The 105,957-nt window shown below is 40.0% G+C and carries 95 protein-coding genes (1 of these 95 running past the window's edge); 75 read left to right on the top strand and 20 right to left on the bottom strand.

Translation table 11 applies throughout. The features are described from left to right. Window positions 1-132 precede the first annotated feature (132 nt). The 9 genes from T543_RS05740 to uxaC all read left to right on the top strand — a co-directional run bounded on the left by T543_RS05740 (window position 133) and on the right by uxaC (window position 8,732). The gene (locus T543_RS05740; protein WP_035766459.1) at window positions 133-924 is read left to right on the top strand and encodes a hypothetical protein; all 792 of its coding nucleotides are present in this window, start codon (window positions 133-135) and stop codon (window positions 922-924) included. An 80-nt stretch (window positions 925-1,004) separates the two neighbouring features. Beyond that, the gene (locus T543_RS05735; protein WP_035766457.1) at window positions 1,005-1,649 is read left to right on the top strand and encodes a hypothetical protein; all 645 of its coding nucleotides are present in this window, start codon (window positions 1,005-1,007) and stop codon (window positions 1,647-1,649) included. 199 nt (window positions 1,650-1,848) lie between these two features. Next, entirely contained in the window at window positions 1,849-3,030 is a 1,182-nt protein-coding gene (locus T543_RS05730; protein ID WP_035766456.1) for a MerR family transcriptional regulator, read from the top strand. A gap of 299 nt (window positions 3,031-3,329) precedes the next feature. Then, the gene (locus T543_RS05720) at window positions 3,330-3,767 is read left to right on the top strand and encodes a DUF4869 domain-containing protein (RefSeq protein WP_035766454.1); all 438 of its coding nucleotides are present in this window, start codon (window positions 3,330-3,332) and stop codon (window positions 3,765-3,767) included. Between the two features lie 21 nt (window positions 3,768-3,788). Further along, entirely contained in the window at window positions 3,789-4,250 is a 462-nt protein-coding gene (locus tag T543_RS05715; RefSeq protein WP_035766453.1) for a P-loop NTPase family protein, read from the top strand. Window positions 4,251-5,099: 849 nt separating this feature from the next. Further along, window positions 5,100-5,318 (top strand): hypothetical protein, encoded by a 219-nt coding sequence (locus T543_RS05710; protein WP_035766451.1) that lies wholly within the window; start codon window positions 5,100-5,102, stop codon window positions 5,316-5,318. A gap of 107 nt (window positions 5,319-5,425) precedes the next feature. After that, window positions 5,426-6,166, top strand: coding sequence for a class I SAM-dependent methyltransferase (locus T543_RS05705; RefSeq protein ID WP_035766450.1), 741 nt, complete (start codon window positions 5,426-5,428; stop codon window positions 6,164-6,166). A gap of 60 nt (window positions 6,167-6,226) precedes the next feature. Further along, complete coding sequence (locus T543_RS05700) at window positions 6,227-6,913, top strand: zinc dependent phospholipase C family protein (protein WP_197023934.1); 687 nt, start codon at window positions 6,227-6,229, stop codon at window positions 6,911-6,913. A gap of 385 nt (window positions 6,914-7,298) precedes the next feature. Next, window positions 7,299-8,732 (top strand): glucuronate isomerase, encoded by a 1,434-nt coding sequence (gene uxaC / locus T543_RS05695; RefSeq protein WP_035766448.1) that lies wholly within the window; start codon window positions 7,299-7,301, stop codon window positions 8,730-8,732. A gap of 5 nt (window positions 8,733-8,737) precedes the next feature. Here uxaC and T543_RS05690 read toward each other — a convergent pair whose 3' ends face one another. Beyond that, window positions 8,738-9,637, bottom strand: a complete 900-nt coding sequence (locus T543_RS05690; RefSeq protein ID WP_035766446.1) for a helix-turn-helix domain-containing protein — start codon at window positions 9,635-9,637, stop codon at window positions 8,738-8,740. A gap of 122 nt (window positions 9,638-9,759) precedes the next feature. Between T543_RS05690 and uxuA the strand changes: the two genes are divergently transcribed. Then, window positions 9,760-10,836, top strand: coding sequence for a mannonate dehydratase (uxuA, locus tag T543_RS05685; protein ID WP_035766444.1), 1,077 nt, complete (start codon window positions 9,760-9,762; stop codon window positions 10,834-10,836). Window positions 10,837-10,865: 29 nt separating this feature from the next. Then, complete coding sequence (locus T543_RS05680; RefSeq protein WP_035766442.1) at window positions 10,866-12,488, top strand: mannitol dehydrogenase family protein; 1,623 nt, start codon at window positions 10,866-10,868, stop codon at window positions 12,486-12,488. A 75-nt stretch (window positions 12,489-12,563) separates the two neighbouring features. Here T543_RS05680 and T543_RS05675 read toward each other — a convergent pair whose 3' ends face one another. Continuing rightward, window positions 12,564-13,259 carry an SGNH/GDSL hydrolase family protein gene (locus T543_RS05675; RefSeq protein ID WP_035766439.1) on the bottom strand — a complete coding sequence of 232 codons (696 nt, stop codon included), beginning with the start codon at window positions 13,257-13,259 and terminating at the stop codon, window positions 12,564-12,566. Between the two features lie 321 nt (window positions 13,260-13,580). Between T543_RS05675 and cysK the strand changes: the two genes are divergently transcribed. The 12 genes from cysK (at window position 13,581) to T543_RS05615 (ending at window position 29,249) form a co-directional block, all read left to right on the top strand. Continuing rightward, window positions 13,581-14,516, top strand: coding sequence for a cysteine synthase A (cysK, locus tag T543_RS05670; RefSeq protein WP_035766651.1), 936 nt, complete (start codon window positions 13,581-13,583; stop codon window positions 14,514-14,516). Between the two features lie 107 nt (window positions 14,517-14,623). Next, window positions 14,624-15,073: an Hsp20/alpha crystallin family protein gene (locus T543_RS05665; RefSeq protein ID WP_035766437.1), complete on the top strand. Its 450-nt coding sequence runs from the start codon at window positions 14,624-14,626 to the stop codon at window positions 15,071-15,073. Window positions 15,074-15,284: 211 nt separating this feature from the next. After that, window positions 15,285-15,842 (top strand): ECF-type riboflavin transporter substrate-binding protein, encoded by a 558-nt coding sequence (locus T543_RS05660; RefSeq protein ID WP_035766434.1) that lies wholly within the window; start codon window positions 15,285-15,287, stop codon window positions 15,840-15,842. 4 nt (window positions 15,843-15,846) lie between these two features. Continuing rightward, complete coding sequence (locus T543_RS05655; RefSeq protein WP_035766432.1) at window positions 15,847-17,574, top strand: ABC transporter ATP-binding protein; 1,728 nt, start codon at window positions 15,847-15,849, stop codon at window positions 17,572-17,574. Further along, a complete protein-coding gene (locus T543_RS05650) occupies window positions 17,562-18,392 on the top strand; it encodes an energy-coupling factor transporter transmembrane component T family protein (protein WP_035766430.1) in 831 nt (276 codons plus the stop codon). The genes T543_RS05655 and T543_RS05650 overlap by 13 nt, the downstream gene beginning before the upstream one ends. A 123-nt stretch (window positions 18,393-18,515) precedes the next feature. Next, window positions 18,516-21,023: a bifunctional diguanylate cyclase/phosphodiesterase gene (locus T543_RS15115; protein ID WP_081829956.1), complete on the top strand. Its 2,508-nt coding sequence runs from the start codon at window positions 18,516-18,518 to the stop codon at window positions 21,021-21,023. Window positions 21,024-21,045: 22 nt separating this feature from the next. Then, on the top strand, window positions 21,046-22,251 hold the full coding sequence (locus T543_RS05640; RefSeq protein WP_035766428.1) for an ion transporter: 1,206 nt from the start codon (window positions 21,046-21,048) through the stop codon (window positions 22,249-22,251). A gap of 18 nt (window positions 22,252-22,269) precedes the next feature. Next, the gene (locus T543_RS05635) at window positions 22,270-22,968 is read left to right on the top strand and encodes a metallophosphoesterase (RefSeq protein ID WP_035766426.1); all 699 of its coding nucleotides are present in this window, start codon (window positions 22,270-22,272) and stop codon (window positions 22,966-22,968) included. A 54-nt stretch (window positions 22,969-23,022) separates the two neighbouring features. After that, window positions 23,023-23,973: a GTP-binding protein gene (locus tag T543_RS05630; RefSeq protein WP_035766424.1), complete on the top strand. Its 951-nt coding sequence runs from the start codon at window positions 23,023-23,025 to the stop codon at window positions 23,971-23,973. A gap of 18 nt (window positions 23,974-23,991) precedes the next feature. Next, a complete protein-coding gene (locus tag T543_RS05625) occupies window positions 23,992-24,774 on the top strand; it encodes a ZIP family metal transporter (protein ID WP_035766423.1) in 783 nt (260 codons plus the stop codon). Window positions 24,775-24,860: 86 nt separating this feature from the next. After that, window positions 24,861-26,138, top strand: a complete 1,278-nt coding sequence (locus T543_RS05620) for an O-acetylhomoserine aminocarboxypropyltransferase/cysteine synthase family protein (protein WP_035766421.1) — start codon at window positions 24,861-24,863, stop codon at window positions 26,136-26,138. 168 nt (window positions 26,139-26,306) lie between these two features. Further along, a complete protein-coding gene (locus T543_RS05615) occupies window positions 26,307-29,249 on the top strand; it encodes a glycosyl hydrolase 115 family protein (protein WP_035766418.1) in 2,943 nt (980 codons plus the stop codon). Here the strand turns inward: T543_RS05615 and T543_RS05610 are convergent. After that, entirely contained in the window at window positions 29,226-30,452 is a 1,227-nt protein-coding gene (locus T543_RS05610; RefSeq protein ID WP_035766417.1) for a ribonuclease H-like domain-containing protein, read from the bottom strand. The two genes, T543_RS05615 and T543_RS05610, sit on opposite strands and share 24 nt — an antisense overlap. Before the next feature lie 196 nt (window positions 30,453-30,648). Between T543_RS05610 and rsxC the strand changes: the two genes are divergently transcribed. The 10 genes from rsxC to T543_RS05560 all read left to right on the top strand — a co-directional run bounded on the left by rsxC (window position 30,649) and on the right by T543_RS05560 (window position 40,005). Further along, the gene (rsxC, locus tag T543_RS05605; protein ID WP_035766415.1) at window positions 30,649-31,965 is read left to right on the top strand and encodes an electron transport complex subunit RsxC; all 1,317 of its coding nucleotides are present in this window, start codon (window positions 30,649-30,651) and stop codon (window positions 31,963-31,965) included. 20 nt (window positions 31,966-31,985) lie between these two features. Beyond that, on the top strand, window positions 31,986-32,936 hold the full coding sequence (locus T543_RS05600) for an RnfABCDGE type electron transport complex subunit D (protein ID WP_035766414.1): 951 nt from the start codon (window positions 31,986-31,988) through the stop codon (window positions 32,934-32,936). After that, entirely contained in the window at window positions 32,933-33,532 is a 600-nt protein-coding gene (locus T543_RS05595; protein WP_035766412.1) for an RnfABCDGE type electron transport complex subunit G, read from the top strand. The genes T543_RS05600 and T543_RS05595 overlap by 4 nt, the downstream gene beginning before the upstream one ends. Before the next feature lie 13 nt (window positions 33,533-33,545). Beyond that, entirely contained in the window at window positions 33,546-34,421 is an 876-nt protein-coding gene (rsxE, locus tag T543_RS05590; RefSeq protein WP_081829954.1) for an electron transport complex subunit RsxE, read from the top strand. Next, window positions 34,418-35,005: an electron transport complex protein RnfA gene (locus tag T543_RS05585; protein WP_035766410.1), complete on the top strand. Its 588-nt coding sequence runs from the start codon at window positions 34,418-34,420 to the stop codon at window positions 35,003-35,005. Before rsxE ends, T543_RS05585 begins: the two co-directional genes overlap by 4 nt. Window positions 35,006-35,026: 21 nt before the next feature. Further along, a complete protein-coding gene (locus tag T543_RS05580) occupies window positions 35,027-35,824 on the top strand; it encodes an RnfABCDGE type electron transport complex subunit B (protein WP_035766407.1) in 798 nt (265 codons plus the stop codon). A gap of 157 nt (window positions 35,825-35,981) precedes the next feature. Beyond that, window positions 35,982-36,752, top strand: a complete 771-nt coding sequence (locus T543_RS05575; protein WP_035766405.1) for an acetyltransferase domain-containing protein — start codon at window positions 35,982-35,984, stop codon at window positions 36,750-36,752. A gap of 48 nt (window positions 36,753-36,800) precedes the next feature. Continuing rightward, entirely contained in the window at window positions 36,801-37,193 is a 393-nt protein-coding gene (locus tag T543_RS05570) for a DUF2752 domain-containing protein (RefSeq protein WP_035766404.1), read from the top strand. A 32-nt stretch (window positions 37,194-37,225) separates the two neighbouring features. Further along, window positions 37,226-38,641, top strand: coding sequence for a pyruvate kinase (gene pyk / locus T543_RS05565; RefSeq protein WP_035766400.1), 1,416 nt, complete (start codon window positions 37,226-37,228; stop codon window positions 38,639-38,641). 164 nt (window positions 38,642-38,805) lie between these two features. Beyond that, window positions 38,806-40,005 (top strand): acyltransferase family protein, encoded by a 1,200-nt coding sequence (locus T543_RS05560; protein ID WP_035766397.1) that lies wholly within the window; start codon window positions 38,806-38,808, stop codon window positions 40,003-40,005. 222 nt (window positions 40,006-40,227) lie between these two features. Here the strand turns inward: T543_RS05560 and T543_RS05555 are convergent, their stop codons facing one another. Next, a complete protein-coding gene (locus T543_RS05555) occupies window positions 40,228-41,649 on the bottom strand; it encodes an amidophosphoribosyltransferase (protein ID WP_035766395.1) in 1,422 nt (473 codons plus the stop codon). A 281-nt stretch (window positions 41,650-41,930) separates the two neighbouring features. On the opposite strand from T543_RS05555, the gene T543_RS05550 reads away from it, so the two are divergent. From T543_RS05550 to T543_RS05495, 12 genes are all read left to right on the top strand, one after another. Further along, window positions 41,931-42,209, top strand: a complete 279-nt coding sequence (locus T543_RS05550; RefSeq protein ID WP_035766392.1) for an HU family DNA-binding protein — start codon at window positions 41,931-41,933, stop codon at window positions 42,207-42,209. 219 nt (window positions 42,210-42,428) lie between these two features. Then, a complete protein-coding gene (locus T543_RS05545; protein ID WP_242839474.1) occupies window positions 42,429-43,760 on the top strand; it encodes an ATP-binding cassette domain-containing protein in 1,332 nt (443 codons plus the stop codon). Then, window positions 43,757-44,692 (top strand): ABC transporter permease, encoded by a 936-nt coding sequence (locus T543_RS05540; protein WP_035766390.1) that lies wholly within the window; start codon window positions 43,757-43,759, stop codon window positions 44,690-44,692. Before T543_RS05545 ends, T543_RS05540 begins: the two co-directional genes overlap by 4 nt. Window positions 44,693-44,721: 29 nt before the next feature. Beyond that, complete coding sequence (locus T543_RS05535) at window positions 44,722-45,351, top strand: hypothetical protein (protein ID WP_035766389.1); 630 nt, start codon at window positions 44,722-44,724, stop codon at window positions 45,349-45,351. A gap of 85 nt (window positions 45,352-45,436) precedes the next feature. Beyond that, complete coding sequence (locus tag T543_RS05530; protein ID WP_035766388.1) at window positions 45,437-45,736, top strand: STAS domain-containing protein; 300 nt, start codon at window positions 45,437-45,439, stop codon at window positions 45,734-45,736. Between the two features lie 164 nt (window positions 45,737-45,900). Beyond that, the gene (locus tag T543_RS15110) at window positions 45,901-47,082 is read left to right on the top strand and encodes an anti-sigma factor antagonist (protein WP_051638561.1); all 1,182 of its coding nucleotides are present in this window, start codon (window positions 45,901-45,903) and stop codon (window positions 47,080-47,082) included. A 30-nt stretch (window positions 47,083-47,112) separates the two neighbouring features. Then, window positions 47,113-47,982, top strand: a complete 870-nt coding sequence (locus T543_RS05520; protein WP_051638560.1) for a PHP domain-containing protein — start codon at window positions 47,113-47,115, stop codon at window positions 47,980-47,982. 25 nt (window positions 47,983-48,007) lie between these two features. Beyond that, entirely contained in the window at window positions 48,008-49,564 is a 1,557-nt protein-coding gene (locus T543_RS15105) for a PP2C family protein-serine/threonine phosphatase (protein ID WP_051638559.1), read from the top strand. A gap of 106 nt (window positions 49,565-49,670) precedes the next feature. After that, window positions 49,671-51,269, top strand: coding sequence for a helicase HerA-like domain-containing protein (locus T543_RS05510; RefSeq protein ID WP_035766386.1), 1,599 nt, complete (start codon window positions 49,671-49,673; stop codon window positions 51,267-51,269). 1 nt (window position 51,270) lies between these two features. Continuing rightward, window positions 51,271-51,798, top strand: coding sequence for a hypothetical protein (locus T543_RS05505; protein ID WP_035766384.1), 528 nt, complete (start codon window positions 51,271-51,273; stop codon window positions 51,796-51,798). Window positions 51,799-51,977: 179 nt separating this feature from the next. Next, a complete protein-coding gene (locus T543_RS05500; protein ID WP_035766381.1) occupies window positions 51,978-53,498 on the top strand; it encodes a methyl-accepting chemotaxis protein in 1,521 nt (506 codons plus the stop codon). An 18-nt stretch (window positions 53,499-53,516) separates the two neighbouring features. After that, the gene (locus T543_RS05495; RefSeq protein WP_035766379.1) at window positions 53,517-53,768 is read left to right on the top strand and encodes a hypothetical protein; all 252 of its coding nucleotides are present in this window, start codon (window positions 53,517-53,519) and stop codon (window positions 53,766-53,768) included. Between the two features lie 91 nt (window positions 53,769-53,859). On the opposite strand, the gene T543_RS15100 is transcribed toward T543_RS05495, so the two are convergent. Next, complete coding sequence (locus T543_RS15100; protein WP_051638558.1) at window positions 53,860-54,888, bottom strand: CPBP family intramembrane glutamic endopeptidase; 1,029 nt, start codon at window positions 54,886-54,888, stop codon at window positions 53,860-53,862. Window positions 54,889-54,982: 94 nt separating this feature from the next. On the opposite strand from T543_RS15100, the gene T543_RS05485 reads away from it, so the two are divergent. Next, window positions 54,983-55,711, top strand: a complete 729-nt coding sequence (locus T543_RS05485) for an SEL1-like repeat protein (RefSeq protein ID WP_035766376.1) — start codon at window positions 54,983-54,985, stop codon at window positions 55,709-55,711. A gap of 823 nt (window positions 55,712-56,534) precedes the next feature. Here the strand turns inward: T543_RS05485 and T543_RS05480 are convergent. Beyond that, window positions 56,535-57,800 carry a hypothetical protein gene (locus tag T543_RS05480; protein ID WP_035766375.1) on the bottom strand — a complete coding sequence of 422 codons (1,266 nt, stop codon included), beginning with the start codon at window positions 57,798-57,800 and terminating at the stop codon, window positions 56,535-56,537. Between the two features lie 226 nt (window positions 57,801-58,026). Between T543_RS05480 and T543_RS05475 the strand changes: the two genes are divergently transcribed. The 5 genes from T543_RS05475 (at window position 58,027) to T543_RS15595 (ending at window position 62,691) form a co-directional block, all read left to right on the top strand. Beyond that, the gene (locus T543_RS05475; protein WP_035766374.1) at window positions 58,027-59,418 is read left to right on the top strand and encodes a PhoH family protein; all 1,392 of its coding nucleotides are present in this window, start codon (window positions 58,027-58,029) and stop codon (window positions 59,416-59,418) included. 262 nt (window positions 59,419-59,680) lie between these two features. After that, on the top strand, window positions 59,681-59,947 hold the full coding sequence (locus T543_RS05470; protein WP_051638557.1) for a Fur family transcriptional regulator: 267 nt from the start codon (window positions 59,681-59,683) through the stop codon (window positions 59,945-59,947). Window positions 59,948-60,110: 163 nt separating this feature from the next. Then, the gene (locus T543_RS05465; protein ID WP_330369970.1) at window positions 60,111-60,365 is read left to right on the top strand and encodes a FeoA family protein; all 255 of its coding nucleotides are present in this window, start codon (window positions 60,111-60,113) and stop codon (window positions 60,363-60,365) included. A 76-nt stretch (window positions 60,366-60,441) separates the two neighbouring features. Then, window positions 60,442-62,433 carry a ferrous iron transporter B gene (gene feoB / locus T543_RS05460; protein ID WP_035766373.1) on the top strand — a complete coding sequence of 664 codons (1,992 nt, stop codon included), beginning with the start codon at window positions 60,442-60,444 and terminating at the stop codon, window positions 62,431-62,433. A gap of 90 nt (window positions 62,434-62,523) precedes the next feature. Next, window positions 62,524-62,691: a FeoB-associated Cys-rich membrane protein gene (locus T543_RS15595; RefSeq protein ID WP_081829953.1), complete on the top strand. Its 168-nt coding sequence runs from the start codon at window positions 62,524-62,526 to the stop codon at window positions 62,689-62,691. Here T543_RS15595 and T543_RS05455 read toward each other — a convergent pair whose 3' ends face one another. The 3 genes from T543_RS05455 to T543_RS05445 are packed head-to-tail and all read right to left on the bottom strand — an operon-like array spanning window position 62,692 to window position 65,603. After that, entirely contained in the window at window positions 62,692-63,414 is a 723-nt protein-coding gene (locus T543_RS05455) for a lysophospholipid acyltransferase family protein (RefSeq protein WP_035766371.1), read from the bottom strand. It abuts the gene before it with no gap. 18 nt (window positions 63,415-63,432) lie between these two features. Then, the gene (locus T543_RS05450) at window positions 63,433-64,236 is read right to left on the bottom strand and encodes a class B sortase (protein ID WP_051638556.1); all 804 of its coding nucleotides are present in this window, start codon (window positions 64,234-64,236) and stop codon (window positions 63,433-63,435) included. Between the two features lie 38 nt (window positions 64,237-64,274). Then, the gene (locus tag T543_RS05445; protein ID WP_035766370.1) at window positions 64,275-65,603 is read right to left on the bottom strand and encodes a DNA polymerase Y family protein; all 1,329 of its coding nucleotides are present in this window, start codon (window positions 65,601-65,603) and stop codon (window positions 64,275-64,277) included. Window positions 65,604-65,716: 113 nt separating this feature from the next. Between T543_RS05445 and T543_RS05440 the strand changes: the two genes are divergently transcribed. Continuing rightward, complete coding sequence (locus T543_RS05440) at window positions 65,717-66,661, top strand: type I phosphomannose isomerase catalytic subunit (RefSeq protein WP_035766369.1); 945 nt, start codon at window positions 65,717-65,719, stop codon at window positions 66,659-66,661. Between the two features lie 3 nt (window positions 66,662-66,664). On the opposite strand, the gene T543_RS05435 is transcribed toward T543_RS05440, so the two are convergent. Beyond that, window positions 66,665-69,358: an ABC transporter permease gene (locus tag T543_RS05435; RefSeq protein ID WP_035766368.1), complete on the bottom strand. Its 2,694-nt coding sequence runs from the start codon at window positions 69,356-69,358 to the stop codon at window positions 66,665-66,667. Window positions 69,359-69,362: 4 nt separating this feature from the next. Next, window positions 69,363-70,076, bottom strand: coding sequence for an ABC transporter ATP-binding protein (locus T543_RS05430; RefSeq protein WP_035766367.1), 714 nt, complete (start codon window positions 70,074-70,076; stop codon window positions 69,363-69,365). A gap of 162 nt (window positions 70,077-70,238) precedes the next feature. Here T543_RS05430 and T543_RS05425 point away from each other — a divergent pair, with 162 nt between their 5' ends. The 3 genes from T543_RS05425 (at window position 70,239) to T543_RS05415 (ending at window position 74,861) form a co-directional block, all read left to right on the top strand. Next, the gene (locus T543_RS05425; protein ID WP_035766365.1) at window positions 70,239-72,203 is read left to right on the top strand and encodes a leucine-rich repeat protein; all 1,965 of its coding nucleotides are present in this window, start codon (window positions 70,239-70,241) and stop codon (window positions 72,201-72,203) included. 61 nt (window positions 72,204-72,264) lie between these two features. Further along, a complete protein-coding gene (locus tag T543_RS05420) occupies window positions 72,265-74,184 on the top strand; it encodes a leucine-rich repeat protein (RefSeq protein ID WP_035766363.1) in 1,920 nt (639 codons plus the stop codon). A 119-nt stretch (window positions 74,185-74,303) separates the two neighbouring features. Beyond that, window positions 74,304-74,861, top strand: coding sequence for a CAP domain-containing protein (locus T543_RS05415; protein ID WP_242839473.1), 558 nt, complete (start codon window positions 74,304-74,306; stop codon window positions 74,859-74,861). Window positions 74,862-74,946: 85 nt separating this feature from the next. Here T543_RS05415 and T543_RS05410 read toward each other — a convergent pair whose 3' ends face one another. Next, complete coding sequence (locus tag T543_RS05410; protein ID WP_035766361.1) at window positions 74,947-75,744, bottom strand: hypothetical protein; 798 nt, start codon at window positions 75,742-75,744, stop codon at window positions 74,947-74,949. A gap of 209 nt (window positions 75,745-75,953) precedes the next feature. Between T543_RS05410 and T543_RS05405 the strand changes: the two genes are divergently transcribed. From T543_RS05405 to T543_RS05395, 3 genes are read left to right on the top strand one after another with little or no spacing between them, the layout of a single operon-like run. Further along, window positions 75,954-77,135: an ABC transporter substrate-binding protein gene (locus T543_RS05405; RefSeq protein ID WP_035766359.1), complete on the top strand. Its 1,182-nt coding sequence runs from the start codon at window positions 75,954-75,956 to the stop codon at window positions 77,133-77,135. Between the two features lie 24 nt (window positions 77,136-77,159). Beyond that, window positions 77,160-78,044 (top strand): ABC transporter permease, encoded by an 885-nt coding sequence (locus T543_RS05400; protein ID WP_035766357.1) that lies wholly within the window; start codon window positions 77,160-77,162, stop codon window positions 78,042-78,044. Between the two features lies 1 nt (window position 78,045). Beyond that, window positions 78,046-78,819, top strand: a complete 774-nt coding sequence (locus T543_RS05395; RefSeq protein ID WP_035766355.1) for an ABC transporter ATP-binding protein — start codon at window positions 78,046-78,048, stop codon at window positions 78,817-78,819. Here T543_RS05395 and T543_RS05390 read toward each other — a convergent pair. The 3 genes from T543_RS05390 to T543_RS05380 all read right to left on the bottom strand — a co-directional run bounded on the left by T543_RS05390 (window position 78,816) and on the right by T543_RS05380 (window position 81,409). Beyond that, window positions 78,816-79,253, bottom strand: coding sequence for an aspartate carbamoyltransferase regulatory subunit (locus T543_RS05390; protein WP_035766352.1), 438 nt, complete (start codon window positions 79,251-79,253; stop codon window positions 78,816-78,818). The two genes, T543_RS05395 and T543_RS05390, sit on opposite strands and share 4 nt — an antisense overlap. A gap of 42 nt (window positions 79,254-79,295) precedes the next feature. Then, window positions 79,296-80,255 carry an aspartate carbamoyltransferase gene (gene pyrB / locus T543_RS05385; RefSeq protein ID WP_035766350.1) on the bottom strand — a complete coding sequence of 320 codons (960 nt, stop codon included), beginning with the start codon at window positions 80,253-80,255 and terminating at the stop codon, window positions 79,296-79,298. Between the two features lie 131 nt (window positions 80,256-80,386). Beyond that, window positions 80,387-81,409 (bottom strand): DUF5050 domain-containing protein, encoded by a 1,023-nt coding sequence (locus T543_RS05380; RefSeq protein ID WP_081829951.1) that lies wholly within the window; start codon window positions 81,407-81,409, stop codon window positions 80,387-80,389. 161 nt (window positions 81,410-81,570) lie between these two features. On the opposite strand from T543_RS05380, the gene T543_RS05375 reads away from it, so the two are divergent. The 9 genes from T543_RS05375 (at window position 81,571) to T543_RS05335 (ending at window position 90,814) form a co-directional block, all read left to right on the top strand. After that, on the top strand, window positions 81,571-83,196 hold the full coding sequence (locus T543_RS05375) for a DUF815 domain-containing protein (RefSeq protein WP_197023933.1): 1,626 nt from the start codon (window positions 81,571-81,573) through the stop codon (window positions 83,194-83,196). A gap of 24 nt (window positions 83,197-83,220) precedes the next feature. Then, a complete protein-coding gene (locus T543_RS05370; protein WP_035766348.1) occupies window positions 83,221-84,765 on the top strand; it encodes a Ppx/GppA phosphatase family protein in 1,545 nt (514 codons plus the stop codon). A 36-nt stretch (window positions 84,766-84,801) separates the two neighbouring features. After that, window positions 84,802-86,970, top strand: coding sequence for an RNA degradosome polyphosphate kinase (locus T543_RS05365; protein ID WP_255347217.1), 2,169 nt, complete (start codon window positions 84,802-84,804; stop codon window positions 86,968-86,970). 12 nt (window positions 86,971-86,982) lie between these two features. Beyond that, a complete protein-coding gene (locus tag T543_RS05360) occupies window positions 86,983-87,576 on the top strand; it encodes a Maf family protein (RefSeq protein WP_035766344.1) in 594 nt (197 codons plus the stop codon). A gap of 81 nt (window positions 87,577-87,657) precedes the next feature. Beyond that, a complete protein-coding gene (locus tag T543_RS05355) occupies window positions 87,658-87,912 on the top strand; it encodes a hypothetical protein (RefSeq protein WP_035766342.1) in 255 nt (84 codons plus the stop codon). A gap of 228 nt (window positions 87,913-88,140) precedes the next feature. Continuing rightward, window positions 88,141-88,518, top strand: coding sequence for a GntR family transcriptional regulator (locus T543_RS05350; RefSeq protein ID WP_035766340.1), 378 nt, complete (start codon window positions 88,141-88,143; stop codon window positions 88,516-88,518). 3 nt (window positions 88,519-88,521) lie between these two features. Then, a complete protein-coding gene (locus T543_RS05345) occupies window positions 88,522-89,454 on the top strand; it encodes an ATP-binding cassette domain-containing protein (RefSeq protein WP_035766338.1) in 933 nt (310 codons plus the stop codon). Continuing rightward, window positions 89,451-90,107 carry a hypothetical protein gene (locus T543_RS05340; protein ID WP_035766336.1) on the top strand — a complete coding sequence of 219 codons (657 nt, stop codon included), beginning with the start codon at window positions 89,451-89,453 and terminating at the stop codon, window positions 90,105-90,107. The genes T543_RS05345 and T543_RS05340 overlap by 4 nt, the downstream gene beginning before the upstream one ends. A 29-nt stretch (window positions 90,108-90,136) precedes the next feature. Further along, on the top strand, window positions 90,137-90,814 hold the full coding sequence (locus T543_RS05335) for a hypothetical protein (RefSeq protein ID WP_035766333.1): 678 nt from the start codon (window positions 90,137-90,139) through the stop codon (window positions 90,812-90,814). Between the two features lie 129 nt (window positions 90,815-90,943). Here T543_RS05335 and T543_RS05330 read toward each other — a convergent pair whose 3' ends face one another. Further along, the gene (locus tag T543_RS05330; RefSeq protein WP_035766330.1) at window positions 90,944-91,582 is read right to left on the bottom strand and encodes a phosphoribosyltransferase family protein; all 639 of its coding nucleotides are present in this window, start codon (window positions 91,580-91,582) and stop codon (window positions 90,944-90,946) included. A 267-nt stretch (window positions 91,583-91,849) separates the two neighbouring features. On the opposite strand from T543_RS05330, the gene T543_RS05325 reads away from it, so the two are divergent. The 3 genes from T543_RS05325 (at window position 91,850) to T543_RS05315 (ending at window position 94,016) form a co-directional block, all read left to right on the top strand. Beyond that, entirely contained in the window at window positions 91,850-92,710 is an 861-nt protein-coding gene (locus tag T543_RS05325; RefSeq protein ID WP_035766327.1) for a PHP domain-containing protein, read from the top strand. Between the two features lie 81 nt (window positions 92,711-92,791). Beyond that, window positions 92,792-93,595 (top strand): Cof-type HAD-IIB family hydrolase, encoded by an 804-nt coding sequence (locus tag T543_RS05320; protein WP_035766326.1) that lies wholly within the window; start codon window positions 92,792-92,794, stop codon window positions 93,593-93,595. 241 nt (window positions 93,596-93,836) lie between these two features. Beyond that, window positions 93,837-94,016 (top strand): hypothetical protein, encoded by a 180-nt coding sequence (locus tag T543_RS05315; RefSeq protein WP_035766324.1) that lies wholly within the window; start codon window positions 93,837-93,839, stop codon window positions 94,014-94,016. A 30-nt stretch (window positions 94,017-94,046) separates the two neighbouring features. On the opposite strand, the gene T543_RS05310 is transcribed toward T543_RS05315, so the two are convergent. Beyond that, complete coding sequence (locus tag T543_RS05310; protein ID WP_035766322.1) at window positions 94,047-94,409, bottom strand: hypothetical protein; 363 nt, start codon at window positions 94,407-94,409, stop codon at window positions 94,047-94,049. A gap of 545 nt (window positions 94,410-94,954) precedes the next feature. Here T543_RS05310 and T543_RS05305 point away from each other — a divergent pair. Further along, complete coding sequence (locus T543_RS05305) at window positions 94,955-96,526, top strand: ATP-binding protein (protein WP_026525425.1); 1,572 nt, start codon at window positions 94,955-94,957, stop codon at window positions 96,524-96,526. 645 nt (window positions 96,527-97,171) lie between these two features. Here the strand turns inward: T543_RS05305 and T543_RS05300 are convergent. Further along, a complete protein-coding gene (locus T543_RS05300; protein WP_035766319.1) occupies window positions 97,172-97,414 on the bottom strand; it encodes a hypothetical protein in 243 nt (80 codons plus the stop codon). Window positions 97,415-97,634: 220 nt separating this feature from the next. Here T543_RS05300 and T543_RS15095 point away from each other — a divergent pair, with 220 nt between their 5' ends. After that, window positions 97,635-98,468: a prepilin peptidase gene (locus T543_RS15095; protein WP_051638555.1), complete on the top strand. Its 834-nt coding sequence runs from the start codon at window positions 97,635-97,637 to the stop codon at window positions 98,466-98,468. 121 nt (window positions 98,469-98,589) lie between these two features. On the opposite strand, the gene T543_RS05290 is transcribed toward T543_RS15095, so the two are convergent. Continuing rightward, window positions 98,590-99,459: a phosphoribosylaminoimidazolesuccinocarboxamide synthase gene (locus T543_RS05290; RefSeq protein ID WP_035766318.1), complete on the bottom strand. Its 870-nt coding sequence runs from the start codon at window positions 99,457-99,459 to the stop codon at window positions 98,590-98,592. A 100-nt stretch (window positions 99,460-99,559) separates the two neighbouring features. Then, complete coding sequence (locus T543_RS05285) at window positions 99,560-101,200, bottom strand: ABC-F family ATP-binding cassette domain-containing protein (protein ID WP_035766317.1); 1,641 nt, start codon at window positions 101,198-101,200, stop codon at window positions 99,560-99,562. A gap of 169 nt (window positions 101,201-101,369) precedes the next feature. Between T543_RS05285 and T543_RS05280 the strand changes: the two genes are divergently transcribed. The 3 genes from T543_RS05280 to ppdK form a co-directional block, all read left to right on the top strand. Next, window positions 101,370-102,698, top strand: a complete 1,329-nt coding sequence (locus T543_RS05280; protein ID WP_035766316.1) for an MFS transporter — start codon at window positions 101,370-101,372, stop codon at window positions 102,696-102,698. Window positions 102,699-102,890: 192 nt separating this feature from the next. After that, on the top strand, window positions 102,891-103,775 hold the full coding sequence (locus T543_RS05275; RefSeq protein ID WP_035766315.1) for a glycerophosphodiester phosphodiesterase family protein: 885 nt from the start codon (window positions 102,891-102,893) through the stop codon (window positions 103,773-103,775). Between the two features lie 118 nt (window positions 103,776-103,893). Next, window positions 103,894-105,957: the 5' portion of a pyruvate, phosphate dikinase gene (ppdK, locus tag T543_RS05270; protein ID WP_035766312.1), read on the top strand. Its footprint extends 765 nt past the window's final position; the window shows 2,064 of its 2,829 coding nt (coding positions 1-2,064); its start codon is at window positions 103,894-103,896; its stop codon lies beyond the right edge, outside the window.

Below are 105,957 nucleotides of genomic sequence, written 5' to 3'. Positions count from 1 at the left end.
AATGTTACTGCCGAAAAAGTAGATAATGCCAAAAGAGAACGTAATGAGTGCTATAAAAGTAAAAAAAGAGAAAAAAAGAGAAAAAATAGGAAAAATATAATAGGAAATAATAGAAAAGGAAATAATTAGTAGATGAATGGATTAAAAGAATTATTAGAAATAGAGAAGAACCGCTTGATAAGGATTAAATCTGTCGTAGATAACAGACTTATTGAAGTGCCTGAAGGGGCGCTAAGGATATCAACATCCAATAACTGTACACAATTCAAACAAAGCATAGAAGCGAAGAAGAAACTGATTTACATAAAGAAAGATGATAAGCAACTTGCCTATCGCCTCGCTCAAAAATCTTACGACCAGAAAGTTCAAAAGCTTGTAGACAGGCGCTTAAAGCAGTTGGACAAGCTTACTGAAGAATATGAAGACACCGAGATAGAAGAAATCTATGACAAACTTCATCCCATAAGGAAAGCATTGATACAGCCAGTAGAAATCCCATGGGAGCAAAGACTTGCTGCATGGAAGAATACTCCGTATGTAGGAAAAGATTTTGCACCGGGTATGCCTGAAATCTACAGCAAGAAAGGGGAAAGAGTCCGCTCTAAATCTGAAAAGATAATAGCTGACATATTCTGTGATCTGGGTCTCGAGTACAAATACGAATGTCCATTGAATCTTAAGGGAGTAGGAATTGTATATCCCGATTTCACAATTCTTAGGAAAAGAGATGGAAAAGAAATATACTGGGAGCATGATGGCAGAATGGATGATCCCAAATATGCAGAAAAAGCTGTAAGAAAGATCAACTCATATATTGCAAATGGCTATTTTCCAGGGGATAATCTTATAGTATCTTTTGAATCCTCCGGAATGGTTCTAAATGATAGGATTGTTGTAAAGATGATAGATAAATATCTTCGATAGTATTCTTCAGCGGGGATGCACGATTTAATATAAATAGGTCCAGAAATAAGTTTTGAATAATTGGGGATAAAGGGGAAAAAATGGCATCAAGTATTATACATCTTGCAGTTACTAACGAGCTTATAAAGCACTATGCCTTTAAGGATGAAAACAGACTAAAGTTTGGAGCTATTCTTCCTGATGCAGGCAAAGGTAAAGCAGGTCATTTAAACAAGTATATTTGGGGACGCAATAAAAAGTCTTATGATTTCGAATTATTCAGAGATAAGTTCGGAGAGCTGATGAGGCAGGACGACTTATATCTTGGTTATTATCTTCACCTTGTTCAGGACATATGCTACAGGCACTTTGTATATGACAAGTATCACTGGAATCCCATGATTCCGGGCAATGTTGAAAAGCTTCACAAGGATTATTCCATAATAAATTACTATGTTATTGAAAAATATGATTTGAGGAATGACATAGTAGCTCCAAAGGACTTTGAGAGTGAGCCGATAAATGACCTGTGCGTATATGACGTTAACTGGCTTATGGAATCCATGGATGGTTATTTCAAAATAGTGGAGGGTGACATCTTCTTTTTTACCAGAGAAATGGCAGACGAATACATTGCCGAGGCAGCTGAACTATGCTTAAAAGAGCTAAACGCATTTATAAACGGAGGAAAGCTCTTAGATAGCTACGACAATGCTTGGGATAATAGAACCTACTTGGCACTGTAGAGAGCTATTTTAAAGCAATAGGCATTAGTAGTGATGAGCAGGAAAAGATAAAAGCAAAGCTTACATAGCAGAACAACAGCACATCTATGATAATACTTTTTATGATGAGGCCATAAATAAATTTTATGAAAAGCCTGTTGACTCTTCCCTTAGGGAATCCCTTAAGGTGGTTTTATAAACAAATAAGGAGGTTCCAAAAATGGAAAAGAAAATGACATCAGGAGAAATGGCAAAGAAAGCGGGAGTATCACAGAAGGCAATACGTCTTTATGATGAAAAAGGGCTACTTAAACCCACCGAATACTCTGAAGGTAACTATCGTCTTTACGATGACGCAGCACTGCAGATTTTGGAAAAGATTGTGGCACTTAAGCAGATAGGGTTTTCCCTCGAAGAAATCAGAGATAATCTAAAGAGTGGTGAAGCCAGTGACATTAAGGGTGCGCTGGAGATTCAGCTTCAGAAGATGGAGGAAAAGAAATATCAACTGGAGAAAATCACTGACGCAATTAAAAGAACTTTGGCACGAAAGGAAGAACTTGACTGGGATGACGTTGCAGAAATCGTACAGTATGTAAGTGCTGACCAGTCTGCTGATGAGCGCCACTGGGATGCACTGAAGCATACAAGCGGAGAACTTGACTGGTATGTGAGAATCTTCAATTCTCTTGATCTTAAAGACGGAAAAAGAGTTCTTGATCTGGGATGCGGATACGCTAAGCTCTGGAGAAACAATTGGACTGACATTCCCAAGAAAACAAAGATTACAGGGTATGACATTCACGGCAGCTGGGCAGATGATTTTGCAAAGTTCATTCCTGAGAACAAAGATAAACTGCCTGAAGGCGTAGACATTAAGCTTGAATTTGCAGATCTTGAGGATGAGAAGACCTGGGATAAGATTGATGAAAATGGCGAATATGATGTAGTTATAGCTCATTACCTTGATTCTGAGATAAAAGATATCGAAGATATCGTGGCACATGCCAGCAAGGTAGTCGCAGAGGATGGTCTGTTTTCTTTCAACGGTGCTAACGTGGCAAACTGGAACAATCTCTTTAAAGAAGCTATTGAAGCTATAGGAGAAGACTCATCATTCATAGATGAAACAATAGCTGGTCAGACAGAGAAGAGAAATCAGTATATATCCATGATGGAGAAATATTTTGCAAGGGTGGAGTCAGTTCTTTTGCCTAATTTTTGGCATTACACTGAGGCAAAAGAAATCGTGGAGAAGATGAAGGATTACTACAGGGTTCATGAGAAAGCTATTGCCGGATATGAGAACAAGCTCCTTGCTTATTTTGAAGATAAAATTGGAAAAGACGGTGAGTTTGTGCTTGAGGCAAGAAGCCAGTTCTGGCATTGCTACAAAAAGTGACCGGATTCAAGAGTACAATGGCGTCTACTTTTTTCTTATATGACAGTACTTGGGATCAAGGGACATATATCAGTGGATAAATACATTGATAAAAAGTTTTTAAATGCTGATGTAACATTCTTCGGTTATGAAACTGATTTTCAACAAATTAAATATATGCTGAGATTAGTGGTTGTTGCATTTTTTGCGACAACCATTTTGCACATTTGTAAAAATGATATAGTTCCGATGATAGGAGAAATGATGCTATAATATCATAAGATATACAGAAATAATGAGACTTTATTAGGTGAATAAATATGCTAAGAATATTTTTTGGTGAAAAAGAAGATGTAATGCATGGACCATCATGGTTTAGATTTAATTATGATGAAGAATGGCTGGCAGATCCTTTTGTGGAAGAAATGATGACAGATATTGATAAGTCGCATTATAAGGGAGGGCAGCTAATAGAAAGTGATGTTTTAGGACCAATTCCACCAGAGAAACTTTCTGGTGGATTACAGACTCTTATTTGCATTTATAAAAGACCAGATCTAGTTTTCAATGCCACAAGCTGTGGAGAGAACTGCGCAAAATGGCTTATAGAGATTGGAAGAAGAGAGGATATTACCGTAAATCTTAGGTATTACATGCCTTTTGATGATTGCGGTGATTTAGAAATAGAGATTCTTAATGAGAATATCAAAGTTACAAATGCCAAGGATTATATGCATGAAGCATTAAAATATGTTTGATGACTAGGAAATATTATATATATGAAAAATAAACATCATGTAGTTGTTGAATCAAAGCGACTTAAATACGAATTTGATATAAAGAGGAATATCACTGTCATTCAAGGTGATAGCGCATCTGGAAAGACTACACTCTTGGACCTTTTGGGGACTCATTCAAGATTTGGAAAAGAAAGTGGAATCAGTCTACAGTCAGATGTTCCATGTGTGGTATTTGGTGGAGATGCAGGTCTTTGGAAGACGATTTTAGAAGCTTATCAAGATAGTATAGTATTTATCGATGAAGATTATCCATTTATTTATTCCAAAGATTTTGCGGAGTTGGTACAGGCTTCTTCGAATTATTTTGTCTTGATTACAAGACAGCCTCTGTATAATCTGCCATATAGTGTTCAGGAAATCTATGGAATCAGGACTACAGGTAAATATCACTATCCCGAGCAAGTCTACCATGAATTTTACAGAATTTATAATGATTTTTAGCTGAGCCGGAGAAGTATATTGAAAGCAAGGAGTTCTTTAGCTGGGAGAGATATTTTACTGATCTGCTCATGACAGCAACTGCTGATGATATTATTAAGAAATATGATAAGAGCCAGTTGAAGCCCTATTATATTGAAGGTAAAAACAAAGACGCTATCATTGCTGTTTTACCTGAAGAATTAAGAAAAATCATGGGGTAAATGGGATTTATTTGTCCGCTATTTCTTACCCCCCGCGCACCAAACTATGTGAAGTAGTGGTGGGACATGACAACCTCATAACCAAATCGATTTACTTATTTGAGATTATTCTAGTTACCACGGCTGGCCATCCAGCGCCAGCCGCGTTTCTGATTCACGTAGCAAATTAGTTTGCTACGATCGAATATTTTTCAAGGAATATTTTTCGACTTTATCAGAATGAAAAGGCTTAGTTTACTGTCTAAATCTATGTGTTCTAGTTTTCGACAGTAGAATTCTATGGTGTATTACGGTTGATTTTAATAGTCTTTTAAAATTGGATCGTAATGTTTGTGAGACGATTACGGCAGAAAAAGTGATACGTGTGGAAATCGACAGTAGGTAAAGAATGTTTACTACGTGAGATATTTACATTTTGATGATACTGACCGTAATGAGATCCTTGGTACTACTGTCGATAAATACACTTTGGTAAGAGGCGACCGTAATTGGCGTGCGAGCACTACTGGCGGAATTGGATAAATATTTAGAAAGACCGTAACGGCTGGGATAATGTTACTGCCGAGAAAGTAGATAATGCCAAAAGAGAACGTAATGAGTGCTATAAAAGTAAAAAAAGAGAAAAAATAGAAAAGGAAATAATTAGTAGATGAATGGACTAAAAGAATTATTAGAAATAGAGAAGAACCGCTTGATAAGGATTAAAGCTGTCGTAGATAACAGACTTATTGAAGTGCCTGAAGGGGCGCTAAACAATATGTCCGAAAACTCATATAATGAGTGGATTCAGTATTTGAAGGCAACAGCTGAAAGACCTGATCTTATGGGCTATTCAAATCATGTTGTTCAGATATTCATTAAAAATTGATAAAGCTAAAAACGTTTCCTGCTATAATACTTAGAGGAAAATGAAAAACTGTTGACTCTTTCCTTAGGGGAGCCCTTAAGGTGGATTTATATTATCAGGAGGATGAAATGGCTAAACAGAATATATTTGACAACGAAACATTCTTTGAAGGTTACAAAAAGATAAGGGAAAAAGAGTCGAACGCCAACGATCTGTTTGAAATTCCTACATTGTTTTCACTTTTACCTGACTTGGCCGGAAAAAAGGTGTTAGACCTTGGATGCGGATATGGAGAGCACTGCGTTTCTTTCGTAAAAAAAGGAGCAGATAAGGTTGTTGGCATTGATATTTCAGAGAAGATGCTTGAAGTTGCAAAGACCCAAAACAGTGACCCTCGGATAGAGTATATCTTAATGCCAATAGAGGACATTGACCAGATTAAAGAGAAGTTTGACGTAGTTGTAAGTTCACTTGCTCTTCATTATGTTGAGGATTTTGAAGGAGTAGTAAAGAGCGTGAACAACCTTCTTACTTCCGGAGGGAAATTTATTTTTTCACAGGAGCATCCGTTTAACACTTGTCACAGTACAGGCGAGCGCTGGACTAGAGATGAAAACGGCGAAAAGATACATATCAATCTGAAAAATTATGGGATAGAGAAAGAAAACGAAAGTACCTGGTTCATAGACGGCATCAAGAAGTACCACAGAATGTTCTCAACCATAGTAAATACACTGGTAGAAGCAGGCTTTAGTATAGAAAAAATGGTAGAACCGCTCCCTGACGATGAACTGCTAAAGAAATTTCCGGAGCATAAAGATCTTTTCCATAAGCCGGACTTCCTGGTTGTTAAAGCTGGAAAGCGCTAAATGTCAGGTAATTTGAAAGATTCCCAAGCAGGCAAAAGAGTGATAGGAGAGAAAAACAACATGGCAGGACAGATGGCGCATATGGAAATTGCCTACAAACTTATAGACAGGCTGAAAATAACAGAAGGCAAAGCGGAATACATTTTAGGCTCGGTTGCTCCGGATTCGGTACATTTTGACGAGGATTATTTGCCCAAAAAGATACATTCCCATTTATTTGAAAACTGCGGACCCTGGGGAGATACGCAGGATTACGATAACTGGATTGAAAACATTAAGAGCTTTTGGCACAAATACGTAACAGATGAAAAGGATAATATAAAAAAGGCTTTCTATACCGGGATAGTGGTGCATTGCCTCACAGATTACTGGAATGATCTGCTGATTTGGCGCGCTCTGCAAAAAGAAATGATTCCACCTATGACCTACGACGCCTTCAAGGAGGCCTATTATCCCGAATCAAACAGAATAGACAGATGGCTCTACCAGAATATCAATAGTGCAGATGAGATAATGCGCCTTCTTGAAAATTCAAAAGAAGAGGATTTCGAAGATTATGTAAAAGCTTCCTGTATGACGAAGATGAAAAGGCATCTCATAGACGAGCAGTATTATCTTCCGGATCCAATCGATGTTTCAGGGCATAAATATTACAAAGCCGATATGATGCGCAGGTTTGTAAGAGAAGTCCCTGATAGGATATGTGAGCAGATAACGCATATAGATCAGCCAGAGATGAATCACTAAGAAAGCTTCTGCCGGTATTGCCGGTAGGAGCTTTCTGAACTTCAGGAAGAAATGATGGAAGCGGTGAAATTAAATGGCAGAAGGCTCAAGGATTTCCGGGGGAAAATTTTAAGGCTCGTTTAGCAGGAATTCCAAACTTCAGAGTATATTGGCGCTACGGACATGACCCAATTAGAATACTTTGCAAAACTTGTTGTGCGTGTTGAATTAATTGGCAAGATGTCTTCTTTTTATATGAAAAAGGTCAGCCGGGAATTAAAATTATCATGGAAAAAGTCCACGAGGGAGGAACCATCATGACGAAGTCATGATTTGGAATGGTTCCGACCGATAGGGCAGGATTGCGGAGCAATCGTGCCAATACATAATATACGAGGAGATAAACATGAAGAGATTTTTGGATGATGATTTTATTTTGCAGACAGAAACTGCTAAGCATCTTTTTCACGATTATTCGGAAAAGCTTCCGATCATAGATTACCACTGCCACATATCACCCAGGGAAATATACGAGGATAAGAGATTTGAGAGTCTTGGTGATGTATGGTTTGGTGGGAAACAGGATGATGGAACCATATTCGGAGATCACTACAAATGGAGACTTATGCGCTCAAACGGTATTCCGGAAGAACTTGTCACAGGAAGAAAGGACGAGCTTTTAAGGTTCAAAAAATTTGCGGATACACACTCTCTTTCTATAGGCAATCCAATGTACCATTGGTGCAGTCTGGAGCTTAAGAAATATTTTGGAATTGATGAACCATTGACTGCTTCAAATGCTGAAAAAATCTGGGATAAGTGTAATGATATGCTCAAAAACTCAGAAGATATGACAGTCAGAGGGCTTATCAGACAGAGCAATGTTTCTTACGTTGGAACAACGGATGATCCTATAGATGATCTTAAATGGCATGAAAAGATTGCTGCAGATAAGAGCATAGATTTTATGGTCCGCCCATCCTTTAGACCGGACAAAGCAGTAAATATCCATAAGGATGGATTTAGGGAATATATTGCAGAACTTGCTAAGGCTGTAGGGAAAGAAACGCTTACAGGTACTCAGGATGTAATTGATGCTTTGATCAAAAGAGTATCCTATTTCGCAGAACATGGCTGCGTTGCATCAGATCATGGACTTGATTATGTCCCGTTTAGGATCACATCTTATGATGAATGCGACAAGGTATTTAAGAGGGCAATGAATGGAGAAAAGATATCCGCAAAAGAGGCAGAAGGATATCAGACAGCAGTCCTTTTGGCACTTGGAAGAGAGTACCACAGGCAGGGCATAGCCATGGAAATACATTACTCATGTATGAGAAACAAAAATGAGAGGATGTTTGGACTTATAGGACCTGATACAGGCTACGACATGATAGGAAATAATTCATGCGGAGAAAATCTTGCAGACTTTTTATCAGAACTTGATAAGACTGATGAACTTCCAAAGACAATCATCTTTTCCTTGAATCCGTATGATAATCAGCAGATAGGAACGATAATCGGCGGATTCCAGTCACCGGAAGTAGCGGGCAAGATCCAACACGGACCGGCATGGTGGTTTAATGATTCAAAGCAAGGCATGGAGGAGCAGATGAAGTCGCTTGCAAGCCTTGGAATACTGGGTAACTTTATAGGAATGCTCACCGATTCCAGATCATTTCTTTCATATACAAGACACGATTATTTCAGAAGGATCATGTGCAACCTCATAGGAGGCTGGGTCGAAAACGGTGAGTATCCAAACGACGAAGAAGCTCTTAAGAGAATAGTAAGTGGCATATCCTACTACAACGCAAAGAGATATTTTGGCATCTAAAAATACTATTTACTATGTGATGCGGTGTTTGTGTATACTGCCTGATAGTCCTTGGGAGACATGCCGTACTCTTTTTTGAAGGCTTTGAAAAAACTTGAATAATCTCTGAAACCAAAACGTTCATACGTCTTGCTGATGCTTTCGCCATTTGTTATGGCGCTCTGGCATCCGGCAAGGCGTTTTTTGATTATATATTGGTGAAGAGAGATGCCAAGAGTGTCCTTAAATAAATGTGAGACATAGAACTTGCTCACAAAAAAATGTCCGGCGATATCGTCAAGAGAAAGAGTCTCTTCAAGGTTACTCTCGATATAAGAGAGAATGTTTTGAAAAAGAGAAGCATCTTCGCTTTTGGAATCTCTATGCTCGGAATCATATATAACACGGTTTATAGTAAGGATCAGGTCGCACAGGCAAAGATGCCTTGCGGTATCTCCTCCGTATCTGTCAGAAGATATCTCTTCAAGGAGCCTTATGAATCTGTACTCAACCTGGTGCTGATCAGAGGGCATAAGATGATAAATATATTGGTGAAAAGCTTCAGCTTTTTGTATCAGATACATATAATCAACAGACTCCTGAGTAAGGCTCTTGCAGCATTCCCTGCTTATCCAGAACACGAACCTTCTGTAATTTTTCGAAGGGTCATCCATTATGGCATGGTGAAGTGTTCCGGGTGGAACGATCATGAGATCTCCGGGAGTCATCTTATGAAGCTCAGACTGACCGTTTGCCTTAAATATTTCCATTGTGATATCGCCTTCAATGAACATATAGAATTCGTAGTAATCGTGGGCATGTGGAGGCAGTGTGCTGAAATTTTTGTCTGAATAATAGAACACCTCAAAATCTGAGGAGAGCATATATTGTCTTGAATTAAAGGATGATCTTAGTTTGTTTTTCATAATGCAAATATTTTACAGCAACTTTTTCAAACTGTGCAACAACTAATTCTATTCAAAAGCAGGGGCAGGAAAAGTAAGCTATATACGTAAATAACAAGATATTTATTGGAGGTAAACTTTTTATGGAAATGACACTTCGCTGGTACGGTACCGATTATGATACAGTAAAGCTCTGGCAGATCAGACAGATCCCCGGAGTGCATGGAGTAATAACAACACTTTACAACAAACAGGCAGGAGAGCTCTGGGAGCAGAGCGAGATCCAGGCTCTAAAAAAGGACGTTGAGGCTGAAGGCCTTAAGATAGCAGGAATCGAGTCCGTTAATGTCTCTGATGCCATAAAGGCGGCAACAAAAGATAGAGATGAGCATATTGATAACTATATAAAGACTCTTGAAAATCTGGGTAAGGAAGATATCCACATGGTCTGCTATAACTTTATGCCCGTATTTGACTGGACAAGGACAGAGCTTGCAAGAAAAAGAGAAGATGGTTCAACAGTTCTTGCCTATACGCAGGAGGCCGTTGATGCTATAGATCCCGCAAAAATGTTTGAGTCTATATCGGCAGATACCAACGGCTCGGTTATGCCCGGGTGGGAGCCGGAGAGAATGGCTCATGTAAAAGAACTGTTTGAACTGTACAAGGATGTTGATGAGGACAAGCTCTTTGAAAATATAGTCTACTTTTTAAAGGCAATCATGCCTGTGTGCAACAAGTATGATATTAAGATGGCAATACACCCTGATGATCCTGCCTGGTCGGTATTTGGACTTCCAAGGATAATCAATAATGAAAAGAATATTCTAAAGCTCATGAAGGCAGTAGATGATGTACATAACGGTGTGACATTCTGTTCAGGATCATACGGCACAAGTCTTGAAAATGATCTTCCCCATATGATAAGAGCCCTTGAAGGCAGAATACATTTTGCACATGTAAGAAACCTTAAGTTTATATCACCTACTAACTTTGAGGAGTCAGCTCACCTTTCGGCAGACGGAACCTTTGATATGTATGAGATAGTAAAAGCTTTGTATGAGACAGGATTTGATGGCCCCATCCGGCCCGATCACGGCAGAATGATCTGGGGAGAGGTTGCAATGCCGGGATACGGACTCTATGACAGAGCGCTTGGCGCAACATATATAAACGGACTTTGGGAAGCTATCGAAAAGTCACATAAGAGGGGAATTTAAGCAGTGTTTATATCAGGAGGATACATAAGATGAAATTAGACGCAGCAGGTTTACGCAGCGAGAATACATGGAAGGAAAAGGGATATTACCTGCCTTCCTTTGACAGAGAAAAAATGATAGAGGAGACTGTTAAAAATCCCAAGTGGGTCCACTTTGGCGCAGGCAATATTTTCAGAGCTTTTCAGACAAATCTGTCACAGAGGATGATCGAAGAGGGATATGATAATACAGGTATTATCGTGGTTGAAGGATTTGACTACGAGATAATCGAAAAAATGTACAGACCTCACGACAATCTATCTGTCCTTGTTACCCTTAAGGCGGATGGAAATGTAGAAAAAACGGTTATAGAGTCTGTTGCTGAGTCATGTATTCTGGACTCCGAAAATGAAAAGGAATTTGAAAGACTAAAGGAAATATTCAGAGCTGATTCATTACAGCTATGTACTTTCACAATAACAGAAAAAGGTTACAGCCTGACAAATGCTAAGGGCGAGATCATTCCTCAGGTAGCTTTGGATTTTGAAAACGGTCCCAAAAAACCTGCAAGCTATATAGGAAAAGTTACAGCACTTTTATATGAAAGATATCTTGCAGGTAAAAAGCCTATTGCAATGGTAAGCACCGATAACTGCTCACATAACGGAGATAAGCTCTATGAAGCAGTTCATGCTTTTGCTAAAAAATGGGCAGATAACAAAAAGGCAGAAGAAGGATTTGCATGTTATATAGAGGATGAAAACAAGGTTTCATTCCCCTGGTCAATGATCGATAAGATAACACCAAGACCTGACGACTCAGTTAAAAAGATACTTGAAGAGGATGGCATAGAGGAGCTTTCAGCAGTTGTTACAAGCAAGAATACCTGGGTTGCTCCTTTTGTAAATGCAGAGGAGAGCGAATACCTTGTAATAGAGGATAAGTTCCCCGGCGGAAGACCAGCCCTTGAAAAAGTAGGAGTTATCTTTACTACAAAGGAGACAGTAGATAAGGTCGAGCGAATGAAGGTATGCACATGTCTTAATCCTCTACATACAGCTCTTGCCATATTTGGCTGCATTCTAGGCTATGACAAGATATCAGAGGAGATGAAGGACGAAGATTTGGTAAAACTCGTAAAAGGGATAGGCTATAAAGAGGGACTACCTGTTGTTACTGATCCCGGGGTTATAAGACCTGAGGAATTCATTAACACTGTAGTTAATGTCAGGATTCCCAATAAGTTTATGCCTGATACGCCGCAGAGAATTGCCTGCGATACCTCGCAAAAGCTTCCTATCAGATTTGGTGAGACCATAAAGGAATATTTAAAATCAGACAAACTTAATGTGCAGGATCTTAAATGTATTCCTCTTGTTTTTGCCGGATGGCTCAGATACCTTATGGGAGTTGATGACAACGGACAGCCCTTTGAACCAAGTCCCGATCCGCTCCTTGAGAAATGTCAGGGGTATGTAAAGGATATCAGGCTCGGTGATAAGCTTGATAAAGAAAGTCTTAAAGAAAGGGTACTTCCTTTGCTTAAAGATGAGACTATATTCGGAGTTGATCTTGAGGCAGCAGGACTACTTGATGTGGTAGTTTCCTATTTTGCAGACATGATAGGGGCAGCAGGCTACGTAAGAAAAGTCCTCCATAAAAATGCCAAATAAAAATATCCCAGATATAATAAGCTCCAAAAGGACAGGTGCATTTTAAATTGCCTGTGCTTTTGGAGCTTAATTAATTTAGTATTGGGATGTGCTAAGAAGTTTAATAAGTTTTTTTACTGTATAGTTCCATATCTTTTTGGTGGGCTTAGGAATATAGTGCACACCATTGTTGCTTTGTACGGCCACATGTTTTTTTGTGTATGTGTAAAGATCTATCGTTGTTATGCCGTAACTTTTTGCAAACTTTTTAAGTGATGTATTAAACCGGCACATAATATTGTTATTGTAATAAAGCTCATCACCTTCATCTGCGAGCTTGTTGTTATCTGAGTAACCGACAGTACAGAGGATGAGTCTGACGCCCGTTTTAAGGAGCTTTTTGTAGTATTTTCTGTACTGACTAAAGTTGCCTCTGTCATTTGCTCCCATCCAGGTAACTACTACATCGAAGTTCTCAAGTCCCACATCATCAATTACATCAACCATATAGTCAAAACCGGCACCATCTTTGGCGTAAACAGTTATGTTGTTGCGGACAGCACCTTTTATTGCATGTTTTTTGGAGGAAAAGAGATCTACAGTCCTTGAATCACCGATAAATAAAACTCTCTGACCTGAGGTTATGCAGCTTGTAGTATAGGCTGTTTTTGCCCGTGCTGTGAAATCAACTGTTCCCGATAAAAAAAGAATGTTTAGAGAAATAACTGCTATAAGCAGTCCTGCGAGTAATTTTTTACTAACAAGTTTTAACCATGTTGCATTGTTTTTCATACTTCATCTCCTTGAATAATCCTTGACGCCCCATACATATAAGAAAAGTCAATACGATTAATAAAGGTATTGTCATAAAAACACCTGTAATTATAATAGCGCATTTTTGCCTGTATAATAAGGAAAATGCTATTAAAACAATATAAACTGGTTATAATGTAAATCCATTTTCCTATATATTTAGCGCAAAAAAGCGCACATACTAGTTTAGCCGTTATTTCGCAAATTTACAAGGATAATTTTTTAACAAACAGTTTGACCATGCCTTAGCATGCGAGTAAGATGCAATTATCAGATTAACGAAAGAAGGTATATATGTCTATGTCAAAAATTTACAAGAAGGTTGTGGATTTTATTGGAAACACTCCGCTTATGGAAGTTACAAATATCGAGAAGGAGCTTTCTCTTAAGGCAAGAGTCCTTGTAAAACTCGAGTACCTCAACCCCGCAGGAAGCACTAAGGACAGAGCTGCAAAGTCCATGATAGAGGACGCGGAAAAGAAAGGTCTTCTAAAAGAAGGTGCTGTTATAATCGAGCCGACAAGCGGCAATACCGGAATTGGGATAGCTTCAATTGCAGCTTCCCGTGGATACAGAACAATCTTCGTAATGCCTGAGACTATGTCGATCGAAAGAAGAAATATCCTTAAGGCATATGGCGCAGAAGTAGTACTTACTGAGGGCGCCAAAGGTATGACAGGCTCTATTGAAAAGGCAAAAGAGCTTGCAGCTAAGATCGAAAACAGTTTTATTCCCGGACAGTTTGTAAATCCTGCTAATGCAGATGCTCACAGAAAAACTACGGGACCTGAGATCTGGAACGATACTGACGGAGAGGTTGATATTTTTATAGCAGGAGTTGGTACCGGCGGAACTCTTACAGGTGTTGGAGAATATTTAAAGGAAAAAAATCCTAAGATCAGGATTGTTGCTCTGGAGCCCGAGGATTCACCTGTATTATCCGAAAACAGAGCAGGTGCACATAAGATAGAAGGAATCGGAGCGGGATTTGTGCCCGAGGTATTAAATACAGAGATTTACGATGAAGTGTATAAGGCATCAGCTCAGAGAGCAATAGAGACAGCCAAACTCCTTGCAAGAAAAGAGGGTGTATCCTGTGGCATTTCATCCGGAGCTGCGCTTTGCGGTGCGATAGATTTGGCTAAAAGACCTGAAAATGAAGGAAAGACAATAGTTGCTCTTTTGCCCGACAGCGGGGACAGATACTACTCAACACCATTGTTTAGAGAAAATTAATAAAATTTTGTTAGCACTCACATTTGACGAGTGCTAACAATGGTGCTATAACAGTTATAGAACAAAGGAAACAAAATAAATTGTTTACATATAAGGAGGTAACTGTTATGTTGATGCCTAGTATTTTTGATGAAAACTTATTTAATGACTGGTTCGATTTCCCGAGCTATGGATATTACGATGACACCGAGAAGAAACTTTACGGAAAACATGCTGACAGAATAATGAAGACTGATGTCCGTGAGACAGAGGATCATTATCTTGTAGATATCGACCTTCCCGGATTCAAGAAGGAAGACATTAAGCTTGAACTTGAAAAAGGTTATCTGACCGTCACAGCTAACAAGGGTGTTAGTGAAGAAGAAAATGATAGCAAGGGCAAGCTGATAAGACAGGAAAGATACAGTGGTTCAATGCAGAGAAGCTTCTATGTTGGTGAGAACTTAACTGAGGAAGATATTATCGCATCTTACAAAGACGGCGTATTAAATATCAATCTTCCAAAGAAAGAAAAAGCCCGTGTTCCCGAGAAAAAGACAATAATGATCGAGGGTTGATGAACTATAGAAAAGGATGCCGCGTGCGACATCCTTTTTCTGTGAGGATGCGCAGCTCGCGGAGATGTATATAATTGCTTTGCAATACCGCTCGCGCGCGAGGATTTTGCAAGCAAAATCCTTTTTTATAGGCATATTTGTGTTTACGTAAACTCATGTTTTCTGTATAATATTTTCGAAATATATGTGTTTAATACAGGAGGAGTTTTGTATGAATAATAAATTTGGTATCAGAGAAGTTGTTGCTCTGGGTATTGGTACTGCACTGTTTGTAGTTCTTACAACTGTTCAGGTTCCGCTTTTGTTTATCCCTAATACATCACTTCAGCCAAGAATGGCTATACTTGCATTCTTTGCTGCTATATATGGACCGATAGTCGGTGGTGTTATCGGTGTTCTGGGACACGCACTCGGCGATGCTCTGTTTTATGGTTCAGTTTGGTGGAGTTGGGTATTTCCTGAAGCAGTAATCGGTATTGCGATCGGTCTTTTCGCAAAGAAACTTGCCGTAAGAGAAGGCGGATTTGTAAACACCAAGAATATTGTACTTTTTAATATCGTACAGGTTATATCAAATGCTGTTGCATGGATTGTGGTTGCACCCATCCTTGACATACTTGTTTATGCAGAGCCTGTGAACAAAGTATTTATCCAGGGCGTATTTGCATTTTTGGGAAACATCGTTATTACAGGTATTCTTGGAACACTCCTTATGGCAGCTTATTCTAAGATAGGTGTTAAATCATCTAACCTTAAGGCGGAGGATTGATTAGTTGGAAAAAACTCCAATCATTGAGTTTTCTGATGTTACTTTCAAATATAAGTCACAGCAGAAACCTACTTTGAAGAACATAAATTTAAAAATTTATCCCGGAGAAAAAATACTGATTGCCGGTCAGTCAGGCTCCGGAAAATCAACTTTGGCGCATTGCCTTAATGCGCTTATCCCATGTTCTTTTAAGGGAGATATGGAAGGAACACTCCGGGTTCTTGGGAAAAATCCCAGTGAACTCGGAGTTTTTGGCATGTCACAGATTGTGGGAACAGTACTCCAGGACACTGATGGACAGTTTATCGCCCTGACTGTGGCTGAGGATATGGCTTTTGCGCTTGAAAATGATAATGTCCCACAGGATGAGATGTTCAGGAAGGTAGATGAAGTTGCTGATAAGCTTGAGCTTTCATCTTTTCTTGATCATGCTCCCGGCGAACTGTCGGGAGGTCAGAAGCAGCGAGTATCACTTGGCGGTGTTATGGCCTGTGATGTAAAGATACTGCTCTTTGATGAACCACTTGCAAATCTTGATCCTGCTACGGGCAAGAGAACAATCGCTCTTATAGATGAGATCATGAAGAATGAAGAAATGACCGTCGTGATAATAGAGCACAGGATAGAGGATGTTCTCTACAAGGACATAGACAGAGTCATTTTGATGGACAAAGGTGAAATAAAAGCAGATATGCATCCGGATGAGCTTCTTTCATCTGATCTGTTATCCGGGAATGGAATCAGAGAACCCCTCTATATATCTGCTCTTAAAGCCGCAGGTTGCAAGATAGAGCCATCGATGCATCCACAGCATATTGAAACAATGGACGTTTCATTATGCAAGGATAAGGTTCAAAAATGGTTTCACTATGCCGGGTCCAAAACAGAAAAGGAGCAGGGCGACATCCTTTTGTCTGTATCCGGAGTTGATTTTGGCTACAGCAAGGAGCAGCAGATATTAAAAAATATAAGCTTTGACATAAGAAAAGGTGAAATAGTCTCTCTTGTAGGAAGAAACGGCGCAGGAAAATCAACCCTGGCATCCCTTATATGCGGCTTTATCAGACCCGGTTCCGGGAAAATCATGTTTAACGGAGAGAATCTTGCCGATTTGTCAGTAAAAGAGATAGGCGAAAGAATAGGATATGTAATGCAAAGCCCGAATCAGATGATAAGCAAGCCTATGATCTTTGATGAAGTTGCAATGGGACTTGAAGTAAGGGGTGTTCCTGAGGATGAGATAAAAGAAAGAGTTTATAGGATCCTTAAGATATGCGGTCTCTATCCATTTAGAAACTGGCCTGTTTCAGCTCTTTCTTTTGGGCAGAAGAAGAGAGTATCTATTGCTTCTATCCTTGTGATGGAACCGGAGATGATAATCCTTGATGAGCCCACTGCAGGACAGGATTATGCGCATTATACCGAGATAATGGAGTTTTTATTAAAGGTAAGAGAAGAGATGCCTGTCACGATCCTTATGATCACACATGATATGCATCTGATGCTTGAATATACCGACAGGACACTTGTTTTGACAGGCGGAGAACTTCTAATGGATTCACACCCTGCAGATGTGCTTACAAGAGAGGATGTATGTGACAAGGCTTATCTTAAGAAGACTTCTTTGTATGAACTATCACTTAAGTGCGGTATAGATGAACCCTATGAATTTGTAAAGAGATTTATAGAGGATGAAGAAAACGGGAAGGGAGGACTCTTATGGCAAGAATGATATCTTACGATAAGAAAAACACTCCGGTACATAAACTTAGCGGAGTTACCAAACTTCTCTTTCTTATCATATGGTGCATGACTAGTGCAATGACGTTTGATACAAGAATACTTGTTATGATGCTCATTATTGGAGCAGTCATCTACTATGTTTCAAAGGTTGAATGGAAACAGGTAGGTTCTGTATTTACCGCGATAATGTTTTTTATGGTAATAAACCTGATCTTCATCTATATACTTGCTCCCTTTGAGGGATGCCGTATTTACGGATCTAGAACTGAGATAGTCCATCTTGCAGGTAATTATTACCTTACAAAAGAGCAGCTTTTTTATGAGTTTAATGTGCTTATTAAATACTTTACGGTAATTCCGTCGGTATTTATTTTTCTTACAACTACCGATCCGAGCGAACTTGCTGCATCATTAAACGGAATAGGAGTGCCCTACACAATAGCATATTCACTGGAAATTGCGCTTAGATACATACCTGATGTTCAGGATGAGTTCCACAGGATAAAGAATTCCCAGGAAGCAAGGGGAATAGAGATGAGTAACAAAGGAAGCCTCCTTAGCAGGATAAAAAATATTGCAGCGATCATCTTTCCGCTTCTATTTTCATCCATGGAGAGGATCGAAGTTGTAAGCAATGCGATGGAACTTAGAGGCTTTGGCAAAAAGAAAAAGAGAAGCTGGTATTCCAAAAAGAAGCTTTCCTTTTTTGATTATGCTGTGATCATATCAGTGGTAGCTTTTGCGGTCATAACTCTCGTGATCACATACGCTGACGGAAACAGATTTTATAATCCTTTTGGGACGTGAATTTAATTTATAGAAATTTTATTACATATTTCTTTTAAGTAAATACAATAAAAAATAAATTAATAAAGCGGCTATATTTATCGTGTTAGAATAATTCTATAGGATAAATGGAGTCGCTTTTTTATGACTAAGTATACGTTAGTTCAAAAACTAAGAGTAGTTTTCATAGTGCTTAGTGTTCTTAGCCTGATTGCATCACTTTTGCTTCTCAGGCAGTTTGTCACGAAGAACAGTGAGGAATATACGGTGGATCAGGTCCGGAAGGTTTTTAACCCCAAGCACCGTGTTCTTTTGTTGAGTTCTTATAATCCCTTTTATTATACATACGTACATCATATTGATGGTTTGCAACCGGGACTGTATGACAATCAGGTTGATTATGATGTTATGTTCATGGATGCCAAAAGCTTCAATTCTGCCGATGATATCAGGGCTTTTCACGATTATATAAAATACAGACTCGATAATGGTAATAAGTATGACGGCATACTTGTTGCAGATGATGATGCGCTTGAATTTTCCATTAGATATCAGCATGAATTGTTTGACGGTATACCGATAGTTTTCTTTGGAATAAACAATTATTCTCTTGCAGTAAAAGCTTCGTCAATTGCAGGTATGAGCGGCTTTTATGAGAATGACTACACGCTCGAACTCGTGGAACTGGCAAGAAAACTCATGCCCGGAAGAAAAATCTTTTACGGTCTCCACGATAATTCTGCTGCAGGAAATGCAGACAGGATTGTCTTTAACGGGCTTGGCGATAAATTTGAAGACTGTGAGTTTAATACGATCAACATCTGCGATATGAATGAGGAAGAGTTTAAGCAAAAACTCAGAAGTATTCCGGAAAATGCGATTTGCATTTACATGACTTGCTTTACCAATAATGATGGATATACCTACAGCATAGAGGAGATGAGTAGCATTGTTACAGACAATGTCAAAGCCCCTGTTTTCAGAAACCATATAGCAGATTATTCGGACGGCTGTATAGCCGGAATGGCAATAAGCTTTGAAGAACAATGTTATGATGCTGCGCTTTTGATGTGTGATGTATTAGACGGCGCGGATATAAATGATCATGAGCTTGATGTGGAAACACCTCAGCTCGTAGAAGCAGATTATAATATACTTGACAAATACGGAATATCAATGAACTTACTTCCCACAGGAAGCTATATACATAATCGCCCCAGCAATTTACTGAGTATGTATGGCGATCTGTTCCCATTTGCAGGTCTTATGCTCTTATCACTTATATTTATAACACTTGCAGTAACTGCTGTAGCGGTTCATGAGAAGCAGGTCAATACAGAGCTTCTGGAGTCTAAAGAGAGAATTGAGAAGTCAAGAGAAAACCTGAAATATCAGGCAGACCACGATGAACTTCTCGATATTTATAACAGAAGATACGCTCTTGAATATCTTAAGACTTATGCTGTGACTGATATGAAATATACGGTCATGATGCTGGATATTGATAATTTCAAGGATATAAATGAAGTGTACGGCCATTCATCTGCGGATTTTTATCTTCAGACCATAACCTACAGGATCAAAGACTATGTAAGAGATAAGGACTGGATGCTTGCAAGATATGGCGGAGATGAATTCATATTATGGATACCTGACAAGGAATTAGGTGAGGATTCGTCTATAACTCAGGATTTACTTGGGCTTTTCAGGGAACCTATAAAGCTTGATAAAGATACCATTGTTTCATCCTGCAGTATCGGTATTTCTGTTTCTGATGGCCTTACAAGACCCGAAATACATATTATTAATGCTGAGATCGCGATGTATGAAGCCAAAAATAAGGGCAGAAACCGTGCAATCTTGCATTCCGAGGAGATGAAGAAAAGAGTCACCGAGGAGAATGAGATCAAAGCAAAGCTTGTTAATGCAATGGATAATGATGGCTTTTACATGTTATATCAGCCGCAGATTGATGCAAAGACAAAGGAAATCACAGGCTATGAAGCTCTTGTGAGAATGTATGAAAAGGGCATGTATCCGGGAGTTTTTATTCCTGTTGCGGAAAATAACGGATGGATCAACAGGATTGGAAGGATCGTAACCGAGCTTGTCATAAAGCAGATTGCCAAATGGAGAGATGAAGGACATACACTTCATCCCGTATCCATAAACTTTTCACGCAATCAGATATATGATGCAGGATATGTCAGCTTTTTGAAGGGACTTCTTGACCAATATGAGGTACCTTCCAAATACATTGAGATAGAAGTAACCGAAGGACTGTTCCTTGAGAGGACCCAGCAGGCAGAAGCTTTGTTTGAGCAGTTTATCAATTTGGGAATAAGGCTTCATATGGATGACTTTGGTACAGGCTATTCGTCTCTTGGATACCTGACGTATATTCCCGTTGAGATAGTAAAACTGGATAAGTCTTTAGTTGATGCTTACCTCGTAGAAGGAAAAGATTCTTTCATAAGAGACGTTATTCAGCTTGTACATGACTTAAATAAAGTTATAATAATTGAAGGGGTAGAAGAAAAATGGCAGTATGAGAGGCTTAAGGAATTTGATGCGGATATCATTCAGGGATATTATTTCAGTAAGCCGATTGAAGCAGAGGAGGCCATTGTTTTTAGTGCTTCTGATAAATGATATGGGGTAAAAAGGGGAGAGTATGAAACAAAATTGGGAACAGACAAGACGGAAGCTATTCAAGATGGTCTCTGTCGGATATATTGGAGATTTTATAAGTGTTAGCTATGATGCACTTGGAACAATTGCACTCATAGCTAACCTTTTGAGTGCTTTTTTGTCTACATTTGCAGAGCTTGACCGGATATACGGAGGACTGTTTGACTTTATAGAAGCTATAACGGTCTTCTTTTTTGCTGTTGATTATGTGCTTCGAATGGTGACCGCTAAATGCCTGTATCCTAACAAAACGGAACTGCGGGCTGTTTTATCCTATGTTTTCTCTCTCCTTGGTGTGATCGATCTATTGAGCTTTTTGCCGTATTATCTGCCGGTGTTTTTTCCTACGGGGGCAATAGCCTTCAGAATGTTCAGGGTTGCGCGTATATTCAGGCTTTTCAGGATAAATGCTTATTATGATTCACTGAATGTAATAGTTGAAGTCTTAAAAAGCAAGGCGCAGCAGCTTTTGTCATCTGTTTTTATCATCTCTGTACTTACTTTGGCATCGAGCCTGTGCATGTATTCTCTTGAGCACGAAGCACAGCCGGAAGTTTTTGCCAATGCTTTTTCGGGAATATGGTGGGCTGCGTCGACACTTCTGACGGTAGGCTACGGAGACATATATCCTGTCACGACGCTAGGTAAAATAATGGGAATCATCCTGGCATTTCTTGGAGTCGGAATGGTAGCCATACCTACAGGTATTATTTCCGCAGGATTCGTCGAGCAGTATACAAGGCTCAAGAATCTTGGGGATTACTCAAGCAATGTTGACATCAGATTTATCAAAACAAGGCTTACAAGAAATGATAAGTGGGTAGGAAAGCATATTAAGGAGCTGGATATTCCGAAAGGAATCATCATAGGAATGGTAGAGAGGCAGGGGGAAGTCATTATCCCAAGCGGAAAATTGCTCCTTGAGGAAAATGATATCGTCATAATAGGCGCCGAAGTCATGCAACACGATGTACCTATGAACCTCAAAGAGGTAAGACTTGCAAGCACTCATCCCTGGTGCAACTGCTATATTAGGGATCTCGATTTTTCAAGGAAGACCTATATTTTGTCTATCAAAAGAGGAAATAAAACAATTATTCCATCCGGCTCTGTAAAGCTGCGAGCAGACGATCTGATACTTATCATTTCCAAAATCCATATCGAGGATGAAGTCGAAATAACTGTATAAAACAATAGAGGATCTTAAATGGCACTATATGCACTTGGAGATCTGCACCTTGCCTATCAGTCAGAGAAAACTATGGATATCTTTGGGAAGGTGTGGAAGAATCATGAAAAAAAGACTGAAAAGAACTGTGCAAAGCTTATGACTGATGAAGATACACTTGTACTTGTGGGAGACCACAGCTGGGGAAGGCATCTTGATGAGTGTGAGTATGACCTTAGATTTATAGAGAGTCTTCCGGGACGAAAGATACTTGTACGCGGCAACCACGACAATTTCTGGGATGCAAAAAAGACGCAGCGCTTAAATGATATGTTTAAGGACAGGCTTTATTTTTTGCAGAACAATTTTTATTCATACAAGGATTATGCAATAGTAGGAACAAAGGGTTATTGCTACGAGGGCTTTGATACCAGAGAACATGCAGACATGCTGATCGAGAGAGAGGCCAAAAGACTAAAGGTATCTTTTGAGGAAGCAAGGAAAGCAGGGTATGAGAAATTCATAATGTTCCTTCATTATCCGCCTACGGAATTAGGGGAGAGAGACAGCAGATTTACTTACATGGCAAAAGCCTACGGCGTATCGCAGGTGGTATATGCTCACTGCCACGGAAAAGAAAGATTCCACGACAGTCTTCTTGGCAAGGTTGACGGCATTGAATACAGCCTTGTTTCAGGGGATTTTCTGGATTTTAAGCCAAAACTTATTTTGCCTTGATCAAAGTAAAGGGACGAGATTTTGAAATGACTATCTGTAGGAAAGGAAAGAGTTTTGATTAAAATTGATCTTATTACCGGGTTTCTTGGATCCGGTAAAACAACATTTATTAAAGAATATGCACAATACCTGATGTCGAAAGGCGAAAAGGTCTGCATAGTTGAGAATGACTACGGCGCTGTTAACGTTGATATGGTAATGCTTAAGGACCTTTTGTCTGATAACTGCAATCTGGAAATGATCGTAGGAGGAGACGGTAAAGAGGCGCACAGGAGGCGCTTTAAGACTAAGCTTATTTCCATGGGGATGAGCGGCTTTACAAGGGTTATCGTTGAGCCGTCAGGCATCTATGATGTGGATGAATTTTTTGATGTTCTATATGACGAGCCACTTGATAGGTGGTACGAGATAGGAAGCGTTATCACGATCCTTGATGCAACAATAGATAAGGAATTATCCGAAAAATCAAGATATATCCTGATGTCTGAGGCAGCATGGTCTGGAAAGATAGTTGTAAGTAAAACTGATAAGAAAGAGCCTAAGCAGGCAGTCAGCTTCCTTAACGGCGTGATGGAGCAGTTTGGATGCACATCAAGATTCGACTACGAAAAAGACGTGGTAAAAAAGCCTTTTGGTGAAATAACTGCTGATGAGTTTGAAGAAATAAAAAATAGCGGATATAAAAGAGCATCTTATGTTAAGCTTCCTGAACTTGATAATGAATACAATTCTCTTTTCTACTTTGAGCCGGAGATTGACGAGAGCTTGTTAAAGGGAAAAGTAGAGGAACTATTTAACAAAGATAAATACGGGCATATTATAAGAGTTAAGGGATTTGTCAAAACAGGTAATGACGAGCAGATAGAGATAAATGCTACGGGTGAAGGAATTTCCATGCAGCCTGTAAAGAGTAGCACCAATATAATTATTGTTATAGGTGAGGACCTAAATAAGGAACTTATCAATGATATGTTCAGGGATTATTGCACACAGGTTAGTCTGTGATAGGAGAAAGGATTAAATATGATAATAACGGTTTTACAAGGACTTTTGATTCCTTTTCTTGGTACAACACTTGGCTCTGCCTGCGTATTTTTTATGAAAGAGCAGCTAAACAGGCAGGTTCAGAGAGCGCTTACCGGATTTGCGGCGGGAGTCATGGTGGCAGCCTCTATCTGGAGCCTTATAATTCCTGCGATGGAGCTGTCAGAAGGAATGGGGAAGCTTTCGTTTATTCCGGCGGCTGTAGGATTTTGGGTTGGCGTATTATTCCTCCTATTCCTTGACTGCGTTATCCCTCATCTTCATATGAATGCAGAAAAGGCTGAGGGACCAAGAAGCAGACTTGCAAGATCAACAATGATGGTTCTTGCTGTCACACTTCATAACATTCCGGAAGGAATGGCGGTAGGCGTTGTCTATGCAGGATTTTTATCCGGCAACAGTCAGATCACTGCAGGCGGAGCACTTGCACTTGCTCTTGGTATAGCAATACAGAACTTCCCTGAGGGAGCAATAATATCAATGCCTCTTAAGGCTGAAGGAAAAACAAGCTTTAGAGCATTCCTTGATGGAATGTTATCAGGCGCGGTAGAGCCGATAGGAGCACTCCTGACTATATTCTTTGCGGGTTTCTTTGTACCCGGAATGCCCTATATGCTCAGCTTTGCAGCAGGCGCCATGATGTATGTTGTAGTAGAAGAACTGATTCCCGAGATGTCCGAAGGTGAACATTCAAACATCGGAGTAATCATGTTTTCCCTGGGCTTTACCCTTATGATGGCTCTTGACGTAGCTTTAGGCTAAAACTTCTTTTGGGTTGTAAAATTATCAGGCACTGTATTAGAATAGTTTCTAAGTCTAAATTACAGAGATTTGAGAGGAGAAATAAAATGAGCGATTTTTCTATCAATACAAAATGCGTGCAGGGAGGATATACTCCCGGAAACGGCGAACCCAGACAGATACCGATAGTTCAGTCAACTACATTTAAGTATGACACAAGTAGTGATATGGGTAAGCTGTTTGATCTTGAAGCATCCGGATATTTCTATACGAGACTTCAGAATCCTACAAACGATCATGTCGCTGCCAAGATTGCAGAGCTTGAAGGCGGTACTGCAGCAATGCTTACATCATCAGGCCAGGCTGCCAACTTCTTTGCACTTTTCAACATCTGCGAGGCAGGAGATCACATTGTATCTTCAGCTTCTATATATGGCGGAACATTTAACCTTATGTCTGTAACAATGGCAAAGATGGGAATCGAGACAACCTTCATTTCACCTGACTGCACAGAGGAAGAATTAAATGCAGCTTTTAAGGAAAACACTAAGGCAGTATTTGGCGAGACAATAGCAAATCCTGCGCTTACAGTTCTCGACATTGAGAAATTTGCAAAGGCTGCACATGCACACAATGTACCGCTTATCGTTGATAACACATTCCCTACACCTGTTAACTGCAGACCTATTGAATGGGGCGCTGATATCATTACTCATTCAACAACAAAATACATGGATGGTCACGGAGCTGCTGTTGGCGGTGCTATCGTTGATTCAGGCAGATTTGACTGGATGGCACACAAGGATAAGTTCCCGGGTCTTACAACTCCCGACGAGTCTTATCACGGAATCGTATATGCCGAGAAGTTCGGAAAAGAAGGAGCTTTCATTACAAAGTGCACATCACAGCTTATGAGAGACCTTGGAAGTATCCAGTCACCTCAGCATGCATTCTACTTAAATCTTGGTCTTGAGTCACTTCATGTACGTATGCCGAGACATGTTGAGAACGGTACTGCTGTAGCTAAATTCCTTGAGAAGCATCCCAAGGTTGTTAAGGTTAATTATCCCGGACTTGAGTCAGATCCTTACTACGAGAGAGCTATGAAATATATGGGCAATGGCGGATGCGGCGTTGTATCCTTCGAAATAAAGGGAGGAAGAGCAGCAGCTGAGGAATTCATGGGCAAGCTTAAGCTGTGCGCTATCGAAACTCATGTAGCAGATGCAAGAACATGCTGCCTTAACCCTGCAACTTCAACTCACAGACAGATGTCTGATGAGCAGTTAAATGCAGCAGGAATCCCCGCAGGACTTATCCGTATTTCATGCGGCCTCGAAGATAAGAATGACCTTATCGCAGACATCGAGCAGGCTTTGAAATAATTAGCCGGATCATACACAGGTCGAATACCTGGGCCTAGTTGTATGATGGTGGCATTGATTATGCAGATTGAAAATATTTGGTAGAAAAAGAGCATAAAGTAATAAGACATGATCCCTCTCTTAAGATTATTATTGGTAGTGGTAATAATTTTAAAGAGAGGGATTTTAATGTTTGAGTTATATAAAGATGGCAAGGCCGCTTCTATAGTTCTTGAAGAGAAGCTTGCAGATACATTATCCAAGGTTACAGGCATTTTTGCAGATGATATAAGGAAGGTGACAGGGCAGGAAGCTAAAGTCATTTCAGATATAAGTAAAGCCTCCGCAAATGCTGTGATCGTGGGAATAGAAGGAGAGAGCAATCTTATAGAAAAATTAAGATCTTCATCAGATGATAAGTACCTGCGTGTAAGGGAAAAGCTCTCAGATATCAGCGGGAAAAATGAGTGTTATACGATATTTACTGTCAGTGATTTTTTTGCCAATGGACAAAAAGCTCTTGTAATAGCGGGCAGTGATAAAAGGGGCGCGATCTACGGAATGTTTGCTATATCTGAAAAGATAGGTGTTTCTCCGTGGCATTTTTTTGCTGACGCTAATCCAAAGCACAAAGATGAGATCATCCTTACCGATGATGTGGAAGTAACTTCAAAGGAACCGTCTGTAAGGTACAGAGGACTTTTCATAAATGACGAGCAGCCCTGCTTTGGCAACTGGGCAAAGGAAAAATATGGAAGTGTACGACCGGGGCCGGAGCTTTATGAGAAAATATTTGAGCTTATCTTAAGGCTTAAGGGAAATTATATCTGGCCTGCTATGTGGAGGTCTGATTTTACACTCGATAATATCGAAAACGCAAGGCTTGCAAATGAGATGGGCATAGTAGTCGGAGCATCTCACCATGAGCCATGCTGCAGATCGGGACAGGAATTCCAGACGCTTAATAAAACTAATCCGCAGTACGGCAAGGAGTGGAGCTTTTTGTCTAATGCCGAGGGAATTACAGAATTTTGGAAAGACGGGCTTATAAGAAATAAAGATTTTGAGAATCTCATTACTATAGGTATGCGCGGCGAGAATGATTCACACCTGATGCCCGCAGACGCAACACTTAAGGACAATATAGATGTTCTTAAAAAGGCAATTATGGCGCAGAAGGAGCTCATAAGTGAATATGCTCCGTCAAGGCATCCGCAGCTTCTTGCTATCTACAAGGAGGTCGAGGATTATTACTTCGGAGATGAAAATACTGAAGGCTTAAAGGACTGGGACGTCTTAAAAGATGACATCATGATGCTCTGCGATGACAATTTTGCAAACGTAAGAACACTTCCCGACGAGGAGATGAGAAAGCATCCGGGCGGCTTTGGAATGTATTATCATTTCGATTATTTTGGAGGCCCTGTTTCATATCTTTGGATAAACTCATCACCTCTTACAAAAGTGTGGGATCAGCTAACGATGTGCTATGACTTTGGTATACGCTCAGCATGGATAGTGAACGTGGGCGATATCAAAAATCAGGAGCTTCCACTTAGCTATTTCATGGATCTTGCATACGATTTTGATAAATGGGGAACAACTGCTATCAATAAAACTGCAGAATATACGGTTTCTTTCTTTGAAAAACTGGGCTTTGCAAAGGACTTCTCAATAAAGGCTGCAGATGCAGTTTCCGGATATGTAAAGCTAAACGGAAGGAAAAAACCAGAAGCTCTTAATGCCGCAACATATCATCCTGTAAATGAAAATGAGGCGGAAACTATCCTGTCAGAAATTGATGAGATGACAGATATCGCTGAAAAACTTCAGAAGCAAATAAAGGGTTCTGAACTTGAAGAGTGCTTTTATCAGCTTGTTTACTATCCAGTAAATGCGGTTGCAGAAATTAACAGAATGCAGATATATGCAGGAATGAACAACTTCTATGCAGAGCAGGGCAAAAAGCTTGCAAATGTATATGCGGATCTTGTTAAGAAATGCATAGACAAAGAGCGCCTTTTAACAGATGAATATCATACAAGAAATAATGGCAAGTGGAATCATATGCAGTCCGTTGCTCATATAGGCTTTAAGCATTGGAACGAGGAGAGATGGGGATACCCTGTGTGCAAAATCTATTATCCTATAAAGGATTCAAGACTCCTTGTGAGCCGCACGGATTCTCCGGATTTTACGCATGCTAACAGATGGAACAGACATGTACTTAAAGTGCCTGTATACATGGAAACGGGCGGCGCAAACCTGGTAGATGTTTCGAACGCAGGAGAGGCAAAGCTAAAGTACAGGATTAACTGGGATGCTGAATATATATCCGTTGAAGAGCAGGACGGAACTAAAATAGACAAAAATGAAACACTTTATCTTGATGATACAAAAAGGTATGTGATAAGGGTTCTATCTGATAAGTGGAACGGCGAGGAAGATGCCATGGTTACGATATTCGGTGATGACTGCGAAACACTTGCAGATGAATCGGAAAATGATACAAGTATCACCATGGTGGAAATAAAGGTAGAGATAAACGCTTGTGATCTAAGATTAGAAAAAGGCATGTTCTATGAAAAGGATGGCTGCATCAGTATTGAAGCTGTGCATTTTTCAGAGAATATTCCCTCGAAGGATGCATCCTTCAAAGTGATAGAAGATTACGGCAAGACTTTGAGCGGAGTAAAATTTTATCCGCAGACTTTATCTTTTAAAAATGAAGAAGATGCACCTGCACTTAAATACAACATATCCGCTAAGGAGGACGGCGAGTATACCTGCATGGTTTATGTATCACCTTCAAACCCTGTTACTTATAAAGGAAAAATGCAAATAGGCATAAAGGCAGATGATAGAAAAGCAGTCATATTAAATACTATTCCGGATGAAGGATTTATTCCCTGGATGAGTAAGAGCTGGAGCAGGGGAGTGCTTGATCAGATCCATATAGGGATATGCAAACTCAAACTGAAAAAAGGAAAGAATGTTATCAAACTATTTGCAAAAGATCCTGCTGTTGTTGTAGAAAAAATAGTGCTCTGGAATCCCAAAGCACTAATTAGAAATTCGTATCTTGGCCCGAAAGAAACAATGTATACATCAAACGTTTTTTATAATATGTGACAGTACGTGTACTGCATACAGACTCATGGCGCTTCTGCTTTGTTTTAACTCATCAGTTAATTCAAAGTAGAGCGTTTTGTCATTATAGCTCTTTTTAAATACCGGAGAAAATATAGCATCCCACTCAAGAAGGAACTGTCCGGGCTTTCTTGTATAGCAGTTCTGCTTTGTCGCCTGCTCCCTGAAATTGACATTTACAAAGCGGGCAACTGATTTATGAAGAGCCTGATCTTCTGCGGGAAGATAGTAATAGTCCTTATAATTATCATAGAAGTACTTAAGCTCAGTCTCTATAAGCGGAATCCTAAGAGTCAGGCTATCGCCCGAAGCTTTGAAAAAGCAGTCATCAAAACTAGCTCCGATAGAAGAGGGGAGATTATCCGGAAGAGCTACCTTCATAAGGATTTCTTCCCTGCTTTGACCATCAATGTCTTTATAATAATTTGCAGATACTTTTACGGCTCTCACAGGTAGCTCGATGACGGCATCCGGGTCTTCGTTGTCTGAAGAATCATCTATTGCAAGACCTGTCTTTACCTCGGGATATTCTTCGGCATCAGTCCTAAAAAGTACTACGTCGCGGTCACAGATCATGTTGAACAGATCGCAGTAGTAGAGTATAGGAAGGATATTAAACATTCCCCTTACATCATCGGCATTGTGAAGAAGCAGAGTATCACAGAGCTTATTTGATCTGCTATCCAGATAGTTTTTGTATACTTCGATAAGCTCTCCTCCTGAGTACAGATCTGTTCTGTCTATACCAAGGAAAAGCTCTATTGTTTTCTGTTTGCAGTCAGGAACGCCCAGTATGTTTTTGTAGGGGGAAATCTTTTTGTAAATATCAACGGATGTCATGCTTTCAAGCGGATCGACCATATCGACCTTGTCACACTTGAATTTAATGAATGGCAGATCGAACCTGTTTCCGTTAAAGTGTATGAGCACCTTATAGTTTTTTGCAAAAGAAAGGAATGCCTTCAGGATTTCGAATTCTTCATTTTTTTCATCAGCAAAAAACTGGCGAAGGTGCCAGCAGGAATCTGAATAGAAGGCGCAGCCTATTAGATATATTGAGGCTGTCTTTGGTGATAAGCCTGTTGTTTCAATATCAACAAAAAGAATGTCTTCTTTTTGCCAGGAAATTCTCTCTAAAGGATACAGTTCATTTTCGCTGTTTATAATTTCGTCTATGATCTTCATGAGCCCCTCCCCAAACATATATATGATACCACATTTTATCCAAATGGTAGGGGATTAAATGTGACGAAAAACTGAATAAAAATATGACGGGAAGAAGTTTGTTGTTGTATAATGATTATAGTGATTTTTTAAAACCCGAAGGAAATATACGGGTAACTAAAAAAGATCCAGAGGGGTCAGAAAGAAAGGGTAGGAAATGGCTAAATTAACTTTTGTTGGAGGAGTGCACCCTTACGAGGGTAAGGAACTCACAAAAGACAAACCTATCAAAGAGGTCCTGCCAAAAGGTGATCTTGTCTATCCGGTATCTCAGCATATCGGAGCACCTGCAAAGCCAATAGTTCAAAAAGGCGACCGAGTGCTTGTGGGACAAAAGATTGCCGAAGCAGGAGGTTTTGTCTCTGCACCGATTTATTCATCGGTATCCGGAACAGTAAAGGGAATTGAAAAAAGACGTCTTGCCACCGGAAGTATGTGCGACAGCATCATCGTTGAAAATGATGGTGAGTACGAAGAAGCAGACAGAATACCGGTTAAGCCGCTTGATGAGATGACAGTTCAGGAAAAGATCGACGTCATTCGTGAAGCCGGAATAGTTGGTATGGGCGGTGCCGGATTCCCAACAGCTGTCAAATTATCACCCAAAGAACCAGAGAAAATCGAATATGTAATTGCTAACTGCTCTGAGTGCGAACCTTATCTTACAAGTGACTACAGGCGCATGATCGAGGAGCCGGAAGAACTGCTTGGAGGACTTAAGATAGCAGTTTCTCTTTTCCCTAATGCGAGGGGAATAATAGCAATTGAAGATAATAAACCCGATTGCATAGCGAAGTTCAGAGAGCTTACAAAGGACGATGACAAGATCATGGTAAAGACTCTCCAGACCAAGTATCCCGAGGGTGCTGAGCGTATGCTCATATATGCGTGCACAAAGAGAGAGATAAACTCTTCAATGCTTCCTGCAGATGCCGGATGCATCGTAGATAATGTTGATACCCTGTGTGCTATCAACAGGGCAGTTACGAAGGGCATTCCGCTTATGGAGAGGATTGTTACAATTACCGGTGATGCAATTGTCAATCCCTGCAACTATAAGGTCAGGATAGGTACAAACTACAGAGAACTCCTTGATGATGCGGGCGGATTTGTGAAAACACCCGAAAAGATCATATCAGGCGGCCCTATGATGGGATTTGCCATTTTTGATCTGGATGTTCCTACTACGAAGACTGCTTCAGCCCTTACCTGTCTTACAGAGGATGCTGTAGCCGAGATGGAACCTTCCGCATGCATAAACTGTGGTAAGTGCGTGGAAGTATGTCCTGAGAGGCTTATTCCCAAGAATCTTGCAGATGCCGTAGAGCATGGTCAGAACGAGAGATTCCTTAAAGAGTATGGAATGGAATGCTGCGAGTGTGGATGCTGCAGTTACATCTGTCCTGCAAGAAGACAGCTTACCCAGCTTATAAAAGGTATGCGTAAGATTCAGCTTGCAAACAGGAAGAAGTAAAGGAAGAAGAGGATAAAAACATGAGCGATATGATGAAAGTATCGTCAAATCCGCATGTCAGGAGCAGCGTTACAACTTCAAACATAATGATGTGGGTAGTGATAGCACTTCTTCCTGCAGCAGGATTTGGCGTTTACAACTTCGGTGTTGATGCACTTATCATACTGATATTATCAGTGATCTCTACTGTGCTCACCGAGTTTTGCTATGAAAAATTTATGCATAAGAAGATCACGATCGGTGATTTTTCTGCCGTAGTTACAGGACTTTTACTTGGAATGAACTTACCAAGTACAGCTCCATGGTGGCTTCCCGTATTAGGCGGCATTTTTGCAATTCTTGTTGTTAAGATGCTTTTTGGAGGACTTGGTCAGAACTTCATGAACCCTGCACTTGGTGCCAGATGCTTTTTGATCATTTCATTCCCGGCTCTTATGACTAACTTTGTGACAGATACATATACATCGGCAACACCTCTTACAGCACTCAAAAATGGAGAAGAAGTCGTTGTCATTGATATGATAACAGGTAAAATACCCGGAACTATCGGTGAGACCTCAATGATAGCGATCGTGCTTGGTGCCTGCATACTTATTATGCTGGGTATCATTGATCTTAAGATTCCGGGATCATACATTGTCTCGTTTGTTATTTTTATAATCCTCTTTGGAGGACATGGATTTAACGGCACATATATTTCTGCTCAGCTTGCGGGCGGCGGACTTATGCTTGGTGCATTTTTCATGGCGACGGACTATGTAACCTGTCCCATCACTGTAAAAGGTAAATACATATACGGAATCATTCTGGGGATACTTACCGGTATTTTCAGAGTATTCGGTTCATCCAGCGAGGGTGTTTCTTATGCGATCATCATAGGGAACCTTCTTGTTCCGCTTATTGAGAAGTTCACACTTCCAAGAGCCTTCGGAATAAGACCTGCAGGGAGAAAGGAGGAGAATAAGGCATGAGAGATGTAAAGACTCTTATTAAAAACGCCATGATTCTTTTTGTTATCACCCTTGTAGCAGGTGTCCTTTTAGGATTTGTATATCAGGTAACAAAGGAACCAATAGCTTATCAGGAACAGCTTGCGCAGATAAAAGCTAATCAGGCAGTTTTCCCTGATGCTTCCGATTTTACTGATGTTGAGATAGACGAGAATATAAAAAACCAGGTTCTGTCAGATGCAGATTACAGCAAGATCGATATCTTAAGCGTTAAACAGGCAGTTGATGCAAGCGGAACTGGTATCGGATATGTTATCCAGGTTTCAAGCGGCGGATACGGCGATAAGATCATTTTTACGGTTGGTATTACAAATGATGCTTCTGTAAACGGAATCTCACTTATTTCTATAAATGAGACTCCCGGACTTGGAATGAATGCTGAAAAAGTCATAGTTCCTCAGTTTGTAAATAAACCTGCCGGTAAATTCAGCGTAGTTAAAAATGCTGCATCATCTGATAGCGAAATATCAGCTATCTCAGGAGCAACAATAACATCAAAAGCAGTCACCTATGGAGTAAATGCAGCAGTTGCATACTTTAATGCAGGACTTGCTTAAGAAAGGAGCCTAGATGAGCGAAGAGAAAAAAGGAGCCCTGGGCTTTAAACAGGATACTCCTGCAGAAAGATTTTTTAACGGACTCATTGTAGAGAATCCTACACTTGTTTTAATGATAGGTATGTGTCCCACACTTGCGGTTACCACATCTGCAATAAACGGACTTACAATGGGCCTTGCAACAACATTTGTACTTGCACTTAGTAATGCAGTTATTGCACTTCTTAGAAAAGTGATTCCGGATACAGTCCGTATTCCGGCATTTATAGTAGTTATCGCTTCATTCGTTACACTTGTTCAGCTTGTTATGCAGGCTTATGTACCTGTAATGTATGAGGCACTTGGCGTGTATATTCCGCTTATCGTTGTTAACTGTATCATCTTTGGTAGAGCAGAAGCATACGCATCCAAACATGATGTGATCCCTTCATTTTTTGATGGCGTAGGAATGGGACTTGGATTTACATGTGCGATAACAGTTATAGGACTTTTCAGAGAACTGATCGGCGGCGGAACAATGTTTGATGTTCAGATCTTTGGTGAAGGCACAGTTGTTCCCGGTGCTATTGGTTACTTCTTTGGCCTGTATCAGCCAATAAGAATATTTATCCAGCAGGCGGGCGCATTCATAGTACTTGCTGTCCTCATTGCCATAATGAATCAGGTCAAATTCAATATGGAGAAAAAGGGCAAAGATACTTCCAAGTTTGGTGTCGGCGGTTGCTGCAGCGATGTAGAGATCAAGGATCCTCACAAGGTTAAGGAAGAGCTTCTTGCCAAAGAAAAAGCTGCAAAGATCATCAAAGCAGACAAGGAAGAAGCTATTAAGGAAGAAACAGTAAAAGAAAATGAAGCAAAAGAAAAAGCAGGAGAGGAGGACGAGAAATGACAGATACAATAGTAGGACTTTTATCAATTATGATCACAGCCTCTCTTGTTAACAACGTAGTTCTCAGTCAGTTCCTTGGACTTTGTCCGTTCCTTGGAGTTTCAAGGAAAACCGAGACAGCGTTTGGAATGGGAATGGCTTGCGTTTTCGTTATTTCACTTGCATCTCTGGTTACCAATGCTATTTACAAGTTTATTCTTAAACCGCTTGATCTGTCTTTCCTTCAGACAATCGTGTTTATCATGGTGATAGCGATGCTGGTTCAGTTTGTTGAGATGTTTCTTAAAAAATTCGTGGTATCACTTTATCAGTCACTTGGTGTATACCTTCCGCTCATCACAACAAACTGTGCGGTTCTGGGTGTCGCACTTAACAATGTAACTAACGGCTACAGCCTTTTAGAGAGCACAATCTGCGGTTTTGCCACAGCAGTCGGATTTACAATCGCTATCGTAATTCTTGCAGGAATCCGTGAAAAAATAGAGTTTAACGACATACCAAAGCCCTTCAGAGGGATGCCCACAGTGCTCCTTGCTGCAGGTCTTATGGCTATTGCGTTTACCGGATTTTCAGCTCTTAGATAAAAGTTGAGATAGGAGATGACGATGATGATTAATGGTGTACTCATTGCTACTGCAGTTGTAGCGGGCGCCGGTATACTGATAGGGTTGATCCTGGGCGTGGCCGATATGAAACTGCATGTGGATGTAGATGAGAAAGAACAGGCTATTCTTGAAGCTCTGCCCGGTAATAACTGTGGCGGCTGCGGATTCCCCGGATGCTCAGGTTGTGCGGCGGCCATTGCAAAAGGTGAAGCGCCTACCAGCCAGTGTCCTGTAGGCGGACCTGCTGTCGCAGCCAGGATCTCGGAAATAATGGGAGTTGATGCCGGCGAAGCAAAGCGCATGGTTGCATACGTTCATTGCGCAGGAGACTGCGAACAGGCAAGTCAGAGATACGAATACTTCGGAGCAGAGGATTGCCGCGTAATAAATCAGGTTCCGGGACAAGGTCCTAAGACCTGTACATACGGATGTCTCGGCGGAGGAACCTGCGTATCTGTATGTCAGTTCGATGCTATCCATATCGAAAACGGAATAGCAAGGGTTGACAAGGATGCCTGCAAAGCCTGCGGCAAATGTATAGATATCTGCCCGAGAAAACTCATTGACCTGGTGCCTTATGAAGCAACAGAGGTTGTAAGATGTAAGTCACAGGATATGGGCAAAGATGTAAACAAGTACTGTAAGGTCGGCTGCATAGCCTGCCATATCTGTGAAAAGAATTGCCCTGCGGGAGCAATCACAGTAGAGCAAAACGTTGCAGTTATCGATCAGGATAAATGTACTCACTGCGGTTTATGCGCAGAGAAATGCCCTAAAAAGGCAATCGAAATTGTCTGATATACCTATATGGTATCCGGCGACGGAGCCAATGTGCCACTTTCTGACACATTGACTCCGTTTTTCTCTTTTATAAAACCAATCACAAATTACGTCCCCGCCTACCATTCGTGTGGTAGAATATAGCTTGTGGAGAAAAAGATTTTGAAAGGTGAGTATGAAGACTGAAAGACTACATTCTATTGACACTATTCGTGGTATTACAATGCTCAGCATGATACTGTATCACTTTTGCTGGGACTTAAAATATATTAATGGCTTTGATATGACATGGTATGGGACGAGTAGCACGTTCCTGTGGCAGCAAAGTATATGCTGGATGTTTATTCTTATTTCCGGCTTCTGCCTTCATTTTTCAAGAAATGGGCTTAAAAACGGCGCAATTGTATTTTTGTGCGGAGTAGTTGTGAGCTGTGCAACGATGATTGTAATTCCGGAAGCTCCGGTGCATTTCGGGGTGCTTACACTTCTTGGATCGAGTATGATACTTGTTTCGCTTGTTAAGATGTTTGTAAATCTGAAAGATACGGATGGACAATGGTATGTCATTTTGTGTGCAGTTCTTTTTGGGCTGACAAGACATATAAATGCCGGAATCATCGGAATAGGTCCTTTTTATACGTTGCTTCCGAAGAGTCTGTACTCAGGCGGGGGAGCAGATGGTATGGGAATGTCCTTTTTGACATATCTTGGCTTTATGCAAAATGGTTTTTATTCATCTGATTATTTCTCTCTTATGCCTTGGTTTTTCCTGTTTTTGACAGGATACTTTTTATATTTTTCAGCACGTAATTATTTAGATAAGCCTGTTTTTAAGATAAAGATTCCCTTCTTTACATGGTTTGGAAGACATTCCCTTATCGTTTATATGCTTCATCAGGTCGTGCTCTATGTGATATCAATGGTGATATGGCAGATTCAGAACTGAACATTATGTGAGAGCTAATGACATAAAAACAGATGTAGGTGGAAACGATTGAAGGAAAAAGTGAAAAAGGCAGCGCTTGTTTTACTGCCGTTTGCAGTAGTAATTATCATATATGCATTTATGGGGTGTCCTATAAAATTTTTTACCGGAGCTTCCTGCCCGGGATGCGGTATGACGAGAGCCTGGCTTATGGCATTTATGCTCGATATTACCGGGGCTTTTAGTTATCATCCGCTTTTTATGCTGGGACCTGTCCTTATTCTCGCAATTTATCTATATGAAAAGACAAATCGGAAACTCTATTTGGTAGTTTTGATACTTCTGATGATATTGTTTTTTGTGGTATATTTTATTAGGCTTTTTGATCCAAATGATCAAGTGGTTACTTTTGATGTGCAAAAAAGTGTGCTCATAAAAATACTCAGGGCACTATTTAATTAGTATTCTGCTTTGTGCAGAGAAACGGAGACAGAATGAGAAAAACAAAAATTGTTTGTACTATTGGACCTGCAAGTGAATCCGAGGAAATGATCGCCGCTTTATGTAAGGCCGGAATGAACGTTGCCAGACTTAATTTCTCACATGGAGATCACAAGGAACAGCTTGCAAGGATAGAGAAGATAAAGAAAGTAAGAAAAGAGCTGGGACTTCCCATAGCTATACTTCTTGATACCAAGGGACCTGAATACCGTATCGGAACCTTCAAAAAGGGCAAGGTAGTTCTTGAGGCCGGAAAGAAGTTTACATTTACAATTGATGATATCGAGGGAGATGAGCACAAGGTTTCTGTAAGCTACAAGAATCTTGCAAACGAACTCGGCGAAGGAGACAAGATCCTTCTTAACAATGCGCTCCTTGAATTCAAGGTGCTCTCAAGCGATGGCAAGAACATAGAAACAGAGATCATTACAGGTGGTGAGCTTTCAGATAAAAAGAGCATGAGTTTCCCCGGAAAACACATTAAACAGATATATCTTTCAGAGCAGGACAAGAAGGATATCCTTTTCGGTGTTGAGCATGACATTGATTTCATAGCATGTTCATTCGTTTCCGTAAAACAGGACCTTGTAGATGTCCATGAATTCCTTAAAGCTCACGGAAGTGATGACAAAGTTCAGCTTATTGCAAAGATCGAGAATCAGTCTGGCTATGACAACATAGAGGATATATGTGAAGAGTGCGACGGCATCATGGTTGCCAGAGGAGATATGGGCGTTGAGGTTCCTTTTGAGCAGCTTCCTGCAATCCAGAAGGACCTTATTACAAAGTGTCGTATGCTTGGAAAACGTGTCATCACAGCTACAGAGATGCTTGAGTCAATGATACACAATCCCCGTCCCACAAGAGCTGAGACATCCGACGTTGCCAATGCTGTTTATGACGGAACAAGTGCGATCATGCTTTCAGGAGAAACAGCTGCAGGAAAATATCCTGTTCAGGCAGTTGAAACAATGGCCAAGATTGCTGAGACAACAGAGCAGAACATTCACTACAACAAGAGATTCTATAACTATGAGTTCATTATAAAAAATGATGTGGATGCGATATCTCATGCAACCTGCGCAATGGCAATTGATCTTGATGCCAAGGCAATTGTTGCTTGTACACTCTCAGGACGCACAGCGCGAATGGTTTCAAGATTCCGCTCACCTGTTGACATCATAGGTCTTACAACCAATGAAAAGACCTGGAGATGGTTGTCTCTTTCATGGGCAGTAACACCTAAAATGTGTGATGTATTCCCTTCAACAGACGTACTTTTCTACTCTGCAAAGAAGGTTGCTATCGACACCTTCGATCTAAAAGAAGGCGACAAGATAGTCATCACAGGCGGTGTGACAAACGGAGAATCAGGCAACACCAACCTAATCAAAATAGAGGATGTGTAATAACTAAAACCCCATAGGACATAAAAGCCTATGGGGTTTCTGTTGCATAAAAAATCTATCATTCGCAAAAAGCAATCATTAGTTAGCAATAAGAAATAAGACATAAAGCCTCCAAAGTGAGATGATTATATGGGGTTACTAAATATTTGGAGGTAAAAAAGTTTATGGGTAAACAACAAATTCTTATCTACTCGGTGTATGTAATACTACCGATCATTTTGCTTGCAAAAGCAAAGCTTGCAGGAAAGGGCGAGTTTAATGATGCCTTTTCTCTGGAACAGGTAAAAGCATTTCAGGGATTCCTTGCCCTGTGCATAATGCTTCATCACATAGGTCAGAAGACCTGCGCATCATGGCTTTTTCCTAAGACGCGCATAGTACACGGTCTTGATCTGTTCGTTCCTATCGGCTATCTTTTTGTTTCATTTTTCCTTTTTTTCAACGGATATGGTGCTTACAAGAGCTTCCATACCAAACAGAACTATCTGAAAGGCTTTGTAAAAAAGAGAATACTTCCTGTGGTTTTATCTCTTTATACAACCACAGTCATCTTCTTTATAGTAAGGCTCCTTGTTGGTGAAAAGATGGATCTTCAGGGTGCGCTTTTATATCTTACCAGCATCAAACTCTGTAATCCCAATACCTGGTATGTCATTGTGCTTCCGTTTTTCTATCTGGCTTTCTATCTTGCATTTAAATTCATTAAAAAGGATTCCTTTGCTGTGACGGCTGTATTTGGCTTTGTGGCAGCTTATATGCTTCTTGGAACAAGCATAGACCACAATTCATATCTTATTCGCGGTGAGTGGTGGTGGAACTGTGTTCATCTCTTCCCGATAGGTATCCTTTTTGCAAAGTATGAACATAAGATAATACCGCATATTCAGAAGCACTACTACATATATCTTATTGCATCTGTAGCGCTACTTTATCCGCTTTACAGATATTCTGTATTTGCACAGGACTTCTTCTCATATTACGGAGAAAATTTCTTTGCACCCGATAAGGTTATGAGAAGAAGACTTACACTTATCAGCCAGATGCTTGTAAGCACAGACTTTGTACTTGTATGTCTCCTTCCCGGAATGAAGGTTAAGATAGGAAATAAGTTCCTTAAATTCATGGGAACGATTACTCTTGAATTCTATCTGATACACGGATTGTTTGTTGAACTGTGTGATCACACCTTTGACGGAGGAGTTCCTTCACCCTTTACTATAAAGAACGTGTTCCTGTATGTTCTTGTAGTATTTGCACTTGGTGTTCCTTCTGCAGTACTTTTAAAGAAGCTCCATGCTCTTATCTTAGGAGTTGGAAAAAACAAGAAAAATGCCTCAGACAAGAATGCACAGAAAGCTTCCTGAATCAAAGAATAAGAAAAGAATGTCGCTCGCGACATTCTCGCGCCGAGCGCGGTTGCAGAATGCAACATATTCCTTTCGCGCGAGTGCGCATCCTCGCGGAGCATTTTTATTTAATAGGAAAGGAATCTATTAAATAAAAATGCCACCGGCTTCTAACCGGTGGTTTTTTCTTAGTAGTGAAACTTCCCGCATGGCCTCGCAGTATGCGGGAAGTTTACTATATCACTCTTTTCCGCTCCAGCAGTATGTGCAGAGCTTGCATGATTCGATTGGTATAGCCTCAACCATGTCATCAAGACGATGGAAGTGAAGAGAAGTGAAGTTGAGTTCTTTTCTTATCTCTTCAAGCATAGCTTCATACTGAGGTGAATCGGGATCTGTATATTTTCTGACTGTCTCTTCATTTGGTGAAGGATAGCCTTCAAGCTTCTCTATAACTCTTCTTGTTATAAGCTCCATCTCAGAGTTTGAACGAGAGAAGTTTAAGTATTTACAGCCGTACAGAAGCGGAGGGCAGGCAGGCCTTATATGAACTTCCTTTGCACCGCTCTTATATAAGAATTCTGTTGTTTCGCGCAGCTGAGTTCCTCTTACAATTGAATCATCTATAAGAAGGAGGCTCTTATTCTTTATGAGCTGATTGATCGGAATAAGCTTCATCTTGGCGATAAGGTCACGTCTTGCCTGTACTGTAGGCATGAATGATCTGGGCCATGTGGGAGTATATTTTACAAAAGGTCTGGAATAAGGAATTCCTGATGCGTTTGAATATCCGATAGCATGCGCAACACCTGAATCGGGAACGCCTGCTACAATATCGGGATGAAGTCCTCTTGCCATATCGCGTTGGGCGAGCTTTCTGCCGCAACCGTATCTTACATCCTCTACGTTGAGTCCTTCATAGCAGGAAGCAGGGAAACCGTAATATATCCACAGGAATGTGCATATCCTCATCTCTTCAAATGCAGGAGCAACTATTTCCACTCCCTCAGGTGTGATAAAAGCTATCTCTCCGGGGCCAAGCTCCATATAGGGATCATACCCCAGATTAAGGAATGAAAAACTCTCAAATGCAACGCAGAAGCCGTCGTCCTTATGACCGATCTCAACAGGAGTTCTTCCGTATTTATCTCTGGCTGCATAAATACCCTCCGGTGTCATAAGAAGAAGTGTAAGTGAACCTTTTATAATTTCTTGTGCGTAGCGGATTCCTTCAACGATAGTTACTTTTTGGTTGATAATAGATGCAACAAGCTCGGTAGGATTGATGTCGCCGCCGCTCATCTCGAGAAAGTGAGAGCGATTGTCGGCAAAAAGCTTGTTGGTTATTTCGTCCACGTTGTTTATCTTACCAACAGTGGTGATGGCATAAGTGCCGTGATGAGAACGTACAATAAGTGGCTGAGGCTCAAAATCAGAGATACATCCGATTCCAAGATGCCCTTCCATCCTAAGCATGTCGTCTTCAAACTTGGGTCTGAAATATGAACGCTCGATATTGTGAATGGAGCGGTCGAACCCTTTCTTCTTGTCATAGACTGCAAGACCTGCGCGCCTTGTACCCAAATGAGAATGGTAGTCTGTGCCATAGAACAAATCAAAAACTGCGCTTTCACGCGAAGCTACTCCGAAAAATCCTCCCATGGAAACCTCCTGATAATACCCGTTTTTTTCCGATTTCTAAAATAATAGATGCCGGAAATTGAGAATTAAAATGTACAACAACTATAATAACATAGCAGAATGAAAAAGCATTATGCAACCTAAAAATTGTAAAATGGCTTCTTTTTTTATTAAGGTGTCGGAAAATGCAGAAAAATCCTTATAAAATCGGCTTTTTTTTGAAAAAAAGGCTTGTTTTTCGGCACTTGTGATGCTAACATAATTGATGTAATTAAATTTTCTTATATTTGGAGGAAAAAAACATGAACAAGACAGAATTAGTAGAAGCAATTGCAAAGGAGACAGGTCTTTCTAAGAAGGATTCTGAGAAGGCTGTAAAGGCTTTCGTTGATGTTGTTTCAAAGCAGCTCAAGAAGAAGGATAAGGTTCAGCTCGTTGGTTTCGGTACATTCGAGACATCTAAGAGAGCAGCTAGAACCGGTAAGAACCCTCAGACTGGCGAAACAATCAAGATTCCTGCATCAATCGCTCCTAAGTTCAAAGCTGGTAAGGCTCTTAAGGATCTTGTTAATAAGAAATAATTTTGCATTATATTTCAAAAAAAGGCAGGTGGCTTAGCCACCTGCCTTTTTTCTTGAATAGGAAATTTCTCCGAAATTCCTATTCAAGAAAAAACAATTTATAAATTTTTCAGAACTTTTTGTGTTTTTTTGTAGGCTATTTGAGGTTGCAGACATTATAATAGAAATAGTATATATGATTTTGCGATAGTTTGTTTTCTTTGAGGGGCGAAAAAAGAAATGACGATGCAGATGGCCTTGGAAATACTGTATGATGTGAAATTTGTTACTTTAACAATAGGCTATATTCTGATTTTTGAAAAATGTGGTGTTGGCAGACTATGGGCACTTGTACCATTTATCAGAGAGTACAAGCTTGGAGTGTGTGCCGGAAAAGAAGAAGAGGGGCGTACCTATTGTCTGTTTGTAGTGCTTTCTGCAGCTATACGTGTGATCCTTAGTCCGGGAAAACTGGGTATGCGTGAAACAGCAATGATCCTTTTGTTTTTTATAGCTGCCAGTTTTGCATCGTTTATTTATTCGATTAGAATCTTCAATGGTTTGTGCCAGGTTTTTGGAAAGAAAAAGACCTGGATATTTCCATTTATCTTTATTGAAGGTCTTACTCTTATGTTTTGGGGCCTTAATTCCAAGTTTGTTCCTAATAAGAAGATCATGCGGGATGAAGACGATGAAGGCAAAAGTGTTGCTGTATCCGGCGTAAACGTGGATGCTCTGAATGAAGGCCTTACTGTCAATATCAAAGAAAGAACTATTATCAGAAACTTTAAAAAGAAATACATTTTACAGGATATACATTTAAATATACCAAAGGGCCACATGGTGCTATTGCTTGGAGGATCAGGTGCGGGAAAAACCAATTTCCTCAATGCCGTAACAGGTTATGAGCAGGCTGATGCACAGATACTTCTTGATGGAAGCGATGTTTATAATGATTACAGCAAATTAAAATATGACATCGGTTTTGTTCCTCAGCAGGATCTTATAAGAGGAAATGATACCGTGATAAGAACGCTTATGGATGCAGCATCTATAAGGCTTCCGTCCTCAATGTCAGCGAAGGATAAGAGAAAACGAGTATCTGAGGTGCTCGATGACTTCGGACTTACACCATCAAAAAATACATTGGTTGAAAAAATGTCCGGTGGTCAGAGGAGAAGGCTCTCAATAGCCATGGATTTTATATCCGATCCCACACTTTTTATTCTGGATGAGCCTGACTCGGGACTTGACGGTGCTGTTGCCAGGTCACTGTTTGAGAAGCTTCGAGCAATTGCCAATGAAGGCAAGATTGTAATTGTGATAACACATACTCCGGATAGAGTAGCTGATCTGTTTGATGATGTCATCGTTTTATCAAAAGACAGAAGCAGAACCGGGAGACTTGCTTTTTACGGACCTGTTGATGAGGCATATAAGTACTTTGAGGCAACTTCCATGGAAGAGATCGTTGTTAAGATCAATCCAAAAGATGCAGGTGGCGAAGGCAGAGCCGACGAGTACATTGAAAAATACGCCGGACTTATTAAAGGAAAGGCGCTTCTTGCATGAAAAGAAAACACAGTGGACGAATAAAACAGACATTTATATATCTGGGCAAGTTTTTCAGGATGTTTGTCTATCAGAATGACTGGAAGGTAATGCCCATGGCTGCTCTTATAGCAGGACTTGTTTCTATGGTAGTAGGATCGAACCTGTTTAAGACGATGGAAGGAACTCTGATGGGGTCATTTGCCCTGGCCTGTATCTGTATCTGGAATGGATTTTTTAATTCGATCCAGGTAGTGTGCAGGGAGAGAGCAATCATCAAAAGAGAGCACAGATCAGGAATGTATATAAGCTCATATATTGCGGCGCACATGATATATCAGGCTTTTTTGTGCATATGCCAGACCGTGATAACCCTTTATGTATGCCATCTTTCGAGAATGGCATTTCCTGCAAGGACACTGTTTACAAAAAGTATTTACGTGGATCTGGGAATATCACTGTTTCTTACTACGTATTGCGCGGATATGCTTGCGCTTATGGTTTCGTCTATAGCCAAAACCACTACAGCGGCTATGACTGTAATGCCATTCCTTTTGATAATACAGCTTGTTTTTTCAGGAGGGATTTTTACTTTGCCACCCTCATGTGAGTTTTTGACCAATGTGACTATCGCAAAATGGGGACTTACGGCAATGTGCAGTCAGGGTGAATATAACGATCTACCGATGGTTTCTATATGGAACAATGCGGTCAAGATGAAAAATATAGAAGTCGAAGGTGAAAAGCCTCTTAAGGAAGCGCTGATCTACATTGAAGAGCAGGGATACAGAGAAACTATCCTGTATGAAACAGCAAAGAACAATCAAAATGATAATTACGAGTTTTCTAAGGAGAATGTTTTAAGAAGCTGGGAGTATCTATTGTTTTTTGCATTTTTATATGCACTTATTGCGGTAATATCGCTTAGCTTTATCGATAAGGACAAGCGATGATATATATTTTCTTATAAAGGAGGATTTTAATGAAGACAGACGTGATAAAAGTTTTTTCTGACGGGAAGGGAAGAGAAGACGCTTTAAAAGAAACCGTAAAGTTTGCTCAGTATAACGGATTTAATGACAAACAGGCCAGAAGACTCAGACTTATTTCGGAAGAAACTTTGGGAATGATCAGCGCAGTCAGCGTTGATTTCGAGGCTGAATTCTGGCTCGAAACAATAGAGGATGGCTGCGAAGTCCATCTTGCAGCCGATACTTATATCGATTATGACAAGAAGCAGCAGTTTATCGATCTTTCTTCAAAGAAAAAGAATGATGCTGCAAAGGGCTTTATGGGCAAAATCTGGGATGTTATCCAGAACGGACTTCTTTCAATTGATGAAGTTGGAAAGGTTGAAGCTGAGTATGGCTGTGGCGCCATAATGTTCGGAGCTCTCGGCGTATGCGGAGCTGAGCAGATGGCAACTTATCCTACGACATGGTCTCTTGAACAGTACAGAGAGAGCATCGAAGATATGAGAGAGGATGAAGATGCTGCCAAGGAAGCCTGGGATGAACTTGAAAAGTCTATAGTTGCCAACCTTGCTGACGATATTAAGGTATTCATTACCGGTGACAGAGTAGAAATGACTATAGTTTACAAAAAGAAGTAATTTATTTGTATTTATTTAATTGTAATTTTGTGAAATAATATTCTAATAAAGCATATATTAAATAATAATCTTAGGAGGGTAAATTATGCTTAATATTTCAAAGGATGCTAATGGAAAAAACCTTACGGTAGGTCTTGAGGGACGACTTGATACAACTACAGCGCCGATGCTTGAAGAGGAACTCAAAGCATCATTTGAAGGTGTAGAGGCACTTGTATTTGATCTTGCAAAGCTTGAGTATATTTCCAGTGCAGGTCTTCGTGTTCTTTTATCTGCTCAGAAAACAATGAATAAGCAGGGCAGCATGGTTGTTAAAAATGTTTCTGATGAGGTTAACGAAATCTTTGACGTAACAGGATTCGCTGATATTCTCACAATTGAATAAAAGTTATATTGAAAAGAGTTTTTTAAACCAGAGGGGTAATTTTGACAAGGGACAGCTAAAAGATTGTTTTTGTCAATAATCCCTCCGGTTATGTTGCTGTGCCTCATTGTGTCCAGACAACATTATGTTTTAATTTAATAAACCGGCATGAGGGGGTTTATCTGATGAATGAACTAAGCATTGAAAGAAAAGATAATGAGCTTTGGATGCATTTGGATGGAAGAATTGATTCTACTAATGCTCCAAAACTGGAAGAAGAAAGTATAGCTGCCACGAAAGACAGTAATGATCTTTCTATAGTGATCGATGCAGCAAAGCTGGAGTATATTTCCAGTGCGGGACTTCGTGTTCTTTTGCATTTAAGAAAACAGAATCCTACTCTTAAAGTTATCAATGTAAGTCCTGAGGTATACGAGATATTTGATATGACAGGCTTTAATCAGATGATGACTGTAGAAAAAGCCTATAGAGTAGTAAGTATCGAAGGTTGTGATGTCATAGGAAAAGGAGCTAATGGTACGCTATACAGGATTGACAAGGACAATGTTGTAAAAGTGTATAACAATGCCGATGCCCTGGATGATATTCAGCATGAGAGGGAAGTTGCAAGACTTGCCCTTGTACTTGGAATACCTACAGCTATTTCTTATGATGTCGTGAGAGTCGGCGAAAGCTACGGCTCTGTTTTTGAACTTCTAAATGCCAGTTCTTTTTCAAAAATACTTGCAAAGGAGCCGGAAAAGTACGATTGGTGCGTTCAGGAATTTGTTAAAATGCTAAAAACAATTCATTCTACGCAGGTGCCGCAGGGAAAGCTTCCCGATATCAAGGAGACGGTAAATAACTGGTGCAACTTTGTAAAGGATTACATTCCCGAAGAGTATCACAATAAGCTGATGAAGCTTGTTGATGAAGTTCCTTCGGATGATCACATGCTTCATGGAGATTATCACACAAATAACGTAGAACTCCAAAACGGTGAAGTTATACTTATCGATATGGATACTCTGGCTGTGGGAAATCCTATTTTTGAAATTGCATCCATGTTCAATTCTTTTGTTGGATATGGTGAATATGACCAGACTATAGTGGATAATTTCTTTGGCTTTTCATATGAAGTTGCCGGTAAGTTTTTCCATGATACTGTAAAAGCCTATCTTGAGACTGATGATGAGGCAAGAGTAGAAGAAGTTATAAATAAATCAAAAGTTATCGGCTACACACGAATGATCAGAAGATCAATAAGAAGACATGGTCTTGAAACAGAGGAAAAGAAGGCTGAGATAGAGCTGTGGAAGAAGCATCTTCTTGAGAAGCTCGATGAAACAGATACACTTCTTTTCTAAGTCTGACATACTAATTTAAGGAACTATTTAATGGAAAATATAAAAATAGATTTACACATGCATTCTACTGTGTCTGATGGAACAGATACACCCGCTGAAATACTTGAAAAAGTAAAGAAAGAGGGAATTGGTCTGTTTTCCATTACCGATCATGATGCAATTAAAGCTGCGGAGCTAATCCCGCCCTTATTAAAGGCGGATTCTCCGCGCTTTATTTCGGGTACAGAGATATCCTGCAGGGATGAGGATGGCAAATATCATATCCTGGGCTATGGTTACAGACCCGACGGAAAAGCAATAAATGATCTGGTTGAAAAGACACATTCACTTAGACTTTACAAGGTAAATCAGAGACTTGAATTTTTAAAGGACAGCTTTGGTTTTACCTTTTCAAAGGAAGATATAGATGACCTTCTTAGCAATTACAATCCCGGAAAGCCCCATATTGGAAAGCTAATGGTTAAATACGGGTATGTTAATAGCAAGGAAGAAGCAATAGAAAATTATCTTAATAAGAAAAAATTTGCAAATTGCTATGTAAGACCCAAAGAGGCGATAGAGGCAATTCTTGATTCCGGTGGAATACCGGTTCTGGCTCACCCTATCTATGGCGACGGAGGACAGCTGATGCAGGGCGAGGAGATGAGAAAGAGACTTGATAAGCTTACTTCTTTTGGAATAAAGGGTGTAGAAGCTTATTATTCAGGCTTTTCATTTAAGATGATCAATGAAATGCTTGATTTTGCAAAGAAATATGACCTGTATGTTACTGCAGGCAGTGACTATCACGGATCTAATAAGCTGGTAATACTTGGGGATAATAACCTTGAGCCGGATATGGAATATCCGGAAAACCTTCTTAAATTTGTTGAGGATGTTCACAAATATGAGGGGAAATAAAAGGTGAAAATGGAGTTTTGTTGTAATGGGTTTTGTAAGCAAACGAAGAAAGAAAAAAGTTGTCTTTGTCAGTATTATGTTCATGGTGCTTATATCGGCAATAGTATATGCACTAATGAAAAGAGGCCTTGATGAGCTGAAACATGTTTATATTATAAATATTTCAGCTGATATTGCAGGAATGCTTATGGCATTTGTCCTGTATAACAGCTGCATCGTTGATGTGCAAAAAAGCGGGAAAAACTTAAAGTTTCTTCTGCTTCTCATTAATGTAGCTTTTATAGGGCTTTTTTCTGATTCCATAGCATGGCTTGTGGACGGAATTCCTGCTCTCAGATGGCTGAATATTCTTGATAATACAGTCTATTATATCTGTGCGCCTGTTGAGGCATGTCTGTTCTGGCTTTATACGACTTCCTATCTTGGACTTTCTGATAAGATCGTTACCAGATTTACTTACGTTGTTCAGATCGGACTTATCATATCTATACTGTTTTGCGTGATCAATCTCTTTACAGGCTTTTACTTTGTGGTTGGGCCTGATGGAATATATCATAGAAATCCGAAATATATATTTTCAATGGTATATGCGTTTTTCACTATTATATCGTCGCTGGTGATCGTCACCTATGAGCGAAAACGTCTGGAAAGGTATCAGCTTATAGTCTTTTATGTTTATGCATTTGCACCGTTTTTGGTCGGAATACTAACAGCTCTTGTTTATGGCCTTTCACTCGGCGCGCTTATTATTATGCTTGATATCCTGCTTATTTACTGTGTCCTTAATGTTTCTCAGGGTAGGGAAAAAGCTGTTGCAGACAGAGAGCTTGACCTTGCTGCCAGAATCCAGGAGAATGTTCTTCCAAGAATATTCCCGCCTTTTCCTGAGAGGGATGAATTTGATCTGTATGCATCAATGACACCTGCAAGAGAAGTAGGTGGAGACTTCTATGACTTTTTCATGATTGATGAGGATCATCTGGGGCTGGTAATTGCTGATGTTTCCGGAAAAGGCATTCCTGCGGCACTTTTTATGATGATCACCAAGGCTCTTTTGAAAAATCAGACTATGTATTCCAAGAGTCATGATCCCGGAAGAATCCTTACTAAGACCAATGAGCAGCTCTGCGAGAACAATAAAGTGGAACTGTTTGTTACGACCTGGATTGGAATCCTTACGATCTCCACGGGCGAACTCAGATACGCAAATGCGGGACATGAGTATCCGGCTGTAAGGCGCGCAGGAGAGTCATTTGAAATTATTAAGGAAAAGCATTCTCCGCCGCTTGCAACATTTGAGGGACTTAAGTTTTTCACCGGCAGTACGGTACTTAATCCCGGAGATATGCTGTTTATATACACAGACGGCGTAGCGGAGGCTACCAATGAGGAAAAAGAGATGTTTGGCATAGACAGAATGCTGAGCACGCTTAATGAAAAAGCTGATGAAGAGCTAAAAGCAATTGATACTCATCTTAGAGATAAGATATCAGAATTTGTTGGGGAAGCTCCTCAGTTTGATGATATCACGATGCTGTGTCTTAAATATTTTGGAACAGATAGCTCATTAGAAAACAAATAACTTCGAAGGGCTAAGCTGGGTAGTGTAAAGCAAGTTATGAAAACATTAGACCGTCCTAAGGAATCCACCGCAAGCGGTACTCCCTTAGGACCATGGAGGGTATGAAATGGTAAAAAACGGGAAGATACTTATAGCAAAGGCAGATGAAAAGGAATTGTTTCTTTTGCCGAAAATGGCGAACAGACACGGTCTTATTGCAGGTGCGACAGGATCAGGTAAGACTGTAACACTTAAAGTTCTTGCTGAGTCTTTTAGTGAAATGGGAGTTCCGGTATTCCTTGCTGACGTTAAGGGAGACCTTGCGGGAATGGTATGCGAAGGCTCCGGAATGGAAGAGAGAATCGAGAAGTTTGGTCTGTCAGATGAGGGATTTTCTTATAAAAAGTTCCCCGCTACATTCTGGGATCTGTACGGAAAGAACGGCATACAGCTTAGGACTACTGTCTCTGAGATGGGACCGATTCTTCTTTCACGTATTCTTGGGCTCAATGATCTTCAGAGCGATATTCTTACAATAGCATTCAGAATAGCAGATGAGAATGGATGGTTTTTATTTGATACCAAGGACTTAAAGGCACTTTTAAATGAACTGTCAAATAACAACAAGGACTATGCCGAGGAATATGGCAAAATGAGTCCTCAGTCAATAAGTGCCATACTTAGAAGTGTTGTATCCCTTGAAACACAGGGAGGTGACATATTCTTTGGCGAGCCTGCACTTAACATAACTGACTTTTTCAAGACAGATACAGACGGAAGAGGGATGATAAATATTCTGGATGCGCAGGGGCTTATCGGAAATGGAATACTGTATTCCACATTCCTTTTATGGATGCTTTCTGAGCTGTTTGAGAATCTCCCGGAGGTTGGAGACTTAGAAAAGCCCAAGATGGTATTTTTCTTTGATGAAGCGCATCTTCTTTTTAAGGATACTTCAAAAGCACTGACAGATAAGATCGAGCAGGTTGTAAAGCTTATACGCTCTAAGGGAGTAGGCGTTTACTTCATCACTCAGAATCCCAAGGATATTCCGGATGGAGTGCTCGCTCAGCTTGGAAATAAGATACAGCATGCTCTTCACGCATATACTCCTGCTGATCAGAAGGCTGTTAAGGCTGCTGCAGAGTCCTTCAGGGAGAATCCGTCATTTAGCACATTCGATGCGATAATGGAGCTTGGAACAGGCGAAGGCGTAATATCATGTCTTGATGAGGGCGGTATTCCCTGCATTTGCGAAAGGGCTTACGTCCTTCCTCCTATGAGCCGTATTGGCGGAATAGATGATTCGATGCGTGATAACATAATTAAGTCATCTATAATGTATTCTGTTTATGCCAATGCTGTTGATAACGATTCAGCTTTCGAGATGCTAAAGAGAAAGGGAATACTAGATGCTAAGGAAGCAGAAAAGGCAAAGGAAGAGGAAGCATTAAGAAAAGCCAAAGAGAAGGAAGAAGCAGCACAGCTTAAAGCGCAGCAAAGAGCTGCAGAGGCTGAGATCAGAAGAGAAGAGAGAGAAAAAGAAAGAGAAGCTGCTGCTAAAAAGCGCGCTGCAAAGTCTGTCGCTTCTACGTTAACAGGTACTGTGGGCAGAGAAGTAGGTAAGAATTTTGGCAAGAGCTTTGGCAAATTCGGAAAAACACTTGGAGGAAATATCGGAGCCAGCCTTGGAAGAGGCATTATAGGAACTCTGTTTAAATCTTGATATGAGAAAAAAACCAAAAACGTATTATACAGGGCTTATTGTTTTGCTACTTATGTCTGCACTGTATATGATCATTTACCCGCATTTGGGAGAGCTTGGGAGCGGCGATAGTGAAAGCAGCATAGAGACTTCGGAAGTAGTTGAGAGTGCACAAGAGGATACCGCTTCTATTGAAGAAAGTCTTGCTTCTGAAGAAGAAAGTGCTTCTTATGTTGAAGATAGCTCTGATCAGGAAGAAAGTAATGCAGATGAGCATGAAGATGTCTTTTACAATTTCCGCTATCCGGACAGATTGATGGGACACTTCGAAAAACATGGAATAGAAATGGGATTCTCCTCAGAGGAAGAATATTTAGAGGCTGCAAATGCGTTGATAGATAATCCGATGTGCCTTACCAAAACTGAAGCGGAAGATGGAGATATGATCTATTTTCTTGAGTCAACAAATGAAATTGCATTTGTTTCATCCGACGGATATCTAAGGACCTATTTTATATGCAGCGGAATTGATTATTTTAACAGACAATAGGGGGTTATTAAAACCTCCCGCATATAGAGAACCCATGCACCCGTGCCAAGGCAAAAGGGGTAGTTCATAAAAACAATATTCTTTTTAGCAAATGTTTATAACTAAAAAACGTCAATTCTGATAAAATTAAATTGTATTGGTAGACAGCTTCTTTTGCTTTTTCATAGGAGGATTAACTCATGAAGAGGGAACAATTTGTCAGAGCTAATCAACGCGCACTGGTTGTATGTTTGATCATAGTAGTCAGCTGTGCGCTTGCATTTCTTTTTGAAGGCGTTTCAGATGGCTTTACTTCGGGTAGAATATTCGAACTTTTGGCATGTGCAGCAAGTATATGCGTTATGTGTGTTGGCTTTTTCAAGTTCAAAACAGGAAGAAAAGGCGCAGCGATGATAATGCTTGGCGCTACAGTATTGTTTGTTATCTTAATGCTTGTAGAGTGTCAGCTTTACTATGTGACATTTGGACTTTCTATCCTGGTTTCGGGAATTGTCTACATGAATAAGAGAATAATCATTGGTGGAAGTACAGTAATACTAATTATGTATGTTATTACTGCTTTTCGCATATGCATCCCGAGAGGTTATGTGGGTACAGAAACCCTGATGCTGGGAATAGCTGTCGTACTTACAATTATGGCTGCTTTACAGACAAGAGATCTTCTTAGTGCATTTAATACAGAGAGCCACGACACTATTAAGGAACATACGATGGCACAGCAGGCAACGAGCCATGAGATGGGTAAGATTGCCGGAGAGATCTCAGATCTGTTTGACGGAGCACAGGAAGGAATTGAACAGCTTGAAAAGATTATCGAAGATACAAGCTCAGGAATGAGAGATATTGCATCATCAACTGAGAGTACGGCACAGGCTGTAACAGATGAAGCACAGAAGGTTGCTGAGATCAGAGAGCAGACCCAGGTTGCTGACGATCAGAGAACCCAGATGATAGATGCTTCCAAGAATACCAAGGAAATCGTAACAGAGGTTGCTAAAACTATAGAGGTCCTTAGAGATAAGGCAAGAGGCGTTAGAACAGCAAGTAATATTACTGCTGAGTCAACAAGAGCGGTTCTTGATAAGGTAGAAGATGTACAGAAAATTCTCGGATCGATCATGGCTATATCCAAGCAGACCAACCTCCTTGCACTTAATGCATCAATCGAGGCTGCAAGAGCAGGTGAAGCAGGAAAAGGATTTGCAGTTGTTGCAGATGATATCAGAGGACTTTCAGAGCAGACAAATAATGCATCAAATGAGATCACCAACATAATTGCTGAACTTACAGAAGATGCAAATAAGGCTATGGAGAGTATCGATAATACTGTTCAGTCAGTTGAGGAACAGAACCAGGTTATCAGAGATACCGCAGCAGCTTTCGAAACAATCGATTCTAATGTAACAGGACTTATCGACAGGATCGATGACATCGGAGCAAGCATGGAAACCATTGCCCGTTCTACAAATGAGATCAACGATAATATATCCAATCTGTCTGCGACAAGCCAGCAAGTTGCCGCACTTTCAAATGACGGACTTTCAAATGCTCAGGAAGCTGTTGTTAAATTCGATGATTTCAGAGATGCTCTAAAGGGTATCTTGGAGCAGGCTCAGAGGCTGAAACAGCTTAACGAGGAAGAGGAAGAGGAAGAAAGACAATATGAGGCTGCCGAGCAGGAAGCTATGGCAGAGAATTAAAATAAGGAGGTATCTTTAATGAGGGTATTATTTGCTGCAGGAAGAATCAGAGAGGTTACCGATGTTGAAGTTGTGGGTATGGACGTTGGTGATGGCCAGATCATAGGAACCCAGGTAAACTTCATTATGGCAAACGGTAATAAGATTGAATTTATCTATAGCCAGAATGTACCTATTGAAGAATCCGGACAGAGAGCAATCGACTTTGTACAGTCTCTTTACAAAAACGGTTATGGCGATTTCTCCTCTGAACCGGTAGAGATGCTTTAATTAAGATAGATTTAGATGAAAATAAAGCTGTGCACCAGTAATTTGTATCACATGGTGTACAGCTTTTTTGGTGTATTTCATCTGTTTTAATCTACAGTCCGTATGTTGACATTATTGTTGTATAGATTGTAAGAAGAAGTACCAGCATGAAGAAGCACAGCATTCCGGGATTTAGGTATACATCCGGGTGACCAATTCCGGGGATCGGCTTTGAACTGTCGAATTTTACTATGTTTCCTCGGATTATGTAGTATACCAAAAGCACAAGACCTACTATTGCAACTACTGCCTGAAAAGCGGTATAGACGATTGTAGCGGTGTTCAGGCTTCCGTCAGGTGATAGAAGTACTGGCACAAATGCTCCGAAGAAATTGAAGATCATATGCATAGAAATCGTGTATAGCAGATTTCTTGTCTGAATGTATACATATCCAAGTAAAATACCGATCATAAAAGCATAGAAGAACTGAAAAATATTGGCATGTACAAGTCCGAAAATAAGAGCTGAGAGAAAAATCGAATTCCACTCGCCATAGCGCCTTGTATAGCCTATTACCGCATATCTAAAGAGTATTTCTTCAAATATCGGTGCCAGGATGCAGGTTGTTATAAGTACCTGCCAGGGCTGCATTTCACTTATGGTGCGTGACAGGGCATCTGTGATATTGGTGCCGGATATCATGCTAAGTACTGAAGCGATTGCGGCTCCTATGCTGCTTCCGATAAGCCCAAGAGGCATAAGGAAAAGTATGTACATAATATATTCAGATACCGAAAGCTTTCTTCCAATTGTTTTTTCATAGGGCGTTTCAAATGAAAAACCGGGAAGGGGAATATCCTGATATTTTCTGGAATTAAGAAAAAGTATCGTCAATGGAATTGCAATAAAATAACCCGGCAGGGAGGTAAGTATGGTTGAAAGAAACATATTTTCCCTTATAAATACCTGCGCCTGCGAAACCAGTAAAAAAGGATTAATTTGCGGATTATTAAATAAATGAATAAAAGCATATATAAAAAAGAAAATAAACAGCACTATAGTTGACAATACATTTGAAAGCACCAGATAAAATGTAAGTGAAAAACCAAGGTGTGAAAATTTTTTAGTGATAGGTGTCATAAGGCCTCCAAAATACTGAATTTATTGATATAGATGATTATACAAGCATATTTTGAGGGTGTAAAGAAAAGCAGATTATGATATCATAAACCCTATGAGAGAAAAAGATGAAAGCCGTGTGAGCCTCAGAATGCAGAAGAGAGCTGCATATCGGCACGAACTTAGAAAATTTATAAGTGATGGATCTTCGCATTACAAATGCAGATTTGCTGAGCTGTCCTATGAGATGGGTGAGATCTACAGAAAGGGTCTTGGCGTACCCTGCAATGATGCAAGAGCATATTATTACTATCTGCAGGCAGAATACGCGATAATGCTCAGACTCAGAGTCAAGAGGAGAAATGAGGACGAAGCTTTTCTTGCGAAGATAAGACTGATCCTAACTCAGATGAGAAGAAAGCTTGGCTACGGAAGCGAGCGTTTATGCACATCGGTTCATCCCTTTGTTTTGTTTCAGGCTCTTGAAGAAGGGCATGACCTCATGATCTCCTTCAGACGTATGAAGAGCGGTCGTATCAAGGTTGTTGGAGCAAGGATTCCAAAAAGCGGCGAGGGTGAGTGTCCTCAGAGCAGGATGCTGATAACCTATGACAGATTCCACTACTGCGAGTTAAGGGATTTTGTTATAACTTATGCTCAGAATGTCGAAGATATCTGGTATCTTGAAAATGATGACTGCATCAGAGTGGATTCCATCAACATGGTAATAGATGAGAAAAATGGCAACAGAACTGAGTTTTATTACAGGGGAAAACTTGTAGCCTTCATCTGTGCTGAAGATTATGTAGTATCAAGCGGAAGACCCAGATATATTAAGTTCTGACGGGATTGCTCCCTCAAAAATTCAGGAATTACGGAAACTATTTAAAAAAAATGCTCAAAAATACTGAATATTATTGCATTTCTAAGATACTGTGATAATATAGATATATGATTATTTAACAAATATGCATATTGACACGATTTGAAAATCGTTCTGCGGTTTTTGATAGTGTATGAGGGAGAAAAACAGTCGGCAAAACCGGCTGTTTTTCATATTGTGCATGTCATGAGCTCTCCTCTGACTATTATTCATAAAATCTTTCCACATCCGACTTGATTTAACTATTATTAACCGTAGAAAATGCACTCATAAAAGTGCTAAGGAACATAGAATGTTCGATTGAAAAAGTAGAACATTTGTGCTAGATTTATCTATGCAGTTTATCTGCACTGAAAGTACCCATGACGAGGTGGAAATCTCCCGAGCCATTCTATAAGGTGCTCCATGCATTTGGATGTCACTATGGAAGGGAGGTGACGCATATGTCGGACTATGAAATGTTGATGATAATGCTAACTGTGTTAGCATTGCTTTTTACAGCTTGTGGTTTCCTACTGGCGTTGCTTAGCTTTCTCGATAAGAGAAACAACAAGCGAAAAAAATAATGCCTCTCTCGTCTGCGAAACGAAAGAGGCGGCTCTCACTGAGAGCTAAATAATCTTCTTTACGGGAGCATCCACTTTGGAGTGGGTGCTTTCTTTATCTTTACTATAACATCAAATCCTCTTTAATTCAATGCTAAGCAAAAATGAGTAAAAAAATAAGGGCTAGGAGCCTTGGCTCGGGTGCATGGCCTTTACAGGATGTGGAAAGGCTCACTTCCTCATTCGTTCTCAGCGGCTTCAAAGACGCTTTCTATTTTATCCCTGAGCCATATAAGGTCCTGATCAAATGCCTTGAGAAGGGCAGAGGAGTACTTGTCTTTTCTGATGGAATCCGTTTTTTGGATTGCATTTATAAGTGATAGTAGTTCTACTGTCAGCTTTAGAGTCTCGGTCATTTCTTCTGATAAAGAAGATGCTCCGCGTATGCAGCCATCAAGTACACTTTCTATTCTGTCCCCTTTGTGGATCACACTGTTTGAGTATTTTTCTATATCTTCTATGAATTTATGCACCGCTTCGATGATGCCGTCATTTATTTTGTCCTTGCTATCGCATACGGCTCTGAATTCCTTGTTTAGTGCAGAAAGAGACTGGATAAGGATGTTAGTGTAGTTTGTGCTCTGTCTGTAGAATTCATTGCTTGCGAAAGAGTAATTGTCTGCATAGCTTATGGCATCCTTGTGAGCGGATTCTATTGTTTGTATGGATGAAAAGACAGTCTTATAGCCATTTTCAAGTGCGTCAAGCTCTGCATCAAGAGCAGCAGATACTTCATGGATCTGTCTTGCAAGATCGCCTATTTCCGAAGCAACTTTAGTTGAAAACTCTCTGCTTTCTTCATTCATGTGAGTGGCTTCTATCGTAGTATTTAGCGCAACAAGGTCGGCCTTTGAGGACAGCGCATTAAGTGCATCTCTTCTTTCTGAGAGGCTCTGTATGCGATCGTGGTACTGCTCAAGAGCTGAAAAAACATATTCGGTTGATTTTCTGAGTATATGGGAAAACGAGGAATAGCTTCTTAATTTCTCAACAAGCTCACTTTCAGGCATGTATTCCTCAGAGAGTTTGGGCAGATTGATCTGCGGTATCTCTGTTTCTTCATTAGGAAGAGTAGAAAGATCAAGTGCAGGTATATTTGTGGTTGATTCAGAGAGAGCTTCAATTGCACCTTTTACCTGTTCCATGGTGTTTTTCAGGGTGACTACGTCCTGAATATGACCGTTCTCAAGATTCGAAATCCTCTTTAATGTGTCTCCTGCCTCTTCAAAATCCTGATCCTGTTCCATGCAGAAGTTTGAAAGGTCGTTTTCTATCTGATCGCGCCTTCCGCGAAGAGCCATAGGGATATCTCTGATTGGAGATAGGAGTTTACTGAGCTTTTTGTGCGCAATAACTTCCTGCCTTGAGTAGGTGGGTGCGAACTCCTCAAGAGGGGCATAATCACTATAAAATTCTTCCTCTACACCTCTTCCGAACAGAGCCAAAGCACATCCTCCAACATAAGAAAAACATCAAAAAATAGTCACAATTAATAAAGCAAAATAAGACTTTGCTTTGAGCTTATTATAACACAATCTAGTAATAATAGTGTATGCAAAACACAAAATATGGTATAATTAGACATGGAATACACAAGATTTGAAAAAGGTATGCGCGACTTTTTTCGAGTCGGGATTCCTGTACAAACGTCATATTGAGAGGGGTATGTGCATGAAAAAAATCTATGTGCTGGATACTAACGTCCTCATTCAGGCGCCTCACGCATTGAAGTGCTTCGACGACAACGACGTCGTACTTCCACTGGTGGTGCTTGAAGAACTGGATACGCACAAGCGCGATGAAGGTGAGCGAGGTGCCAATGTCCGTGAAGTTATCCGTTTGCTGGAAGAGCTGCGGGAGAAAGGAGATCTGACACAAGGGGTTGAGTTGCAGGACGGCGCGATCTTGAGGGTTGAGAAGAACTACAAAGACGTCGAACTGCCAAAGGATATGGTGGATTATAAATCCGATAACCGCATCCTTAGAGTGTGCAAAGGGCTTACAGATACCAAAAAGGAACAGGTTATCCTGGTAACTAAGGATATTTTGATGCGTATCAAGGCGCAGCTGCTTGGTATAAAAGCTCAGGATTTTACAACTGAACAGGTAGTATCACATGGTGAACAGTATGCCGGAAGAATAAGAGTATTTGCTCCGGAGGATGTTTTCAAAGAATTCAGGAGGAAGGGGGTTCCTGTTGATCAGGTTTATATCTGCGACGAAAAGGGCGAGAAGGTAAAACCTGTTTTATACGAAAATGAATTTGTAGTACTTGTGAGTGACCAGGCCACTAATAAGACACAGATGGGCAGGGTTGATCACGGAGTTATCAAAAAACTTGAGTTTGAAAAAGCTCAGCCCTACGGGGTAACACCCAGAAATGCAGGACAGTACTTCCTTCAGGAAGCGCTTATGCAGCCTGCTGACAAGGCTCCGCTTGTTATAGTAAAGGGTATGGCAGGCACGGCCAAGACATTCTATTCACTGGCAGTCGGCCTTGAAAAGATGGTAAACAGACCGACCGGAGAATATAGAAGAATATTGGTATGCAGACCTAATTCCCAGTTTGATGATGATATAGGATTCCTTCCCGGGGATGAGCAGGAAAAGATTGGACCGCTTATGAGACCGATCATAGATAATCTTGAACAGCTCATTGATTCCAGCGAGGAAGAGAGATATCAGGATGAAAAAGAGCTTGCCGACAAGACCGAGGAGATTTTTGAAAGAGGTATTGTTCAGGCTGAGGCGCTTAACTTTATAAGAGGCCGCTCAATCCTTAAAACCTATCTGATAATCGATGAAGCTCAGAATATGACACCTGCTCAGGCAAAGGGTATCATTACAAGAGCAGGAAAGGATACCAAGATAATCCTATTGGGCGATCCAAACCAGATAGACAGACCATTCCTTGATGAGAGGACAAACGGACTGTCGTATGCCTCAGAGCATATGAAGGGGTCCGAGCTGTGCTGGCAGATTTCTCTTACAACGGAAGAGTGCGAGAGATCAAAACTTGCAATGGATGCGATCGGAAGGATGAGAGATAAGGATAAGTTCTGATGATTTAGTATATGGATTCCGCAAAGATAGTTACGATCTTTGCGGAATTTTTTTCGATATTTTTGCATATATTCTGTATTCATATTGTTTTATGATATTGACATTTATTTTCAAATTGTAGATAATTATATCTGTGTTAGCAAAGAGTAACACGCAACAGCGCGTAAATACTAAACATAGTACGACTGATGATACTACAATTCACTTTGTAAGTCTCCGGGTATGTTACCTATAGCTTACAGAGTAATGGAAAGAGGTTGCCTTGAGAAACGAACAGGTCATAGATAGATTAAAAGGTGAAGGATTCAGAATAACAAAACAGAGAAAACTGATCGTTGATGTAATAATGAAGAATGATTATACATCGTGCAAAGATATCTATTATCAGGTTATGGCAAAAGACAATTCCGTAGGCATGGCTACTGTATATCGCATGATCAGAGTGCTTGAAGATATAGGGGTTATCAGACGAATTGATATGATCGAAATCAACAAAGATATTAAAAAAGAAATTGACAATATGAGCTAAATGGTATTATCCTATGATGCGGTGTTAGAAAAGACTAACATTTTTGGAGAGAAATACTTGACAATAATTCTCAACAAGCACATAATTCAAAGTGTAAACAGTTAGACAAGGGTAACGGATAGTTGCCCTTAAAAATAGAATCTGTGTTAGCGGAGGGTAATAGATGTTAGCACTAGGTAATAAAATCGATGCAAGGAGTATGCTTATGACACTTAATGAAGCGGAAATCGGACATGAATATACAGTTTTGGATGTTAATACCGGTGGAGACGAGGAGATGGAGAGCTTTCTTTTTTCTCTTGGCTGTTACAGCGGTGAGAAGATTACTGTTGTTGATAAGAAGCGCAATCTTGTGGTTGCAATAAAGGATGCAAGATACAACATCGATCCTGAGCTTGCAGAGGCAATAACAATCTGATTATTTGATTATTTTAGATGTGCTTAATATGCATACTTAAAATATAAATGTACATATTTTTCTAGGAGGAATAATTATGAGAATCGCGATGGCCGGTAATCCCAATAGCGGAAAGACTACCATGTACAACGCCCTCACAGGACGGAATGAAAAAATTGGTAACTGGGCTGGAGTAACAGTTGATAAGAAGGAGAGTCCTATTAAGAAGAGTTTCTACGATGGCTCAAAAGAACTGATCGCAGTAGACCTTCCGGGAGCTTATTCAATGTCTCCTTTTACTTCTGAAGAGAGCATCACAAGTGGTTATGTAAAAAATGAGCATCCTGATGCGATCATCAACATTGTTGATGCTACAAATCTTAGCAGAAGCTTGTTCTTTACAACTCAGCTTCTTGAGCTTGGAATACCTGTTGTAGTTGCTCTTAACAAGAACGATGCTAATGATAAAAAGGGTAACACAATTGATGAAAAAACTCTTTCAGAAAAGCTTGGATGCCCTGTAATAAAGACAGTTGCAACATCAGAAACAGGACTTAAGGAAGTTGTTAAGGCTGCTGCAGAGCTTGAAGGAAAAGGCCAGAAGGAAGTATATACACAGGGCAATATCGATATACATGATAAGGCTCAGGTTGAAGAGGCTGACAGAAAGAGATTTGATTTTGTAAACAAGATCGTAAAGGATGTTGAGAACCGTAAGGTGCTTACAAAGGATAAGACCTTTGGTGATAAGATCGATAATATAGTTACACATCCTGTTCTTGGTCTTTTCATTTTCGCAGCTATCATGTGGGTTGTTTTCTACATCTCACAGACAACAGTAGGAACATGGCTTGCAGATATTCTTGCCGGCTGGATTGAAGCTTTTCAGGGAATGGTGGGAGAAGCTATGGCAGATGCCAACCCTCTCTTATATGCACTCCTTGTTGATGGTATTATCGGTGGTGTCGGAGCCGTTGTTGGTTTCCTTCCCCTTGTTATGGTTATGTATTTCCTCATCGCACTCCTTGAAGATTGCGGTTATATGTCAAGAGCTACAGTAGTTCTCGATCCTATATTCAAGAGAGTAGGTCTTTCAGGAAAATCCGTTATCCCCATGATCATTGGAACAGGTTGCGGAATACCTGCTATCATGGCTTGCAGAACTATCAGAAATGAGAGAGAAAGACGTTCAACAGCAATGCTTGCAACATTTATGCCTTGCGGAGCAAAGCTTCCTGTTATCGCACTTTTTGCAGGCGCGTTTTTCCCTGAATCAAAATGGATCAGCTTTATCTGCTATATGGTAGGTATACTCCTTATCCTTCTTGGTGCACTTCTTATTAAGGCTATCACAGGAATGAAGTACAGAAAGTCATTCTTCATCATTGAGCTTCCTGAGTACAAAGTTCCTAGCCTTGTATTTGCACTTAAGTCTATGCTTGAAAGAGGTAAGGCATACATCGTTAAGGCAGGTACAGTAATCCTTGTATGTAACACAGTTGTTCAGATCATGCAGACATTCAACTGGAGATTTGAGGCAGTTGAAGAGGGAATGGAGAGTACTTCAATCCTTGCTAGTATTGCAGGACCTTTCTCATACCTTCTTGTTCCTGTAGTAGGTATCGCCAGCTGGCAGCTTGCTGCAGCAGCAATCACAGGCTTTATTGCAAAGGAAAACGTTGTTGGTACTATCGCTACAGTTTATGCAATTACAAACCTCATCGACACAGAAGAGCTTGAGCTTATTGGCGAAGGAAATGCAGTAGCAGCAGCAATGGGAATCACAAAGGTAGCAGCACTTGCTTATCTTATGTTCAACCTTTACACACCTCCGTGCTTCGCAGCACTTGGCGCTATGAACTCTGAGATGAAGTCAGCAAAATGGCTTTGGGGTGCAATTGGACTTCAGCTTGCAACAGGCTTCACAGTAGGATTTGTTGTATACCAGGTTGGAACACTTATTACAGCAGGCACAGTTGGCGTAGGATTTGTTCCCGGACTTATTGCAGTAATAGCATTTGCAGCAATCATTGGATTTATCATTCAGAAGAACCAGAAAGAAATGGAACTTGAATACAAGCTTGACTGATAAATAACATAGAAAGATAATTATAGCAAATGGTGGGGAAACATCTGCCATTTGCTATTTCTTTCCCTACTTTGTTTATGGAGGTTTTATATGCTCGTTAATATAATTTCAGCGGTAGTAATAATCGCACTTGTAGGAGCTGCCATTTATTACATTTATAAGGAAAAGAAAAAAGGCACCCATTGCATAGGATGCCCCATGGCAGGAAACTGTGCTAAAAAGGCAGCATGCAATTCCCTGTCTTCAAAAAAACACTAACTAAGCGGGTTCGGAGAGGACTGAGTTTATTTTTTCTTCGATCAGTCCTTTTACATAATCTGCAAGTTCACCTGTTTTCATGCTTTTGTATTCGTCGTAGTAGATTGGCTTAAGGTAATGGACCTGAGTTGTTACTTTCTTTAAACTGTTTATGCCAAATGGCTTGTAGGAATCGATAAGGGCTATGGGAACGATAGGTTTTTTGGACCATAGCGCTGCCTTGAAAGCACCGGGCATGAATTCCTGCAAAGTATTTTTGTTGTTATCGTAGCCCCCTTCGGGGAAAATGAGGAAATGTTTTCCGCTTTTTACTTCTTCCGAAAGCCTTTTTATGCAGGAAAGCTGCTGGCGGATGTCTTCTTTATCAAGTCTTATTCCATCAAGTACCATGATGAATTCGTTGGTGAGAACCATTTTTGCTGTCTTTTTGTCAATGACGACAGAGCAGGGCTCATCATGTGAGTAGATGATGCCCAGGGCATCAAATTTGCCCTGATGGTTTGATACCATGAGGTAGCCGGTATCTTTGGGGAGATTCTCGGCTCCGAAAAATAGAGTCTTGATCCTTGAATTTCGCATGACCTTTCTGGCCATGTTCCTTGCAATACCATATTTGTATTCTTCGGAGTATTTCTCCGGATTTCTCATGATCATTCTGATTTTGACAATATAATAAATAATAAGCGGAATAGAAATAATGATTACGTAATAAAATCTGAGCATTGTTGTTATTTCCTTTTGTTAGTTTTCCCAGGTCTTTGTCCTGTATGTATGAACCACAAAGCGCTGACCGCTTCCGTGTGCTCCGGAACAGGTTGATAGCGTAAGAAGGTTAGGATGTGATGAAAAATCTATTTTACCCTGGCTGTCATAGATGCTGTTTCTTACTGCATAATCCACATACTCATCGTATTTGTCTGTGTCCTTTACTTCGTCATAAGTATATGAGCCGGATTTGGTGATGTAATATGAAAAGATATCATATCTGTATACCTTGTGCTCAGTGTAAATATAGACGTAGGGCCTGTTCTTTAGAACGTCTTCTCCGTTTTGCTTATACAGCTTTTTCAGACTGCCGAACATTGTGCCGTTTTTCATGTTGTGACCAAATATCATATCGCTGTAGCCTGAAAAATCGCGGTTACTAAGGACATCCATAAAAATGCATCCTGCTTTGTTTGACTTTCCCTCAAATGTCCTGTAGAGATACTGGTTTATCTCATTTTCTTTTACAACAGGATAGCTGATATTAAGAGCAGGGAAGTAGAGCCATCCGATGAAATCCGGATTGATCTTTTTTAGTGCCACAAAGTCTATTATAAGATGAGGGTAGTTATCATCGCTTAGAGCCTCTTCATCATCTAAAGAAGTAGTTTCGTCTTCATTTTCCTGGACATAGGAATCTATGATATCTTCGTATTCATTTTTGGATATGGCATATTCCTTCTGGTCATGATAGAGCATCACGCTCTCGTAGCCTATAATGGCAAGCAGAATAATGAGGACAATTATCTTTACTATTGTTAATGCACTTACTTTTTTCATATCAAAACCTTCTTTTTTTACCTTGTCTATTAGTTTCGCTAAAAGCCCTTTTTGATGGCGCCGTCGCCGTATCTGTTTTTTATCATTTCTTCCATTGCATCGAGCTTTTTGTTTTTCTCTTCGGCAGCTTTTTCTTTCTTTATGTCTTCTTGATAGATATTAACCCAGTCAAACAGAGTTCCCTGCCTGTATGATCCGTCATCCAAGTGGTCCAGGCCAACGCCTACGAGTCTTATATGAATGCCTTCTTCAAAGAGACCGTTTTCGCCGGTTAAGAGGTTACCTATAAGTATCATTGCGTTTTCATAGATCACATCTGCATCGTTGGTTGAATCGGCAATCTTCATCTGCCTTGAAAATCTCTTAAAATCTGATGTCTTAACACAGATGCTGACTGTGCCGCCATAGACATTATCTCTTTTCATACGCCTTGAAACGCTCTCGGAGAGCTTGCGGACGATGGGAGGCATGTCACTGTCATAGTTTTCTGAAGTGATATCGGAAGATGTTGTTGTTTCGTTTGAATAGCTTTTGGCATCTTCGTGAGTTGTATTTACGATATCGCTTCCATAGCCGTTTGCACTTGAATAAATATATTCGCCTGTCCTGTCTCCTAGCTGGCTTTTTAGCAAAACAGGGTCGTAGGTTGCTGCTTCTCCGATCGTTCTTATGCCGATGCCCCTTAACCTGTCCGCCGTTTTCTTGCCACAGCCAAATAAGTCACCTATATCAAGCGGCCACATTTTTGTTTTTATCTCATCAAAAAATAGAGTGTGTGTCCTGTCGGGCTTAGTGAAATCACTTGCCATTTTAGCAAGAAGCTTGTTTGAAGATATGCCTACATTTACGGTAAATCCAAGATTTGTCCTTATTTCATACCTTATTGCAGCTGCGAGATTTATGGGAAACGGTTTTTTTAGCTCTTCTAAAATCTGCGCATTCTCAGGCTCTTTTGAAAAAGAAGGCACGTTTTCTCTTAGATGCGAGTATAGATCCATGTTTTTTAGCGAGGTTACATCAAGAAATGCTTCATCAATCGAAACCTGCTCCAGGATATCTGTATAGCTTCTTAGTATGTCTATAAAAGCGTGTGAGTACTCTTTGTATGTATGAAAATCTGAAGAAACAACGACAAGCTTTGGACATTTTTTCATTGCGCTTGCAATCGGTTCTGCAGTCTGTATTCCGTATTTTTTTGCCGGAATGGATTTGGCTGTTACTATGCCGTGCCTTGTTTTTACATCACCACCAACGACGGAGGGGATAGTTCTTAGATCAACGCAGCCCGGGTCTTCTGTAAGCCTCTTTACTGCTGACCAGGACAGGAAGGCAGAGTTAACATCCACGTGAAAAATGATTCTGGACAATTTTTCTCCTTAACTGATTTAACTGATTTAGCATTGTAATTTAAGAGGTATAATATACACAAATGTTCTTATTTTTATTATAATACAGAAGAAAAAATTAGTAAGGAGTAAATATGTCTATTTTAAAATTGCAGGCACCTGTAAAGGATAATCTCTGGGGTGGCCGAAGACTTATTGATGAATATAATAAAAAAACAAGCGGAGATATTGCGGCTGAGAGCTGGGAGCTTTCCTGCTATCCGCAGAGTGAATCGGTTATTGAAAACGGCGAATTTGCCGGCAAGCCTCTTACCGAGTACATCTGGACCAAGGGCAAAAAGATACTCGGCAAAAATTGTGAGAAGTTCGAGGACTTCCCTATTCTTATCAAGTTCATTGATGCGAGAAAGGACCTGTCACTTCAGGTTCATCCCTCAGATGAATATGCTCTGAAAAATGAGAATCAATACGGAAAAACAGAGATGTGGTACATAATAGATGCTGAGGAAGGCTCATTTTTGTACTATGGATTTAACAGAGAGATAACCAAAGAAGAATTTGCAAGAAGAATTGAAGATGAGACTTTGACAGAGGTTTTAAATGCATATCCCGTTCAGAAGGGAGATGTTGTATTTATCGAAGCAGGTACTCTTCATGCAATAGGAGCAGGAATCCTTCTTGCTGAGATTCAGCAGAATTCAAATGTTACCTACAGAGTATACGACTACGGACGAAGAGATAAGGACGGCAATCTCAGAGAGCTTCATGTTGACAAGGCTCTTGAAGTTACCAATCTCTATCCTGTAAAAAAGGTGAAAAAGCCTGAACCCCACATCGGAACCTGCAAGTATTTCACAGTTGATAAAGTGAACCTTACAGGTGATAAGACCAATAAGGTATCAGGAATTGTATCAGACGATTCATTCCTCCACATCCTTATCCTTGAAGGTGAAGGAACAATTACAGTTGGCGATGAAAAGATGGATTACAAAAAGGGCGACAGCTACTTCATCCCTGCAGAGAGCGGAGAGTATGAGCTTGCTGGAAAATGCGAAGCTATCTTTACTTACGTTTTATAAAATCTAATTTGCGGCATCCTTGAGGTTTAGATTTTTTACTTTTTTTAGTGATATAGCATAGATCACCGCAGTAAAAACAGACGTGATGAGAGCACCCATAAAGCATGCAAAGGCATTTGGCGTTCTGACAAACATTAAATGTACCTGCTCCATTCGTCTGAGTATCGTGTAGACGATCACTATGCCAAAGCCTATACCAAGAATTATTCCAAGAGAGGTCGTGAGAATGACCTCTCTTATTATGTATTCGATTGTTTCTCTTACCGTGAAGCCGTTGATCCTCATTATGACTATCTCGCTGTGCTTGGTAAGAAGGTACATGTTTGCAAGGTTTAGAAGCACAAACAGAGCCATAACACCGGCCAGAACGATCAGCAGAACTACTATCATATCAAGGACGAGGATAAGGCTTTCAAAAGAAGCCGTCACTTCAGAAGCATAGGATAGAGAGTCAAAACCTTCTGTCTCTGAAAGCGAGGAAATAAGGGCTTCTTCATCGGTATCTTTTCCTAATATGACAAAGTATGTATTATCCTTGAAGGAATCCTGAACCACTTTTTCATAGTAGGATTTTTGCATGAAAACATAGCGGCCGATGTAGTTGTTTACTATGCCGCCTATTTTGCAGTCGCATTTGTAGCCCATATAGTCGAGGATATAAATAGAATCGCCTACTTTCAAATCGTAGCTTTCCGCGAATCTTTTTGCTACAAGTATTCCTTCTTTCGGAAACATTTTCATTGGCTTCCCGGTGGCGGAATCTATTATCGGATGATACTTTGAGATATCTTCTATGTTGTCAGACATCCAAAATTCCACATATTCTATTGTGTCATCTACCTGCAGGCTTCCGTTTGAAGTATAGACAAGGTCTTTGGAAGCGCCTGCCTCCTCAAGAACTTTTCCTACATTTTCTGCGGCATTGTCATTTGATGAGGTGTTAAGCTTTATCTGAATGTCGTATTTTGTATACATTGATACCTGCCTTGTCAAAGCGCCCATGATGCTGTCTTTTAAGGTAAAGCCTATGACTATAAGGCTACAGCAGCCTGCAACTGCAAGTATTGTAACAACAACGCGTACTATGTCAGAGCCAATATTTAAGATTATCATTCTGCTGTAAAGCGGCATCTTTGCAAGAATCGAACTCTTTTTAAGCAGATGCGTATGTCCTTTTGGAACAGGAGTGGAGAGCAGTTTTTTGGCTGTTTGCTTTAGCAGTTTTCTGCAGGAAAAATAGATAGCGCAGATGGCTACTATAATAGCAATTATTATAGTTATTATTGTCTGACCTGCATCAGCCATAAATGGGAAACGTCCGAAAATGAAATGTTCTTCATAACCCACTGCGATAACAAATTCAATTACATATAAGGATAGGAAAAAGCCCAGTATTATCCCCAGGATCACTGCTGAAAAGCCGAAGACAAAGTATTTTTCAAATACTTCTGTAAAGTGCATGCCAAGGGCTTTGGATATACCGATAAGTGACCTCTGCTCGTTGACCATTCTTGAGAGAGAAGCGAAAATTACAAGGATAGCGATAAAGACAAAGAGGATTGAAAAAGTGGAATTAAGGTTTTCTAAGTTTTGCGAATTTGTCTTAAGCCCCATGTAACCTATGTTTGCATTTCTTGTAAATACGTACCATCTGCTCTTTTTTGCGCTAGAGAGTTTATTTAGGCGTTTTTTGGCATCATCCACTTTTTTTACAGCATTGTCATAGGATTTTTGTGCATCCTCATAGTCACTTATCTGCTCATCTGCGGTTCTGTATTCTGAAGGTTCAGGGTCAATGATGACAGATAGCATATTGGACATATCCGCCATAACAACCCCGGTCTTGTTGTTCATAGAGCTTACCATTTTTGATGCCAGGCTAAGCTTACTTTTTGCATCCTTTAATTCTGTTTCACTATCCTCTATGTGGTCACTTAGAAAAGCTATCTGATCTTCATAGCGCAGATTTGACCTCTGTTTGCCAAGCTCCTCTATTTCATCTACGCATTTATCAACCAGCTTTTCATATCTTTTATCGAACAGATACCTGTAAGAAGGCTTCTTAATAACGACCTGTGCGCTGCTGTAACAAAAGTCAAACTGCTCCTTGTCAAAAGCATCATCTAAGACAAGCATGCAGTAGGCTTCGTCATTATCGAAGGTTGCATGCTCTGCGTGGGTAAATATTCCTGTGAGAATAAAGCTTGTTTGATCCATTTCCACAGGCTCTTCATCATAAGCATCAAGAGGAGCTATCTCATCACCGATTTTAAGGTCAAGTGCATCTGCAATGCTTTTTTCGATGATACATTCGTCTTTGTTTTCAGGGAGGCTGCCGCCAGTTAGAGCGGGCGTGCCTATTATTTTGGGAAGAGTTGAAATGACTATGTTCTTAGTGGTGATGTCGGAGGATACTCTGGCATTAACCTTTCTTATCTTTTCAACTTCGGATACGCATTCAAGATTTTGGATTGCAGTGATATCATCCTCGGAGAGGAGGCAGTTTGACGATACTTCGATGTCACGGAAATTAGCGCTTGTATAGAGCTTTTTTGCGGCATTTGCAAGTGCGCGCGCAGAGAAAGTAAGCCCCAGATAAGCAGTTATTGCAAAAGAGGAGATGATGATTATTGAAAGATATGAAACAATCTGCTTTTTTATATTTCTAATTGAATCAATTCTTTGTGATCTGTTCATCCTGTTACCATGATAAATCAGCCGCCTTTGCAGGCTTGTCATTGGTTATGATGCGGTCGATCTGCCCATCTTTTACCTTTACTATACGATTTGCCATCCTGGCAATTTCGTTGTTGTGGGTGACCATTACGATGGTGGTTCCCTGTTTTTCTACAATGTCTTCAAATACAGATAAAACCTCGATGCTGGTGGAAAAATCAAGAGCTGCTGTGGGCTCATCTGCAAGTATCAGCCTGGGCTTTTTGCAAAGTGCTCTGGCTATGGAGACTCTTTGCTGCTGACCGCCCGATAGCTGCGCGGGGTAGTAGGATGCTCTGTCAGATAGCCCTACAAGTGAGAGCGCATCTAAAGAAGACATTGAATCCGGAGAGAGATCTGCAACAAATTCAACATTTTCTTTGGCGGTGAGATTGGGCATAAGGTGATAATCCTGAAAAACAAAGCCGAGGTAGCTTCGCCTGTAATTGGTAAGAGAATGATCGTCGGGCGATGAAAAATCCTTGCCATCCACAATGAGCTTACCTGAACTTAGGTGATCCATCCCGCCTATTATGTTCAGAATAGTGGACTTTCCACAGCCACTTTCTCCAAGAATTACGACGAATTCTTTTTCGTATATATCAAGGCTTATGCTTTTTAAGGCTTCAAGCCTGCCATCCCCTGATTTGAAGCTTCTTGTTACATTTAATAATGAAACAATTATTTTTTTATCTTCCATATTTTCAATATACCATAATGATTTTATGCGTGATATAGTATACAATTTTGTTTATAATAATTTTATTTGTAGTTATATTTTTGATAAAGTAACATAGTACAAAAGGGGGCAAACTATAGCTTCCCGGATGTTTTAAGATGATCTTTATATGGAAGAGTTTTTATGAATAAATACTCGGGATTTATTAATATAGGGGGTAATGACAAAAAGTGCGGGGCAATGGTTCGCTTATTGTTGTTGCCTATTTTTATTGTCTTTTTGATGCTGCCTGTTTGTGGCAGTGGAATTAAGGCTTATGCCTCTTTTGCTGAAACCGGAGACTTGCTTGACGGACCGCAGATCGAGTTCCTTGGAAAACAGTCTGCTGATATTTCGGATGACGCACAAGTTTTAAAGAATGGCGTTCTCCTTGGCGGATATGCAAGTAGCAGAGGTGATCACTACAAATATTTATCCGATGATGAAAAGCTTTTGTATGATGCGCTATACGGAGCGGTGTCAGCTAAGAAATATGTTCCCTATGAACTTGCGAATACGACACTTAGTGATGATACGATAAAAAAATACGAATATATTTTTTACACGGGAACAAGCTCTTTTTACGAGTCAAAGGGGCGAAGTGAGTTCTACAAAATATATAACAGGGCGAAACAGGCATGTGTTTTCGACCATCCTGATAAGGTTGAACTCTATATGTGCTGGCCAAGTGTTGGGACATATTACTACTATGAAGATGAGGTTATTGTATCTAAAGCGGATTACATGGTGTTTGAGGCAGGGTATGATGATACGAAGTTTGCGGGAATAAATGCGCAGACCAAGAGCGCTTTAAATACGATGGTTTCCGATATAAGAACAAATGGGTTTGTAAATGCGAATAATGCAGTAACAGAGCTGGGTGTTCATGACTATTATTGCTCAAAGGTTGATTACGACCACGATGCAACAAGCTCGTATTATAGTATCGCGCATACAGCCTGGGGTGCTTTGTATAGTAACAAGGCAGTTTGTGACGGCTATTCTCTTGGATATGAGATGATCCTCGATGCACTTGATATTGAAGCGATGGTGATTGCCGGACAGGGTAACGGCGGCGGACATGCATGGAATATAGTTAAGCTAGATGGCAGGTGGTATGAGGTTGATACTACCTGGGATGGTCAGACAAGCAAGGTATATCATGACTTTTTTAACAGAACAACTGCTGACTTTGAAGCAGGGATAATCTTTTCCGGAAATAATAAAAAGCAGGTACATTTGCGAGTTGAAAATGCTAATTATTCAGGTTATAGAATGCCTGTTGCTCTGGGAACTCATTATACCTACGAATATCTGACTACAACCGGTCAATCGGAAATAGTCAGGGATACGGGATATGTTGAGGTTTTGGGAATATCACTACCCAAAACAAATGTAAGCCTGACAACCGGAGAAAGCTACGTAGTAAGTCCTGTTTTTGCACCTGAAAATGCCAATAACCAAAAATTTACAGTAAAAAGTTCAAATGCTAATGTTGTGACTGTAAACGGAAATACGATTACTGCAAGGCAGGCGGGTACTGCGACCATTACGGTTACAAGTGATGAAAACAGAATAAATGCATATTTGTATGTGACGGTCAATGCTGTATTGGATAAGGCGGCTGTTTCAGGTAACGAAGAAGAAAAACACGATGTTACGGCTATAGATGTTCTGACCGGAAATGGACAGGGGATATATAAAGTAAAGAGCGGTGTTTCAAAAGAGGTAATCTATGAAAAAAACACCGGATCATCAAAGAAGGTTGTCATTCCGGCTTCTGTTACTGATGAATATGGAAATACTTATGCTGTTACTGAGATAGCAGCAAGTGCGTTTAAAAATAATAAAGATATCAAGAGTGTGGAAATACCATCCACAGTAAGCAAGATCGGTAAAAACTGCTTTAAGAAATGCAAGAACTTAAAGAAGATTACAATAAAAACAAAGGGAGATGTGTCAGTAGGAAAAGGGGCTTTTTCGGGGATAAACAAAAAGGCTAAGATCGTGATCGAAGCAAAGAAAAAGAAGACTTTTAACCTCGTGGTTAATAAGTGCAAAAAATCGGGCGCGAAAAATGTTGTTTACAGGTATGCGAAGATAAAATAATCTTGCGGACAAACTGGGCTTTGCTTATTTATGAGATTTTTCTTCGGGAAAGTGTGGTCTTATGAAGGTTTTTGAAAACATCAAGAGGAGACTTGCAGTATGTTTGGCAGTTGCCGTTTCAGTGACATTTTTGCTGCCGGGAAATGCCTTTGATGGTAAGGCAGTCCTTACAAGCAGTGCTGCTAATCCCACAAGATTACCTGTTGGAGGAAAGCTTAAAGCTCCGGACCTGCCGGAAGTTAAAGGTATTGAAGCAGGCGAGCTCAAGGGCGTCAGCAAGAATATCACTGTAGTTCCGGCTGTAGAAACAGGCACATACTATAACTATCTTACTTCGTTTGAAAAGAGCCTTTATAAAGGTATGTATGTAGCTGCAGATTCTCAGAATCGGTATGAAAGTGCTAATTATCCGTTTCCGGAAGTTAGTGAAGAAATAATTTGCAGTCAGGGATACCATTTTTATGATGGCACTGAAAACCCGAATTCTCTTATTACAGGTGAAGCCGAAAATCGTGCCATTGAGGCTCTTTGCTATGATCATATGAATAAGATCGAGTATTATATGTGCGTACCGCATATTGCATATACCATTTCGGGAAATACGTATAGTTATTATATACTAATGCAGCCGATCAATATTACAAGTGCAAATATAGATAGTTATGATTCTGCTATACAGAATAAAGTGAATGAATATAAGGATGCTATAAAGAGTGCGGGATTGATTGATGATGAATATGATGCAATAACAATACTTAATGTTTATGATTGGTATATGGATAAGGTGTCGTATGATCTGGCCCTTGAATATGCCGGAAATGCAGGATATTATGATGTTGCACATACGGCCTATGGCTCTTTGTGTGAAGGAGAAGCTGTCTGCGACGGTTATTCGCAAGGATATGCACTAATTTTAAAATCTCTCGAATTGAAAGCAGATTGCCTTGTTGTGACAGGAAATGCAATAACTTCAGAGGGAAGTGGTGGACATGCCTGGAATATGGTCAAACTTGATGGATTCTGGTACGAAGAGGACACTACTTGGGGGGATGGAATAACAGGAACTAATCACTTATTTTTTAACTGTACAACAGCACAATATGCAAGCGGAATTGATGGTGATTATCATATAAGACAGACACCTTATACCGGCGAGTTGTTACCCAAGGCTGTAGGAACACATTATACCTACGATTATCTTATTTCCGGTAATGTCCAACCTGATACAAAAATAGCCGTTGAGGGTGTTTCCATAGATGATATTTCCACTATAGAAGGAGAAAGTGTTACCCTTAATCCGTATGTTTTTCCTTCAAATGCAGGCAATAAGAACGTATTTTATGAGATAGACGATCCATCTATAGCTACTGTAAGTAATGGAGTGCTTACTGCGAAGTCGGCAGGAGAAACAATCTTAACTGTTAAGACTGAGGAAGCAGAGTACTGGGATACCTGTATTGTAAGCGTAGGTGAAGGAACTGATACCACAGAGGGTATGAACTACATCCAAAATGCTGACGGTAGTGTGACGCTTACGGGAGTTGGCAGTGCTTCAGTATCCAAGCTGAAGATTCCTGATACTGTATTTATAGATGGAGTTGAGCATCCTGTAACTTCAATAGGAGCAAGTGCCTTTAAGGGCAACTCGAAGATAAAGAAGATTACCGGAGGCGCTAATCTTACAAAGATTTCAAGCAGTGCTTTCAAAAATTGTAAAAAGCTAAAGACAATAGATCTTCATTCAGCAAGGATCACATTGATCGGAAGTAATGCTTTTAACGGCTGCGTCAAGGTTACAAGTCTTAAGATTAACGGAAATAAGCTTACTTCAATTGGCAAAAATGCCTTTAAGAATGTAGGTCAGAAAGCCAGGATAACAGTTTATATTAAGAGCAAAGCCAAATATGAAAAGCTTGTAAATAAGATAAAGAGTAAAGGTGCGAAGACGCAGACCTTTAAGTTTAAAAAGAAAAAATCATAAAACTGCTTTTAAATGTTTTGCACCTTGACAAATATGATAAAAGTGGTATTATATTATTAAGTAAAAATCTAATTTTATAATTAGTAGTTAATTAAGAGTTTTTAAGGGAAGGGAAAGTCATGAGGAAGTTTAAACGTTTTACAGCAACTCTAATGGTCCTGGTGCTTACACTTACAATGATAGCTTGTGGTGAGAAGCAGTCAGCAGCGATCGACGATGTAGCTGCTATCAGAGGAATCGATGAGGATACCGATAATATCTACATTGATGATGAGGCAATTGCTCTTGCCGGAGAGGCAACATCAAGCGAAGCAGCACTTGCAGCTGCTACAGCAGCATATAACCTTGTTAATCAGCAGCGTGCAGCAGCAGGCCTTTCAACACTTGCATGGAGTGAACCACTTACATCAGCAGCTCTTGTAAGAGCTCAGGAGCTTGTAAGTCTTTTCTCACACAACAGACCTAACGGTAGTGCTTGGTACACAGTAAACAGCAGCATCCAGTTTGGTGAGAATCTTGCAAAGCTTTATTACACAGCAGATTCAGTTGTTGATGCTTGGATGGCTTCACCTACACACGCAGCCAATATCATGGATGGCGGATTCAAGAGCGTAGGTATTGCAGTATATCAGGCAGACAACGGCAACTGGTATTGGGCTCAGGAATTTGGCTATTAAGTTTTGTGTAGGATTTATAAAAAGAGTTTAAAAAGAAGTCAGTACCCATAACAGTACTGACTTCTTTTTTTAGTATACATTATGATTACTTTATTTTTGCTTTCTTGGTGGAAGACCAGATGCTGTAGTACTTAATATTGTCCTTCATGATATAAGTTCTAATCTGGAAATAGCAATTCTTGTTTTTCTTAAGTTTCTTTAGAGTTACAGTTTTTGTCTTCTTTTTTAAGATTTTAGAAGTATTATTTATGGATTTTACTTTAACATTTTTAATGAAATTCTTATCGGTGGAATATTGTATTTCATAACCGTCTACTCCTCTTACCGTTTTGAATGTCACATTTGCTGTCTTTTTGCCGGGTGTTTTGATTTTGGTTATTTTTGAATTTTTTATATCGGCAACAAAGGATGTCTGAAGCTTATAAGATGCATAATCCTTACCATATTTGACACCTTGGCCGTTATTTAGTTCAACGGTTATATAATAAGTGCCTGCTGAAAGATTTCCGGTTGAAGAACCTATTGTAGCGGTATCGGCATAATTCGCGCCTCCAAAGGAATCATGCAGAACAACTGAAGTTGTGTTTAGGTTCTGGGCATTTCTGACATTTACATGTATCATTGAAGCATTCTTTTGTTCAATTAAAAATGTAAACTGACCATTAACAGGTATTTCAACTTTGTAGTATTCTACCTGATCTGTTTTCAAGGTTCGCCAATCACTCTCGAAATTAAAATTGTAATCAGCGTTGATACCAATAGGAGAAGAAAAGCTTTCTCCTGCAGCCAGGGATTTCATTGAGGAGTCCGGCATCAGTAATACAGCAGTAGCAATAGTAAATGCTAAAATGGCTGAAAATATTTTGCTTTTTGTTTTCTTCATAAAATTAAAGTCCCCTTTCGTTAGTAATTCAAAGTCAAGAGTAATTATATGTTGATTTATACGGAATTTCAATAATTCACAAACAAATTCAAGACCATTACATTTATCATATCCCTGCTTTTATTGACATAGCATTTGTTAAATTGTATGATTAATCCGTTATTCACTATGATAATTTACAGTATTGAAGTGAAACGAGGAGGACTATTATGAAAAAGAAGATACTTGCAACTATTATGGCTGCTACAATGGTGGTTTCTTTTGCTGCAGGATGCGGTGACAACCGTAAGAGCGCAGATGATACTTCAGAAACTGCGGTTTCCGAAGAGGCAGTAGAGGAAACTGAGGATGCTTCAAGCGAAGTATCAGAGAGTACAGAGGATGCTGCTGATACTGAAGAATCTGCAGAAGATGCATCAGAAGCAGAAGTAGCAGAGGAAGGCGAAGAAGAAAGCACAGAAGCAGAAGGTGAGTACATAATTGGTATTTCACAGTTTGCTGAGCACGGATCACTTGATAATTGCAGAGAGGGATTCATTGAAGGACTTGCAAATAACGGAATAGTAGAGGGTGAAAATCTTACTGTTCATTTTCAGAATGCACAGGCAGACACAGGTACTGCAAGCCAGATTTCCGATGCATTCGTTGCTGACGGAGTTGATCTTATCTGCGGCATTGCAACACCCAGTGCAATGAGTGCTTATAATTCAGCGCTTGGAACTACTGTACCTGTTATATATTCAGCTGTTTCGGATCCGGTGGCTGCAGAGCTTGCAAATGAAGACGGAACACCGGTAGGTAATATTACAGGAACATCTGATGCTCTTGCTGTTACTGAGCAGCTTGATATGATCAGAAAGATGCTTCCTGATGCAAAGAAAATCGGTATTCTCTATACGACAAGCGAGACAAATTCAGAGAGTACAATTGCACAGTACAAAGAGCATGCCAAAGAGTATGGCTTTGAGATCGTTGAGAGCGGTATCAATACACTTGCTGACCTTGATATGGCAGCTGCAGACCTTGTTACAAAGGTTGACTGCATCAACAATCTTACAGATAACACTGTTGTATCAGGTCTTCAGACAGTACTTAGCTATGCAAATGAGCAGAAGATTCCTGTATTTGGTTCTGAAATAGAGCAGGTTAAATCAGGATGCGTAGCAGCTATGGGTCTTGACTACTATGCACTTGGAATTCAGACAGGTGAGATGGCTGCTAAGGTTCTTCTTGGAGAAGAAGAGGCTTCTAATATGCCTTTTGAAGTTATAGATGAGCCAAGCCTCTATGTAAATACAGAAGCTGCTAAAAACGTAGGACTTGATCTTAGCCAGGAGCTTTTAACTGAAATTTCTCCTTCATATTCTGAAGTAACAGCAGATGCTGAATAAATACAGGGGTTAGGGAATAGCAAGATGATATTGGTAATAAGTGTTCTTGAGCAGGGACTATGCTACGCCATAATGGCGCTTGGAATGTATATAACGTATAAGATACTGGATTTTCCGGATATGACTGTGGACGGAGGCTTTCCGTTTGGAATCTGTCTTGCGGTTGTGATGATAAGAGCAGGAGTCAGTCCTATTTTGACGCTCCCTATATGTTTTGCCGCAGGATGCCTTATCGGGGTATGTACAGGAATTATTCACGTTGTCTTTCATGTCAGGGACCTTCTTGCAGGTATCATTATGATGACAGGTCTTTATTCCGTTAATTTAAGAATTGCGGGTAAAGCAAATCTTCCGATGTATGATTACTATACTATTTTTGATAACAAGCTGATGAACGGTATCTTTTTAAAGATGCCCCGGTTTTTAAGACCTTTTCAGTCTGTTATCATTTTGCTTGTGATCACTGTTTTGGTAAAGCTTATACTCGACTGGTATTTAAAGACCAGATCGGGAATGATGCTTCAGGCGGTTGGTGATAATGACGTACTTGTTACATCAATGGGCGTAGACAGAGGTAAGGTAAGAATAATAGGACTTGCAATTGCAAACGGGCTAGTTGCTCTGTCAGGTTCAATCTATGCTCAGCAGCAGAGATATTTTGATGTATCCATGGGAACAGGTACCGCTGTTATTGGTCTTGCAAGTGTAATCATAGGAACAGCGCTTCTTAAAAAAGTTTCAGCTGTTAAGGTAACGACGAGTGTTATAGCAGGAGCTATTGTCTACAAAGCCTGTGTTGCCGTAGCTATAAAATGCGGACTTAAGTCGACGGATCTTAAGCTTATAACTGCTGTACTTTTCCTGGCAATCCTTATTATTACCAGAGACAGAAAGCACAAGGAGGCGTGACATGCTGGAATTAAAACATATTTATAAGACATACAATCCGGGCAGTGTCAATGAAATGTGCCTTTTTGATGATTTCAATCTGGTCGTGCCGGACGGACAGTTTGTGTCGGTTGTCGGAAGTAACGGCTCCGGCAAGACTTCGATGCTTAACATTATCTGCGGAAGTATAACGGCAGATAAGGGTGAGGTGGTCGTAAACGGCAAGAATATCGCAGGTCAAAAGGATTATATAAGACACAAGACGATAGGAAGAGTGTATCAGGATCCTTCAAAGGGAACCTGCCCCACGATGAATATTTTTGAAAATATGTCCATAGCGGATAACAAGGGTAAGAGATTCGGACTTCAGCCCGGAGTTAATAAAAACCGCAAGGACTATTACAGAGAACTGCTTAAGGGGCTTGGCCTTGGACTGGAAGATAAGCTCTATACAAAAGTCGGAGCGCTTTCCGGAGGTCAAAGACAGGCGGTTGCACTTCTGATGAGTACCATGACTCCTTTGGAGTTCCTTATTCTGGATGAGCACACGGCAGCTCTCGATCCTAAAACTGCTGATATAATCATGGAGCTTACAGATAAGATAGTCAGGGAAAAGCATGTTACGACGATCATGGTAACTCATAACCTTAGATATGCCTCAACCTATGGAGACAGGCTTCTTATGATGCATGAGGGAGCAGCCATACTTGATAAGGCGTATGAAGAAAAAAAGAGCATGAATCCGGATCAGATCATGCATCTCTTTAATGAAATCAGTGTTGAGTGCGGCAATTAATTTGCCGCACTTTCTGTATACTTTTCATCGCAGTACTGACAGCGATATATTTCTTTTTCCTCATCAGCCAGATAGAAGATCTGCGGAAGCTCCTGCTCTATGGATGAAATACAGCGGGGGTTATGGCACTTGATCACGTTTTTAATCTGGTGAGGTAAGAAGAGAGCACGTTTTTCAACGATTTCTCCTTCTTTTATGACGTTAACTGTGATGTTGTGATCTATGAATGCAAGAACGTCAAGGTCAAGAGTATCAATATCACATTCAACCTTCAGAATGTCTTTTTTGCCCATGACGTTACTTCTGGCGTTTTTGATTATGGCAACAGTGCAATCAAGCTTATCGAGTCCAAGGTGATGATAGATTTGCATGCTGCGTCCGGCTTTTATATGATCTAAAACGAAGCCTTCTTCTATTTTTCCGACATTTAACATGAGAGTTCTCCTTAAATACTAAATTTGCTTTTGGATGGAAGCTTAAAATACTCTTAGCAGTCCATGGTTCATGTGATCATCTGTCTTGTCCAAAAGAGTGAGTATCAGAGCCATTCTTACATATAGTCCGTACTGAACCTGCTTGAAATATGCGGCTCTTTCATCCTTGTCGACTTCAACGGATATCTCGTTTACACGGGGAAGCGGATGAAGGATGTGCATGTTCTTTTTGGCAAGCTGCATCTTTTCCTCGTTTAGGATGTAGAAATCACGCAGACGTATGTAATCTTCTTCGTTGAAGAAGCGCTCTTTCTGAACACGTGTCATATACAAAAGATCGAGCTTTGGCATAACGTCTTCAAGCTTTATAACTTCTTCATAGCTTATGTTGTTTTCATTTAGAAGTTCGATTATGTAATCGGGAACTTTTAATTCTTTTGGCGAAATGAAAATAAAATGAATATCCTTATAACGGACAAGTGCATTGATAAGAGAGTGTACGGTACGACCGAACTTAAGGTCACCGCATAAACCGATGGTAAATCCGTTTAAACTTCCGTGAAGAGAACGGATAGTAAGAAGATCTGTAAGAGTCTGTGTGGGGTGATGATGACCGCCGTCACCGGCATTAATTACTGGAATAGTGGAATTTGCAGCTGCTACCATAGGAGCACCTTCCTTGGGATGTCTCATAGCACATATATCTGCAAAACTTGAAATAACTCTGATAGTATCGGCGACACTTTCACCTTTGGAAACTGAAGAACTGGATGCATCGGCAAATCCGATAACCTGACCGCCAAGCCTGAGCATTGCAGTTTCGAAACTTAGTCTGGTGCGGGTACTTGGCTCATAGAAACAAGTGGCAAGTATCTGACCGTCACATTTGTGTGAATAGGCACTCATGTTTTTCTCAATATCAGCTGCAACATCAAAAAGTCTGTCCAGCTCTTCAACAGAGAAATCAAGAGGGCGCATCATATGTCGTAAATTGTTTGTCATTGATTTGTCTCCCATGAAAACTTTGTTTCTTTTTTGTTCTTAAACAATTATAACTGCTTAAACATTTATGTCTAGAGATTGCGAATGATATTTTTAATTTTTTTCATGGGATGTATTTTTAGGGCTCTGTATCAGTAATCTCTGAAAGTAGAGTATGGAGCCGAGCCGTCAACGGGTACGTGATAGATTACATTGTCTACTTCAAACGGCTTAAAATACAGATATTTGGAGGTAAGATTAAGAGAGTTGAATACACCTTCTGCGATAACAGTATTGCCGGAACCGTCAAGACCCATCACACGTAGAGTTTGGTTACCTGATTCTGATGTTGCATAGAAGATATTGTAATCATTCATATTGTAGAAATCGATCCTGGAGTTTGTAAGTACCTCTGTTTCATTTGTAGAGAGGCTGGTTCTTACGAGGCGATAATGATGTTTCGCATCGATGTAGTAAACGTAGTCGCCTTTTACAATGGGTTGCCAGATGTTGCCTTCCATTACGGTATGAGTGGCATTATCGGCGAGAGTATCCATTTGATGAAGATTATGATCCAGATCAACACCTGTGTAATAGATGGAACCGTTAAGTGCACAGCTGGGATTAAGCTGTTCTGTAGTGATAAATTTCTTGTTTTTTCCGTCAATTCTTACTGAGTTCAGGCCTGATTCCTCAACTCCGGGCAGGATGGTGTAGTAAACTGTGCTTCCAACAAGCTGCAGATCGGATATTTTATTCCAGCTCATAAGAACCTGATCTTCACCTTTTAAGTTACTTCTGTACAGACCGTAGTAGGTAGATACTTTTCCGAGTCCGTTTATGTCGGAAGGAGCTGAGTTGTTGGAGTTATCCATGTAGAAATAGAGGAATTTACCGCTGCCTGTAATATTTCTTACGCTCATCATTGTGAGAGGCTTTAAGTTTGTCTCATCAGGTGTCATGGAATATAGGCAGTCGTGATTTAATGGATTGGAGAAATAGACTGTTCCGTCAAGCTCAAGGAAAAGACCGCCGTTATAGAGGTTGCCCGGATTATTTCCGACAACATTTTCATCATTCATTGGAATGTGCTCTGATATTATGAGAAATGTAATAATAGCGACAAATGCAACGCCTAAGATCGATAAAAATATAATATTACGTTTAGAAGTCATAATACATATACCTTTTGTGAAAAAACATCAGTAAAGTTTTTGTATATCGTTAGTATATCACTTTTTATATGCTCATAAATAGTTAAAATTCTGTTATTTTTCTTTTGTTTGAAGGCAGACTGTTGTAAAATTTTTATATACTAAAAATGGAGAATAAAAAGATGGATTTAAATGAACTGCGTGGGAATATAGATGAGATAGATAAAAATCTCATAGCCCTCTTCGAAGATAGAATGAAGGTTGCCGAGAACATAGCTGAATGCAAAATAGAGATGGGCAAAAATGTTTTCGACAAGGAGAGGGAAATACAGAAGATACAGACTGTAAAGAGTCAGACAAGTCACGATGAAAACAGGGATGCCGTCGGCGAATTCTTTACAAAGATAATGGAAATAAGCAGAAAAAGGCAGTATGATACGCTGAAAAAACATGGCGTAAGTGATCTTGGGGAATCTTCAGATCCGGCTTTTTCAAATGTTAATACGAATCTTATATTGTTTAATAATGGGACTTACGATCAAAAACTATTTCTTGATTCGCTTGTTTTTCATTCGGGAGCAGGTAATTGCGGCTTCGGAAACGGTGATGATCTGATAGGTGCAGAGCCAATGGACATTACCGAGTGTATGAGCTTTCTTATAAAGGAGTGTTCTAAACGCGGATTTTACGGAAACCTTTGGCATGATTATCTTGCGCTTATGCTTGTGTCAGATGAAAATGCGTATTCTCTTGCTTCAGAGATGAGAGGAGATGTGGGCGGAACACTAAGGAATATGGCTCTTTGCGATATGAAGAAGTTTAAGAGCTTTTTTGATATCGACTTTACTTTGATGACAGAAAGGCTTGGCTGCCCGGAATTTAAGTTTTTACTGGATTATAAGGCAGGAGATAATGAAAGCAAATTATTTAATAAGAGAGTAAGAGACAGGATCTTGGAGCTCGCTGATAAATTGTCACAGGCAAATGATGCAGAGGAGATGCTTGATGAACTCTCCCTCTTTTACAAAAACTACGGAGTTGGCAAATTTGGACTCCACAAGGCATTTAGGATAAAGAGTGATGATTATGAGACGAATATCGAGCCTATAAGAAATATAAGGCATGTTCATTTAGATGACCTTGTTGGATATGAAATTGCAAAGAACAAGCTGATTGAGAATACTGAAGCTTTTCTTGCGGGTAAAAGAGCAAACAACTGCCTGTTGTACGGAGATGCCGGAACCGGGAAATCCTCCTGTATTAAGGCTATTGCAAATGAGTATTATGACAGAGGACTTAGGATCATTGAAATATACAAGCATCAGTTCAAGGATCTGAATGATGTTATAGCACAGATAAAGGGCAGAAATTACAAGTTCATCATCTATATGGATGATCTTAGCTTTGAGGAATTTGAAACGGAATATAAATATCTTAAGGCTATCATCGAAGGCGGTCTTGAGAAAAAGCCTGAAAATGTGCTGATTTATGCTACATCTAACAGAAGGCATCTTATCAGGGAGAGCTTCAAGGATAAGCCGGCTGTTCTTGATGATGATCTGCACAGAAACGATACGGTGCAGGAAAAACTCTCACTTGCCAATAGATTCGGTGTAACTATTTACTTTGGATCACCTGACAAGAAGGAATTTGACGAGATCGTAAGAGTGCTTGCAAAGCGCGAGAGAATAGATATGGATGAGAAAGAGCTTGTCGCAGAGGCGCAGAAGTGGGAAATGAGCCACGGTGGGCTCTCCGGCAGAACAGCACAACAGTTTATAGATTATATTCTTGGAACCAAAATGTAAAAAAGAATTATGAGGGATGCTATTATGGCGACAGACGTATTTGCTGCAGTGGACCTTGGGTCTTATGAACTTGATATGAAGATATTTGAGATGTCTCTAAAGAAGGGTGTCAAGGAGATAGATCACATAAGACACAGAATCGACCTGGGAACTGAGACCTATGCTACAGGTCAGATTTCTGCATACAGGATGGACGAACTGATAAAAATCCTGCTCGAATATCGAAGGATCATGGAAGAATACGGAGTGTCCAGATATCAGGCTTATGGTACCAGCGCACTTCGCGAAACAAGAGACATTGATAATATTCTCGAGCTTCTTCATCAAAGGACAGGATTGGAAATCGACATTATCAGTAATTCGGAGCAAAGATTTCTTGACTACAAATCTGTTGCGCTAAATAATGATGCCTTTTCCGAATTCCTTGATAAACCTACAGCAATCGTGGACATAGGCGGAGGAAGTATACAGATATCTCTTTTTGACAAGGATACACTTGTTACAACCCAGCAGCTTAGGCTTGGCGTTTTGAGACTGTTTTCCACTCTTATGCAGATCAAATCCGGATACAGTAAATATCCCCTTCTTGTTCATGAACTGGTGGATTCTCAGTTATCTGTTTTTGCAAAGATGCATCTGCAGGATAAAAAAGTCCAGAATATAATACTTCTTGATGATTATGTATCACCTGTTCTTAAAAGAGTTAATCTCGGATTTGAGAAAAAAGGGTACGCTGCGGTCAAAGAGTTCTCAAATTATATAAAGAATATTACAAACGAATCAATGCCTGTAATATCAAAAAAGCTCGGTATCGCACAAGACAATCTGTTGTTATCTTATGTTTCGGGACTGCTTGTAAGTAACATATGTGATGCTTTAAAAGCAGAGACAATCTGGGCTCCGGGAGGATGCCTGTGTGATGGAATGGCATACGAATATGCTGAAAAGAAGAAATATCTTAAGAGCGCGCATGATTTTGAGAAGGATATCGTAGCTTGTGCTCAGAATATTTCCAGAAGGTACATGGGAAGTAAGCAGCGAAGCGAGACACTTGAGAGTATAGCTCTTAATATTTTCGATAGCATGAAGAAGATACACGGTCTTGGAAAGAGGGAAAGGCTCCTGTTACAGATTTCCACCATCCTTCATGATTGCGGAAAATATATCAGTATGGTCAATCTGGGTGAGTGCTCCTACAACATAATAATGTCAACGGAAATCATAGGACTATCTCATATTGAGAGATCAATAATAGCAAATGTTGTCAAATTCAATCATGATAATTTTGAATACTACAGTGATGGCACTTATAGGTTCAAGGGAATAGACAAGGAGTCATATTTCACGATTTCCAAGCTTACAGCGATTCTTAGAATTGCCAACGGACTGGATAGAACTCACAGGCAGAAATTCAAAGATGTCAAGGTCGCTGTCAAAGGCAAGGAACTTGAAATAACGGTTGATACCATGGCGGATGTTTCGCTTGAGAGAGGCTTGTTTGACGAGAGAGGAAGATTTTTTGAACAGGTATTTGGAATCAAACCTGTGATCAGACAAAAGCGGTTATAACCTGTAGATTATTTTTTAAATAGTGAGGTAATGAGCGTGGCAGCAAAAAAGAAAACAGAACTAAATGAAAAGAGCGGAAAAATAAACTTTTATAACGACAGCTATTATATAAACCGTGAACTTAGCTGGCTTCAGTTTAATGCAAGATGCCTTTCGGAAGCAAAGGATAAAGCAACACCTCTGTTTGAGAAGCTTAAGTTTTTGAGTATCACTGCAAGTAATCTGGATGAATTCTTCATGGTTCGCGTGGCTTCTCTTAAAGATATGATACATGCAGGCTACAAGAAACCGGACATAGCAGGCATGACTCCCAAAGAGCAGCTATCAGCTGTTACAGCGGCTGTACATGAATTTGTAAATAAGCAGTATGAAGTATACAACCGCTTGTTATTGCCGGGGCTTCTTGAAAACGGAGTAGAGCTTGTGAAGGATTACAAGGCTCTTAACGCAGAAGAAGCGGAATATATTGACAGGTATTTTGATGATTTTGTCTATCCCGTTCTTACACCAATGGCGGTTGATTCATCGAGACCTTTCCCGCTTATCAGAAATAAGACACTTAACATCGGTGCCCTTGTAAGAGGCAAGGATAATGATGCCGATCTTGATTTTGCGATGGTTCAAGTACCATCTGTTATTCCAAGAATCATGGAAATACCTGAAGCTTCAGGCGTTAGAAAAATTATTCTTCTGGAAAAGATCATAGAAAGGAATATCCATAAGCTATTCCTTAATTACGATATCGTATGTTGTTATCCGTTCAGAGTCGGTAGAAATGCCGATCTGTCAATTGATGAAGAAGAGGCAGAGGATCTGCTTAAGGAGATCGAGAAGCAGTTAAAGAGACGTCAATGGGGACAGGCTATAAGACTTGAGGTTGAGAAGGGCTTTGATAAGAGACTTCTTAAGATCCTTGTTGATGAGCTGGGAGTGGAAGATAAGGAAATATATACCATAGATGGCCCTCTTGATCTGACATTTCTGATGAAGCTATACGGAATAGACGGCTTTGATTACCTCAAAGAACATGGATATAATTCTCCGGCTCCGTCACCTCAGCTTCCCGCCGACAGGGATATATTTGAATGTATAAGAGAAGGTGATATTCTTATGCATCATCCCTATGAGAGCTTTGATCCTGTGGTAAGGTTTGTTGAGACGGCTGCTTCAGATCCAGATGTACTTGCTATCAAACAGACACTTTACAGAGTAAGTGGTAATTCTCCTATTATAGCAGCACTTGCAAAAGCAGCAGATAATGGAAAACAGGTATCTGTACTGGTTGAGTTAAAGGCCAGATTTGATGAGGAAAACAATATTGTATGGGCAAGGATGCTTGAAAAAGCCGGATGCCACGTTATATACGGCCTTAAAGGACTTAAGACCCACAGTAAAATAACTCTGGTAGTAAGGAAAGAAGAAGACGGCATCAGGAGATATGTACACCTTGCTACCGGTAACTATAATGATTCAACTGCTAAGCTTTATACTGACGTTGGTATGTTTACCTGTGCGGAAGCGTACGGTGAAGATGCCACGGCTGTATTTAATATGCTTTCAGGTTATTCTGAGCCCGTTGCCTGGAATAAGCTTACTATTGCACCGCTTTGGCTTAAGGACAGGATACTTTATCTGATCCACAGAGAAACGGAGCATGCAAGGAATGGTGAACCGGCGCACATTGTAGCCAAGATGAATTCAATCTGTCATAAGGATGTCATCGCTGCTTTATATGAGGCAAGCAGCGCAGGCGTTAAGATAGATCTGATCGTCCGCGGAATATGCTGCCTTAGAGTAGGAATTCCCGGTGTCAGCGAGAATATAACAGTCAGATCTATTGTCGGCAACTTCCTTGAGCACAGCAGGATATTCTACTTTGAAAACGGCGGAAGCCCTGAGTATTATGCATCAAGTGCCGACTGGATGCCAAGAAACCTTGAGAGGCGTGTGGAGATCATGTTCCCTGTTGAGGACAGCGCACTGAGGGAAAAGCTGTGGCATATTTTGGATCTTGAACTTAAAGATAATACCAAGGCGCACCTTATGAATGAAAAGGGCGAATATATTAAGATAAACAGAAGAGGTAAGGATGCTGTTAACTCACAAAAGATATTCGGAGTTGAGGCAACTGAACTCGGAAAACCCAAGGATATCAGTGAGAGCAGGGTCTTTGAACCTGAATACAGAGATTATCACGGGTTATAATCAGAGGTTAAAATGGAGTACAAATATATACTAGCTTCAGGGTCACCAAGGAGAAAGGAACTCCTTGGATCCCTGGGGATTGATTTTGAGATTATTCCGGCGACGGGAGAGGAGATTTTGACAAGCTCAGTACCATCTGAAGTGGTGGAATCTTTGTCGGAACAAAAAGCTAAAGAGATTTTTCATAAAGTTTTAAGAGATAATAAAGGAGCTATCGTTGTAATTGGCTCTGATACCGTTGTATCATATAGAGAGAAAATACTGGGTAAACCAAAAGATAGAGCGGATGCCCGAAAGATGATCCGAATGCTTCAAGGCGGTTCACATAAGGTTTATACGGGAGTTACTATATGCGTTAAGACTCCTCTTGGCGCGGAGAAGACAATTACTTTTCATGAGTGTACCAGTGTGAAATGCTTTGAAATGTCAGAGGAAGAAATTGAAAAGTATCTTGATACGGATGAGCCCTACGATAAGGCGGGAGCATACGGAATACAGGGGATTTTCGGAAGATTCATCGAAGGTATCCGGGGAGATTACAACAATGTGGTTGGTCTTCCGGTTGCGAGACTCTATCAGGAGCTTAAGAAAGAAAAACTGGTATGACGCATATTGTAAATTGAATAATGCTCCTTTTGTTTGGTCAGACAGAATTTTACATTAGATATGCGGGAAAGTGAGTTTTGTATGCATGATTATGATGATGCGGTATTGAATTGTTTTCTTGAAAATCAGGGACAACTGTTTTCTGAAAATGTAGCCGACAGCCTCGAAGAAGCAGAAGCTTTTTTGGAGGACTGCATGGCTGTTGTAGTTGATGGTCCTGATGAGGTCGAGGAATACTTTGAGGAAGCCGGACTTGATCCGGGAGACGGTGATGTTATGGAAGCCTCTGAAGTATTTGATATCGGTGATGGAAGATATCTGATAGTTGAAGGGTAATATTTTAATTATGTTATTTATTATGTTCTTTTAATATAGTTGCTTTTGATAGTAGATAGCTCTTGCGCTTTGCAGGGGCTATTTTTTCTTTGATTTTTTCTTTTACAAAAATATAGTTGACAGGGTATGTGTTATTAGTGTATATATAACACATAAACAGTTAAGCAAATTACTGATTTCCCAAAATCGGTAATTTCTTCAAGCTTGTTAAACTTTCAGGAGGAACTAATGAAAATATTACAATCATCGGGTGTACCTATATATCAACAGATTGCTGATAGCTTCAGAACAGATATCCTGGAAGGCAAGCTCTCACAGGGAGAATATCTCCCTTCTATAAGGGGGCTTGCCAAGGAACTCAAGATAAGTGTTATCACAACACTTAAGGCCTATGAGATGCTTGAGCAGGAGGGACTTGTGACAGCGGTTCAGGGCAAGGGATATTATGTAAATGCTCAGGACACACAGATGCTTATGGAGCAGCACAGACGTAAGGTTGAGGATGCTCTTTTAAGCGCAATCTATTCTGCAAGGCTTGCGGGAATGACCGGAGATGAGCTTGTGGAAACATTACAAACTTTATTGAAACTTGATTTGGAGGGATAAGTCATGGAATGTAATTATGTTTTAGAGGGAAAAAACATCACTAAGAAGTACAAAAATTTTAAACTGGATATTGAAAATCTGCAGATTCCCAAGGGGTTTGCAACAGCGCTTATAGGTGAGAACGGTGCAGGTAAAACAACTCTTCTTGATATCCTTGCCGGGATTAAGCTTGATTACAAAGGAAGCCTTAAATTCTTTGGACAGTATAATGACAAGGACAGAGAAAAGAACCCTGACGTCAAGAACAGGATTGGATATCTTGGAACGGGAAACTATTTCTTTCCAAGCTGGACTCTTAAGGAGATAGAGGAGCTTCAGGGACTTTTGTTTGATAACTTCGATCTTGGCAAATACAGGGAAATCTGCAATGAACTGGCTCTTTATACAGGTGGCGCTTTTGAAAAAAACAAAAAGGTAAACAACCTCTCTGACGGTAATAAGGTTAAGCTGATGCTTGCAGGAATTCTTGCAAGAGAAACGGATCTGTTACTTATGGATGAGCCTGCATCTCCGCTTGATCCACTTATGAGAGATAAGCTTTGCAATATGCTCAGGAACTATATTTCAGAGAATGAAGGCGAAAGAAGTGTTCTTTTTTCCACACATAATATTTCTGATATGGAGAGCATAACCGATTATGTGATAATTGTTGAGCAGGGAAGAATTGTTGAGCAGGGCTTTGCCGAGGATCTCAAGGAAAAATACATTGTCGTAAAGGGTGAAAAGAAGGATGAAGTAAGTGCTGCAAAGGTTATAAAGAATATTTCTACAAGTTCCTTTGGCTTTGAGGGAATCTGCCTTGCAGAAGATATTGATAAGCTCTCTGGTATGGATATAGCTGTAGAGAGACCTACACTGTCTCAGATTTCAGTGCATGTAATGAAGGAATATTCTTTGCTTGGTGAAATGGAAGATGATAAGAGGGCAGCATCATGAAAATGGCGATAAAATCATATAATATTTATCATAATTTCTGGGATAAACTGATATTTGGGCTTCTAATCCCGATTGCGACTATTTTTCTTATCGTACTTATCGGAACAGCTTTTTGGCAGATGTCCGTCATTATAATGGTGATATATACGATGCTGTCTGAACTGCTTAGAGATTTCTTTAGCTTTAACGGTGCATATTCAAGGCATTCGCATCATACAATCTTAAGAAGCTCGTTTTATGGTAAGAAATTTTTTTTGAGCAGTGTTATGAGTGAGCATATAAGAAACTTTCTGCATTATATGATCATGCTGGTGATTTTTTTCTTCATAATGAATTCGATGGATCACCTTGATGCAGGATTCGTTCTTATTAGTTTGATGATAGTGCTTATTGCATATAGCATGAACACAGTAGCAGTTAATGTATTGAGATATTTTGATAACTATGCAATGTATACCTTTGTGTCTATACCGTTTGTTGCAATAGCTGCTATGGCTGCAAATTTTATCCCGGATAGCGGACTTAATGAGAACATAGGAATCGCAGGTATAGTTACGATACTGGTTTTCGCATTTTCTATGATAGTCACAGTGCTTGGATATATTCATGCAAGTCATTGCTACGATAAGAGTTTTGAGGATAAATTACAATAACAGATTGGTAATTAAGGAGTTACAAAAAAATGAAATCATTGATCAAATGTTTTAAGCTTTTAAAATATAGCGCTCAGCTTAAGAGGTCTATAATCTTCATGGTTATTATAGGAATATGCGGTTTCTTTATGGAATTTGCATCTAGTGAATCACAGAGCTTTATTGGAGGTTTTTATATTTTTCTCTTTCCTGTAATGATAGGGCAGATGTTGTTCACACTTTCTATGTCGGGGCTTATTCAATCATCTTCTTATAAAAAGAAATTGCAGACCGGATTCCCATTCATGATACAGTTACCGATAACCGGAATCTCACTTTTTGTTGTTATAGCTCATCGCGCATGGATCGTCAAACACGGAACTCCCGGAATATCTGATGCTGAGAATTATACATCACAGGCAGCTTATATTTTTTGGCTTGGTGTCATTATTTTCTTTTCACTTGTATATTTTGGAGTATGCTATAAGTTCTTCGTGGCTTCGCTTGTTGTGTTTTGCATAATCGTGGTAGCTGTTATGACGGGGATGCATAATGAGTATCTTGGACTTAACAGTATAGTCGGAAAAAGCTTTGAGGCATCGGTAGCAATTACAGTTATATTGTATTTACTGGGAAATCTTGTATCTTATTTAATTTCGAATCTGGTATATAAATGTGATATGTCAGAGTATATGATCAAAAGAACAGTTGGAAAGTGGGCAAATTAAATCTCATTGTATCGTAGGGGAATAGTTCAGTATTTAGAACAATCAAATAAATACGATAAAAACGCCAGGTCTAAAAAAGACTTGGCGTTTTAAAGTTCAATACGAATCCTGTTTTCTTAGGAAAAACATTTACATGGTTGAAATACCGAATCCGTTACATATAGCATCTACGGCAACTCCATCCCGGCAAAGAGGGCAGGAGTCATGAGAATAGCTTGCATAGTCTGACAGATCGCGGCTTGAGAAGAGAGATCTTATTGGCACATTTTCAATTTGAGTAGCGATAGAAAATACTGCAGCAACACCAACAGGTTCGCCTTTGTAAAATCTGATGGATTCAAGGGCTGTTTTAAGCGCACCACCTGTCGTAACGGAATCAGTCAGGATAAGGACCTTTTTGCCACTTACCATGTGCTGGGTGTTTTCTCTAAACATCATCTGACCGCTGACATTTACTTCAGGACCGGTGATATACATGGTTTTATGTGAATTCATGGAGATAACACCGCTTTCTGTAAGCTTGTTTGCAAGATAGGAGCCTACAACTTCCATCCCGTCAAGACAAAGAATAGTGTCAATTACATCAGTAGCAAGGTAAAGCTCGGCAAGTGATTCACCTGCGGCGCGTGCTTCCTTCATTCTGGCCTTAGTATCACACATATCCAGATAATAATTGACATGGGAATGAGGGGTTATGAAGTGCCCCTTTGTGTAACGAAGAATTACGTCTGTGTTTCTTGAATACTCGAGTTTCTTATAACCTTGCATAATGTATCCTCCTAAAATAAGTACAACACATAGCTGCAATAACAACAAACAACGAAATATCAATAAATATTTTATGTATTAATAATACCACACAAATTCTGTAAAAAATATCTTTTTCATAATATCAATGTTCCTTGTGAATAAAACGTGGGTATTATATCATAAATGAAGTGTGAAATGAAAATGATGAAACAATTACGTAATAGGATTCTGGTATCAGAACGATCTGAGCCGGATAAAAGCAGCGGTTATAGATGAGGTGACTAGATGAAAACTATAGATTTACATACACATTCAACTGCATCGGATGGAACTCTTACACCTGAAGAATTGGTGGATCATGCGGTGGAATGCGGACTTTCAGCAATTGCCATAACAGACCATGATACAGTTGGAGGAGTTGCAAGAGCACTTAAGCAGGCGGAAAAATATGAGGACTTTGAGCTGATTCCGGGAATAGAATATTCAACTGTGAAAAACGGAAAAGATGTTCATATAGTGGGGCTTTTTGTGAACTATGATGATCCGGATTATGTGGCGGTTCTTGATAAGTATATGCAATCGAGAATTGACAGAAATATAAAAATCTGCGAAAAGCTTACAGCTGCAGGTCTTCCGATTACTTTTGATGAATTAACCGCCGCAAATCCCGGCGCAGTAATAACAAGAGCACACTTTGGGAAAATGCTTCTGGCAAAAGGTTATGTTACCAGTATAAAAGAAGTTTTTGACAGATATCTCGGTGATACCTGTCCCTGCTATGTGCCAAGGCAGGAGATAACTCCGGAGATGGCAGTTTCTCAGATCCTTGAAAATGGCGGACTTCCGATTCTTGCGCATCCCATGATCTACGGTCTTGGTAAAGATGCACTTGATAATCTTGTAAAATCATTGAAGGAAGTAGGCCTTGTTGGTATCGAAGCTCTCTACGGAACTTACACCAATCAGGATGAGAGAGATGTGAAAAAGCTCGCAGAAAAGTACAATCTTATAATAAGCGGCGGATCAGATTTCCATGGAACAAACAAACCAGACATTGAACTGGGAAAAGGAACCGGACATATGGTAATCCCTTATGATGTCCTTGAAAATATCAGAAATGTACACGAAAAAATAAAGCATGGCTGAAGTTGTTATAGATGTAGTGCAGATTTGCGCTTTAAGATAATTTATCAATTGCAGTAAATGCTATAAAAATGGAGATAGTTAATGAAAAAGATTTTTTTTACAGATTTGGATGGGACACTTTTAACTGACGAAAAGAAGGTTTCCCCTAAAACAATGGAGGCACTTACTGCTTTTACCGATGCGGGAAACTATTTTGCCATTAATACCGGAAGAGCGCTTGATAGTGCAAAAGCAGTTCAGAAAGAAAACAATTTGTTTTTTAAGGGCACATATCTTATAGGCTTTAATGGTTCTGAAATATATGACTGCGATTTGGGTAAAGATGTATACAGAACCGGAGTGCCGATGGATCTTGTGCCTGCTATCTTTAATCTGGCAAAAGAATACGGGATACATTGCCATACTTATAATGATGATAACCTGATAACACCGGCTGAAGATGAAGAACTTGCCTATTACAGGAGAGTTATACATACACCATATATAGTTACTGATGATATATGCTCTGCATTAAGCGATGTTCCCTGCAAAATAATAGGAATAGAGCTAAAGGACAGAGAAAGGATTGAAAAATTCAAGAAGGCTGTTGAAGATATTGCAGGAGATAGGCTTACTCTACTTTTCTCAAATCCGTATTATCTGGAAATCTTTAACAGCGAGGCAGGAAAGGGCAGCGCTGTAAAGCGTCTTGCTAAGCACCTGAATATCCCTATAGAAAATACTATAGCTGCAGGGGATGAAGAAAATGACATTTCCATGATTCAGGCTGCAGGTTTAGGAGTTGCCATGATTAACGGCACAGATATGGTAAAAAAGTCTGCGGATGTTATTACAGAGTATGACAACAACCATGATGGTCTTGTTGCTATAATAAATAAAGATTAATAATGATGATTTTTAGGGGCTTTGTCGGAGGGGAATATGCCAAAAAGAAAAATCCAATTTTATAAAAGTTTTAGAAACGGGAAAAGGGCGCAGATGCGCTCTTTTTTTCAGTTTGTCACAAATATGAACCTATTTCTGAAGCTGCATAAATTCTAACATAGATATGAGATTCCAAAATGAGTTTCAGAAAATGAATTTCAGAAAATGAATTCATAATTTCTTTAATGAGGAGGTTTTTTAGATGAGTAGGAGTAGTAAATATTTGAATGTGAGTAGAATGATGGCTGTAATTACATCAGTTATCATACTGTGCGTTATGATATACCCGGGAATGGATGTAAAGGCTGGGACAGCACCTCAATTATATATAATGGTTAGAAGAAAGGGGTTAGAACAGAAAAACGGGATTTCACAGATGTGAAATCCCGGAATTGAAGTACTGATAAAAAGATTATTTCCTTTTGGCTTCTTCGAGTTCCTTCTTAAGACGCTCAATCTCATCGGTTTGAGAAGCAATCTTATCAGATTGAGAAGTAACAGTATCAGTAAGAGACGCAATTTTGGCATTTTTATCTTCGATACTTTTCTCTAAACGGCTGACCTTTTTGTTATAGAGTTCGCGCCTTAAACGCTCATTTTCAGAGGTTAATGTATCGTTTTCAGCAGATAACGTTTCAATTTTGTTTTCATACCGACGAATAGCAGCCTGACGTTCCTCTTCCAAGATGATAGCCTCGCGGATGCGTTCATCCTCATACATAAGCTTAGCAGTGTTGGCAGCTTCGGTCATGGATATATTATCTTGTGCAATCATGAATAGCTCCTCTCTGCTGGTTGCTTTGAATAATCTGGCCCAGCGATCGACTCCGTATTTGATATCTTCAGGTGATGCATTGTCTGCTTGATTTAATTCTACTACTTTTAGGATGAAGTTGTCACTATATGTGTAGCCATCGTCGACACTAGTAAGAAATATGGAAGGGGATTCTCGGACGTTATTGATGCCAATACATCAGATGGTTTTTATACTAATACTGGTGTTCAAAGTAAAAGTTATCGTTGGGTTAGCAAAAGTAGGATTGATTCTATAGTTGGTAAAGCAAGCTCTAAGTTACTAGATGAAATTGATGAATCAATATTGAAAGATGTCCCAACACATAAGAAATTGATACACAAATATAAATGCGACATTGAAAATTTAAAAAATGAAAAAGAAGAACTACTAAATAAGATTAGGAAATATGAGAAAATAATACCAACTAATGAAAATGCTATAAAATTGAATTTGATGAAATATTGCCGCTGAAATTATTAGAATGTATAATCTTTATATGAAAAGATGCTTGGGAGGAATCTACCATGGAAAGAAAACTTCCGGTAGGAATACAGGGATTCGTTAAGTTAAGAACAGATAATTTTCTATATGTGGACAAAACAGAATTTATATACAGACTGGTACATAACAATGTACCTTATTTCCTGAGCAGACCGAGGCGATTTGGAAAAAGTCTGCTTTTAAGTACTATGAAAGCATACTGGGAAGGTAAAAAAGAATTATTCCATGGGCTTACTATTGAAAAACTAGAAGCAGATAATTCAGATGCATGGAAAGAATATCCGGTATTTTACTTTGATTTTAACGGAACAAATTATAACGAAGAAGGTGCTTTAGAAAAAAAGCTTTCTTTTATTCTTCAAGGACTGGAAGATTATTATCACGTTGAAAAGAAAGAAAACTCTCTGTCTGAAAGATTTGTGAATCTTTTGAAAACAGCTAATGAATCTACCGGACTTCGCTGTGTTGTACTTGTTGATGAATACGATAAACCACTTCTTGATGTTGTAGATAATATAGATATACAGGAACATAATAAAAGTGTTTTCAAAGGATTTTTCAGTAATCTTAAGAGCTGTGATGAATATATACAGTTTATATTTATCACGGGGGTATCTAAGTTTCATAAGGTTAGTATCTTTAGCGATTTAAATCAACTAAGAGATATTTCTTTGGATGAGGATTATGCGGCACTTTGCGGACTTACGGAGAAAGAAATAAGAGAAAGTTTTGAACCTGAGATAAAAGTTCTTGCAGATAAGCAGGAGATGACAGAAGATGAATGCCTTGCTGCCCTAAAGAAGTATTATGATGGTTATCATTTTCATCAGACTGGAGAGGGCGTTTATAATCCGTACAGTGTGTTATCTGCATTGTTTTCAAAGGATTTTGGCGCCTACTGGTTTGAGACAGGTACACCTACATTTCTGATAAAAAACATTAAGGAAAGTAATTTCGATTTAAGGAAATTTACAGACCGAACTATTTATACTAATGAATCTGTGCTTAAGGACTATACCGGAGATACATTAGATATAGTTCCGCTTCTTTATCAGACAGGATATTTGACTATAGCGGATTTTGATCGCACTGACAGGGAATATACGTTGTCATTTCCAAACGAAGAAGTTAAATATGGCTTTATGCAGAGCTTGATGCCGGAATACGTCAGAAATTGTGGCTCAGGATCAGGGCTCGACATATTTACACTTCGCCGTTATGTGAAAAATGGCGATCTTGATAATATTAAAAATGTCCTGACCGGTCTATTTGCTAATATTACATATACGCTGGATTCGGATCCATTTGAACATTATTTCCAAGCGGTAATCTATCTTGTATTTACATTATTGGGGCAATATGCCATATGTGAGATGCATACGTTTAATGGACGTATAGACTGCGTTCTGGAATCAGCAAAGTATATTTATATTTTTGAATTCAAAAGGGATGATTCTGCTGATTCAGCTCTTAAGCAAATTGAGGATAACGGGTATGCACTTCCGTTTAAAGCAGATCCTAGAAAATTATTTAAGATTGGTGTAGCTTTTAATTCTGAAAAGAGGATGTTATCTGACTGGAAAGTGTGCGAATAGATATACAGAATAGTTGGAGATTTTGTAAAAAATAGGAGGTGGTAATACCACCTCCTTCATTTTATTATGAAATTGCTTTATTCTCAGCCTGTTCGTATTCTACTGATGCTTTTTGGTGGGCGGTAGAGAGCATGAGCTTAATTCTGTTAAGCTGGTTAACTTCGCTGGCACCGGGATCGTAGTCGATGGTTACGATGTTGCAATCAGGATAGTCTGAGTATCACTTACGTATGTTGATACAGTTACCGTTACTTCTATAGGTACAGAATATGCTCGCATTGATGGAGGACCGGCTTCAGCTACGCCTGGATACTTTACAGGAGTTACGGATAAAGAAGTATTGTTTGATGGAAAGGTAATAAAACTGATTATAGATGGTTCAATACTCTATTATTACAAGCCGACAAGAACATTCTATACTGACTACGATACGATGGTAACTGAGAATGGATTAGTTTAATTAAAAGTGCGAGGGCACAAAAAAGCCTTCGCAGAAGATATTATTGTAGTTATTGTATTTTGCACCTTGAGAACAAAATAAGTGACCGGAATATGAAATAGAGCAGGAATTTTAGCAGAATGGCTTATAACAAAGAAAAATCGGGATTTCACTAAAGTGAAATCCCGGGGATAAATTCAGATGAATTACTTGCTGTTCTTTTCCTCAAGAAGCTTTTTAAGGCGTTCAATTTCAGCAGCCTGTTCAGAAATCTGAGCATCTTTTTCAGCAAGCTGGGCTTCCTGTTCAGCAAGACGTTTTTCGCGAGCTTTGTTGTAACAGATGATTTCTTCGCGCTCTTGAAGCATTCTTGCTGTATATGGATCAAGATTAATCATATGTACTGCTTCTGCGAGGGATTCAAGGTATTCATTATCTTTTACAATCATTTTGACTTCCTCCCATGTAGTAGCTGTGAAGAGCTTTGCCCATTTATCTAAATGGTAGAACTTATCTTTCCAAGTGGCAAGCTTTGTTTGATTTAATTCTATCACAGAAGTCCCGGACATAAAATAATAAAAAATAGACTCCTAACTGTTGGATTGTGCGCAAAAATCTTTTGAGTTAATATAGAATAAGCAACATTTAATATGCGGGGGATGACACAAAATGTATGCTTATTTCAGAACAATAGTCTTCATCTTTGGACTTATATTCGGTTCGTTTCTTAATTGCACTGCGATTCGAATTTGCAGGAAAGAAGATTTTGTAAAAGGTAAGAGTCACTGCATGTACTGCGGCCACGACCTTGCTGCAATAGATCTGATTCCTGTAGTCAGCTATCTTCTTACAAAGGGAAAATGTAGATATTGCAAAGAAAAAATATCACCCAGATATCCACTTACTGAGCTTTCTTTTGGCATAATAACACTGTCAATGTACCTTGCAGTGTTAGAGCCTTCTTTTAGACTTGCGTTCACTGTGGACGTTCCTACATTAATATTGTTTTTCAGAAATCTTTTTCTTTCTGGAATTCTATTTATAATAGCGCTTACAGATCTTGAGACCTTTGAAATTCCGGATGGATGCATCCTTGCAGGAATCATCACCTGGATTGTGACAGCACCTTTCATGTCAGGAGAAGGCGTCTTTACAAAGGCATCGCTCTTATGGATTGGTCATCATCTTCTGGCAGGAATTTTGATGCTCGCCATTATGCTTCTTCTGACTATGGCAATGGAGAAGTTACTTAAAAAGGAAGCACTGGGCGGCGGAGATATTAAACTCTTTGCAATGCTGGCACTTTACCTTGGATATGCCGGAAGCTATGAGCTTATCATTTTTTCCTGCATCAGCGGACTTTTATTTGCAGCAATCAGGCGATTGCTTACCCCGGATGCTTCAAAGGCATTTCCCTTTGGCCCGGCCATAGCGTTTTCTGGATATTTGCTTTTGATCTTTTCAGAAAGTATTACAAACTGGTATCTTGGGCTGCTTATGTAGAGTCGTGTTTTAGAAACAATGAATTGATGAAAGAAAAGGTTTTCGATTGATCATTGTTAAGTTAGGGGGCTGTCACACTAAGATGATGATTTAATCATCTAAAGCGACAGCCCCATTACTTTTAAATTTCTTTATCTGTGAGCAGTTTATATGCTTCTTTATATTTCTCAATAGTTTTATCAATTACGTCTGCGGGAAGGTTGTAGTCGCTGTCAGGATTGGCTTTTAGCCAGTCTCTTACGAACTGTTTGTCGAAAGAGGGCTGTGACTTACCAGGTTCATAGCCTTCAACCGGCCAGAAACGGCTGCTGTCGGGAGTAAGCATCTCGTCTGCAAGAACCACCTCACCATTTTCATTAAGACCAAACTCAAACTTGGTATCAGCAATGATGATTCCCTTAGTAAGAGCATAGTCAGCGCACTTTTTATAAAGAGCGATAGTGTAGTCTCGGATTTTTTCTGCATATTCCTGTCCGTGTCCGGGGAAATCTCTTTCAAGAACTTCTACTGAACGCTCAAAGCTGATATTTTCATCGTGATCGCCGATTTCAGCTTTTGTTGATGGAGTGTAGATGGGTTCAGGAAGCTTATCGGATTCTTTAAGTCCTTCCGGAAGTGTTATACCGCAAACAGTTCCGTTTTCTTTATAACTGTTCCAGCCACTTCCTGTAATATATCCTCTGACAATGCACTCGATAGGGAGCATAGTAAGCTTTTTGCAAAGCATACTGTTGCCGGTAAACTGAGGCTGTCTGAAGAACTCAGGCATATCAGACGTATCAACGCTTACCATGTGGTTAGGCACGATGTCTTTTGTATAGTCAAACCAAAACTTGGACATCTGAGTTAAAACGGTTCCTTTTTTCTCTACCTTGTTTTTCAGGATTACGTCAAAGGCGGATATTCTGTCTGTTGCAACCATGATAAGGTTTTCGCCAATGTCGTAGATCTCTCTAACTTTACCTTCTTTTACCGGACTATATTCCTTCATAATTCCTCCCTTTCGCTTGCGTGCACATAAATGTTTTAGTTATATATTTGATCGGCTTTTAATTTGAAAACCGAGAAATATCTCTGAAGACAGAAGAGTATCAATCATCATCCTCTTCATCTTCGTTGGTCTTATAAACTGTACGTTTTCTTGCCATGGCGTCGCTCTCTAAGTATTCATCATAAGTAGAACGCTTATCGATAAGGCTACCGTCAGGAAGAATCTCCATTATTCTGTTTGCTGTTGTCTGTACTACCTGGTGATCCCTGCAGGCGAAAAGCTCAACGCCCGGGAACTTGATCATACCCTGGTTCAGAGCAGTGATCGATTCCATATCAAGGTGGTTCGTAGGCTCATCGAAGATCAGGCAGTTTGCACCGCTTATCATCATCTTTGAAAGCATGCAGCGAACCTTTTCGCCACCGGATAATACCTTTACCTTTTTAACTCCGTCTTCACCGGCAAAAAGCATTCTGCCGAGGAAACCGCGGACATAAGTTACATCCTTTATCTCTGAATAACCTGTGAGCCATTCGGTAATTGTATAGTCATTATCGAACTCACTTGTGTTGTCCTTGGGGAAGTAAGCTTGTGAAGTTGTTACGCCCCATTTGTAGGTACCTTCGTCGGGCTCCATCTCTCCGGATATGATCTGGAAGAGAGTGGTTTTAGCAAGTTCGTTACCACCTACAAAAGCTATCTTGTCATCATGCTGGACAACAAATGAAATATTATCGAGTACTTTTTCGCCGTTGATAGTTTTGCTTAATCCTTCAACAGTCAGTACTTCGTTACCGATTTCTCTTTCAGGTCTGAAATCGATATAAGGATATTTTCTTGATGAAGGCTTTATTGTATCAAGCTCAATCTTTTCAAGGGCTTTCTTACGGGAAGTAGCCTGCTTACTCTTACTTGCGTTAGCGGAGAAACGTGCAATGAACTCTTTAAGTTCTTTGATCTGTTCTTCCTTCTTTTTGTTTGCTTCCTTCATCTGGCGGATCATAAGCTGTGATGACTCGTACCAGAAGTCATAGTTACCTGCATAGAGCTGGATCTTGCCGTAATCGATATCCGCAATGTAGGTACATACTTTATTAAGGAAGTAACGGTCATGGGATACGACGATAACTGTATTTTCAAAATTGATAAGGAATTCCTCAAGCCATGCGATAGCATCCATATCCAAGTGGTTTGTAGGCTCGTCCAGAAGCAGGATGTCAGGATTTCCGAAAAGTGCTCTTGCAAGAAGTACTTTGACCTTTTCATTACCGTCAAGTTCGCTCATCTGCTTATAGTGGAGCTCAGTCTCAATACCAAGGCCGTTAAGAAGGCTCTCAGCATCGGATTCAGCTTCCCATCCGTTCATTTCAGCGAACTCAGCTTCAAGCTCACTGGCCTTGATTCCGTCTTCATCGGAAAAATCTTCCTTTGCGTATATGGCATCTTTTTCCTTCATTATTTCATAAAGACGGGCATTTCCCATGATTACTGTGTCAAGAACAGTATATTCATCATATTTGAAGTGGTCCTGCTCAAGGAATGAAAGACGTTGACCGGGTGTTATAACTACATCACCGTTGGTCGTCTCAAGCTGACCGGACAATATTTTAAGGAATGTAGATTTTCCGGCACCGTTGGCACCAATTATTCCGTAACAGTTGCCTTCTGTGAATTTAATGTTTACATCTTCGAACAGAGCCTTTTTGCCGACTCTTAGTGTAACGTTATTTGCACTTATCATGCTGTGGATTCCCTCCAAGTTGTTTCGATTGTGTTTCTACTATAATATAACCAATTTGGTATTATATTTGATGTAAATAAAAAAAGCAATGTTATTAAAAGTTTTACGTGGGATTTCTTGTTATAATACTTATATTATGAAAAAAGATATTGTTGGGGGTAATAACATCATGAAATTTAACTACAAAAGAACTATCCTGATAGGACTGGCATTTATGTCAATCTGCTCTTTCTGGCAGTTTTATGACAATGAAATACCAAAGATCCTGACTTATCATTTCGGGCTAGGAGAGACGTGGACCGGAGCTATAATGGCGCTGGATAATGTACTCGCACTATTTCTACTGCCTTTATTTGGTTCACTTTCAGATAAGACAGATTCACGCATAGGAAAAAGAATGCCTTTTATACTGTGCGGAACCGCTGTTTCCGTAGTCCTTTTGTTTACACTGATCTACACGGCTCATGTTTCCGGCAATCTGGCTCTTTTTATAGCCATTTTGTTTTTGCTTCTTGTGTCCATGGGAACATACCGTTCGCCTGCAGTTGCTCTAATGCCTGAGCTTACACCCGCTGCTGACAGAAGCAGAGCCAATGCGATAATAAATCTCATGGGAACTCTCGGCGCGGTATACACCCTTGTGATGATAAAGATGCTGCTTAAGTCGGCAGAAAATGAAGCGGATACCAATTACATTCCTCTTATGATATCTCTTGTGATATTCATGGTCCTTACGGTGCTTCTTTTGTTTATCACGATTCCTGAAAAAAAGCTGATGACGGAAGTAAGAAAAGATGTGCCTGATTTTGACGGAGAGGGCGAGAAACTTGGTGAAAATCCCGCTGTTAATGTAAAAACAGATGATGGACAGGTAAAAGAAGTTTTATCAGGAGAAGTAAGAAAAAGTATGAGTTTCCTTCTCATATCCGTCTTTTTATGGTTTACCGCCTACAATGCTGTAACAACAGCATTTTCAAGGTACGTCACAGAGGTGTGGGATCTTCATAACGGAGCATATGCCGACTGCCTCATGATAGCAACCGTAGCAGCTGTAATTGCATATCTTCCGATAGGTTCACTTTCTATGAAAATAGGTAGAAAGCTGACGATTTTGATGGGTATTACACTTATGAGTCTGTGCTATATAGCCGCAGCGCTTATGCCCCAATATAATCCGGCTCTGAATTTTTACTTTGCGATCATCGGAATAGGCTGGGCTGCAATAAATGTTAATTCTTATCCCATGGTTGTTGAAATGGGAAGGAGCTCAGTTATCGGAAAATATACAGGTCTTTACTATACTTTTTCGATGGCTGCGCAGGTGTTTACACCGATTTTTTCGGGCTTTTTGCTTGAACATGTATCATACAGGACATTATTCCCATATGCGTTTATCTTTTCATGCCTTGCATTTGTGACGATGATGATGGTAAAACACGGAGACTCAAAACCGCCAAAGAAGAAACATATTCTGGAAAATTTTGATATCGATGACTAAACTTATAAAAAGAAAAACGGCATTTGATTGCTGTTTTTCTTTTTTTCTATTAAAAAGCAAAGATTTTACTTAATTTTTACTGTTGTTTTTGATTTTGTACTTGACATTTTAAATTTTTACTTGTCAAAAACTGCTTTAAATATTAAAATATTTTGGGTGTTAAATAAGGTTAACAGTAGGAAGTAATTTAAGATGTTTTTTAAAGTTTTGTTGATTGTTATTATTGTTTTGGTCGTCCTGTATTTTCTGGCTATTATGCCCGGGATGCGAAAGAAAACAATTTCCGAAAAATTGCTTGCTCAGAATTTATATGCCCACAGAGGATTGCATGACAATAAAACCATGGCTCCGGAGAATTCCATGGCTGCTTTCAAAAAAGCTGTTGATGCAGGGTATGGAATAGAACTTGATGTTCAACTCTCAAAAGATGGGGTTCCGGTTATTTTCCATGATTTTACTTTGGCAAGAGTTGCCAGATATGAAGAAGGTGCATCCTTAGAAAATGCAGTGAAAAACGAAGACGGTTCATATGGTGTTGCAGGCAAAGTATGTGACTACACCTTCGAAGAACTTCAGAAGTTTCATCTGCTTGATTCGGATGAAAAGATACCAAGGTTTGAAGATTTCCTCAGACTGGTAGACGGCAAGGTTCCGCTTATTATTGAATTCAAGATAGAGAGATTTGATATGTCTGTCTGCAATAAGGCATGGGAGCTGCTTAAGGATTACAAGGGAGTTTATTGTATAGAGTCTTTTAATCCTTTTGGCGTCAGATGGTTTAAGGATAATCATAATGAAGTCTTCAGAGGACAACTGTCTGAGGAGTTTTTCCATGAGATAGATAAGGTGATGCGCACACCGGTATACATAATGCTTGCATTCCTTATGTTTAATTTTCTTACAAGACCTGATTTTATCGCATACAATCACAAGCATGCGAATAATCTTTCAAGAATGATCTGCCATGGCCTGTACAGGAACACTGCAGCTGCCTGGACAATACGCAGCCAGGAAGAACTCGATAATAATCGCGGCAGATTTGATATCTTTATATTTGAAGGATTTATCCCACAGTAACGGGATGAATGATAATTACTGATAATTGCTATGCTTGATCATAGTTAATTATATATAAAATTAGTAGCAAAAATGGAAAGGGTTTTACCGAAACGTTTTCGGTAAGAAAGGTAGTGAAATGGCGAAAAAATACGTTTACATGTTTAGCGAAGGCGACATGACCATGAGAAACCTCCTTGGTGGTAAGGGTGCAAACCTCGCTGAGATGACATCAATCGGTCTTCCTGTACCTCAGGGCTTCACAATTTCTACAGAAGCTTGTACACAGTACTATGAAGATGGACGTAAGATTAACGACGAGATCATGGCTCAGGCTATGGAAGGCGTTAAGAAGATGGAAGAGATCAACGGCAAGAAGTTTGGTGATCTTAACAATCCTCTTCTTGTATCTGTTCGTTCAGGTGCTCGTGCATCAATGCCTGGTATGATGGATACAATCCTTAACCTTGGTCTTAATGACGAGGTTGTTGCAGCAATGATCAAGGGCAATCCTGATCCTGCATTCGAGCGTTTCGTATATGATTCATACCGTCGTTTCATCCAGATGTTCTCTGACGTTGTTATGGAAGTAGGTAAGAAGTACTTCGAGCAGCTCATCGACAAGATGAAAGAGCAGAAGGGTGTTAAGTATGACGTAGATCTTACAGCAGCTGATCTTAAGGAACTTGCTGAGCAGTTCAAGGCTGAGTACAAGAATCAGCTTGGTCAGGACTTCCCTTCAGATCCTGTAGAGCAGCTTAAGCTTGCTATCGAGGCTGTATTCCGTTCATGGGATAACCCTCGTGCTAACGTTTACCGTCGTGACAATGATATCCCTTATTCATGGGGTACAGCTGTTAACGTAATGCCTATGGTATTTGGTAACCTTAATAATGAGTCTGGTACCGGTGTTGCATTTACTCGTGATCCTGCAACAGGTGAGAACAAGCTTATGGGTGAGTTCCTCATCAATGCACAGGGTGAAGACGTAGTTGCAGGTGTTCGTACACCTATGCCGATCGCACAGATGGAAAAAGAATTCCCTGAAGCATACGCTGAGTTCATCAAGGTTTGTGATACTCTTGAGAACCACTATCACGATATGCAGGATATGGAGTTCACAGTAGAGAACAAGAAGCTTTACATGCTTCAGTGCCGTAATGGTAAGAGAACAGCTCCTGCTGCTCTTAAGATTGCTTGTGACCTTGTTGATGAGGGACATAAGACACCTGAAGAAGCTGTAGCAATGATCGATCCTCGTAACCTTGATACACTTCTTCATCCTCAGTTTGATGCTGCTGCTCTTAAGGCTGCAACTCCTATGGGCAAGGGCCTTGGTGCATCACCCGGTGCTGCTTGCGGTAAGGTTGTATTCACAGCTGATGATGCTGTAGCTTGGAATGAGAGAGGCGAAAAGGTTATCCTTGTTCGTCTTGAGACATCACCTGAAGATATCACAGGTATGAAGGCTGCTCAGGGTATCCTTACAGTTCGTGGTGGTATGACATCACACGCTGCCGTTGTTGCTCGTGGTATGGGTGAGTGCTGCGTATCTGGTTGTGGCGACATCAATATGGACGAGGAGAACAAGAAGTTCACTCTTGGCGGAAAAGAATTCCACGAAGGAGACTTCATCTCAATCGATGGTACAACAGGTAACATCTATGATGGTCAGATTGCAACAGTTGATGCTAAGATCGCTGGCGAGTTCGGACGTATCATGGCATGGGCTGATGAGTTCAGAAGACTTAAGGTTCGTACAAATGCTGATACACCTGCTGATGCTAAGAAGGCTAGAGAGCTTGGTGCAGAGGGTATTGGTCTTTGCCGTACAGAGCACATGTTCTTCGAGGAAGACAGAATTGCTGCATTCCGTGAGATGATCTGCTCAGATACAGTAGAAGAGAGAGAAGCTGCTCTTGAGAAGATCCTTCCTTATCAGCAGAACGACTTCAAGGCTCTTTATGAAGCACTTGAGGGATGCCCTGTTACTATCAGATTCCTTGATCCCCCGCTTCACGAGTTCGTTCCTACAACAGAGGACGAGATCAAGAAGCTTGCTGATGCTCAGCACAAGAGCGTAGAAGAGATCAAGGCTATCATCGCTTCACTTCACGAGTTCAACCCTATGATGGGTCACAGAGGATGCCGTCTTGCAGTTACATATCCTGAAATTGCTAAGATGCAGACTAAGGCTGTTATC

The organism is Butyrivibrio sp. NC2002 (assembly GCF_000702265.1).
In the GTDB taxonomy this organism is placed as follows: domain Bacteria; phylum Bacillota; class Clostridia; order Lachnospirales; family Lachnospiraceae; genus Butyrivibrio.
This window is presented reverse-complemented; position numbering and strand designations above follow the sequence as displayed.

Bases quoted from the DNA above. Each gene is read 5' to 3' on its own strand.
- T543_RS05740 (WP_035766459.1), top strand. From the start codon at position 133: ATGAATGGATTAAAAGAATTATTAGAAATAGAGAAGAACCGCTTGATA.
- T543_RS05735 (WP_035766457.1), top strand. From the start codon at position 1,005: ATGGCATCAAGTATTATACATCTTGCAGTTACTAACGAGCTTATAAAG.
- T543_RS05730 (WP_035766456.1), top strand. From the start codon at position 1,849: ATGGAAAAGAAAATGACATCAGGAGAAATGGCAAAGAAAGCGGGAGTA.
- T543_RS05720 (WP_035766454.1), top strand. From the start codon at position 3,330: ATGCTAAGAATATTTTTTGGTGAAAAAGAAGATGTAATGCATGGACCA.
- T543_RS05715 (WP_035766453.1), top strand. From the start codon at position 3,789: ATGAAAAATAAACATCATGTAGTTGTTGAATCAAAGCGACTTAAATAC.
- T543_RS05710 (WP_035766451.1), top strand. From the start codon at position 5,100: ATGAATGGACTAAAAGAATTATTAGAAATAGAGAAGAACCGCTTGATA.
- T543_RS05705 (WP_035766450.1), top strand. From the start codon at position 5,426: ATGGCTAAACAGAATATATTTGACAACGAAACATTCTTTGAAGGTTAC.
- T543_RS05700 (WP_197023934.1), top strand. From the start codon at position 6,227: ATGGCAGGACAGATGGCGCATATGGAAATTGCCTACAAACTTATAGAC.
- uxaC (WP_035766448.1), top strand. From the start codon at position 7,299: ATGAAGAGATTTTTGGATGATGATTTTATTTTGCAGACAGAAACTGCT.
- T543_RS05690 (WP_035766446.1), bottom strand. From the start codon at position 9,637: ATGAAAAACAAACTAAGATCATCCTTTAATTCAAGACAATATATGCTC.
- uxuA (WP_035766444.1), top strand. From the start codon at position 9,760: ATGGAAATGACACTTCGCTGGTACGGTACCGATTATGATACAGTAAAG.
- T543_RS05680 (WP_035766442.1), top strand. From the start codon at position 10,866: ATGAAATTAGACGCAGCAGGTTTACGCAGCGAGAATACATGGAAGGAA.
- T543_RS05675 (WP_035766439.1), bottom strand. From the start codon at position 13,259: ATGAAAAACAATGCAACATGGTTAAAACTTGTTAGTAAAAAATTACTC.
- cysK (WP_035766651.1), top strand. From the start codon at position 13,581: ATGTCAAAAATTTACAAGAAGGTTGTGGATTTTATTGGAAACACTCCG.
- T543_RS05665 (WP_035766437.1), top strand. From the start codon at position 14,624: ATGTTGATGCCTAGTATTTTTGATGAAAACTTATTTAATGACTGGTTC.
- T543_RS05660 (WP_035766434.1), top strand. From the start codon at position 15,285: ATGAATAATAAATTTGGTATCAGAGAAGTTGTTGCTCTGGGTATTGGT.
- T543_RS05650 (WP_035766430.1), top strand. From the start codon at position 17,562: ATGGCAAGAATGATATCTTACGATAAGAAAAACACTCCGGTACATAAA.
- T543_RS15115 (WP_081829956.1), top strand. From the start codon at position 18,516: ATGACTAAGTATACGTTAGTTCAAAAACTAAGAGTAGTTTTCATAGTG.
- T543_RS05640 (WP_035766428.1), top strand. From the start codon at position 21,046: ATGAAACAAAATTGGGAACAGACAAGACGGAAGCTATTCAAGATGGTC.
- T543_RS05635 (WP_035766426.1), top strand. From the start codon at position 22,270: ATGGCACTATATGCACTTGGAGATCTGCACCTTGCCTATCAGTCAGAG.
- T543_RS05625 (WP_035766423.1), top strand. From the start codon at position 23,992: ATGATAATAACGGTTTTACAAGGACTTTTGATTCCTTTTCTTGGTACA.
- T543_RS05620 (WP_035766421.1), top strand. From the start codon at position 24,861: ATGAGCGATTTTTCTATCAATACAAAATGCGTGCAGGGAGGATATACT.
- T543_RS05615 (WP_035766418.1), top strand. From the start codon at position 26,307: ATGTTTGAGTTATATAAAGATGGCAAGGCCGCTTCTATAGTTCTTGAA.
- T543_RS05610 (WP_035766417.1), bottom strand. From the start codon at position 30,452: ATGAAGATCATAGACGAAATTATAAACAGCGAAAATGAACTGTATCCT.
- rsxC (WP_035766415.1), top strand. From the start codon at position 30,649: ATGGCTAAATTAACTTTTGTTGGAGGAGTGCACCCTTACGAGGGTAAG.
- T543_RS05600 (WP_035766414.1), top strand. From the start codon at position 31,986: ATGAGCGATATGATGAAAGTATCGTCAAATCCGCATGTCAGGAGCAGC.
- T543_RS05595 (WP_035766412.1), top strand. From the start codon at position 32,933: ATGAGAGATGTAAAGACTCTTATTAAAAACGCCATGATTCTTTTTGTT.
- rsxE (WP_081829954.1), top strand. From the start codon at position 33,546: ATGAGCGAAGAGAAAAAAGGAGCCCTGGGCTTTAAACAGGATACTCCT.
- T543_RS05585 (WP_035766410.1), top strand. From the start codon at position 34,418: ATGACAGATACAATAGTAGGACTTTTATCAATTATGATCACAGCCTCT.
- T543_RS05580 (WP_035766407.1), top strand. From the start codon at position 35,027: ATGATGATTAATGGTGTACTCATTGCTACTGCAGTTGTAGCGGGCGCC.
- T543_RS05575 (WP_035766405.1), top strand. From the start codon at position 35,982: ATGAAGACTGAAAGACTACATTCTATTGACACTATTCGTGGTATTACA.
- pyk (WP_035766400.1), top strand. From the start codon at position 37,226: ATGAGAAAAACAAAAATTGTTTGTACTATTGGACCTGCAAGTGAATCC.
- T543_RS05560 (WP_035766397.1), top strand. From the start codon at position 38,806: ATGGGTAAACAACAAATTCTTATCTACTCGGTGTATGTAATACTACCG.
- T543_RS05555 (WP_035766395.1), bottom strand. From the start codon at position 41,649: ATGGGAGGATTTTTCGGAGTAGCTTCGCGTGAAAGCGCAGTTTTTGAT.
- T543_RS05550 (WP_035766392.1), top strand. From the start codon at position 41,931: ATGAACAAGACAGAATTAGTAGAAGCAATTGCAAAGGAGACAGGTCTT.
- T543_RS05545 (WP_242839474.1), top strand. From the start codon at position 42,429: ATGACGATGCAGATGGCCTTGGAAATACTGTATGATGTGAAATTTGTT.
- T543_RS05540 (WP_035766390.1), top strand. From the start codon at position 43,757: ATGAAAAGAAAACACAGTGGACGAATAAAACAGACATTTATATATCTG.
- T543_RS05535 (WP_035766389.1), top strand. From the start codon at position 44,722: ATGAAGACAGACGTGATAAAAGTTTTTTCTGACGGGAAGGGAAGAGAA.
- T543_RS05530 (WP_035766388.1), top strand. From the start codon at position 45,437: ATGCTTAATATTTCAAAGGATGCTAATGGAAAAAACCTTACGGTAGGT.
- T543_RS15110 (WP_051638561.1), top strand. From the start codon at position 45,901: ATGAATGAACTAAGCATTGAAAGAAAAGATAATGAGCTTTGGATGCAT.
- T543_RS05520 (WP_051638560.1), top strand. From the start codon at position 47,113: ATGGAAAATATAAAAATAGATTTACACATGCATTCTACTGTGTCTGAT.
- T543_RS15105 (WP_051638559.1), top strand. From the start codon at position 48,008: ATGGGTTTTGTAAGCAAACGAAGAAAGAAAAAAGTTGTCTTTGTCAGT.
- T543_RS05510 (WP_035766386.1), top strand. From the start codon at position 49,671: ATGGTAAAAAACGGGAAGATACTTATAGCAAAGGCAGATGAAAAGGAA.
- T543_RS05505 (WP_035766384.1), top strand. From the start codon at position 51,271: ATGAGAAAAAAACCAAAAACGTATTATACAGGGCTTATTGTTTTGCTA.
- T543_RS05500 (WP_035766381.1), top strand. From the start codon at position 51,978: ATGAAGAGGGAACAATTTGTCAGAGCTAATCAACGCGCACTGGTTGTA.
- T543_RS05495 (WP_035766379.1), top strand. From the start codon at position 53,517: ATGAGGGTATTATTTGCTGCAGGAAGAATCAGAGAGGTTACCGATGTT.
- T543_RS15100 (WP_051638558.1), bottom strand. From the start codon at position 54,888: ATGACACCTATCACTAAAAAATTTTCACACCTTGGTTTTTCACTTACA.
- T543_RS05485 (WP_035766376.1), top strand. From the start codon at position 54,983: ATGAGAGAAAAAGATGAAAGCCGTGTGAGCCTCAGAATGCAGAAGAGA.
- T543_RS05475 (WP_035766374.1), top strand. From the start codon at position 58,027: ATGAAAAAAATCTATGTGCTGGATACTAACGTCCTCATTCAGGCGCCT.
- T543_RS05465 (WP_330369970.1), top strand. From the start codon at position 60,111: ATGTTAGCACTAGGTAATAAAATCGATGCAAGGAGTATGCTTATGACA.
- feoB (WP_035766373.1), top strand. From the start codon at position 60,442: ATGAGAATCGCGATGGCCGGTAATCCCAATAGCGGAAAGACTACCATG.
- T543_RS15595 (WP_081829953.1), top strand. From the start codon at position 62,524: ATGCTCGTTAATATAATTTCAGCGGTAGTAATAATCGCACTTGTAGGA.
- T543_RS05455 (WP_035766371.1), bottom strand. From the start codon at position 63,414: ATGCTCAGATTTTATTACGTAATCATTATTTCTATTCCGCTTATTATT.
- T543_RS05450 (WP_051638556.1), bottom strand. From the start codon at position 64,236: ATGAAAAAAGTAAGTGCATTAACAATAGTAAAGATAATTGTCCTCATT.
- T543_RS05440 (WP_035766369.1), top strand. From the start codon at position 65,717: ATGTCTATTTTAAAATTGCAGGCACCTGTAAAGGATAATCTCTGGGGT.
- T543_RS05435 (WP_035766368.1), bottom strand. From the start codon at position 69,358: ATGAACAGATCACAAAGAATTGATTCAATTAGAAATATAAAAAAGCAG.
- T543_RS05430 (WP_035766367.1), bottom strand. From the start codon at position 70,076: ATGGAAGATAAAAAAATAATTGTTTCATTATTAAATGTAACAAGAAGC.
- T543_RS05425 (WP_035766365.1), top strand. From the start codon at position 70,239: ATGAATAAATACTCGGGATTTATTAATATAGGGGGTAATGACAAAAAG.
- T543_RS05420 (WP_035766363.1), top strand. From the start codon at position 72,265: ATGAAGGTTTTTGAAAACATCAAGAGGAGACTTGCAGTATGTTTGGCA.
- T543_RS05415 (WP_242839473.1), top strand. From the start codon at position 74,304: ATGAGGAAGTTTAAACGTTTTACAGCAACTCTAATGGTCCTGGTGCTT.
- T543_RS05410 (WP_035766361.1), bottom strand. From the start codon at position 75,744: ATGAAGAAAACAAAAAGCAAAATATTTTCAGCCATTTTAGCATTTACT.
- T543_RS05405 (WP_035766359.1), top strand. From the start codon at position 75,954: ATGAAAAAGAAGATACTTGCAACTATTATGGCTGCTACAATGGTGGTT.
- T543_RS05400 (WP_035766357.1), top strand. From the start codon at position 77,160: ATGATATTGGTAATAAGTGTTCTTGAGCAGGGACTATGCTACGCCATA.
- T543_RS05395 (WP_035766355.1), top strand. From the start codon at position 78,046: ATGCTGGAATTAAAACATATTTATAAGACATACAATCCGGGCAGTGTC.
- T543_RS05390 (WP_035766352.1), bottom strand. From the start codon at position 79,253: ATGTTAAATGTCGGAAAAATAGAAGAAGGCTTCGTTTTAGATCATATA.
- pyrB (WP_035766350.1), bottom strand. From the start codon at position 80,255: ATGACAAACAATTTACGACATATGATGCGCCCTCTTGATTTCTCTGTT.
- T543_RS05380 (WP_081829951.1), bottom strand. From the start codon at position 81,409: ATGACTTCTAAACGTAATATTATATTTTTATCGATCTTAGGCGTTGCA.
- T543_RS05375 (WP_197023933.1), top strand. From the start codon at position 81,571: ATGGATTTAAATGAACTGCGTGGGAATATAGATGAGATAGATAAAAAT.
- T543_RS05370 (WP_035766348.1), top strand. From the start codon at position 83,221: ATGGCGACAGACGTATTTGCTGCAGTGGACCTTGGGTCTTATGAACTT.
- T543_RS05360 (WP_035766344.1), top strand. From the start codon at position 86,983: ATGGAGTACAAATATATACTAGCTTCAGGGTCACCAAGGAGAAAGGAA.
- T543_RS05355 (WP_035766342.1), top strand. From the start codon at position 87,658: ATGCATGATTATGATGATGCGGTATTGAATTGTTTTCTTGAAAATCAG.
- T543_RS05350 (WP_035766340.1), top strand. From the start codon at position 88,141: ATGAAAATATTACAATCATCGGGTGTACCTATATATCAACAGATTGCT.
- T543_RS05345 (WP_035766338.1), top strand. From the start codon at position 88,522: ATGGAATGTAATTATGTTTTAGAGGGAAAAAACATCACTAAGAAGTAC.
- T543_RS05340 (WP_035766336.1), top strand. From the start codon at position 89,451: ATGAAAATGGCGATAAAATCATATAATATTTATCATAATTTCTGGGAT.
- T543_RS05335 (WP_035766333.1), top strand. From the start codon at position 90,137: ATGAAATCATTGATCAAATGTTTTAAGCTTTTAAAATATAGCGCTCAG.
- T543_RS05330 (WP_035766330.1), bottom strand. From the start codon at position 91,582: ATGCAAGGTTATAAGAAACTCGAGTATTCAAGAAACACAGACGTAATT.
- T543_RS05325 (WP_035766327.1), top strand. From the start codon at position 91,850: ATGAAAACTATAGATTTACATACACATTCAACTGCATCGGATGGAACT.
- T543_RS05320 (WP_035766326.1), top strand. From the start codon at position 92,792: ATGAAAAAGATTTTTTTTACAGATTTGGATGGGACACTTTTAACTGAC.
- T543_RS05315 (WP_035766324.1), top strand. From the start codon at position 93,837: ATGAGTAGGAGTAGTAAATATTTGAATGTGAGTAGAATGATGGCTGTA.
- T543_RS05310 (WP_035766322.1), bottom strand. From the start codon at position 94,409: ATGATTGCACAAGATAATATATCCATGACCGAAGCTGCCAACACTGCT.
- T543_RS05305 (WP_026525425.1), top strand. From the start codon at position 94,955: ATGGAAAGAAAACTTCCGGTAGGAATACAGGGATTCGTTAAGTTAAGA.
- T543_RS05300 (WP_035766319.1), bottom strand. From the start codon at position 97,414: ATGATTGTAAAAGATAATGAATACCTTGAATCCCTCGCAGAAGCAGTA.
- T543_RS15095 (WP_051638555.1), top strand. From the start codon at position 97,635: ATGTATGCTTATTTCAGAACAATAGTCTTCATCTTTGGACTTATATTC.
- T543_RS05290 (WP_035766318.1), bottom strand. From the start codon at position 99,459: ATGAAGGAATATAGTCCGGTAAAAGAAGGTAAAGTTAGAGAGATCTAC.
- T543_RS05285 (WP_035766317.1), bottom strand. From the start codon at position 101,200: ATGATAAGTGCAAATAACGTTACACTAAGAGTCGGCAAAAAGGCTCTG.
- T543_RS05280 (WP_035766316.1), top strand. From the start codon at position 101,370: ATGAAATTTAACTACAAAAGAACTATCCTGATAGGACTGGCATTTATG.
- T543_RS05275 (WP_035766315.1), top strand. From the start codon at position 102,891: ATGTTTTTTAAAGTTTTGTTGATTGTTATTATTGTTTTGGTCGTCCTG.